The sequence below is a fragment of the Phenylobacterium sp. genome (genome assembly GCF_041913825.1).
GTDB lineage: Bacteria > Pseudomonadota > Alphaproteobacteria > Caulobacterales > Caulobacteraceae > Phenylobacterium.
In genome coordinates, this window is the sequence record NZ_JAYSEO010000003.1 from 1 (window position 1) to 112,735 (window position 112,735).

General features: G+C 70.8%; 102 protein-coding genes (1 of these 102 cut by a window edge). 62 read left to right on the forward strand and 40 right to left on the reverse strand.

Annotated elements, in window-relative coordinates; translation table 11 throughout:
• Positions 1–116: 116 nt before the first annotated feature.
• From murC to ftsA, 7 genes are all read left to right on the forward strand, one after another.
• Positions 117–1,538, forward strand: coding sequence for a UDP-N-acetylmuramate--L-alanine ligase (murC, locus tag ACE3Q8_RS02585; protein WP_374468630.1), 1,422 nt, complete (start codon positions 117–119; stop codon positions 1,536–1,538).
• A complete protein-coding gene (gene murB / locus ACE3Q8_RS02590; RefSeq protein WP_374468632.1) occupies positions 1,535–2,458 on the forward strand; it encodes a UDP-N-acetylmuramate dehydrogenase in 924 nt (307 codons plus the stop codon). The genes murC and murB overlap by 4 nt, the downstream gene beginning before the upstream one ends.
• 18 nt (positions 2,459–2,476) lie before the next feature.
• Entirely contained in the window at positions 2,477–3,085 is a 609-nt protein-coding gene (locus tag ACE3Q8_RS02595; RefSeq protein WP_374468634.1) for a methyltransferase domain-containing protein, read from the forward strand.
• A 102-nt stretch (positions 3,086–3,187) separates the two neighbouring features.
• Entirely contained in the window at positions 3,188–4,564 is a 1,377-nt protein-coding gene (locus ACE3Q8_RS02600; RefSeq protein ID WP_374468636.1) for a M20/M25/M40 family metallo-hydrolase, read from the forward strand.
• Between the two features lie 35 nt (positions 4,565–4,599).
• On the forward strand, positions 4,600–5,538 hold the full coding sequence (locus ACE3Q8_RS02605; protein WP_374468880.1) for a D-alanine--D-alanine ligase: 939 nt from the start codon (positions 4,600–4,602) through the stop codon (positions 5,536–5,538).
• Positions 5,474–6,376 carry a cell division protein FtsQ/DivIB gene (locus ACE3Q8_RS02610; RefSeq protein WP_374468638.1) on the forward strand — a complete coding sequence of 301 codons (903 nt, stop codon included), beginning with the start codon at positions 5,474–5,476 and terminating at the stop codon, positions 6,374–6,376. The genes ACE3Q8_RS02605 and ACE3Q8_RS02610 overlap by 65 nt, the downstream gene beginning before the upstream one ends.
• 10 nt (positions 6,377–6,386) lie before the next feature.
• A complete protein-coding gene (ftsA, locus tag ACE3Q8_RS02615) occupies positions 6,387–7,724 on the forward strand; it encodes a cell division protein FtsA (RefSeq protein ID WP_374468640.1) in 1,338 nt (445 codons plus the stop codon).
• 2 nt (positions 7,725–7,726) lie between these two features.
• On the opposite strand, the gene ACE3Q8_RS02620 is transcribed toward ftsA, so the two are convergent.
• A complete protein-coding gene (locus tag ACE3Q8_RS02620; protein WP_374468642.1) occupies positions 7,727–8,215 on the reverse strand; it encodes a hypothetical protein in 489 nt (162 codons plus the stop codon).
• Between the two features lie 308 nt (positions 8,216–8,523).
• On the opposite strand from ACE3Q8_RS02620, the gene ftsZ reads away from it, so the two are divergent.
• From ftsZ to ligA, 7 genes are all read left to right on the forward strand, one after another.
• Entirely contained in the window at positions 8,524–10,002 is a 1,479-nt protein-coding gene (gene ftsZ / locus ACE3Q8_RS02625; RefSeq protein ID WP_374468644.1) for a cell division protein FtsZ, read from the forward strand.
• Between the two features lie 86 nt (positions 10,003–10,088).
• Positions 10,089–10,304 (forward strand): hypothetical protein, encoded by a 216-nt coding sequence (locus tag ACE3Q8_RS02630; protein WP_374468646.1) that lies wholly within the window; start codon positions 10,089–10,091, stop codon positions 10,302–10,304.
• A gap of 170 nt (positions 10,305–10,474) precedes the next feature.
• Positions 10,475–11,383: a UDP-3-O-acyl-N-acetylglucosamine deacetylase gene (lpxC, locus tag ACE3Q8_RS02635; RefSeq protein WP_374468648.1), complete on the forward strand. Its 909-nt coding sequence runs from the start codon at positions 10,475–10,477 to the stop codon at positions 11,381–11,383.
• Positions 11,384–11,460: 77 nt separating this feature from the next.
• Positions 11,461–12,069 (forward strand): MSMEG_1061 family FMN-dependent PPOX-type flavoprotein, encoded by a 609-nt coding sequence (locus ACE3Q8_RS02640; RefSeq protein WP_374468650.1) that lies wholly within the window; start codon positions 11,461–11,463, stop codon positions 12,067–12,069.
• Positions 12,070–12,206: 137 nt separating this feature from the next.
• Positions 12,207–13,145 carry an outer membrane protein assembly factor BamD gene (locus ACE3Q8_RS02645; RefSeq protein ID WP_374468881.1) on the forward strand — a complete coding sequence of 313 codons (939 nt, stop codon included), beginning with the start codon at positions 12,207–12,209 and terminating at the stop codon, positions 13,143–13,145.
• Between the two features lie 39 nt (positions 13,146–13,184).
• Positions 13,185–14,882, forward strand: a complete 1,698-nt coding sequence (gene recN / locus ACE3Q8_RS02650) for a DNA repair protein RecN (protein WP_374468652.1) — start codon at positions 13,185–13,187, stop codon at positions 14,880–14,882.
• 32 nt (positions 14,883–14,914) lie between these two features.
• Positions 14,915–17,251, forward strand: a complete 2,337-nt coding sequence (gene ligA / locus ACE3Q8_RS02655; RefSeq protein WP_374468654.1) for an NAD-dependent DNA ligase LigA — start codon at positions 14,915–14,917, stop codon at positions 17,249–17,251.
• Here the strand turns inward: ligA and ACE3Q8_RS02660 are convergent.
• The 3 genes from ACE3Q8_RS02660 to ACE3Q8_RS02670 are packed head-to-tail and all read right to left on the reverse strand — an operon-like array spanning position 17,248 to position 20,373.
• Positions 17,248–17,721 (reverse strand): nuclear transport factor 2 family protein, encoded by a 474-nt coding sequence (locus ACE3Q8_RS02660; protein ID WP_374468656.1) that lies wholly within the window; start codon positions 17,719–17,721, stop codon positions 17,248–17,250. The two genes, ligA and ACE3Q8_RS02660, sit on opposite strands and share 4 nt — an antisense overlap.
• The gene (locus ACE3Q8_RS02665) at positions 17,718–18,557 is read right to left on the reverse strand and encodes a class I SAM-dependent methyltransferase (protein ID WP_374468658.1); all 840 of its coding nucleotides are present in this window, start codon (positions 18,555–18,557) and stop codon (positions 17,718–17,720) included. The genes ACE3Q8_RS02660 and ACE3Q8_RS02665 overlap by 4 nt, the downstream gene beginning before the upstream one ends.
• A 4-nt stretch (positions 18,558–18,561) precedes the next feature.
• On the reverse strand, positions 18,562–20,373 hold the full coding sequence (locus tag ACE3Q8_RS02670; protein WP_374468660.1) for an aminopeptidase P family protein: 1,812 nt from the start codon (positions 20,371–20,373) through the stop codon (positions 18,562–18,564).
• Positions 20,374–20,467: 94 nt separating this feature from the next.
• Between ACE3Q8_RS02670 and ACE3Q8_RS02675 the strand changes: the two genes are divergently transcribed.
• Positions 20,468–20,818: a GIY-YIG nuclease family protein gene (locus ACE3Q8_RS02675; RefSeq protein WP_374468662.1), complete on the forward strand. Its 351-nt coding sequence runs from the start codon at positions 20,468–20,470 to the stop codon at positions 20,816–20,818.
• Here the strand turns inward: ACE3Q8_RS02675 and ACE3Q8_RS02680 are convergent.
• Together ACE3Q8_RS02680 and ACE3Q8_RS02685 are read right to left on the reverse strand one after the other, a co-directional pair.
• A complete protein-coding gene (locus ACE3Q8_RS02680) occupies positions 20,815–21,681 on the reverse strand; it encodes a 50S ribosomal protein L11 methyltransferase (protein WP_374468664.1) in 867 nt (288 codons plus the stop codon). The two genes, ACE3Q8_RS02675 and ACE3Q8_RS02680, sit on opposite strands and share 4 nt — an antisense overlap.
• Before the next feature lie 42 nt (positions 21,682–21,723).
• Positions 21,724–22,230 carry a hypothetical protein gene (locus ACE3Q8_RS02685; RefSeq protein ID WP_374468666.1) on the reverse strand — a complete coding sequence of 169 codons (507 nt, stop codon included), beginning with the start codon at positions 22,228–22,230 and terminating at the stop codon, positions 21,724–21,726.
• 119 nt (positions 22,231–22,349) lie between these two features.
• Between ACE3Q8_RS02685 and ACE3Q8_RS02690 the strand changes: the two genes are divergently transcribed.
• A complete protein-coding gene (locus ACE3Q8_RS02690; protein WP_374468667.1) occupies positions 22,350–22,805 on the forward strand; it encodes a hypothetical protein in 456 nt (151 codons plus the stop codon).
• A 3-nt stretch (positions 22,806–22,808) separates the two neighbouring features.
• On the opposite strand, the gene ACE3Q8_RS02695 is transcribed toward ACE3Q8_RS02690, so the two are convergent.
• Together ACE3Q8_RS02695 and ACE3Q8_RS02700 are read right to left on the reverse strand one after the other, a co-directional pair.
• Positions 22,809–25,145, reverse strand: coding sequence for an ATP-dependent helicase (locus tag ACE3Q8_RS02695; RefSeq protein WP_374468669.1), 2,337 nt, complete (start codon positions 25,143–25,145; stop codon positions 22,809–22,811).
• Positions 25,146–25,204: 59 nt separating this feature from the next.
• On the reverse strand, positions 25,205–25,345 hold the full coding sequence (locus ACE3Q8_RS02700; protein ID WP_374468671.1) for a hypothetical protein: 141 nt from the start codon (positions 25,343–25,345) through the stop codon (positions 25,205–25,207).
• 126 nt (positions 25,346–25,471) lie between these two features.
• On the opposite strand from ACE3Q8_RS02700, the gene ACE3Q8_RS02705 reads away from it, so the two are divergent.
• The gene (locus tag ACE3Q8_RS02705; RefSeq protein ID WP_374468673.1) at positions 25,472–25,693 is read left to right on the forward strand and encodes a hypothetical protein; all 222 of its coding nucleotides are present in this window, start codon (positions 25,472–25,474) and stop codon (positions 25,691–25,693) included.
• A gap of 12 nt (positions 25,694–25,705) precedes the next feature.
• Positions 25,706–25,969: a hypothetical protein gene (locus ACE3Q8_RS02710; RefSeq protein ID WP_374468675.1), complete on the forward strand. Its 264-nt coding sequence runs from the start codon at positions 25,706–25,708 to the stop codon at positions 25,967–25,969.
• Here ACE3Q8_RS02710 and ACE3Q8_RS02715 read toward each other — a convergent pair.
• Entirely contained in the window at positions 25,938–26,177 is a 240-nt protein-coding gene (locus ACE3Q8_RS02715) for a ribbon-helix-helix domain-containing protein (protein WP_374468677.1), read from the reverse strand. The genes ACE3Q8_RS02710 and ACE3Q8_RS02715 overlap by 32 nt on opposite strands.
• 104 nt (positions 26,178–26,281) lie before the next feature.
• Between ACE3Q8_RS02715 and ACE3Q8_RS02720 the strand changes: the two genes are divergently transcribed.
• The 3 genes from ACE3Q8_RS02720 (at position 26,282) to ACE3Q8_RS02730 (ending at position 29,734) form a co-directional block, all read left to right on the forward strand.
• Positions 26,282–27,040: a Coq4 family protein gene (locus tag ACE3Q8_RS02720; RefSeq protein WP_374468679.1), complete on the forward strand. Its 759-nt coding sequence runs from the start codon at positions 26,282–26,284 to the stop codon at positions 27,038–27,040.
• Between the two features lie 87 nt (positions 27,041–27,127).
• Positions 27,128–27,949 carry a DUF1206 domain-containing protein gene (locus ACE3Q8_RS02725; RefSeq protein ID WP_374468681.1) on the forward strand — a complete coding sequence of 274 codons (822 nt, stop codon included), beginning with the start codon at positions 27,128–27,130 and terminating at the stop codon, positions 27,947–27,949.
• A 132-nt stretch (positions 27,950–28,081) separates the two neighbouring features.
• Positions 28,082–29,734 carry a CHASE domain-containing protein gene (locus ACE3Q8_RS02730; RefSeq protein ID WP_374468683.1) on the forward strand — a complete coding sequence of 551 codons (1,653 nt, stop codon included), beginning with the start codon at positions 28,082–28,084 and terminating at the stop codon, positions 29,732–29,734.
• Here ACE3Q8_RS02730 and ACE3Q8_RS02735 read toward each other — a convergent pair.
• Positions 29,731–29,907: a DUF4169 family protein gene (locus tag ACE3Q8_RS02735; RefSeq protein WP_374468685.1), complete on the reverse strand. Its 177-nt coding sequence runs from the start codon at positions 29,905–29,907 to the stop codon at positions 29,731–29,733. The two genes, ACE3Q8_RS02730 and ACE3Q8_RS02735, sit on opposite strands and share 4 nt — an antisense overlap.
• Positions 29,908–29,993: 86 nt before the next feature.
• Here ACE3Q8_RS02735 and ACE3Q8_RS02740 point away from each other — a divergent pair, with 86 nt between their 5' ends.
• Positions 29,994–30,230, forward strand: coding sequence for a DUF2171 domain-containing protein (locus ACE3Q8_RS02740; RefSeq protein ID WP_374468686.1), 237 nt, complete (start codon positions 29,994–29,996; stop codon positions 30,228–30,230).
• Here the strand turns inward: ACE3Q8_RS02740 and ACE3Q8_RS02745 are convergent.
• Positions 30,227–31,429 carry a pyridoxal phosphate-dependent aminotransferase gene (locus ACE3Q8_RS02745; RefSeq protein WP_374468688.1) on the reverse strand — a complete coding sequence of 401 codons (1,203 nt, stop codon included), beginning with the start codon at positions 31,427–31,429 and terminating at the stop codon, positions 30,227–30,229. The two genes, ACE3Q8_RS02740 and ACE3Q8_RS02745, sit on opposite strands and share 4 nt — an antisense overlap.
• Before the next feature lie 153 nt (positions 31,430–31,582).
• Here ACE3Q8_RS02745 and ACE3Q8_RS02750 point away from each other — a divergent pair, with 153 nt between their 5' ends.
• Positions 31,583–32,023 (forward strand): hypothetical protein, encoded by a 441-nt coding sequence (locus ACE3Q8_RS02750; protein WP_374468690.1) that lies wholly within the window; start codon positions 31,583–31,585, stop codon positions 32,021–32,023.
• Here the strand turns inward: ACE3Q8_RS02750 and ACE3Q8_RS02755 are convergent.
• Entirely contained in the window at positions 32,020–33,210 is a 1,191-nt protein-coding gene (locus ACE3Q8_RS02755) for a calcium-binding protein (RefSeq protein ID WP_374468692.1), read from the reverse strand. The two genes, ACE3Q8_RS02750 and ACE3Q8_RS02755, sit on opposite strands and share 4 nt — an antisense overlap.
• A gap of 143 nt (positions 33,211–33,353) precedes the next feature.
• Between ACE3Q8_RS02755 and ACE3Q8_RS02760 the strand changes: the two genes are divergently transcribed.
• From ACE3Q8_RS02760 to modA (ACE3Q8_RS02785), 6 genes are all read left to right on the forward strand, one after another.
• Complete coding sequence (locus ACE3Q8_RS02760; RefSeq protein WP_374468694.1) at positions 33,354–34,085, forward strand: TVP38/TMEM64 family protein; 732 nt, start codon at positions 33,354–33,356, stop codon at positions 34,083–34,085.
• Positions 34,082–34,696, forward strand: a complete 615-nt coding sequence (locus ACE3Q8_RS02765; protein WP_374468696.1) for a glutathione S-transferase family protein — start codon at positions 34,082–34,084, stop codon at positions 34,694–34,696. Before ACE3Q8_RS02760 ends, ACE3Q8_RS02765 begins: the two co-directional genes overlap by 4 nt.
• A 209-nt stretch (positions 34,697–34,905) precedes the next feature.
• On the forward strand, positions 34,906–36,489 hold the full coding sequence (locus tag ACE3Q8_RS02770; RefSeq protein WP_374468698.1) for a 2-isopropylmalate synthase: 1,584 nt from the start codon (positions 34,906–34,908) through the stop codon (positions 36,487–36,489).
• Between the two features lie 37 nt (positions 36,490–36,526).
• Positions 36,527–37,408: a DMT family transporter gene (locus ACE3Q8_RS02775; protein ID WP_374468700.1), complete on the forward strand. Its 882-nt coding sequence runs from the start codon at positions 36,527–36,529 to the stop codon at positions 37,406–37,408.
• Between the two features lie 20 nt (positions 37,409–37,428).
• Entirely contained in the window at positions 37,429–38,412 is a 984-nt protein-coding gene (locus ACE3Q8_RS02780) for a Kelch repeat-containing protein (protein WP_374468702.1), read from the forward strand.
• A gap of 43 nt (positions 38,413–38,455) precedes the next feature.
• A complete protein-coding gene (gene modA / locus ACE3Q8_RS02785) occupies positions 38,456–39,235 on the forward strand; it encodes a molybdate ABC transporter substrate-binding protein (protein WP_374468704.1) in 780 nt (259 codons plus the stop codon).
• Between the two features lie 3 nt (positions 39,236–39,238).
• On the opposite strand, the gene modB is transcribed toward modA (ACE3Q8_RS02785), so the two are convergent.
• A complete protein-coding gene (gene modB, locus ACE3Q8_RS02790) occupies positions 39,239–39,913 on the reverse strand; it encodes a molybdate ABC transporter permease subunit (RefSeq protein ID WP_374468706.1) in 675 nt (224 codons plus the stop codon).
• A gap of 3 nt (positions 39,914–39,916) precedes the next feature.
• Positions 39,917–40,657, reverse strand: a complete 741-nt coding sequence (gene modA, locus ACE3Q8_RS02795) for a molybdate ABC transporter substrate-binding protein (RefSeq protein WP_374468708.1) — start codon at positions 40,655–40,657, stop codon at positions 39,917–39,919.
• A 59-nt stretch (positions 40,658–40,716) separates the two neighbouring features.
• On the opposite strand from modA (ACE3Q8_RS02795), the gene ACE3Q8_RS02800 reads away from it, so the two are divergent.
• The 6 genes from ACE3Q8_RS02800 (at position 40,717) to rodA (ending at position 47,729) form a co-directional block, all read left to right on the forward strand.
• Positions 40,717–41,502, forward strand: coding sequence for a TOBE domain-containing protein (locus ACE3Q8_RS02800; RefSeq protein WP_374468710.1), 786 nt, complete (start codon positions 40,717–40,719; stop codon positions 41,500–41,502).
• Between the two features lie 243 nt (positions 41,503–41,745).
• Positions 41,746–42,789 carry a rod shape-determining protein gene (locus tag ACE3Q8_RS02805; RefSeq protein ID WP_257818622.1) on the forward strand — a complete coding sequence of 348 codons (1,044 nt, stop codon included), beginning with the start codon at positions 41,746–41,748 and terminating at the stop codon, positions 42,787–42,789.
• 57 nt (positions 42,790–42,846) lie between these two features.
• A complete protein-coding gene (gene mreC / locus ACE3Q8_RS02810; protein ID WP_374468712.1) occupies positions 42,847–44,052 on the forward strand; it encodes a rod shape-determining protein MreC in 1,206 nt (401 codons plus the stop codon).
• Positions 44,049–44,558 carry a hypothetical protein gene (locus ACE3Q8_RS02815; protein WP_374468714.1) on the forward strand — a complete coding sequence of 170 codons (510 nt, stop codon included), beginning with the start codon at positions 44,049–44,051 and terminating at the stop codon, positions 44,556–44,558. The genes mreC and ACE3Q8_RS02815 overlap by 4 nt, the downstream gene beginning before the upstream one ends.
• Before the next feature lie 13 nt (positions 44,559–44,571).
• Positions 44,572–46,578, forward strand: a complete 2,007-nt coding sequence (gene mrdA / locus ACE3Q8_RS02820; RefSeq protein ID WP_374468716.1) for a penicillin-binding protein 2 — start codon at positions 44,572–44,574, stop codon at positions 46,576–46,578.
• Positions 46,575–47,729, forward strand: coding sequence for a rod shape-determining protein RodA (gene rodA / locus ACE3Q8_RS02825; RefSeq protein ID WP_374468718.1), 1,155 nt, complete (start codon positions 46,575–46,577; stop codon positions 47,727–47,729). The genes mrdA and rodA overlap by 4 nt, the downstream gene beginning before the upstream one ends.
• Here rodA and ACE3Q8_RS02830 read toward each other — a convergent pair.
• From ACE3Q8_RS02830 to ACE3Q8_RS02840, 3 genes are read right to left on the reverse strand one after another with little or no spacing between them, the layout of a single operon-like run.
• Entirely contained in the window at positions 47,726–48,109 is a 384-nt protein-coding gene (locus tag ACE3Q8_RS02830) for a nuclear transport factor 2 family protein (protein WP_374468720.1), read from the reverse strand. The two genes, rodA and ACE3Q8_RS02830, sit on opposite strands and share 4 nt — an antisense overlap.
• 4 nt (positions 48,110–48,113) lie before the next feature.
• Positions 48,114–49,106 (reverse strand): prolyl aminopeptidase, encoded by a 993-nt coding sequence (pip, locus tag ACE3Q8_RS02835; protein ID WP_374468721.1) that lies wholly within the window; start codon positions 49,104–49,106, stop codon positions 48,114–48,116.
• Positions 49,107–49,115: 9 nt separating this feature from the next.
• Positions 49,116–50,096, reverse strand: coding sequence for an alpha/beta fold hydrolase (locus tag ACE3Q8_RS02840; protein WP_374468722.1), 981 nt, complete (start codon positions 50,094–50,096; stop codon positions 49,116–49,118).
• 70 nt (positions 50,097–50,166) lie between these two features.
• On the opposite strand from ACE3Q8_RS02840, the gene ACE3Q8_RS02845 reads away from it, so the two are divergent.
• Positions 50,167–51,384 (forward strand): multidrug effflux MFS transporter, encoded by a 1,218-nt coding sequence (locus ACE3Q8_RS02845; protein WP_374468723.1) that lies wholly within the window; start codon positions 50,167–50,169, stop codon positions 51,382–51,384.
• On the opposite strand, the gene ACE3Q8_RS02850 is transcribed toward ACE3Q8_RS02845, so the two are convergent.
• From ACE3Q8_RS02850 to ACE3Q8_RS02865, 4 genes are all read right to left on the reverse strand, one after another.
• Positions 51,368–51,709: a DUF423 domain-containing protein gene (locus ACE3Q8_RS02850; RefSeq protein WP_374468724.1), complete on the reverse strand. Its 342-nt coding sequence runs from the start codon at positions 51,707–51,709 to the stop codon at positions 51,368–51,370. The genes ACE3Q8_RS02845 and ACE3Q8_RS02850 overlap by 17 nt on opposite strands.
• Positions 51,709–53,139 carry an amidase gene (locus ACE3Q8_RS02855; protein WP_374468725.1) on the reverse strand — a complete coding sequence of 477 codons (1,431 nt, stop codon included), beginning with the start codon at positions 53,137–53,139 and terminating at the stop codon, positions 51,709–51,711. The genes ACE3Q8_RS02850 and ACE3Q8_RS02855 overlap by 1 nt, the downstream gene beginning before the upstream one ends.
• Positions 53,139–54,416, reverse strand: coding sequence for an aminotransferase class III-fold pyridoxal phosphate-dependent enzyme (locus ACE3Q8_RS02860; RefSeq protein WP_374468726.1), 1,278 nt, complete (start codon positions 54,414–54,416; stop codon positions 53,139–53,141). Before ACE3Q8_RS02860 ends, ACE3Q8_RS02855 begins: the two co-directional genes overlap by 1 nt.
• 127 nt (positions 54,417–54,543) lie before the next feature.
• Complete coding sequence (locus ACE3Q8_RS02865) at positions 54,544–54,882, reverse strand: YciI family protein (protein WP_374468727.1); 339 nt, start codon at positions 54,880–54,882, stop codon at positions 54,544–54,546.
• A gap of 384 nt (positions 54,883–55,266) precedes the next feature.
• Between ACE3Q8_RS02865 and ACE3Q8_RS02870 the strand changes: the two genes are divergently transcribed.
• Complete coding sequence (locus ACE3Q8_RS02870; RefSeq protein WP_374468728.1) at positions 55,267–56,148, forward strand: isoaspartyl peptidase/L-asparaginase family protein; 882 nt, start codon at positions 55,267–55,269, stop codon at positions 56,146–56,148.
• Between the two features lie 59 nt (positions 56,149–56,207).
• Here ACE3Q8_RS02870 and ACE3Q8_RS02875 read toward each other — a convergent pair whose 3' ends face one another.
• The 3 genes from ACE3Q8_RS02875 to ACE3Q8_RS02885 form a co-directional block, all read right to left on the reverse strand.
• Positions 56,208–56,765, reverse strand: coding sequence for a ferritin-like domain-containing protein (locus ACE3Q8_RS02875; protein ID WP_374468729.1), 558 nt, complete (start codon positions 56,763–56,765; stop codon positions 56,208–56,210).
• A gap of 119 nt (positions 56,766–56,884) precedes the next feature.
• The gene (locus tag ACE3Q8_RS02880; RefSeq protein ID WP_374468730.1) at positions 56,885–57,607 is read right to left on the reverse strand and encodes a hypothetical protein; all 723 of its coding nucleotides are present in this window, start codon (positions 57,605–57,607) and stop codon (positions 56,885–56,887) included.
• Between the two features lie 107 nt (positions 57,608–57,714).
• Positions 57,715–58,614, reverse strand: coding sequence for an AraC family transcriptional regulator (locus ACE3Q8_RS02885; protein WP_374468731.1), 900 nt, complete (start codon positions 58,612–58,614; stop codon positions 57,715–57,717).
• A 99-nt stretch (positions 58,615–58,713) separates the two neighbouring features.
• On the opposite strand from ACE3Q8_RS02885, the gene ACE3Q8_RS02890 reads away from it, so the two are divergent.
• From ACE3Q8_RS02890 to ACE3Q8_RS02925, 8 genes are all read left to right on the forward strand, one after another.
• Positions 58,714–59,466 (forward strand): SDR family oxidoreductase, encoded by a 753-nt coding sequence (locus ACE3Q8_RS02890; RefSeq protein ID WP_374468732.1) that lies wholly within the window; start codon positions 58,714–58,716, stop codon positions 59,464–59,466.
• Positions 59,467–59,547: 81 nt separating this feature from the next.
• Positions 59,548–60,708, forward strand: coding sequence for an MFS transporter (locus ACE3Q8_RS02895; RefSeq protein ID WP_374468733.1), 1,161 nt, complete (start codon positions 59,548–59,550; stop codon positions 60,706–60,708).
• A gap of 70 nt (positions 60,709–60,778) precedes the next feature.
• Positions 60,779–61,795, forward strand: coding sequence for an NAD(P)-dependent alcohol dehydrogenase (locus tag ACE3Q8_RS02900; RefSeq protein WP_374468734.1), 1,017 nt, complete (start codon positions 60,779–60,781; stop codon positions 61,793–61,795).
• A 28-nt stretch (positions 61,796–61,823) separates the two neighbouring features.
• A complete protein-coding gene (locus tag ACE3Q8_RS02905; protein ID WP_374468735.1) occupies positions 61,824–62,357 on the forward strand; it encodes a VOC family protein in 534 nt (177 codons plus the stop codon).
• Between the two features lies 1 nt (position 62,358).
• Positions 62,359–63,000, forward strand: coding sequence for a carboxymuconolactone decarboxylase family protein (locus ACE3Q8_RS02910; protein ID WP_374468736.1), 642 nt, complete (start codon positions 62,359–62,361; stop codon positions 62,998–63,000).
• 130 nt (positions 63,001–63,130) lie between these two features.
• Complete coding sequence (locus ACE3Q8_RS02915) at positions 63,131–64,927, forward strand: amidohydrolase family protein (protein ID WP_374468737.1); 1,797 nt, start codon at positions 63,131–63,133, stop codon at positions 64,925–64,927.
• Between the two features lie 171 nt (positions 64,928–65,098).
• Complete coding sequence (locus ACE3Q8_RS02920) at positions 65,099–68,134, forward strand: TonB-dependent receptor plug domain-containing protein (RefSeq protein ID WP_374468738.1); 3,036 nt, start codon at positions 65,099–65,101, stop codon at positions 68,132–68,134.
• Positions 68,135–68,197: 63 nt separating this feature from the next.
• Entirely contained in the window at positions 68,198–68,323 is a 126-nt protein-coding gene (locus ACE3Q8_RS02925; protein WP_374468739.1) for a hypothetical protein, read from the forward strand.
• 156 nt (positions 68,324–68,479) lie between these two features.
• Here ACE3Q8_RS02925 and cysN read toward each other — a convergent pair whose 3' ends face one another.
• The 3 genes from cysN to ACE3Q8_RS02940 form a co-directional block, all read right to left on the reverse strand.
• Positions 68,480–70,384 (reverse strand): sulfate adenylyltransferase subunit CysN, encoded by a 1,905-nt coding sequence (gene cysN, locus ACE3Q8_RS02930; protein ID WP_374468740.1) that lies wholly within the window; start codon positions 70,382–70,384, stop codon positions 68,480–68,482.
• Positions 70,384–71,343, reverse strand: coding sequence for a sulfate adenylyltransferase subunit CysD (cysD, locus tag ACE3Q8_RS02935; RefSeq protein WP_374468741.1), 960 nt, complete (start codon positions 71,341–71,343; stop codon positions 70,384–70,386). Before cysD ends, cysN begins: the two co-directional genes overlap by 1 nt.
• 162 nt (positions 71,344–71,505) lie before the next feature.
• A complete protein-coding gene (locus ACE3Q8_RS02940) occupies positions 71,506–73,521 on the reverse strand; it encodes a family 1 glycosylhydrolase (RefSeq protein WP_374468742.1) in 2,016 nt (671 codons plus the stop codon).
• Between the two features lie 432 nt (positions 73,522–73,953).
• On the opposite strand from ACE3Q8_RS02940, the gene ACE3Q8_RS02945 reads away from it, so the two are divergent.
• Genes ACE3Q8_RS02945 through ACE3Q8_RS02960 form a run of 4 tightly spaced genes read left to right on the forward strand, consistent with a single transcriptional unit; the run spans position 73,954 to position 79,624 of the window.
• On the forward strand, positions 73,954–74,493 hold the full coding sequence (locus tag ACE3Q8_RS02945) for a biliverdin-producing heme oxygenase (protein WP_374468882.1): 540 nt from the start codon (positions 73,954–73,956) through the stop codon (positions 74,491–74,493).
• Positions 74,490–76,739, forward strand: coding sequence for an ATP-binding protein (locus ACE3Q8_RS02950; RefSeq protein ID WP_374468743.1), 2,250 nt, complete (start codon positions 74,490–74,492; stop codon positions 76,737–76,739). The genes ACE3Q8_RS02945 and ACE3Q8_RS02950 overlap by 4 nt, the downstream gene beginning before the upstream one ends.
• Positions 76,732–77,184 (forward strand): response regulator, encoded by a 453-nt coding sequence (locus ACE3Q8_RS02955; RefSeq protein WP_374468744.1) that lies wholly within the window; start codon positions 76,732–76,734, stop codon positions 77,182–77,184. Before ACE3Q8_RS02950 ends, ACE3Q8_RS02955 begins: the two co-directional genes overlap by 8 nt.
• Complete coding sequence (locus ACE3Q8_RS02960) at positions 77,177–79,624, forward strand: response regulator (RefSeq protein WP_374468745.1); 2,448 nt, start codon at positions 77,177–77,179, stop codon at positions 79,622–79,624. The genes ACE3Q8_RS02955 and ACE3Q8_RS02960 overlap by 8 nt, the downstream gene beginning before the upstream one ends.
• Here ACE3Q8_RS02960 and ACE3Q8_RS02965 read toward each other — a convergent pair.
• From ACE3Q8_RS02965 to ACE3Q8_RS02975, 3 genes are read right to left on the reverse strand one after another with little or no spacing between them, the layout of a single operon-like run.
• The gene (locus tag ACE3Q8_RS02965; protein WP_374468746.1) at positions 79,614–81,392 is read right to left on the reverse strand and encodes a response regulator; all 1,779 of its coding nucleotides are present in this window, start codon (positions 81,390–81,392) and stop codon (positions 79,614–79,616) included. The genes ACE3Q8_RS02960 and ACE3Q8_RS02965 overlap by 11 nt on opposite strands.
• Entirely contained in the window at positions 81,389–81,910 is a 522-nt protein-coding gene (locus ACE3Q8_RS02970) for a YfiR family protein (protein WP_374468747.1), read from the reverse strand. The genes ACE3Q8_RS02965 and ACE3Q8_RS02970 overlap by 4 nt, the downstream gene beginning before the upstream one ends.
• A 1-nt stretch (position 81,911) precedes the next feature.
• On the reverse strand, positions 81,912–83,879 hold the full coding sequence (locus tag ACE3Q8_RS02975) for a TonB-dependent receptor plug domain-containing protein (protein WP_374468748.1): 1,968 nt from the start codon (positions 83,877–83,879) through the stop codon (positions 81,912–81,914).
• Between the two features lie 179 nt (positions 83,880–84,058).
• Here ACE3Q8_RS02975 and ACE3Q8_RS02980 point away from each other — a divergent pair, with 179 nt between their 5' ends.
• The 5 genes from ACE3Q8_RS02980 (at position 84,059) to kduD (ending at position 88,933) form a co-directional block, all read left to right on the forward strand.
• The gene (locus tag ACE3Q8_RS02980; protein WP_374468749.1) at positions 84,059–85,561 is read left to right on the forward strand and encodes a carboxylesterase/lipase family protein; all 1,503 of its coding nucleotides are present in this window, start codon (positions 84,059–84,061) and stop codon (positions 85,559–85,561) included.
• Positions 85,562–85,675: 114 nt separating this feature from the next.
• Positions 85,676–86,977: a spinster family MFS transporter gene (locus tag ACE3Q8_RS02985; RefSeq protein ID WP_374468750.1), complete on the forward strand. Its 1,302-nt coding sequence runs from the start codon at positions 85,676–85,678 to the stop codon at positions 86,975–86,977.
• Between the two features lie 85 nt (positions 86,978–87,062).
• Positions 87,063–87,236: a hypothetical protein gene (locus ACE3Q8_RS02990; RefSeq protein WP_374468751.1), complete on the forward strand. Its 174-nt coding sequence runs from the start codon at positions 87,063–87,065 to the stop codon at positions 87,234–87,236.
• 81 nt (positions 87,237–87,317) lie between these two features.
• A complete protein-coding gene (gene kduI, locus ACE3Q8_RS02995) occupies positions 87,318–88,163 on the forward strand; it encodes a 5-dehydro-4-deoxy-D-glucuronate isomerase (protein WP_374468752.1) in 846 nt (281 codons plus the stop codon).
• A gap of 11 nt (positions 88,164–88,174) precedes the next feature.
• A complete protein-coding gene (gene kduD / locus ACE3Q8_RS03000; protein WP_374468753.1) occupies positions 88,175–88,933 on the forward strand; it encodes a 2-dehydro-3-deoxy-D-gluconate 5-dehydrogenase KduD in 759 nt (252 codons plus the stop codon).
• Between the two features lie 270 nt (positions 88,934–89,203).
• Here kduD and ACE3Q8_RS03005 read toward each other — a convergent pair whose 3' ends face one another.
• The 4 genes from ACE3Q8_RS03005 to ACE3Q8_RS03020 form a co-directional block, all read right to left on the reverse strand.
• Complete coding sequence (locus tag ACE3Q8_RS03005; RefSeq protein ID WP_374468754.1) at positions 89,204–90,487, reverse strand: MFS transporter; 1,284 nt, start codon at positions 90,485–90,487, stop codon at positions 89,204–89,206.
• 21 nt (positions 90,488–90,508) lie between these two features.
• Positions 90,509–91,333, reverse strand: a complete 825-nt coding sequence (locus tag ACE3Q8_RS03010) for a 2-keto-4-pentenoate hydratase (RefSeq protein WP_374468755.1) — start codon at positions 91,331–91,333, stop codon at positions 90,509–90,511.
• 101 nt (positions 91,334–91,434) lie between these two features.
• Entirely contained in the window at positions 91,435–92,946 is a 1,512-nt protein-coding gene (locus ACE3Q8_RS03015; protein WP_374468756.1) for a mannitol dehydrogenase family protein, read from the reverse strand.
• 34 nt (positions 92,947–92,980) lie between these two features.
• Complete coding sequence (locus ACE3Q8_RS03020) at positions 92,981–94,492, reverse strand: UxaA family hydrolase (protein WP_374468757.1); 1,512 nt, start codon at positions 94,490–94,492, stop codon at positions 92,981–92,983.
• 53 nt (positions 94,493–94,545) lie between these two features.
• On the opposite strand from ACE3Q8_RS03020, the gene uxaC reads away from it, so the two are divergent.
• The 6 genes from uxaC to ACE3Q8_RS03050 all read left to right on the forward strand — a co-directional run bounded on the left by uxaC (position 94,546) and on the right by ACE3Q8_RS03050 (position 103,317).
• Complete coding sequence (gene uxaC, locus ACE3Q8_RS03025; protein WP_374468758.1) at positions 94,546–95,994, forward strand: glucuronate isomerase; 1,449 nt, start codon at positions 94,546–94,548, stop codon at positions 95,992–95,994.
• Positions 95,995–96,061: 67 nt separating this feature from the next.
• Positions 96,062–97,120, forward strand: coding sequence for a LacI family DNA-binding transcriptional regulator (locus ACE3Q8_RS03030; RefSeq protein WP_374468759.1), 1,059 nt, complete (start codon positions 96,062–96,064; stop codon positions 97,118–97,120).
• Between the two features lie 134 nt (positions 97,121–97,254).
• Positions 97,255–97,755 (forward strand): RNA polymerase sigma factor, encoded by a 501-nt coding sequence (locus ACE3Q8_RS03035; protein WP_374468760.1) that lies wholly within the window; start codon positions 97,255–97,257, stop codon positions 97,753–97,755.
• 97 nt (positions 97,756–97,852) lie between these two features.
• Positions 97,853–98,833, forward strand: a complete 981-nt coding sequence (locus ACE3Q8_RS03040; protein WP_374468761.1) for a FecR domain-containing protein — start codon at positions 97,853–97,855, stop codon at positions 98,831–98,833.
• Between the two features lie 83 nt (positions 98,834–98,916).
• On the forward strand, positions 98,917–101,250 hold the full coding sequence (locus ACE3Q8_RS03045) for a TonB-dependent receptor (protein ID WP_374468762.1): 2,334 nt from the start codon (positions 98,917–98,919) through the stop codon (positions 101,248–101,250).
• 459 nt (positions 101,251–101,709) lie between these two features.
• Positions 101,710–103,317, forward strand: coding sequence for a pectate lyase (locus ACE3Q8_RS03050; RefSeq protein WP_374468763.1), 1,608 nt, complete (start codon positions 101,710–101,712; stop codon positions 103,315–103,317).
• Here ACE3Q8_RS03050 and ACE3Q8_RS03055 read toward each other — a convergent pair.
• The 4 genes from ACE3Q8_RS03055 to ACE3Q8_RS03070 all read right to left on the reverse strand — a co-directional run bounded on the left by ACE3Q8_RS03055 (position 103,289) and on the right by ACE3Q8_RS03070 (position 109,613).
• A complete protein-coding gene (locus tag ACE3Q8_RS03055; RefSeq protein ID WP_374468764.1) occupies positions 103,289–104,656 on the reverse strand; it encodes a glycoside hydrolase family 28 protein in 1,368 nt (455 codons plus the stop codon). The genes ACE3Q8_RS03050 and ACE3Q8_RS03055 overlap by 29 nt on opposite strands.
• Positions 104,657–104,662: 6 nt before the next feature.
• A complete protein-coding gene (locus ACE3Q8_RS03060) occupies positions 104,663–106,066 on the reverse strand; it encodes a glycoside hydrolase family 28 protein (RefSeq protein ID WP_374468765.1) in 1,404 nt (467 codons plus the stop codon).
• 73 nt (positions 106,067–106,139) lie between these two features.
• The gene (locus ACE3Q8_RS03065; protein ID WP_374468766.1) at positions 106,140–109,124 is read right to left on the reverse strand and encodes a TonB-dependent receptor; all 2,985 of its coding nucleotides are present in this window, start codon (positions 109,122–109,124) and stop codon (positions 106,140–106,142) included.
• 231 nt (positions 109,125–109,355) lie between these two features.
• The gene (locus tag ACE3Q8_RS03070; RefSeq protein WP_374468767.1) at positions 109,356–109,613 is read right to left on the reverse strand and encodes a hypothetical protein; all 258 of its coding nucleotides are present in this window, start codon (positions 109,611–109,613) and stop codon (positions 109,356–109,358) included.
• A 197-nt stretch (positions 109,614–109,810) separates the two neighbouring features.
• Between ACE3Q8_RS03070 and ACE3Q8_RS03075 the strand changes: the two genes are divergently transcribed.
• Together ACE3Q8_RS03075 and ACE3Q8_RS03080 are read left to right on the forward strand one after the other, a co-directional pair.
• Positions 109,811–110,641 (forward strand): SIR2 family protein, encoded by an 831-nt coding sequence (locus tag ACE3Q8_RS03075; RefSeq protein ID WP_374468768.1) that lies wholly within the window; start codon positions 109,811–109,813, stop codon positions 110,639–110,641.
• A gap of 30 nt (positions 110,642–110,671) precedes the next feature.
• The gene (locus ACE3Q8_RS03080; protein ID WP_374468769.1) at positions 110,672–112,087 is read left to right on the forward strand and encodes an NAD-dependent succinate-semialdehyde dehydrogenase; all 1,416 of its coding nucleotides are present in this window, start codon (positions 110,672–110,674) and stop codon (positions 112,085–112,087) included.
• Here ACE3Q8_RS03080 and ACE3Q8_RS03085 read toward each other — a convergent pair whose 3' ends face one another.
• Together ACE3Q8_RS03085 and ACE3Q8_RS03090 are read right to left on the reverse strand one after the other, a co-directional pair.
• On the reverse strand, positions 112,088–112,495 hold the full coding sequence (locus ACE3Q8_RS03085) for a YbaN family protein (RefSeq protein ID WP_374468770.1): 408 nt from the start codon (positions 112,493–112,495) through the stop codon (positions 112,088–112,090). It abuts the gene before it with no gap.
• A gap of 40 nt (positions 112,496–112,535) precedes the next feature.
• A protein-coding gene (locus ACE3Q8_RS03090; protein WP_374468771.1) for an aldo/keto reductase crosses the window boundary here: on the reverse strand, positions 112,536–112,735 show its end. 640 nt of this gene lie beyond the right edge of the window; the window shows 200 of its 840 coding nt (coding positions 641–840); its start codon lies beyond the right edge, outside the window — the gene reads right to left on this strand; it ends in the stop codon at positions 112,536–112,538.

The window sequence follows — 112,735 nt, forward strand, 5'->3', positions numbered from 1 at the left end:
CGCCCAGACGCCCGGTTCAGCCCCCTCCGTCGGCTCCGCCGACAACTCCCCCGACCGGGGAGCGACTTCGGCGCGGCCCCCTTCCACGTGCGGGCCTTTGCGCTTATGCCGACTCCATGAATCGACGCCCCGTCCCCTTCGAGATCGGCCCCGTGCACTTCGTCGGCATCGGCGGCATCGGCATGAGCGGCATCGCCGAGATCATGCTGCGCACCGGCTACCAGGTGCAGGGCTCCGACGCGAAGGCGAGCGCCAACACCGAGCGGCTGGAGAAGCTCGGGGCGAAGATCTTCGTCGGCCACGACGCGGCCAATGTCGAGGGCGCCTACGCGGTCGTCTATTCCACGGCGGTGAAGGCGGACAATCCGGAGATGGTCGCCGCCCGTGAGCGGCGCCTGCCGCTGGTCCGCCGGGCGGAGATGCTGGCCGAGCTGATGCGCCTGCAGTTCTCGGTGGCGGTCGGCGGCACCCACGGCAAGACCACCACCACCTCGATGATCGCCGCCCTGCTGGACGCCGGCGGGCTCGACCCCACCGTGGTCAACGGCGGGATCATCAACGCCTATGGCACGAACGCCAAGGTCGGCGCCGGCGACTGGATCGTCGTCGAGGCCGACGAGAGCGACGGCACCTTCCTGAAGCTGAAGTCCACCGCCGCCGTGGTCACCAACATCGACCCCGAGCACCTCGACCACTACGGGGACTTCGAGGCGGTGAAGAAGGCCTTCCGCGATTTCGTCGAGAACATCCCCTTCTACGGCTTCGCCGCGGTCTGCATCGACCATCCCGAGGTCCAGGCCATGGCCGCCCGGGTGGAGAACCGCCGGCTCGTCACCTACGGCGTGAACCCCCAGGCCGAGGTCCGCGCCCACAACATCTCCATGGGGCCCGAGGGCGCGAAGTTCTCCGTGGTCATCCAGCCGCGCGAGCGGGACTTCATCAGCTTCGACGACCTGCGCCTGCCGATGACCGGCCAGCACAACGTGCTGAACGCGCTCGCCGCCGTGGCCGTGGCCCATGAGCTCGGCGTGGCGCCCGACGCCATCCGTAAGGGCCTGGCCGGGTTCGGCGGCGTGAAGCGGCGGTTCACCACCACCGGGGTGGCGGGCGGCGTCCGGATCGTCGACGACTACGGCCACCACCCCGTCGAGATCGCCTCGGTGCTGAAGGCGGCCCGCGCCGTGACCGAAGGCAAGGTCGTGGCTGTGGTCCAGCCGCACCGCTACACGCGCCTGCGGGACCTGTTCGACGACTTCTGCGCCTGCTTCAACGACGCTGACACGGTGATCGTCGCCGACGTCTACGCGGCCGGTGAAGCGCCGATCGAAGGTGTCGACCGCGACGCCCTGGTGGCCGGCCTGCACCGCTGGGGCCATCGCCGCGCCCTGCCTCTGGCCTCGCCCCAGGCGCTCGCCGCCCTGGTCCGCGAGGAGGCCAAGCCGGGCGACGTGGTCGTCCTGCTGGGGGCCGGCGACATCACCGGCTGGGCCTACGCCCTGCCGGGCGAACTGGACGCCCTGGGGCAGGCGGCGGAATGAGCTGGAAGGACCATCTCCCCGCCGTGCGCGGCAAGCTGCTGCGCGACGAGCCGCTCGGGCCCTTCACCTGGTTCCGCGTCGGCGGGCCGGCCGAGGTGATCTTCCTGCCGGAGGACGAGGACGACCTCGCCGCCTTCCTCAAGGCGCTGCCGGCCGACACGCCGCTGACGGTGCTGGGCGTCGGCTCCAACACCCTGGTGCGCGACGGCGGAGTGGAGGGCGTGGTGATCCGCCTGGGCAAGGCGTTCGCCCGCGTCGAGCCGCGCGGCGACAACCGTATCTTCGCCGGCGCGGCGGTGCTGGACGCCACCCTGGCCCGCGAGGCCGGCAAGGCGGGGATCGCCGGGCTCGAGTTCTACCGCGGCGTCCCGGGCTCTGTCGGCGGCGCCCTGGTGATGAACGCCGGCTGTTACGGCTCGGAGACCAAGGACGTGCTGGTGGAGGCCTACGCCCTGACGCGCACGGGCGAGCGGCTGACGCTCTCCAACGCCGACCTCGGGTACAGCTACCGCAAGTCGGCCCGCGCCGCCGCCGAGCCGCTGATCTTCGTGGGCGCCCTGTTCGAGGGGCGGCCCGACGAACCCGCCGCGATCCAGCAGCGGATGGACGAGATCACCGAGCGCCGCGAGAAGACCCAACCGATCCGCGAGAAGACCGGCGGCTCGACCTTCAAGAACCCGCCCGGCCACTCCTCGTGGAAGCTGGTGGACGAGGCCGGCTGGCGCGGCAAGCCGTTCAGCGTCAGCGGCCAGGGCGGCGGCGCCATGTTCTCGCCCCTGCACTCCAACTTCCTGATCAACACCGGCGAGGCCACCGCCGCCGACCTGGAGGGCCTCGGCGAGGCCGTCCGGGCCGACGTGAAGGCCAGGTTCGGGGTCGACCTGGAGTGGGAGATCAAGCGCATCGGCAAGCCAGGCTGATCGCATCCGGAGCCGCCCATGCCCACCTTCCTCCACGTCGGCTGCGGCCCGGCCCGCAAGGCGCAGACCACGCGGGGGTTCGCGGGCCCCGACTGGGTGGAGATCCGTCTCGACGTCGATCCGGCCGTGAAGCCGGACATCGTGGGCTCGATGACCGACATGTCGGCCGTGCCGGACGGGGCGGTGGACGCGATCTTCTCCAGCCACAACATCGAACACCTCTATCCCTTCGAGGCGCCCATCGCGCTGAAGGAGTTCCTGCGGGTGCTGCGGCCGGACGGCTTCCTGGTGCTCACCTGCCCTGACCTGCAGTCGGTCTGCGCCCTGGTGGCCCAGGACCGCCTGCTGGAGCCGGCCTACAACTCCTCGGCCGGGCCGATCTCGCCGCTGGACATCCTCTACGGCCACCGGCCGGCGCTGGCCCAGGGCAACCTGTTCATGGCGCACCGCTCGGGTTTCACCCAGCGCGTGCTACGCGCCCTCCTGCTGGAGGCGGGGTTCGGTAGCGTGGCCGACATGCGCCGCGAGCGCGCGTTCGACCTGTGGGCGGTGGCCAGCAAGGCGCAGCGCCCGCGCGAGGCCATGGCCGAACTGGCCCGCCAGCATCTGCCCCTGTCCAAGGCCTGAGGCGCCCGCCTTGGAAACTCCACCGCGCCTGGACAGCGTCGCCATGCCGCCGTGCCATCCGAGCGCCTTGACGGGAATCTTATGGGGGAGCACCCGAACCTGATGCGTATCTCAGCCCTCTTCGCCGCGGCCGCCGTGCTCGTGCTGGCCGCTCCCGCCGTCGCCCAGGATCTCGCGGCCGGCGCCGCCCAGGCCCGTGACCGGGCGCTGGCCGATCCCACCGCCTGGGCCATCGCGGAGTCCCTGACCACCGAGGTCGGTCCCCGGATGACCGGCTCGCCCGCGATGGAGCTCGGCCGCGACTGGGCCGTGGCGAAGTTCAGGGAGCTGGGATTCACCAACGTCCGGGTCGAGTCCTTCACCACCCCGGCCTGGTTCCGTGGTCCGGAGAGCGCCGAGGTCGTCGGCCCGGTCCCGCAGAAGCTGCACATCCTGGGCCTCGGCAACTCCGCCTCGACCCCCAAGGGTGGGCTGACCGCCGAGATCGCTCTGTTCACCTCCTGGCAGGCCTTCCTCGACCAGCCCGAGGGTAGCCTGAAGGGCAAGATCGCCGTCGTCACCCAGCGGATGCCGAAGAACCAGGACGGCTCCGGCTACGGCTTCGTCAACGCCCAGCGCACCCTGGGCCCGCGCGAGGCCGCCAAGCGCGGCGCCGTGGGCTACCTCGTCCGCTCGCTCTCCACGGACGACACCCGCCTGCCGCACACCGGCAACGCCCAGGCCGCGGGGATCCCAGCCGCGGCGCTCTCCACGCCGGACGCGGAGCTGCTGGAGCGCCTCGTCGCGCGCGGCAAGCCGGTGCGCGTGAAGCTCGACATGCAGTCGACCAGCAACCCCAAGGCCAAGGCCTACAACATCGTGGGCGAGATCCGCGGGACCGAGCGGCCGGACGAGGTCATCGTCATCGGCGGGCACCTGGATTCCTGGGATCCGGGCACGGGCGCGGTGGACGACGCCGCCGGCATCGCCATCACGACCGCCGCGGCCAAGCTGGTGGGCGCCATGGGCGCGCCGAAGCGCACCCTTCGCGTCGTCATGTGGGGCTCGGAAGAGCAGGGGGGCTCCTCGGGCGCCTACCTCGCCGCCAACCGCGCCGAGGTGCCGAAGATGGTCGTCGCCGGCGAGAGCGACAGCGGCGCCGGCCGCGTCTTCGCGGTCGCCCTGCCGGCCGGCAGCCGGGCCCACCCGGCCATGAAGGCCTTCGAGGCGGCGCTCGTCCCGCTGAACGTGGTGGTGAGCCGCGAGCCGCCGCGGTTCGGCGGCGCCGACATCGCCGGGATCACCTCGGCCGGGGCGCCGTTCGTCGACTTCAGCCAGGACATGAGCCGCTACTTCGACCTGCACCACGCCGCCGACGACACGCTCGACAAGATCGACCCGGCGGAGCTCTCGCAGAACGTCGCCGTCTGGGCGTCCTTCCTCTACACCGTCGCCAACAGCGACATCGATTTCCGCGCGTTCCCGAAGGAGGCGAAGTGAGCCTTCCCCTTGCTGGCCGTCACGTCGCCGTCCTGATGGGCGGCCCCTCGTCCGAGCGCGAGGTGAGCCTGGTCTCCGGCCGGGAATGCGCCGACGCCCTGGAGCGCCTGGGCGCCCGCGTCAGCCGGGTCGACGCGGGTCGGGACGTGGCCCAGGTGCTGGCCAGGCTCGCTCCCGACGTCTGCTTCAACGCCCTGCATGGGGAGTGGGGGGAGGACGGTTGCGTCCAGGGCGTGCTGGAGACCCTGGGCCTGCCCTACACCCACTGCGGCGTGCTGGCCTCGGCGCTGGCCATGGACAAGGCCAAGGCCAAGGCCGTGCTGGCGGCCGCCGGCGTCGCCGTGCCCGGCGGCGGGCTGTTCAGCCGCTTCGACGTGGCCGCCGGCCATGTCATCGAGCCGCCCTACGTTGTGAAGCCCAACGCCGAGGGCTCCTCGGTGGGCGTGTTCATCGTCCACGAGGGCGCCAACACCCCGCCGCAGGAGGTCGTCGCGCCGTCCTGGACCTATGGCGAGGAGGTGATGGTCGAGCCCTACATCCGCGGGCTCGAGCTGGCTGTGGGCGTCATGGACGGCAAGGCCATGACGGTTACCGAAATCGTGCCGAAAACCGCCTTCTACGACTACGAAGCCAAGTACGGGGAGGGCGGCTCGGAGCACGTGGTCCCCGCCAGGATTCCACCGCACGCCCTTGAAAAGGCGAAGGAACTGTCCGAGCGAGCGCACGCAGCCCTTGGTTGTCGCGGGGTTACCCGGTCCGATCTCCGTTATGACGACATTAACGACATTATGGTCCTCTTGGAGGTCAACACCCAGCCCGGCATGACGCCCACCTCGCTCGTCCCCGAGCAGGCGGCGGCGCAGGGCGTGGGATTCGACGACCTGGTCTTGTGGATTACGGAGGACGCCTATGCCCGCGGCGGTGCGGGGAGGATCGCAAACCCAGGCGAAGCCTCTGGGCAAGGCGCCCCCTAACGCATCGAAGCGTCCGTCGGCCAAGCGGCCGGCGGCGGCCGCGGGCCCGCGCCTGGATGGCGCCGGCGTCTCGCCCAAGGTCGCCCTGGCGGCCTCGGCCGGCGTGCTGGTGCTGGCGGTTGTGGCGACGCTCGGGACGGGCGGCCGCGGCGAGCGGCTCGGCCACGCCATCTCGGCCGGCGTCGACAGCCGGTTCGGCCAGGCGGGCTTCCGCCTGCGCGCCGTGCACGTCGAAGGCGCGTCGGCCATGGCCACCCAGGACATCGTCGCCGCCACCGGCGTCTACAAGGACCAGCCGGTCCTCGGCCTCGACCTTGAGGGGGTCCGCCAGTCGGTGGAGAAGGTGGGCTGGGTGAAGGAGGCGCGGGTGGTGCGCCTGCTGCCCGACACCCTCGTGATCGCGGTGGTCGAGCGCAAGCAGCTCGCGGTCTGGCAGCACAACGGCCGCACCATGGTCATCGACGAGCGCGGCCAGCCGATCCCTGAGGCCGACCCCGGCCGCTTCCCGACCCTGCCGCTGGTGGTGGGCCTGGGCGCCGCCGAGATGGCGCCCGGCATCCTGCCGACGCTCGCCCAACGTCCCCGGCTCATGGAACGGATGGAGGCGCTGGTGCGCGTCGACAACCGCCGCTGGGACCTGCGGCTGAAGGACGGTTCGATCGTCCAGCTCCCCGCCGTGGGCGAGGAGGAGGCGCTGATGCAGCTCGAGCAGCTCGACCAGCGCAGCCACATCCTCGAGCTCGGCTTCGAGCGGATCGACCTGCGCAACCCCGACGTGGTCGCCGTCCGGCCACGCCAAGCGGCTCCGGCCGGCCAACTCGTCGCAGAAGGCGCGTGAGGGAAGACTGATGTTGAAGGCTGCGCAACGCGTCGAGCAGAAGAAGGAAGGCCGCGAGGGCCTCCGCGCCGCCATCGCGCGACCGCAGGTCGTGGCCGCCGTGGACCTCGGCGCCTCGAAGGTTACCTGCTTCATTATGAAGCCTGAAGGTGTTCGCCGGGGCGACCGCACCCTGACCACCGCGGGCGTGGGCTATGTCCAGTCGCGCGGCGTGCGCGGCGGCTCGATCGTCAATCTCGACGAGGCGTCCGAGGCGATCGCCCAGGCGGTGGAGCGGGCCGAGAACGTCGCGGGCGTGAGCGTCCAGGGCGTCACCGTCGCCACCGCCGGCGGCCAGCTCACCTCCACGCGCGTGGCGGGCCGCGTCTCGCTCGGCGCCCGTCCGATCGGCGACAACGACCTCGTCCGGGCCATCAGCCACGCGCTGGCCCAGATCAAGCTGCCCGGCCGCCGCGCCGCCCACATCCTGCCGATCGCCTGGTCGGTGGACGGGCAGGGCGGGGTCCGCGATCCGCGCGCCATGTTCGGCCGCACGCTCGGCGTCGAACTCCTCGTGGTCTCGGTGTCGGAAGCCGTCTTCCAGACGCTGGGCGCCTGCGTCGAGCGCGCCCACCTGCAGTTCGAGGGCGTCGTCGCCGCCCCGTTCGTCTCCGCGCTCGCCGCGCTGGAGGAGGACGAGATGGACCTGGGCGCCGTCTGCATCGACATGGGCGGCGGCTCCACCTCGGCGGCGGTGTTCAACGCCGGCTCGCTCGTGCACGTTGAAACCGTGCCGGTGGGCGGCCAGCACGTGACCCAGGACATCGCGCGGGGGCTCTCCACCTCGGTGGCCGGCGCCGAGCGGATCAAGACGCTGCACGGCTCGGCCATCGCCTCGGCCAATGAGGATCGCGAGATGATCGAGGCGCCGCCCCGCGGCGACGATCCCGGCGCCGGCCCGGTGGTCGCGCCGCGCAGCCTCCTGAAGGGCATCATCGCGCCGCGCGTCGAGGAGACGCTGGAACTGCTGCGCGACCGGCTGAAGGCCTCCGGCGCGCCGGTGGAGCCGGGCGCCGGCCTCGTGCTGACGGGCGGTGCGAGCCAGCTCGCCGGCGTCCGCGAGGTGGCGGTCCGGGTGTTCGACCGGCCGGTCCGCCTGGGCCGTCCGCGCCGCGTGCCGCACCTCGCCGACGCCGCCTCCGGCCCGGCGTTCACCGCCGCGGCGGGGATCCTGCACCGGGCGGCGTTCGGCCCGCGGGAAGCCGTCTCGGCCAAGGCGCTGGCCTCGGCCAAGCTCCGCCGCGAGCCGCTGGACCCGCGCGCCAACCCGGTCGCCAAGGCGGCCGCCTGGCTGCGCGAGAACCTCTAGGGCTACTTCTCGCCGCGGACCGTCTTCGCGACGGCCTCGGCGGTCTGGCCGATCAGGCTGCCCTTCTGGTTCATGAAGGCGCCGACGCCCATTGTGTTGGCGCTGCGGGTCACCGAGAACTGCCGGAGCACCTTGCCCGACGGGTTCTTCACCGTGACGTCCACCGTCATGCGGTTGCTGCCGGCCAGCGCGCCGACCATGAACCGCGTGGCGTTGCCCACCACCCGGTAGTCCGACACCACGAAGCTCAGGTCCGCGGGCGGACCGCCGGTCGCGCCGCCGCCCAGCTCGATCCGGATCGCCTCGGCCAACGAGTTCACCACCTCCGGCGTGACCTTCTCGGCGGTGGCGGAGCCGCTGACGTTGCGGATCGACAGGTTCATCACCTCGGCGGCCGCGGCGGGGCCGCCGCCTCCGGGCGCTTCCTTGACTGTCGTCGAGCAGGCGGCGAGCGCGGCTGCGGAGACCGCCACCAGGACTGTCCTGAACATCTCTCCCTCCAGGTCTTGTTTCCCCGCCACGGCAACGGTTGTTGACGAACGCGGTTCCTTGGCGTTCAGCTTTACGGCAGAGCTTCGGCTTGCGAGACAGTGCGTCGCAGCGCCGGATTCGCTGCCGCACCCTGTGGAAGAAGCCGATTTTTCGGGGGCGCCGCAGGTCGCTCGCCGGACGACTCACGCTATGCCCTTAACCCTCGCTTAAGGATGAAGGCGCAGATTTTCACCCATCCTTAAGGAGGCGCTGGCCGGGCGGGTCGACCAGCGCTCCAGGCCGGTTTTTGGGAAGGACGCAGGGTCCGATGGCGATTTCTCTCTCAGCTCCGCAGGCGACAGAACTGAAGCCGCGGATCGTGGTGTTCGGCGTCGGGGGCGCCGGCGGCAACGCCGTGAACAACATGATCGAGGCAGGGCTCGAAGGGGTTGAGTTCGTCGTCGCCAACACCGACGCCCAGCAGCTCCAGTTCGCCAAGACGGACCGCCGCATCCAGCTCGGCGTGCAGGCGACCCAGGGCCTGGGCGCCGGCGCGCACCCGGAAGTGGGCATGCACGCGGCCGAGGAGTCGATCCCGGAGATCGGCGAGCACCTCGACGGCGCGCACATGGTCTTCATCACCGCCGGCATGGGCGGCGGCACCGGCACCGGCGCCGCGCCGATCATCGCCAAGTGCGCTCGCGAGCGCGGCATCCTGACGGTCGGCGTCGTCACCAAGCCCTTCCACTTCGAAGGCCGCCACCGCATGCGCCTGGCCGACGCCGGCATCGGTGAGCTGCAGCGCTACGTCGACACCCTGATCGTCATCCCGAACCAGAACCTGTTCCGCGTCGCCAACGAGCGGACGACCTTCGCCGAGGCCTTCGGCATGGCCGACCAGGTCCTGCACTCGGGCGTCCGCTCGATCACCGACCTGATGGTGCTGCCGGGCCTCATCAACCTCGACTTCGCCGACGTCCGCACGGTCATGACCGAGATGGGCAAGGCGATGATGGGCACCGGCGAGGCGACCGGCGACGACCGCGCCCTGATGGCCGCCCAGAACGCCATCCAGAACCCGCTGCTCGACGAGGTGTCGCTGAAGGGCGCCAAGGCCGTGCTGGTGAACGTCACCGGCGGCCTCGACATGACCCTGCTGGAAGTCGACGAGGCGGCCAACGCCATCGCCGAGCAGGTCGACCCCGAAGCCAACATCATCTTCGGCGCCGCCTTCGACCCGACCCTCGACGGCAAGGTCCGCGTGTCGGTGGTCGCCACCGGCATGGACGGCGTCTCCATCGCCGCCATCGAGCCGCGCCTCGAGCGCCGCGCGAACACCACGGCCCAGCCGCTGCGCGTCGACACGGCGCCCGCCGCCGCGTCCGCGCCGGCCCCGGCGCCCGAGCCGGTGGTCGCCGCCGCGCCCGAGCCCGCGCCCTATGTCGCCCCGGCGATCGAGGAAGAGCAGGCCGACCTCTACGCCGCGCCTGTGGCCGCCGCTCCGGAGCCGGCGCCGGCGCCGACCGTCAGCCGCATCATCGACCCGGCCGTGGATACCTCCGCCGACGAGCCGCTGTTCACCGAGCCCTACGAGCCGCGGCGCCCGCGCGGCGGCTTCCTGAGCCTGTTCGGCGGCCGCCCCCGTTACGACGCGCCGGCCCAGGCGGCCCCGGCGCCCGCCCCCGCGCCGCGCGCCACCGCCAGCCGTGGCGGAGCCCTGCCGGCCGAAGCGCCGGTGGCGGTCGAGCAGCCGGAAGCGGGCGAGGACCTGGAGATCCCGTCCTTCCTGCGCCGTCTCGCCAACTAAGGCTGCGCTCCAACAAACGTGAATGCCGGGCGACCGGCGGTCGGCCTAGGCTCCTCCCCGTCGCGAAAGCGAGCGGGGAGGTCGCCATGTCTGAGCACAGGATATCCGTTGGCCCGGTGGATGGCGGATGGGCGGTGCTCTGCGAGGGCGAGACCCAGCCCCTGATGTTCCTGTCGGGCCGGCGCGCCGAGGAGCAGGCCCGCAACCTTGCCCTGGCCCTGACGCGGGGTGGAATGGCGGCGGTGGTCTCCGTCCACGACCGTTCTCAGGCGCTGATCGGCGCGGCGCGCTACGAGGCCTGACGAGGCGGCAGGCCTGTCCACCGCGGACCCGAACGGCTCTGCCGCGCACTGTCCCGAACCGAAACAAAGCGAAACAGCAAGTGTTTTGCTGCGGTGCGGCAATCGCCTTAGCCAGACGTTGGGACGTAGTGCGGCCGAAAGGTCGCTGGCACGAGTACAGGAAGGTCCCCTTGGCCGCAGACGCTTTCCAAGACCGGGCGTTCCAGCACACGCTCCGGGCCCCGGCGCTCTTCGCCGGCGTCGGCGTGCACACGGGCGCGCACGTGCGCGTGGACGTTCGCCCGGCGCCCGCCGACCATGGGATCGTGTTCGTCCGCTCCGACGTGGCCGACCGCGACAACCGAGTGCCCGCCACCGGCGAGGCGGTCTGCAAGACGCAGCTCGGCACCGTGATCGGCAACGCCGCCGGCGTCACCGTCTCGACCATCGAGCACCTGATGGCGGCCTTCGCCATGCTCGGGATCGACAACGCCGTCGTCGAGCTGGACGGGCCCGAGATGCCGATCATGGACGGCTCGTCCGAGCCGTTCGTGCGCATCCTCGACCGGGCCGGCCGCCGCGCCCAGGAGGCGCCGCGCCGCTACATCGAGATCCTGGAGCCCATCGAGGTCGTGGACGGCGACAAGCGCGCCGCGCTCAAGCCGGCCGGCCGCTTCGAGGTGGCCTTCGAGATCCGCTTCCCCACCGCCGCCATCGGCGTCCAGAAGATCGACATGGCCATGGACGGCCCGGCCTTCCGGCGCGAGCTGGCCGACTGCCGCACCTTCGGCTTCCTCCATGAGGTCGAGGCCCTGCGGGCCATGGGCCTCGCGCGTGGCGGCAGCATGGACAACGTCGTGGTGATCGAGGGCGACAGGGTGCTGAACCCGGAGGGCCTTCGCCGGCCAGACGAGTTCGTCCGCCACAAGGCGCTGGACGCCATCGGCGACCTCTTCGTCCTGGGCAGCCCGATCATCGGCCGCTTCGAGGGCGAATTGGCAGGCCACGCGGTCAACAACCAACTCGTCCGGGCCCTGCTCGCGCGTCCGGACGCCTGGCGCATGCGCACCCTCGTGCACCACCTGGCCGAGGCCGTCTGAGCGGCGGGCGCGCCAGGTCGGGATAAAAGTTGCGAGGCGTTCGCAACTAGTGTCTCCTGGTCCCGCAGGAGGCCGCCATGTCCGACGAACCGATGCAGGCTGCGCTGGGCAGGCTCTACAAGCCACCGCATCCCTTCACCGTGGCCAAGGCCATAGACCACGTCGACGCGCACGGCCGTCGCTTCATCGGCCTGTCGCCCTTCGTGGTGATCGGCACGGTGGGGCAGGGCGGCGTGGACGTGTCGCCGCGGGGCGGCGGCCCGGGCTTCGTCAAGGTGGACGAGGCCGGCAAGGCGCTGTTCCTGCCCGACCGGCCGGGCAACAACCGGATCGACAGCCTGAAGAACATCGCCGACACCGGTGAGATCGGCATGATGTTCATGATCCCCGGCATGGACGACGTCTATCGGGTGAACGGCCGGGCCGAGCTGATCGAGGACGAGAGTCTGGCCGAAGCCTTCGTGGAGTTCGGCAAGCCGCCGCGGTCGGTGCTCAAGGTCGCCGTCCGGGAGGCCTTCCTGCACTGTCCGAAGGCGCTGATGCGCGCCGACCTCTGGGGCGACAGCCATCGCATCGAACGCTCCGCCTTCCCGTCGCTCGCCGAGATGGTCAGTGACCAGATCGGGTTGCCGAAGCCCGCCGCCACCCACGAGGAACAGGTGGCGCAGCTCCGGGAGAGCCTCTGAGCCGCCCTACGGCCGCCGCTTTCCCGCGGCATGGAGCCCTGCGGGGGGTGGTTCCGTTTGCCCGGGCCGCCCGGCGTGGTTTAGAAGCGACTCCTCGCGTGGGGGCGCGCGTCTGTCCGTTTGAGGTGAAGGTGTCTCTGCTTCGCAATTCGTGGGCTCGTCCGGTTCTCGTGGCCGGCGTCTGCGCCCTTGCCCTGACCGGATGCGCCGGCCGCCAGAAGAAGCCGCGGCTGGCCTATGAAGAGCGCCCGGTGGAGCTGCTCTACGCCACCGGCGCGGACCGGCTTGACCGCCGTCAGTGGGATCAGGCGGTGAACTACTTCCAGGAAGTCGAGCGGCAGCACCCGTACTCGGAGTGGTCGCGCCGCGCGATCCTGATGCAGGCGTTCGCCCACTACCAGTCGAACGACTACCCCGAGGCCATCGCCGACGCCGATCGGTTCATCCAGCTCTATCCGGGCAACCCGGCGGCGGCCTACGCCCACTACATCAAATCGATCTGCTACTTCGAACAGATCGTGGACGTGGGCCGGGACCAGGCGGCCACCGGCCAGGCGCTCGCCAACCTCCGCGAGGTGGTCCAGCGCTATCCGACCACCGAATACGCCTCCGACGCCCGCCTGAAGATCGACATGGTCAACGACCAGTTGGCCGGCAAGGAGATGACCATCGGGCGCTGGTACCTTCGCAACGGCGACACGCTGGCCGCCATCGGCCGGTTCCGCACCGTCGTCGACCGGTACCAGACCACCAGCCACACGCCGGAAGCGCTCTACCGCCTCGTGGAGTCGTATCTGACGCTCGGCCTGATGGACGAGGCCAAGCGCAATGGCGCGGTGCTCGGCCACAACTTCCCGGGCGATGCCTGGTACGGCGACGCCTACAAGCTGCTCACGTCCCGTGGCCTGCGCCCGGCGGTGGAACCCACCGGCGCCTCCGGCCGCCGCGGCTTCCTGCGACTGCCGTTCCGGAAGGACAAATCCGAGACGATCCGGCCGCCGGCCTCCGTTTCGGCCGCCGAGCCCGCCGTCACCGCGACGGATGCGGCTGCGACGGAACCTAAGGCGAACAACTAAGACTTCCGCACCACCTGATTCCGGGCGATCTTCGCTCCCGTGCTCATCGGACTCTGGATCCGCGACGTCGTTCTGATCGAGGCCCTGGACCTGTCCATCGGGCCGGGCCTCACTGCGCTCACCGGCGAGACCGGGGCCGGCAAGTCGATCATCCTGGACGCGCTCGGCCTCGCCACCGGGGCCCGCGCCGACGCAGGCCTCGTTCGCCGCGGCGCCCAGCAGGCGGCGGTGTCCGCGGTCTTTGCGCCGGCCGCCGATCATCCTGTGTGGGACCTCCTGGAAGAGAAGGGGCTCTCCTACGCCCGCGACGAGGACCTGGTGCTGCGCCGGACGCTGGCGGCCGACGGCCGCAGCCGCGCCTTCGTGAACGACCAGGCCACCGGCGTCGGCGTGCTCAAGGAGATCGGCGAGCAACTGCTCGAGGTGCACGGGCAGCACGAGACGGTGGGCCTGCTGGACGCCCGCACCCACCGGCCGCTGCTCGACGCCTATGGGGACCTCTCGCGCCCCGCCGCGCTCGTCGCCGAGCGCTGGCGCGGCTGGCGCGAGGCGCGCGATCGCGTGGACGCGCTCCGCGAGGCGGTGAGCCGGTCGGCCGCCGAGACCGAGGAGCTGCAGCTTCGGCTCGCCGAACTCGACCGCCTGGATCCCAAGGAGGGGGAGGAGACCCGCCTGGCGGAGGAACGCGCGGTGCTGGGGGCGGCCGAGAAGGCGCTGTCCGACATCTCCCAGGCGCGCGAGACCTTCGACGGGCTCGGGCCCAAGGTGGCGTCCGCCATCCGCGCACTCGAGCGCGCGCGCGAGCGGGCCGTCACCGCCGGCGCCGCCGCGGATGGGGCGGCCGTCAGCCGGCTCAGCCAGGCCTCCGAGGCGCTCGACCGCGTGCTGATCGAGGCCGGGGAGGCGGAGGCCGCCATCGACGCCGCCGCCGAGGCCTTCGAGTTCGAACCAGACCGGCTGGAGAAGACCGAGGAACGGCTGTTTGACCTGCGGGGCCTCGCCCGCAAGCTGAACGTCGCCGTGGAGGAGTTGCCGCTGCTGCGCGCGCGCTTCGCCGAGCGGCTGCGCGCGGTGGAGTCCTCCGAGGACGAGCTGAAGGCGGCCGAGGCGGCGCTGGCGTCTGCGCGGCAGGCCTATCTCGGCGCGGCCGGCGAGCTCACCGGCGCCCGCCGGGCCGCCGGCGAGCGCCTGGCCGACGCCGTGATGGCCGAGCTCGCGCCGCTCAAGCTCGAGAAGGCGCGTTTCCGGGTGGCCGTGGAGCCGCTGGCGGAGGATCGCGCGGGTCCTGCGGGTCTAGACCGCGTGGCCTTCGAGATCGCCACCAACCCGGGCGCGCCGTTCGGCGACCTGGGCGCCATCGCCTCGGGGGGCGAGCTCGCCCGCTTCGCGCTCGCCCTGAAGGCCGCGCTCGCCGGCCGTGGCGGGGGGCCGCAGCCGCTGATGATCTTCGACGAGGTCGACCAGGGTGTCGGCGGCGCGGTGGCCGACGCGGTCGGCCTGCGCCTCAAGAAGCTGGCGACCAACGCCCAGGTGCTGGTGGTCACCCATTCGCCGCAGGTGGCCGCGCGCGCCGAGGCCCACTGGCGCATCTCCAAGGCGGGCGACGCCGAGCGCATCCGCACCGCCGTCGAGATCCTCCCGGCCGCCGACCGAGAGGAGGAGATCGCCCGCATGCTCGCCGGCGCTCAGATCACCGACGCGGCCCGCGCCGCCGCCCGGGCGCTCATCGGGGCGTGATCCGGGCGACCGGGATCGGCTAGGGTCGGCCCATGGATTCCCACCGGACCACACCCGTCGACCAGCTCACCGAGGCTCAGGCTGTCGAGGAGCTGACCTTCCTCGCCGACGAGATCGCGGCGCACGACATCCACTACTACCAGCAAGACCAGCCGACGGTCTCCGACGCCGAGTACGACGCGCTGAAGCAGCGCAACGCGGCCATCGAGCAGCGCTTCCCGCACCTGGTCCGCGACAACTCCCCGAGCCTGCGGGTCGGCGCGGCCCGATCCGAGCAGTTCGCGCCGGTGGAGCACGGCGTGCCGATGCTCAGCCTGGACAACGCCTTCTCGGACGAGGACGCCGCCGAGTTCGACGCCCGGGTGCGGCGGTTTCTCAGGCTGACCGAGGAGGTGGCCTATACCGCCGAGCCGAAGATCGACGGCCTGTCCTGCTCGATCCGTTACGAGGGCGGGATGCTGGTGCGGGCGGCGACGCGGGGCGACGGCCGGGTGGGCGAGGACGTGACCGCCAACGTCCGGACGGTCGGCGAGATCCCGCACCGGCTGAAGGGGGCCGGCTGGCCGGACGAGATCGAGATCCGCGGCGAGGTCTATCTCGGGACTGAGGAGTTCGCGGCCATGAACGCGGCGGCGGAGGCCGCGGGCCAGCGGACCTACGCCAACCCCCGCAACGCCGCCGCGGGTTCGCTGCGCCAGATCGACCCGAAGATCACCGCCCAACGGCCGCTGCGGTTCTTCGCCTACGCCTGGGGCTTCGTGAGCGCGCCTTTCGCCGAGACCCAGTGGGAGGCGCTGGAGCGGCTCAAGGCCTGGGGCTTCCAGGTGACGCCTCAGAGCCGCCGGGTGGTGGGGGTGGAGGGGCTGCTGGACGCCTATCGGGCGATGGAGGCGGTGCGGCCGAAGCTCGGCTTCGACATCGACGGGGTGGTCTACAAGGTCGACCGGCTGGACTGGCAGCAGCGCCTGGGCTTCGTCAGCCGCGCGCCGCGGTGGGGCATCGCCCGCAAGTTCCCGGCGCAGCAGGCCCGCACCGTGCTGGAGGCGATCGACATCCAGGTGGGCCGCACCGGGGCCATGACTCCGGTGGCCCGGCTGACGCCCGTCACAGTCGGCGGGGTGGTGGTGACCAACGCCACCCTGCACAACGCGGACGAGATCGCGCGCCTCGATGTCCGGCTCGGCGATACGGTGATCCTTCAGCGAGCGGGCGACGTGATCCCGCAGATCCTCTCTGTCGTGCCGGAGGAGCGTCCGGCCGGCGCCGAGCCGTACGAATTCCCGCAGGTCTGCCCGTGCCCGCTGCGCACCGAGGTGGTGCGCGAGACCACCGCCTCGGGCGCGGAGACGGTGGTCCGCCGCTGCTCGGGCGAGTTCGCCTGTCCGTTCCAGAAGCTCGCGCACCTGCGCCACTTCGTCAGCCGCCGCGCCTTCGACATCGAGGGCCTGGGCGAGAAGCAGCTCACGCTGTTCAGCGAGCACGGCTGGCTGGACTCGCCCGCCGACATCTTCCGCCTGCACGAGAAGCGCGACGAGCTCCTGGCGCTGGACCGGTTCGGCGAGACCAGCGTGAAGAACCTGCTGGAGGGGATCGAGGCGCGGCGGACCATCGCGCTCGACCGATTCATCTACGGGCTCGGCATTCGCCATGTGGGCGAGACGACCTCGCTGGCGCTCGCCCGGCACTTCGAGACGGTGGAGGCGTTCGTCGCCACCGCCCGCTCGGCCGCCGAACAGACCGCCGGCTCCCTTTATGCCGAGTTGTCCGACCTGGACGGTCTGGGGCCCACCGCGCTGGGGGCGGTGCTCGACTTCGCCCGCGCGCGGCCGGCGCTGCTGATCCCGGCGGGCGCCAGCCTCGAGGAGCACCTGCGGCTTGCGATCCCCAGGCTCAACGCCCGCGCCCGGGCGGCGCTGGCCGCGCGGTTCGACGACTGGCCGGCCTTCGAGGCCGCCGCGGCCGAGGCGCTCGCCCAGACCCCGGGCGAGGCGTTCCAGGAGCTGGCGTCGGTGAGCGCCGTAGGCGTGGTCGCCGCGCGGATGATCGCCGCCTTCTTCGGCGAGGCGCATAATCGCCAGATGGTCGACAATCTGCTGGCCGAGCTGACGGTGCTGCCGGCCGAGCGGCCGAAATCCGACACCGCCGTCGCCGGCAAGACGGTGGTCTTCACCGGCGCGCTGGAGAAGATGACGCGCGACGAGGCGAAGGCGCAGGCCGAGCGGCTGGGCGCCAAGGTCTCAGGCTCGGTGTCGAAGAAGACGGACCTCGTGGTGGCGGGACCCGGCGCGGGCTCAAAGCTGAAGGACGCCGAGAAGCACGGTGTCCAGGTGCTGACCGAGGACGAGTGGCTGGCGCTGGTCGGCGGCTAGCCGGGCGCTTTCAGCTCCGTACAGGCGCCCGGCTCGGCGGTGAACATCAGGCTGGCCACACGCCAGACGCCGTCGACGCGAACCATGTCGAACACGTCGACCCCGCAGTGCAGGCGTTCGCCGTCCTTCTTGATGTCGTAGGGAGCCCAGACCACGGCCATGGGCCCGCGCCGCATCACGGTGGGACTCCAGATTCGCTCGTCCAGGCCGGGCGTGGTGCGGATGCTGTCGATCCAGGCGGTGACGGGGCGCCGGCTGTGGCGCTCGGTCCCGTCCGGAGCGATACGGACGATGGTCATCACCCCGTCGGCGTAGATCAGTTTCTCCAGACCGGCGGTGTCCTGCCGCTTCATCGCCGCGAAGAAGCGATCGATCTGCGCCAGGATCGCCTCCTGGTCGGTGTCCGCCGCCCGGGCCGGCGCGGCGATCGCGAGGCTCGCGAGGACCGCGGCGAAGGCCCTGCCGATCATTGCGGTCTCCTCGCCGTGACGATCCAGGTGGCCGACGGCAGCTTGGGGCCCTCCGGCCCGTCGTAGCCGGACAGCGCCTCGCGGATCGCCGCCACCACCTCGTCTCGCTTGTCCGGGTTCTCGCGCAGCAGGGCGCCCAGCGGGCCGACGCGCAGCGCGAGGCCGACGGCTGTCCGCAGATCGCCGCCGCCGATCGCCTCGTCGTGCCGCGTGAGGCTCACCGCCTCGAAGCCGGCGGCGCCGAGGATCCCCCGCACGTGCTCAGGGTCGGCGAAGGCGAAGGGGCCCGGCGCCTGCGGATCGGCCGGCGGCGGCGGCGGGGGGAGGCTCCGGGCGGCGGCCGCCATGGGGACGGTCATGATCGGGTTCTCGGCCAGCGGCCGCCAGCAGACGAAGGCGAGCCGGCCGCCCGGCTTCAGCGCGCCCCGGATATTGGCGAAGGCGGCCGGAGGGTCGGCGAAGAACATCACCCCGAAGCGGGAGAAGGCGGCGTCGAAGCTCGCCGGCTCGAAGGGGAAGGCCTGGGCGTCGGCCTCCACGAAGTCGACACCCGCCGGCGCCTGCCGGCGGCGCGCCACCTCCAGCAGCGGTCGGGAGATGTCCACGCCGAGCACTGCGCCCGTGGCGCCCACCGCCTGGGCGAGCTCCAGCGTGGTCTGGCCGGCGCCGCAGCCGACATCCAGGATCCGCTCGCCGGGGCGCGGCTGCAGCGCCGCCATCCCCGCCTGGCCCAGCGGCGCGAGCTGCCGGTCGAGGGCCTCCTGCATCTCGGCCCAGGTCTGGCCGGCGGCGTCGTTCCAGTAGGCCTGCTGGGCGGCGTTGGAGGTGTCGGTCATCGCGTCAGACCGGCGCGCAGGCCTGTTCGAGCCAGGCGCGGACCTCGGGTTCGACCTGCGGCCCCACCACCTTCAGGACACGCGCGTGGTAGGCGTCGAGCTGGCCGCGCTCCTCGTCGGTCAGCAGCTTCGGCGCGATCAGCCGGCGGTCGATCGGCGCGAGCGTCAGGGTCTCGAAGCCCAGCATGGGCCGTTCGCCGCCGGGCACGTCCAGCGGCGGCGTCACCACCTGCAGGTTCTCGATCCGGATGCCGTAGGCGCCTTCCTTGTAGTAGCCCGGCTCGTTGGAGAGGATCATCCCGGGCCGCAGGGACACGGTGTTCGGCGCCTTGGAGATCCGCTGCGGGCCCTCGTGCACGCCCAGGTAGCTGCCGACGCCGTGGCCGGTGCCGTGGTCGTAGTCGAGGCCGTAGGCCCACAGGGGCGCGCGGGCCAGCGCGTCGATGGCCGAGCCGGTGGTGCCCGCCGGGAATCGGATGCGGGCCAGGGCCAGGTTGCCCTTGAGCACCAGGGTGAACCGCTCGCGCATCTCCTCGGTCGGCTCGCCGATGGCCACCGTGCGGGTGATGTCGGTGGTGCCGTCCAGGTACTGGGCGCCGGAGTCCACCAGCAGCAGCGAACCCTTCTCGGCCCGCTTGTTGAGCCGCTCCGTGGGCCGGTAGTGGACGATGGCGCCGTTGCCGGCCGCGCCGGCGATGGTGTCGAAGGACAGGTCCTTCAGCGCACCGGTCGCCTCGCGGAAGCCCTCCAGTGTCTTCACGGCGGTGATCTCGTCGGGCGGGTTCACCTGGCCCTCGGTGGCCAGCCAGTGCAGGAAGCGGGTCACGGCGGCGCCGTCGCGGGCGTGGGCGTTGCGCGCGCCCTGGATCTCCACCTCGTTCTTGCAGGCGCGGGGCAGGGCGCAGGGATCCTCGGCGCGCACCACCTCGGCGCCTGCCGACTGCAGCGCCTCGAAGTACCAGGCCGAGGACTGCGCCGGGTCCACGACGACGCGCTTGCCCTTCAGCTCGGCCAGCGCTTGCGGCAGGTCGTCCGGCGTCTCCAGCCGCACCTGGTTGCCGAGCCAGGCCGGCAGATCGGGCGTGACCTTCGCCGGGTCGAGGAACAGGCGAGCGGTGCCGTCGCGGTTCAGCACCGCCTGGGCGAGCGGCAGGGGCGAGCGGATCACGTCGCCGCCCCGGATGTTGAACAGCCAGGCGATCGAGGCTGGGGCGGTCAGCACCGCGGCGTCCGCGCCGCCGGCCAGCGCCTGGCCGACGCGGGCGCGCTTCCCGGCAGAGTCCTCGCCGGCGTACTCCAGCGGGTGCGGCACGACAGGGGCGGTCGGCTGCGGCGGGCGAGCCGCGCCCCAGGCTTCGTCCACCGGATTGGGGCTCACCGGCTGCAGCTCGGCGCCGGCCCGCGCCGCGGCGGCCTTCAGGTGGCCCAGCGCGTCGGGGCTGTGCAGGCGCGGGTCGTAGCCGATCCTCGCGCCCCGCGGCGCAGCGCTCTCCAGGTAGGCCGGCACGCCGCCCTCCACGAGGTCGCGGATTTCGAACAGGCCGACGTCCACCTGGTCCCGGACCTGGAGCGTGTAGCGGCCGTCCACGAAGACGGCGGCCTTATCCTTCAGGATGACCGCCGCGCCGGCCGAGCCGGTGAAGCCGGTGGCCCAGGCCAGCCGGTCGTTGGCGGCGGGCAGGTACTCGTTCTGGTGCTCGTCCTCGTGCGGCACGAGGAAGCCGTCCAGGCCGTGCCTGGCCATGGCCTGCCGGATCAGCGGCACGTGCTTGGATCCGAAGGAGCGGTCGGTGGTCTCGTCGAAGGTCTGGCGCATGAGAAGGATTTAGTCCGTTCGCAGGGCGCGGCAAAGGTGCGCTTTTCACCCGGATATAATTGACGGCGGTCTCTGGCGGGGCTATCGCCGGACCATGGACAAGCAGAGCCGGCGCGAACGCATCCGCGACTATAAGGAGACCACGCCCAAGGCGGGCGTCTTCGCCGTGCGCTGCACGGCGACCGGCGAGGCCTGGGTGGGAAGCTCCAAGAACCTCGGCCAGCAGCAGAACGCCGTCTGGTTCTCCCTGAAGATGGGGCCCGGCGGCCGCCTGCAGCGCGATCTGCACACGGCCTGGGCGGAGCACGGCGCCGACGCCTTCGCCTACGAGGTGGTGGAGGTCATCGACGACAAGGAGCTCGGGACATACGGCCGCGAGAGTCAGCTCAAGGACCGCCTGGCGCATTGGCAGGTGGCGCTCGGAGCGAAGAAGGTGTTCGGCTAGGGCCGCTTCAGGACCAGGGTCGCCCAGGCGTCACGGTGCAGGCGGCGGACCAGGCGGAAGCCCTTGGAGGTGTAGGCGGCGAGCACGCGCCGCTCCTGGGTGCGCAGCAGGCCGGAGAGGATGGCGAGGCCGCCGGGCTTCAGCGCGAGCTTGATGTCGTGCGACAGCGCCACCAGCGGCGGCGCGAGGATGTTGGCGAACACCAGGTCGTAGGGCGCGTCGGTGCGCACCCGCTGGTCGTTCAGGCCGCTGGCGTGCACGAACCGGGCGTCGGCGTTGTTCAGCGTCGCGTTCTCGTTGGCGATCCGCACCGAGACCTTGTCGATGTCGGTGCCGACCGCGACGCGCGAGCCGGTGCGGGCCGCGGCGATGGCGAGCACGCCGGTGCCGCAGCCCACGTCCAGGACCTTTTCGAAGCGCTGCGCCTTCAGGAGGTCGTGGAACGCCAGCAGGCAGCCCACCGTCGTGCCGTGGTGACCGGTGCCGAAGGCCGCGCCCGCTTCGATGCGCAGATTGATCGTGCTCGCCGGCGCGAGCCCGCGGTCGTGGGCGCCGTAGACGAAGAACCGGCCGGCGCGCACCGGCGGCAGGCCGGAGAGCGCCATGGCCAGCCAGTCGGCGTCGGCCAGCTTCTCGGTGGAGACGCGGAGCGCCGGCCAGCCTGCCAGCACCTCGAGCAGCGCGGCGCGCTCGTCCTCAGTGGTCGGGAAGGCGTCGATCCGCCAGACGTCGTGGTCCTCGTCCTCTTCCAGGATGGAGTAGGTGAGGGTCTCGGTGACCGGGGTCTCGTCCAGGGCGGCGGCCGCGGCCTCAGCCTCAGCGCGGGGCCCGCGGGCGGTGATCTGGAAGGCGTCGTCGCTCATCCCGCGCCGTCTAAAGGGCGGGGCGGCGAAAGGCGAGGGGGATCAGCCCTGCTCCGTCGTCGTGTCGCCGGTGGCCTCGGGCATCACCTCGGCGTCGAACTCGGGCGGCGGGGGCGGCGCATCCAGCCGGTCGCCGCCGTAAGCGCGCTCCGCCCCGTAGGCCACGCCGCCCGACATCGACGGATAGTGCGGGGCCTCGGCCGGCGGCTCCTCCCAGCGAGCATAGGCGTACTCGGCCGGCTCCGGCTCGGGGACATCGAAGGCGCTGCCGTCGTAGGGCTCGGCCTCGATGATCTCCGGCGCCTCCTGCCAGGCGATGGCCTGTTTCCAGTCGGTGCCGACCACATAGTCCGGCAGCTTGCCCTGCCAGTAGGTGAGGGTCATGCCGTCGTCGAACGGGCCGGTGGAGCGGGCGCCGGACCAGCCGGCGAAGATCTGCGGCCCCTCCGGGCGTTCGTCGCCGCGCAGATCGGGCTTCATGGCCCCGCCGAGCAGCAGGCCCGCGACGGCGGCGATCCCGACCCCCGAAAGCAGCTTCCTGTAGTCCACGGCGTCAGCCTTTGCTCATCCAGTTCCAGGCCGCTAGAGCGCGCGACGGGCCGGTTGGTTCAGGGTCGAGCTGGCGCCATCTGACGGCCCTGGGCGTTGAGCCCCGCGGGAGACGTCACATGAGCAAGTACCGTCCGCTGTCCGAACGCCTGGCCGCCCACGAGGGTCCCGAATGGCGAGCGAGCTTCGCCGAGGTCGAGGAGGTCCTGGGCTTTCCGCTGCCGAAGGGCGCGCGCACCGGTCGGGCATGGTGGGCCGGCGAGGACAAGCCGCACGCGAAGTCGTGGACGCAGCACGGCTTCCAAGCCGAGGCCGATCCCCAGGCAGGCTGGGTCACCTTCCGCCGCGGCGACATCTCGCCGGCCGCCGTGGAGGCGGTGCTGGAGCCGCCGAGTCCAGAGGACGTCCAGCGCGCGGCCCACGAGATCGTGGCGGTGGCGGAGGAGGCTCCGGCGACGTCCGAGCCCGCCCGGAAGATCCCGCCCGCTGGAATTGCGGCGCTCGCCGCCGGCGGCGTCGCCCTGGCTGCCGGCCTGGGCGCCGTCCTGCTCCGAGGGCTCGCCCGGCGGCGGTGACGCTCAGCCCTTCTCCACGAAGCTGTCGAGGACCTTCTTCTCGCCGGCCTTGTCGAAGTCGACGGTGAGCTTGTTGCCTTCCACGCTGCGGACCTTTCCGTAGCCGAACTTGAGGTGGAAGACCCGGTCGCCGCGCTTGTAGTCGCTGGCTGCGGAGCTCTCGGAGACGGCGACCAGCCGGCCTTCGCCCTCGATCACCTGCTGCCGGCCGGGGTGCGAGCCGCGGTAGTTGGCCGCCTGGGCGCGCTTCCAGCCGGGCGAGGAGTAGCCGGCCCCGAACGACGGGCTCTCGTCCCAGCGGCTGCCGTGCTGCTGCATGCCCGGGCCGCCGCCGTAATAGCCGGTCTCGGAGGAGGCCTCGACGTTGGCCGGCGGCAGTTCGTCGACGAAGCGGGAGGGGAGCTGGCTCGTCCAGCGGCCATAGACCTGACGGTTGGCGGCGAAGGAGATCCGCGCCTCCTCGCGCGCCCGGGTGATGCCGACGTAGGCCAGGCGACGCTCCTCCTCGAGGCCCTTCTCGCCCTTCTCGTCCATGCTGCGCTGGGAGGGGAAGACGCCTTCCTCCCAGCCCGGCAGGAAGACCAGCGGGAACTCCAGCCCCTTGGCCTGGTGCAGGGTCATCATCTGCACCGCGTCGTCGCCGGACTCCCGCTCCAGGTCGAGGACGAGCGAGACGTGCTCCAGGTAGGCCTCGAGCGTGTCGTGGGCCGACATGGAGTTGACCAGTTCCTTCAGGTTCTCGAGGCGGCCCTGCGCCTGAGGGCTGCGGTCGAGCTTCAGGGCGTCGGTGTAGCCGCTCTCCTCCAGCACCTGCTCCATCAGCCGTGGATGGGCGATGCGCTGGGCGTCGCTCCGCCAGCGGTCGAGGTCGCGCAGGAAGTTTGACAGCGAGGTGCGCGTGCGGGCCGCCAGTTCGTCGGTCAGCACCACCTGGCGCGCGGCATGGACCACCGGCACGCCTTCCAGCCGCGCGATCTGCAGCAGCTTCTGGACGGTGGTGTCGCCGATGCCCCGTTTCGGCGTGTTGACGATCCGCTCGAAGGCCAGGTCGTCGGCCTCGGACTGGATCAGCCGCAGGTAGGCGTGGGCGTCGCGGATCTCCGCCCGCTCGAAGAACCGCTGGCCGCCGATGATCTTCAGCGGGATCTGCAGCAGGGCGAAGCGCTCTTCGAAGGCCCGCATCTGGAACGAGGCGCGGACCAGGATCGCCATGTCGCGATAGCGGCGGCCGGCGCGCTTGGCGCGCTCCACCTCGTCGGCGATCAGCCGGCTCTCGGCGTCGCCGTCCCAGACGCCGCGGACGATCACCTTCTCGCCGCCGTCGGCCTCGGTCCACAGCGTCTTGCCCAGCCGGCCCTTGTTGGCGGCGATCAGGCCAGACGCGGCGGCGAGGATGTGGCTGGTGGAGCGATAGTTGCGCTCCAGGCGCACGACCTTGGCGCCCGGGAAGTCGCGCTCGAAGCGCAGGATGTTGTCCACCTCGGCGCCCCGCCAGCCGTAGATCGACTGGTCGTCGTCGCCCACGCAGCAGACGTTCTGGCGCTTCTGGGCCAGCAGGCGCAGCCACAGGTACTGCGCGACGTTGGTGTCCTGGTACTCGTCCACCAGCAGGTAGCGGAACCGGTCGTGATACTCGGCGAGCACGTCCGGCTGGCTGGTGAAGATCGTGATGTTGTGCAGCAGCAGGTCGCCGAAGTCGCAGGCGTTCAGCACCCGCAGGCGCTCCTGGTACATCCGGTAGAGCGCCTGGCCACGCCCGTTGGCGTACTGCGCGCTCTCGGCCGGCGGCAGCTGGTCGGGGCGCCAGCCGCGGTTCTTCCAATGGTCGATGAGCCCGGCCAGCATCTTCGCGGGCCAGCGCTTGGAGTCGATGTTCTCGGCCTCGAGGATCTGCTTGAGCAGCCGCTCCTGATCGTCGTCATCGAGGATGGTGTAGTTGGACTTCAGGCCGACCAGTTCGGCGTGCCGGCGCAGGATCTGGGCGGCCACGGAGTGGAAGGTGCCCAGCCAGCGCAGGCCCTCGGCCTGGCCGCCGATCATGTGGGTGATCCGCTCGCGCATCTCGCGCGCGGCCTTGTTCGTGAAGGTGACCGCCAGCAGCTCCCAGGGACGCGCGCGGCCGGTGGCCAGGATGTGGGCGAGGCGGGTGGTCAGCACCCGCGTCTTGCCGGTGCCGGCGCCGGCCAGCACCAGAACGGGGCCCTCGGTGGCCTCCACGGCCTCCCGCTGCTCGGGGTTCAGGCCGGCGAGCAGGTCGCCGGGGCGTGCGTCGACGCGCGCCAGGTCGCTGATGCGCGGCGCGGGGGTCTGGTACTCGGACTGGGATTCGGGCGGAGACATCCGGATCGGTTTAGCACGTCGGCGCGCCGACCGCAGCCGCTGCGTTCGCGCTCCGTTCCTCAGCGCATGGCCAGCAGCGCCCATGCCGCGGCGGCGGCCAGGCTGAACAGCCCGGGCAGCAGCAGGACCTGGGCGCCGGTCTGGGCGACGGTGGCCTTCGCGACGGCGCGGCGGGGGGCGGTGCGATCCTGACGGGTCATGTTCGGTCTCCCTTGGCCGGCGCAGATCGGGATGGGTTGCGGCCGGCGCAAGGGGCAGCCCGTCGGAGGAACTTCGCCGCAGGGGCGCCGTTTGGCTGGACGAAGGGTATCGGAGGCCCGCAGCCGATGGCGCAGACCCAGCGAGGCCGCATCCCCACGTGGGCCGCGTTCACCGCGGGCCTAGCCGTCGCGCTCCTCCTCGCGCTGGCGTGGACAGGCTGGTCCCGGACGCGCGGCGCGGCCGGGGAGGTCGACCTGCGCATCGGGCCTGCGGTCCCCGATCTGCCGGCGCCCCGGATGCCCGATGCGCCCCGGCTGCCGGACGCGCCGATCCCGGTTCCGAAATAGAGAGGGAAATCCATGACCGACCACCGCACCGAAGCCGCGCCGAAGAAGGCCAGCCGCCGCATCCCGCCGCTCGTCTGGATCGTGCTGGCCCTGCTGGTGGGCTGGCTGGTGGTGGCGCTGATGCAGCGTCAGGGTTCGGATCGCACGCCCCAGGGCGGCGCCCATCCGGCACAGGCGGAAGGGACCTCGATCATGCCCGCTGCTCCGGCCCAGGGCGACGCGCCGGCCACGCCGGCGGGAACCGTCAACGGCCCGGCCCAGCCCCCGGCGCAGTAGGCTCCTGGGCGTACTTCAGCGCCGCGACCCGGCAGGCGGACGCCAGCGCGCGTTCGCCTCGCTGGGCGTCGATCCGGCCGATCAGCCCGGCCAGGCTGGTGGACCGCGCCCGCGCCATCTCTTCCAGCACCGCCCAGAACTCCGGTTCCAGCGCAATCGAGGTCGCGTGGCCGGAGAGCAGGACGGAGCGTTTGCGCAACGCGGGCATAACCGTTTGTTGCGAGGTTCTGCGAAATCGTCCAGCGGCTCTTGCACGAAGATGACGCTGGCGTCATTTTCATGCCGACCGTTTGACTGAGGATCTCGACCACCATGGCCATGGCCGCCGACACGCTCGACGCCAAATACGTGCCGCCCCGGGCGTCCACCAAGCTGGACTGGCCGCATGCGATCCGCTCGCTGCGCCGCCTGCTGGCCGACAAGGAAGACACCACTCAGGTCTTCGAGATCATGCGCGCCCTGAACGGCGCCTCCACGGCCAAGGGGTACCACAGGCTGCTGGCCACGCCGAAGGGCGGTCGGCTCGCCTATGAACGCGCCGAGTTCGCGCAGCGGCTGATGGACGACGCGTGGCTGGACAGCCTGCCGGAGGGTTCGGTGGGCGCCGCCTATCGCAACTTCGTCCGCGTGGAGCGCCTGTCCGCCGAGGGCCTCGCAGAGGTGAGCCGCAAGGGCCTCTCGCAGATCGAGGAGCCGCACCCCTACGCCTGGTTTGGCCGCCGCACCCGAGACGTGCACGACATCTGGCATATCCTCTCGGGCTACCATCGCGACGCCCTGGGCGAGGCCTGCCTCGTGGCCTTCTCTTACGCGCAGACCAAGGGCCTGGGCTGGGCGTTGATCGCCGTCGGCGCGGGGCTCCGTTCCCTGAAGGAGAAGCGCTACCCCTACCGGAAGGCCATCTGGCAGGGCTACCTGCGCGGCAAGCGCGCCGCCTGGCTGCTGGGCGAGGACTACGAGACCCTGATGGCCGAGCCGCTGGACCAGGCCCGCCGCCGGCTGAACATCACGCCAGCCACCGTCTACGAGTCCATCCCGGCCGACGCGCGGGACCTGATGGTCGCCGGCTGAGCCGAAGCGGCCCCACCGCGGGCGGGGTCATACCGTAGGAACAAATCTGCGGGTCTCGGGCTTTCTCGCGCTCTGGAGGCGCCCGCGATGAATGCTGTCCCGCGATTCGAAACCCTGACCCGCGTCGGGTTCGCCGCACGCGGGCTGCTCTATCTGATGATCGCCTACCTGGCGATCGAGGCGGGCCGGACCACCGGCAGCTCGGGCGCTTTGCGAACTCTCGCGGACGGCGGGCCCAGCCAGCTCGCGCTGTTCGTGATCGCACTCGGCCTGCTGGCCTACGGCGTCTGGCGTTGCGCCGAGGGTGCGCTCGATCTGGAAGGCGCGGGGGACGGCGCCAAGGGGCTCGCGGTGCGTGTCATCCACGGCGCCAGCGGCGTGGTTCACATCCTGCTTGGGCTCCTGGCGCTCGGGCTCACCTTCGGCGTCGGCGATAGCGGCGGGGGCGGGGGCGGGGGCGCCGACACAGCCACCGGCTGGCTCCTGGGCCTGCCCGGCGGGGCGCTGCTGGTGCGGCTGATCGCGGTGGGCTTCGTGGCGGGCGGGCTCGCCCAGGCCTGGAGCGCCTACCGCCTGAAGTTCCTGAAGCAGCTCGATAGCCGCGCGGCCGAGAAACCGTGGGTCAAGTGGATCGGCCGGCTGGGCTATCTGGCGCGCGGCGTGGTCTTCGTGCTGATCGGCGTTCTCTTCTGGCACGCCGCCAGCGCGGCCGACCCGCAGCAGGCCGGCGGGGTAGGAGAGGCGTTGTCGTCGCTGTCGGGCTGGAGCCGCGTGCTGGTTGCTGCGGGGCTGGGGCTGTTTGGCGTCTTCAGCATCGTCCAGGCCGTCTACCGCCGGATCACCGATCCGCACGTGCTCAGCCGGCTCCGCGCCCACACGCCAGTTCCGCACGGGCGCGCCGCGCGTTGAGGTGAGCACTCGCGTTTGGCGGGTTGCGCGAACGGGGTGCAGCTCCGCTCGACACCTGCCCGAAACTCGGGCAGGTGACCCGCTTTCGGGCTTGGAGCCGCGGTGGCCAAGAGTGCTGTCAGGGTGAAGGCGATGCGGCGTCGAATCCCGCCGCACATCCTGCCGTGGCTGGTCGTGGCGATCGGCCTCCTCGCGAGCGGCGTTGCGGCCTGGCAGGTGGACCGGCTGAGCCGCGCGAAGGATCTCGACCGCTTCAACAGCTCGGTGCAGAGCGCCCACGACGACGTCGCCAACCGCCTGCAGGCCTACATCAGCGTGCTGCGCGCCACTGCAGGCTTCATTGTCGCGCGGGACGGCGTCGTGACCCGGGAGGAGTTCCACGCCTACGCCCAGCGGCTGCAGCTTCCGCGCATCTACCCGGGGATCCAGGGCATCGGCTACAGCGCCGTCCTGCCGGAGGTCCGTGGCCCCCGCACCCAAGCCCTGCTCGCCCGGATGGACGCGACCGACGTGGCGGTGAAGCCGCCGGAATCGCGCCGGGAGGTGCACGCCATCGTCCACCTAGAGCCGCTGGACGCCCGGAACCGCGCCGCGCTGGGCTTCGACATGTATTCCGAGCCTGCGCGCCGGACGGCCATGATCCGCTCGCGCGACACCGGCCGCAGCGCCATGTCGGGAAAGGTCGAGCTGGTCCAGGAGATCGACCGGCAGAAGCAAGCCGGCTTCCTCATCTACCATCCCGTCTACCGGGGCGGGACGGCGCCGCCGGACCTGGCGGCCCGGCGGGCCGCACTGCTGGGCTTCGCCTATAGTCCGTTCCGCGCCGACGACCTGTTGCGCGGCATCTTCGGCGAGGAAGAGCAGCCCCGGCTGCACATTGCCGTCTACGACAATGCGATCGCGCCCGGGAACCTGCTGCACAAGTCGTTCGCCGGCGAGCCAGAGGCGCTGGCCAGGACCGCCCGCCTCAGCGCCGCGCGCTCGCTGGAGATCGCCGGCCGCCGCTGGCAGGTGGTGTACTATTCCGGTCCAGGTTTCGAGCTCGACCGCACGCGCGGCCTGGGCCCGGTGTTCTTTGCCGGAGGCGCGATCGCGACCATGCTGGTCGCCGGCGCGTCCTGGTGGCAGCTCCGCGCCCGCCTCGCCGCCGAGGCCGAGATCGCCGCGCGGCGTCGCAGCGAACAGCAGCGGGAGCTCCTGGTCGGCGAGTTGAACCACCGGGTGAAGAACACGCTGGCCACCGTGCAGTCGATCGCCGCCCAGACCCTGCGGGAAGGCAAGAGCCTGAAGGAGACGCGGGAGAGCTTCGAGGCGCGGCTGCTGGCCCTCAGCGAGACGCACAATCTGCTCACCCGGGAGCACTGGGAGGGCGCGGGCCTGCAGGAGCTGGTCCAGCTCGAGCTTGCGCCCTATGGCGGCGAGCGTGAGCGGATCGCGGCGGAAGGCGATGACGTGCTGCTCTCGCCGGAGATCGCGCTTGCGCTCGGCATGGCCCTGCACGAACTCACCACCAACGCATTGAAGTACGGCGCCCTCTGCGGCCGGGTCGGCCGGGTGAGCATCACCTGGCGGCGGTGGGAGGAGGCTGGCGCGCCGTGGCTGACGCTGAGCTGGGTGGAGAGCGGCGGCCCGCCGGTCGCCCCGCCGCAGAGCCGCGGCTTCGGCTCAAGGCTCATCGAAACCGGCCTGCGACGGCAACTGCGCGGCCGGGTGGAGCTGACCTTCCCGCCGGAGGGAGTTCGCTGCCGGATCGACCTGCCACTGGAGGGCGCCGCCGGCGGCTAGTCTTCGCGCTTGGCCTGCTCGTGAAGCCGCCGCGCCTTCTCGGCTTCCAGCCGGGAGACCTGCTTCTCGGCCTTGGTGCGGCCGAAGCGGACGCGGTTCTGCTCGGCCGTCTTCTTCGCTTCGTCCTTGGCGCGCGCCTTGCGGAACTTGTTGAGGTTGATCGGCTCGCTCATCCCCCGACCATGCCACGCCCGCAGGCCGGCGCAACCGCCCGCGGCGGTCGCTCGTTTCCGCCCCGTCCAGCAGACGAGGTCGCAAGATGGTTCAGCCCGCCGACATCCACCCGCACATGGAGGTCATCGGTTCTGACGGGGACCACGTGGGCAAGGTGGACCACGTCGTCGGCGACGAGATCGAGCTCTCGAAGCTCGACCTCGGCGCGGGCCTCAAGCATCACATGGTGCCGCTGAGCTGGGTCGACCGGGTGGAGGACGACAAGGTCTGGCTCAACCGCACCAAGGACGCCGCCAAGGCGGCCTGGAAGATCCGGGTCTAGCGGACCGAGGCGCAGAACCGCTGGATGCGGGTGCACGCCTCCTCCAGCACCGCGTTGGCGGTGGCGTAGCTGATGCGGAAGAACGGGGAGAGGCCGAAGGCCGCCCCGTGCACGACGGCCACACCCTCGGCCTCGAGCAGCTCGTTGGCGAAGTCCTGGTCGGAGGTGATCGTCCGCCCGCTGGGCGCCGTCTTGCCGATCAGCCCCTCGCAGGACGGATAGACGTAGAACGCCCCCTCCGGCGTCGGGCAGTGGAGGCCGCTCGCCTGATTGAGCATGGAGACCACCAGGTCGCGCCGACCCTGGAACAGCTTCTGGTTCGGCTTGATGAAGTCCTGCGGCCCGTTCAGCGCCTCGACGGCCGCGTACTGGGAGATGGACGTCGGGTTGGAGGTCGACTGGCTCATCACCTTGCGCATGAGGTTGATGAGCTCCTCGGGCCCGCCGGCGTAGCCGATCCGCCAGCCGGTCATGGCGTAGGCCTTGGAGACGCCGTTCATGGTCAGGGTGCGATCGTAGAGGCCGGGCTCCACCTGGCAGATGGTGGTGAACTCGAAGTCATCGAACACCAGGTGCTCGTACATGTCGTCGGTCAGGATCCAGACGTGCGGGTGGCGCAGCAGCACGTCGGCTAGGGCGCGCAGCTCGGCGCGGGTATAGGCGGCGCCCGACGGGTTCGACGGCGAGTTCAGCAGCACCCAGCGGGTCTTCGGCGTGATCGCCGCCTCGAGCTGGTCCGGCTGGACCTTGAAGCCGGCCTCGGCGGTGGTCATCACCGCCTTCGGCTCGCCGCCGGCCAGCAGAACGATGTCCCAGTAGCTGACCCAGTAGGGGGTGGGCACGATCACCTCGTCGCCCGGGTTCAGGGTGGCGACCATGGCGTTGTAGATCACCGGCTTGCCGCCGGGGGAGACGTTGATCTGGCTGGGCTTGTAGGTGAGGCCGTTCTCGCGCTGGAACTTGGCGCAGATGGCTTCCTTCAGTTCCGGGATCCCGTCCACGTTGGTGTACTTGGTCTTGCCGTCGCGGATCGCCTTGATGGCGGCTTCCTTGATGTTGTCCGGCGTGTCGAAGTCTGGTTCGCCGGCGGCGAGGCCGATGACGTCGCGGCCCTGCGCCTTGAGCTCACGCGCTTTCTGGTCCGCCGCCAGGGTGGCGGAGGGCTTGACGCGCGAAAGGGCGGCGGACTGCAGCGGCATGGGGGTTCGGCTCCTTTGAGCTCGCAGGGCTGACGGAACGGCTGGGGGTTTAGCGTAAGCCGCTCGCACGGCAAACCGCCGAGCGCGGAACACCGCCCCTGCGGCCACGTTTGCGTAGCCGCCAAGGCCGAAGGGGGCGCCGAGGGAGGGCAGATGAGGCCTGCGCGAGACCTGTTGCTGCTGCTGAGCCTGGTGCTGGCCGCCTGCGGTCGGGAGGCGGCGGACACGCCGGCCGCCCCGAAGCCTGCCGAGCCGCCGGCCGCCGGGCCCGCGCCGACCACGGCCGTGACCCGGGACGTGCCGCAGCCCGCCTCCTATGTCGGGCGGTGGGCGGCCTCGCCCCCGCTGTGCGCCGACGGCGCCTGGGTGTTCGAGCCGGGTCGGGTTCAGACCGCCGGGGAGGTGGCCTGCGACTTCGTCACCGTCACCGAGGGGCTGACGGGGTACGCGGTGGCCGCCAAGTGTCTGGCCGAAGGGGTGGCGGAGCCCCAGAGCTTCCACCTCGCCATGAGCGACGAGGCGCCGCCCCAGGGCATGACCGTCGCCGGCGGCCCCTGGGGCGGGCCTGTGAGCCTAAGGCGCTGCCCGGGCTAGATGAAGTTCTCCAGGCCGATGTCGGCCAGCGAGCGGCCGACCAGCACCACCGAGGCGTCGGCCCCGTCGCTCGGGTCGCCGTTCGAGTCCACGAACACCACCACGTCGGCGCCGACCTGGGCGGCCACGTAGCGCGCGCCCGCGGCGCTGATGTGCTCGTTGGCGATCGATAGCGCCTCGGCGTAGCTGTTGGCCACGAACTCCGAGTACTCTCGCGGCAGGATCGACGCCGCCTCGCCCGGCCCGGCGTAGATGCTCACCTGCGCGAAGCTCAGCTTGTCGTCGGCGCCGCTCCAGTCGAGGATCGTGTCGTCCTGACCCTGCGCCGGGTCGGTATGGGACACGAACTCGAAGACATCGCGGCCCGCGCCGCCGCGCAGGATGTCCTTGCCCGCCGAGACCGAGGTGATGGTGTCGTTTCCGCCTTCGCCGTCGACGACCGCGCCGCCACCGTAGAAGATCGCCACCCGGTCGTCGCCGGCGCCGGCGAGCACCCGGTCGGCGCCGCCGCCCGTCTGGATGATGTCGTTGCCGTCGCCGCCCAGCAGCGTGTCGGCCCCTTCGCCGCCGTGCAGCTCGTCGTCGCCCAGGTCCCCCGACAGGTAGTCGGCGCCGCCCAGACCCGCGAGCAGGTCGTCGCCCTTGCCGCCCAGCAAGGTGTCGCCGCCGCCGCCGCCGTAGATCTCGTCGTTGCCCACGTTGCCGTGGGCGAAGCCGCCGCGCACTTCGGCGTCGGTCGAGACGTAGATGGTGTCGTTCCCCTGGCCCCCATAAAGGGTGTTGGAGCCCAGATCGCCGTTCAGCAGGTCGTCGCCGCCGTTGCCCTGGACCAGGTCATCGCCACGGCCTCCGTGGACGGTGTCCGCGCCCGGGCCGCCGTACAGGCCGTCGTCCTGCGCGCTTCCGCCGATCCAGTCGTCGGAGGTGTCGCCGACCACCAGCTTGGAGCCGTCGCCGAACACCGCCTGGCCGACCTTGGTGACCTGGGTGAAGTTCGTGCCGAACTTCACCGTCCGACCGTCGAGGGTCACGAGGATGCTGGGCACCTCCGGGCTCAGCGCCGCCGGATCGTAGGACTGGTAGACCAAGCCGACCCGGTTCGCCGCCCCGGCGAAGGTCACGGTGTCGGCGGCCGTGATGTTGGCGGCCTGGTCGGCCGTGATCGTCTCGAATGCGTAGGTGGCCACGTGGAGCCTCTCTGACTGGAATCCCTCTCGGCCAAGCGAGGCCGTAACGCCGTGATGCGGGATGTTGCGTAAAAACGCAACAATCAAAAACGCTATTCCGCCGCCGCTTGACCCCCTCGGCCCGATCGGCGACCTCAGGCGCCATGCGCCGCCTCCTGCAGTTCCTGTCCGACATGGACGCCAAGGCGTGGCGGGCGCTGCTCGTCTCCTTCGTCCTGTTCGGCGGCGTGGGCGTGGTATTCCTGTTCGGCTCGCAGGTGCTGGGCTTCGACGGCGAGGCCACGGTCGAGCGTTGGATGGGGGCCGGAGCCGGTCCCTGGGCCCTGCCGGTGGCGGTCGCGGCCTTCGCCCTGCTGGCCTTCGTCGGTGTGCCGCAGTTCATGCTGATCGCTGCCGCGGTGGTGGCGTTCGGGGCGGCGGCCGGCTTCGCCTACTCCTGGATCGGCACCATGGTGTCGGCGCTGATCGGCTTCTACCTCGGGCGGATGGCCGGGGCGCGGACGCTGGAGACCTTCTCCGGCGAGGGTCTCCGGCAGTTCATGGAGCTGGTCGGCCGCAACGGCTTCTTCGCCAGCCTGATCGTCCGGCTGGTGCCGTCGGCGCCGTTCATCGTCGTCAACATGGCCGCCGGCGTGACGCCGATGCGGTTGCGTGACTTCGCGGCCGGCACGGCGGTCGGGATCGTCCCGAAGATCGCGCTCACCGCCTTCGCCGGGAACTCCATCGTGCAGGTCCTGCGCGGGGAGGGCGGTCGCCACCACATTGTCCTGATCGCGGCCGTCGGGCTCCTGTGGCTGGTGATGGGATGGTACGCCCGCAAGTGGCTGAAGGCCCGGGAGGCCGCGGTGGCCCGGGACAAGGAGGAGGGACGATGAAGCTGTTCTACTCGCCGGGCTCCTGCTCGCTCGCCTCGCACATCGCCCTGGAGGAGGCCGGCGCCGGCTACGAGATCGTGCTGACCAGCACGGCGCGCGGCGACCAGCGACGCCCGGAGTACCTGGCGCTCAACCCCAAGGGCCGCGTGCCGGCGCTGGTCACCGACAAAGGCGTGCTCACCGAGACGCCTGCCATCCTCGCCTATGTCGCCATGGCCTATCCGCAGGCCGGCCTGGCGCCCGCCGACCCTTGGGCGTTCGCGCGCATGCAGGCCTTCAACAGCTATCTGTGCTCGACGGTCCACGTGGCGCACGCCCACAAGCACCGGGGTCACCGCTGGGCCAGCGAGGAGAGCTCGTTCGAGGACATGCGGCGCAAGGTGGCGCAGAACGAGATCGACTGCTTCCGGCTCATCGAGGCCGAATACCTGCAGGGGCCCTGGGTGATGGGCGAGCAGTACACCGTGGCCGACGGCTACCTCTTCACCATGGCGGGCTGGTTGGAGGGCGACGGAGTGGACCCCAGCCAGTTCCCGCGGGTGCTGGAGCACGGCGAGCGGATGCGCGCCCGGCCCGCGGTGCGCAAGGTTCTTGCCGACGAGGCTGCGTAAGGCCGCGCTTTTGGGAACAGTCTTGCGGCGGATGCCCGGATTCGGTTAGAAGCCTCGCATGCGTACGCGGCTCGACAGCCTGCTTCTTCTCTCGCTGGGGCTTAGCCGCCCCTGGGCGCCTCTCTAGGCACGCGAGACGCTTCGCGGCCGGGCGCTCAGGGGCTTTGAACCCTCGCCCGACACACAGAACCTCCGCGAAGAGCCTCATCATGACCATCCCGGTAAACGACACCGCCCCGCGTTCCGAAAAAGACCGCGTCATCGTCTTCGACACCACCATGCGCGACGGCGAACAGTCGCCCGGCGCCTCCATGTCGCTGGAGGAGAAGATCGAGCTGGCGAAGATCCTCGAGGAGATGCGGGTCGACGTCATCGAAGCCGGCTTCCCGATCGCCTCCAACGGCGACTTCGAGGCGGTGAAGGCGATCGCCGAGATCGTCACCGAGAGCACCATCTGCGGCCTGGCCCGGGCCGGCATGGCCGACATCGAGCGTTGCGCCGAGGCCCTGAAGAAGGCCAAGCGCGGCCGTATCCACACTTTCCTGTCCACCAGCCCGAGCCACCGCGACCACATCCTGCGCGCCAGCCAGGAAGACATCCTGGAGATGATCACCAAGTCGGTGACCCACGCCCGCAACCTGTGCGACGACGTGGAGTGGTCGGCCCAGGACGCCACCCGCACCGAGCAGGACTTCCTGCGCCGCTGCGTGGACGCGGCGATCAAGGCCGGCGCCCGCACGATCAACCTGCCGGACACCGTGGGCTACACCTATCCCTCGGAGTACGCGGAGATCTTCCGCGACATCATCGAGAACGTGGACGGCGCGGACCGGGTGATCTTCTCGACGCACTGCCACAACGACCTGGGGCTGGCGGTGGCCAACAGCCTGGCCGGCGTCCAGGCCGGCGCCCGGCAGGTGGAGGTCGCGGTCAACGGCATCGGCGAGCGGGCCGGTAACGCGGCGCTGGAAGAGATCGTGATGGCGCTGAAGGTGCGCGGCGACCGGCTGCCGTATCACACCGGCGTCGAGACCCAGCACATCACGCGCGCCAGCCGCTACGTCTCGGCCATCACCGGCTTCCCGGTGCAGTTCAACAAGGCCATCGTCGGCAAGAACGCCTTCGCCCACGAGAGCGGCATCCACCAGGACGGGATGCTGAAGGACCGCGGCACCTACGAGATCATGACGCCGGAGTCGGTGGGGCAGGGCTCCTCCAACCTGGTGATGGGCAAGCACTCGGGCCGCCACGCGTTCCGCGAGAAGCTGAAGGCGCTGGGGTACGAACTGGGCCAGAACGCGCTGAACGAGGCCTTCCAGCGGTTCAAGGACCTGGCCGACAAGAAGAAGCACGTCTTCGACGACGACCTGGTCGCCCTGGTGGACGACGCCCTGGCGAGCCAGGCCGACCGCGTGCAGGTCAAGCACCTGCGGGTGATCGCCGGCACCGAGGGGCCGCAGGAGGCCTTCCTGACCGTCACCATCGACGGCGCCGAGAAGTCGGCCAACGCCACCGGCGACGGTCCGGTGGACGCGGTGTTCAACGCCATCCACGAGGTCGTGCCGCACGACGCCGTCCTGCGCCTGTTCCAGGTGCACGCGGTGACGGAAGGGACCGACGCCCAGGCGCAGGTCTCCGTCCGGCTCGAGGAGGACGGCCGCATCGCCACGGGCCAGGCCGCCGACACCGACACCCTGACCGCGTCGGCCAAGGCCTATGTGAACGCGCTGAACAACCTCTTCGCCCGCAAGGAGAAGAGCGCGCCCGACGCGCGGGTCGCCAGCGGCTTCTGAGGCCCGGCGCCGCCTCGGCGGCGCGGGCTCACGCAATATGCTGTGGATCTTCCTGGCCGCAGGGGCTGCGCCCCTGCAGGTGGCGCGCAACGCCATGCAGCGCGGGCTGGTGGGCGATGCGGGCCCGTGGGGCGCGACGCTCGTCCGCTTCCTGTTCGGCCTGCCGTTCTCCGTGCTGATCTTCGCCGTGGTCGCTGCGCTGACGCGCGACGCTGCGCCGGATCCGTCGCTCAGGTTCTGGATCGGGGCCGTGGCGGGCGCCATCGGGCAGGTGGCCGGCACCGGCTTCCTGCTGATGGCCATGCGGCGCGCCGGCTTCGCCGTGGCCACCGTCCTGCAGCAGTCGGCCCTGCCGCTGGCGGCGTTGCTGGGCTGGGTGGTGCTGGGCGATGAACTCGCCGGCCATGCCTGGAGCGGCATCGCCCTGGCCACCGCGGGCCTGGCGGTGCTGTCCTGGCCGCGGCGCGACCAGGTGGAGCACGGCCTCGCCGGCGGCCTCCTGGGGCTGGCCGCCGGGGCGGGTTTCGCCGTGGCGTTCAACGGCTATCGGCAGGCGGGCCTCGCACTTGATCCCGGGCATCCGATCTTCTCGGCCACCGCCGCCCTGGTGGTCGCCCAGCTTATGCAGTCGGCGGTGCTGACGGCGCTGCTTGCGGCCACCCGGCCTCAGGCGCTGAGGGCCGTGGCCGCCTCGTGGCGGGCGTCCCTGGCCGCCGGCTTCTTCGGGTCCCTGGCCTCGGCCTGCTGGTTCGGAGCGCTGGCGCTCTCCCCCGCCGGGCCGGTCCGCGCGGTCGGCCTTATCGAGACGCCGATCGCCGCCGCCGTGGGGCATCGGTTGTTCCGCGAGCGGCCGAGCCTGCGCCAGTGGGCCGGCGGCCTGCTGACAACACTCGGCGTGCTGATGACGACGCTCGGCTGAGGCGCCAAAAGGGCGGGATGATGGACCGCCGCACCCTCCTCGCCGCCGGCCTCGCCTCCGTGGCGACGCCCGCCTTCGCCGCCTCGCGGTGGGAACCGCGCGCCGACGTCCCCTGGGCGGTGCAGGAGGTGTACGGCGCCGCCTTTCGCGGAAAGGTGGTGATCGCCGGCGGCATGGCCCCGGGCGCGGACGGCCTTCGCGGCGGCATCAATCCGCAGGACCGCACCGGCCTCTACGATCCCGCCACCGACCGCTGGACGGAGGGGCCGAAGCTGCCGTTCCCGCGGCACCATCCGGTGCTCGCGTCCGCGCGCGACCGGCTCTACGCCTTCGGCGGTTACCGGGTGACGGAGGCAGGGGGCTGGGTCGGGCTGCGCGACGTGCTCGTCTTCGACGGGAAGACCTGGTCGCCGTCGCCCGAGATGCCGCAGATCCAGTGCGAGACCGTGGCCGTCACCCTCGGCGACCGGATCCACCTCGCCAGCGGCCGGGCGCCGAAGGGCGACGCAAACCTGGCGTGGACCGACCAGGGCGATGTGGCCCGCCACCAGGTGTTCGACGTCCGCGCCCGCCGTTGGAGCGCCGCCGCCCCTTGCCCGCTGGCCCGCAACAGCGCCACGGGCGCGGCCATCGCGGGCCTATTCTATCTGGCCGGCGGCCGCCGCGTGGGCGGCGGCAACTCCGCCCAGCTCGACCGCTACGACCCGAAGGCCGACCGTTGGGAGACGCTGCGGCCGATGCCGCGGGCGGCCGCGGGGCTGGCCGGCGCCGTCGTCGGCGGCAAGCTCTACGTGTTCGGCGGCGAGGGCGGGCCGGGCGTGATCCCCGACGCATGGTGCTACGACCCGGCAAGCGACACCTGGACGGCGGCCCCGGCGATGCGGACGCCGCGCCACGGCCTGGCCGGCGTCGCGCTGGGCGGCCGCGTCTATGCGGTCGGCGGCGGTGTCAAGGAATCGGGCGGCCAGGTGAGCGCCGTCACGGAGGTGCTGTTCCCGACATAAGGCGGCTTGGCTCCGGCCGACGGCAAGCTGTAGTAGGTCTTGGATGACGTCCCGGCGCGCCGTCCTCCAGTTGGCTTCCGCCGCGCTCCTCGCGCCGCACGCCGTGCTGGCGCAGGCCGCGCCGCAGGTGGCGGCCGCCTCCGATCTCTCCGAGGCGCTGCCCCTCGTGGTCGCCGCCTTCCAGAAGCAGACCGGACGCTCGGTTCGGATCGTCTACGGCCCGACCCACGTGGTGGCCCAGCAGATCCAGAAGGGCGGCACGCGCTACGAGATGTTCCTGGCTGCGGACGAGTCTTACGTGCAGGAGCTCGAGAAGGCCGGGCTGACCGCGGATTCCGGGGCGCTCTACGGGATCGGGCGGCTCTGCCTGTTCGTACCGAAGGGCTCGAAGGTCCGGCTCGACGCAAGGCTGCGCGACCTCGGCGTCGCCGCCAAGGACGGCCGCCTCCAGCGGCTGGCGCTGTTCAGCACCAACGGGCCCTACGGCCGCGCCTCACGGGACGCGCTTAGCCGGGCCAAGGTCTGGATGCCGCTGCAGCCCCGCGTCGCGCTGGCCGAGAATTCGAGTCAGATGGTGCAACTCATCACCTCCGGCGCCAGTCAGGCGGCGGTGATCCCGCTCAGCATCGCGTCCATGTCGCGGGCCCAGGCCGCCGGGGCTTATGTGCTGGTGCCGCAGACCTACCATCGGCCGATCCGCCAGCGGGCGGTGCTGCTGAGAGGAGCGAGCGCCACGGCGGAGTCGTTCTACCGCTTCCTGCGCTCGCCCGAGGCCAGGGCCATCATGCGGCGCTACGGCTTCACCCTGCCGGGCGGCCGCTAGCGCTCAGGCGTCGCTGCGGGCGGCGCGCGCCATCCGCCGCTCGAGCAGCAGCATGGCCAGGATCGCCACGAAGCCGAAGACGATCAGCGCGGCCGAAACGGCGTGCGCCTGACGCCAGTCGAGCGCCTCGACCATGTGGAAGATCTTGATCGACAGCACCTCCGTGCGGCCCGGGATCGCGCCGCCGATCATCAACACGACGCCGAACTCGCCGATGGTGTGGGCGAAGGTCAGGATCGCGGCCACGAAGTAGCCGGGCAGGGCGAGCGGCAGGGCCACCCGGGTGAAGGCGGCGAACCCGGATGCGCCGAGGGTGGCCGCGACGTCGAGATTGTGCTGGCCGACCGAGAGGAAGGCGTTGCGCAGGGGCTGCACCGCGAAAGGCAGGGAGTAGACCAGCGACCCGATCACCAGGCCGGTGAAGGTGAAGGCCAGGGTGCGGACGCCCAGCGCCTGCAGCGGGGCCATCAGCGGGCTGTCGGGGCCGAGCCCGATCAGCAGGTAGAAGCCTAGGACCGTGGGCGGCAGCAGGATGGGCAGGCCGACGAGGGCTCCCACCACCTCCCGCGCCAGGCCCTCGCCGCGGGCGAGCCACCAGGCGAGCGGCGTGGCGAGCAGCAGCAGGAGAACCGTGGTCAGGCCTGCGAGCTTCGCGGTGAGCCAGACGACCTCGGCCACGGCTCAGCGGACCTCGTAGCCGTAGCGGCGGATGATCTGCCGTGCCTCCGGCGTGCGGAGGAACTGGAGGAAGGCGCGGGCCGCCGGATTGGCCGCACCGCTGCGGAGCAGCACCGCCTGCTGGTGAATAGGCGCATGCAAGGTCTCCGGCACGAGCCAGCGTGACCCGCCGCGACCCGCGATAACCTGCGAAAGAGCGACGAAGCCGAGTTCGGCGGCGCCCGATTGCACGAACTGGTAGGTCTGGGTGATGGACGCGCCCTGCACGAGCCGCGGCGCGGCCCGCTCGTAGGCGCCCAGCGCGCGGAGCGTCTCCACGGCCGCGCGGCCGTAGGGCGCCGCCCGCGGGTCGGCCACGGCCAGCTTGCCGAACCGGCCGCGTCGCAGGACCTCGCCGCGGCCGTCCACGAGGCCGGGCGTCCGGCTGTAGAGCACGAGCCGGCCGCTGGCGTAGGTGAAGCGTGTGCCGGCGACGGTCAGCCCCTCCGCCTCCGCCTTCTGCGGCCGGTCCACGTCGGCGGAGAGGAAGACTTCGAACGGCGCGCCGTTGACGATCTGGGCGTAGAACTGGCCGGAGGAGCCGAAGCTGAGCGCGGCGGTGTGGCCGGTGCGCGCCCGGAACCGCTCGGCGATGACGCGGGCGGGCTCGGTGAAGTTGGCAGCCACCGCAACTTGGGTCTCGCCGGCCGACGCGGCGCCGGCCGCGGCGAGCGTCAGCGCCAGTCCGAGCAGCAGTCTCAGCACGCCCGCCCTCCGTTATGTGGTAAGACTACATAACGCTCTGCCGCCGTAGTGGGAACCCGATGACCGACGACCTCAGCGCAAGCCTCACCTTCCGGCGCGGGGCCGCGCGGGTCGGGCTGGAGCGCGTGGCGCTCATTGAGGCGGTGGCGGAGCTGGGTTCGATCAGCGCCGCCGCGCGCCGGGTCGGCCTCAGCTACAAGGCCGCCTGGGACGCCGTGCAGGCGCTGAACAACCTTTTCGAGACACCGCTGATCGCCGCCGTCCCGGGCGGGCAGAAAGGCGGAGCGGCGACGGTGACCCCCAAGGGGCGGGCCGTGGTCGCCGCCTTCGCCCGCGTGCGCGGCGAGATCGACGCGGCCCTGCTCAAGCTCGAGAGCCATGTGGCGGCCGCACCCGTCGGCGATCTGTTCTGGAGCCTCGGCATGCGGACCAGCGCGCGCAACGCCCTCCGGGGCCGGGTCAGCCGGGTGAGCGAGGGCGAGGTGAGCGCCGAGGTGACCCTGGACGTGGCGCCGGGCGTCCAGATCACCGCCAGCCTGACGCGGCGCAGCGTCGCGGATCTCGGCCTGACGCCAGGTGCGCCGGCCATCGCGCTGATCAAGGCGAGCTTCGTTATCCTGGCGCGCGGCGAGGGGCTGCGCACCTCCGCCCGCAACCAAATCCCGGGGGTCGTCACGCGCCGCGAGGACGGCCAGGTGACGAGCGAGATCGTGCTCGACATCGGCGGCGGCAAGACGCTCGTGGCCACCGTAACGCGGGAGGGCGCCGAGGATCTCGGGCTCGCCCCAGGCGAGGCGGTGACCGCGCTCGTGAAGGCTCCGCACGTGATCCTGGCGGTGGAGTAGGCGGTCGTCGCGTGCGCGGCGCCTCTTCGTGGCGATTCTCGGGCGAACGGCCCAGCCGAAACTCGCGCGCGACGCGAAAGCGCACAGGGCCGTTTCCAGCTTGAATTCGCGAATTGCGCAGGGCAGAGGGGGTACGAACCTGCCAGCAAAGCGGTGCGACTCAGCGCAATCTCATGCGCGCAGCGGGTCGTTTCGGATCGCCGGCGGACCGCACCTATCAGCCCCCATGCCCCAGGGCCCTGCATGATCCAATCCCTCTTCGGCGCGATCTCCAACGACATCGCCATCGACCTCGGAACGGCCAACACGCTGATCTACATGAAGGGCAAGGGCATCGTGCTGAACGAGCCCTCGGTCGTTGCGCTGCGCAACGTCGGCGGCCGCAAGGTGGTGCACGCCGTCGGCATCGAGGCCAAGCAGATGCTCGGCCGGACGCCGGGCCACATGGAAGCCATCCGCCCGATGCGGGACGGGGTCATCGCCGACTTCGAAGTCGCCGAGGAGATGATCAAGTACTTCATCCGCAAGGTTCACAACCGGAAGGGTTTCGTGAACCCGAAGGTGATCGTGTGCGTGCCGTCCGGCGCCACCGCCGTGGAACGCCGGGCGATCAACGACAGCTGCCTGAACGCCGGCGGCCGCCGGGTCGGCCTCATCGACGAGCCCATGGCCGCGGCCATCGGCGCCGGCCTGCCGATCCATGAGCCCACTGGCTCGATGGTGGTCGACATCGGCGGCGGCACCACCGAGGTGGCCGTCCTGTCGCTCTCGGGCATCGTCTATTCGCGGTCGGTCCGCGTGGGCGGCGACAAGATGGACGAGGCGATCATCAGCTACATGCGCCGCAACCATAACCTTCTGATCGGCGAGACCACCGCCGAGCGCATCAAGAAGGAGATCGGCACCGCGCGGGCTCCGGCCGACGGCGAGGGCCTCTCCATCGAGGTGAAGGGCCGCGACCTGATGCAGGGCGTGCCGCGCGAGGTGCGCATCTCCGAGAAGCAGGCGTCGGACGCGCTGTCCGAGCCCGTGGGCCAGATCGTCGACGCCGTAAAGATGGCTCTCGAGGCCACCCCGCCGGAGCTGGCCTCCGACATCGCCGACAAGGGCATCATGCTGACCGGCGGCGGCGCGCTGCTGCGGGGCCTCGACGCCGAGATCCGCGACCACACCGGCCTGCCGGTCACCGTGGCCGACGACCCGCTGTCCTGCGTGGCGCTCGGCTGCGGCAAAGTGCTCGAGCACCCGAAGTGGATGAAGGGCGTGCTGGAATCCACGCTAGCCTAGCACCCTAACGACTCGGCGCATTGGGGCGGCCGGGGGGCTCCGCAAACGAGGCTTTAGGTGTCCTTACGGGACAGTCCGCTGGGTGAACTGAAGGTCCCGCTGACCTGGACGGCGGCGGTCGCGCTGATCGTGGCGGGCGTCGCCGCGACGGCCGTGCTGCTGTCCGACCGGCGGGAGACCTTCCAGGCCGAGGCGTACGGTGCGAGCCGCAGCGTCTCGGACCGCGTGCTCACGCCGGTGGGGGACGTGCTGTCCGCGCCCGGCCGCTGGACGGGCGCCGGCGTCGACACGATCCGCGGCTACTTTTTCGCCGTCTCCGAGAACCGCCGCCTCAAGGCCGAGCTGCGCGAGATGCGGCAGTGGCGCGACGTCGCCATCGCGCTGCGTGACACCAACGAACGCTATCGCACCCTGCTGGGGCTGAAGACCGATCCACCGATCCCGATGGTGGCGGCGCGGATCGTCACCGACAGCCGTGGCCCCTACGCCAATACCCGCCTGGCCAACGCCGGGCGCGAGAAGGGCGTGGAGATCGGCAATCCGGTCATGACCGAGCACGGCCTCGTGGGCCGGGTCATCGGCGTGACCGACGGGGCCAGCCGCGTGCTGCTGCTGACCGACATCGCCTCCCGCACCCCGGTGATGATCGACCGCACGAACGCCCGGGCCATCCTGACCGGCGACGGCGGGCCCAACCCCAAGCTCGACTACCTCCGCGGCATCGACCCGGTGAAGCAGGGGGATCGGGTGCTGACCTCCGGCGACGGCGGCGTCTTCCCCCGCGGGCTGCCGGTGGGCACCGCGGTGAAGGGCCTGGACGGCCGCTGGCGGGTGGTGCTGGCCTCCGACAAGTCAGCTATCGACTTTGTGCGGATTCTGCTCTTCGAGGACTTCACCCAGCTCGTAAACCGCGGCGAGCTCGAGAAGACGCATGTTCCCGGCCCGACCCCAGGCGCGCCGACCCTGCCGCCGCCCGTCCCGTCGGCGGGTGCGGTGACGCCCCCGGGCGCCGCCCCCGCGACGGCCGCGACCGGGACTGCTCAAGCGCCCGCGGCCGCGTCGGCTCCGGCCGCGGCCGCACCGTCCGCCGCGAGACCGGCGAGCGCGACGCCCGCACCGTCCTCGGGGACGTCCGCCACGAGGCCCGCCGCCACGCCGCCGGCGAAGGCGGCGACCCCGCCGACCCGGCCGGCGACACCTGCGCCCAAGGCGGCCACGCCGGCGCCGAAGACGGTGGCGCCCACGCCCAGGGCAACGCCATGAGCCAGGCCCGGTCGCTCGAACCTTGGCGGTGGCTGGGCATTCCGATGGTGCAGGTCCTGGCGGCCACCATCCTCTTCGGGATCCCCTTGCGAGTGTGGGGCCTGAGGCTGCCCGAGCCGATCTTCCCGCTGGCGGTGGTGTTCGCCTGGGCGGTGATCCGGCCCTCGATCCTGGCGCCGTTCTTGGTCCTGCTGATGGGTCTGTTCCTCGACCTCTACTGGGGCGGGGCCAAGGGGCTGTGGGCGCTGTGCCTGCTGATCGCCTATGGCGTGGTCCTCGCGGCGCGTCCGATCATGGCCGGCCAGAGCCGCACGATCCTGTGGGCCTGGTACGCCCTGGTGGTCGCGACCGCGATGATGGCCGGGTATCTGTTCGTCATGCTGGACGCAAAGTCGCAGCCCGATCCGCTCGCGGTGCTCTGGCAATACCTCGCCACCGTCGTACTTTATCCGTTCGCGCACCGGCTCATCGACATGTTCGAAGACGCCGACGTCAGGTTCCGCTAGGGGGCGACGGTCTGTGGCCGAACCGGCAATCTACTTCGAGGACGTCAACGAGCGGCAGGGCGTGTTCCACCGCCGGGCCTTCCTGATGGGCGGGATCGCCGGCCTCGGGATCACCGCGCTCGGCGGCCGCCTGGCCTACCTCCAGCTCCTGGAGACCCAGCGGTACGAGAAGCTGTCGGCGTCCAACCAGTTCAACTTCAAGCTCGTCACGCCGCCGCGCGGGCTGATCACCGACCGCAACGGCGAGATCCTCGCCGCCAACCGCCCGAACTTCCGGCTGCTCGTCGCCCGCGACGAGGACATGAAGCCGGAGGAGACGCTCAAGACCCTGGCCAACTTCGTGCCGCTCGAAGAGCCGCGGATGAAGCGGCTGGCGCGCGACATCAAGAATGCGCCCAAGCGCGCCCCGGTCTCGGTGATGGAGGACATGAGTTGGGAGCAGTTCAGCGCCATCAACGTGCGCGCGCCGGAGCTCCCCGGCGTCACCGCCGACATGGGGGAGGTGCGCGTCTACCCGCACGGCGGCGCCTTCGCTCACGTGATCGGCTACGTGGCCAAGGTGAACAAGGAGGACATCACCCCCACCGGCCCGAACTCCGACCCGATCATGCTCCATCCGAGCTTCCGGATCGGCAAGCAGGGGGTCGAGAAGGCTTTCGATCTGGAGCTGCGCGGCAAGCCCGGCGCGCGCAAGGTCGAGGTGGACGCCAACGGCCGCGAGGTCCGCCACGACCCCAACGGGGACATCCCGGCCGTGCCCGGCCAGGAGATTCAGCTCACCCTTGACGTGGACATCCAGAACCGTGCGCTCGAGGTGTTCGGCCAGGAGAGCGGCGGGGCGGTGATGATCGACTGCCGCACGGGCGACATCCTGTGCATGCTCTCGGCGCCCAGCTTCGACGCCAACCTGTTCGTGCGCGGCCTCCAGGGCGCGCAGTACCGGGCGTTGGCCAACTACGAACGCAAGCCGCTGCTCGACAAGTGCCTGTCCGGCACCTACCCGCCGGGCTCCACCTTCAAGACCATGACCGCGCTGGCGGCGCTGCAGGCCGGGATCGACCCGGAGGCGCGGGTGTCGTGCGGCGGCGGCATGCAGTTCGGCGGTCGCTATTTCCGCTGCCACAAGAAGGGCGGCCACGGCCCGCAGAACATGCGGGACGCCATCAAGAACTCCTGCGACGTCTACTTCTATTCGGTCGCCTCGCGCATCGGGCCGGACCGGATTGCGGCCGTGGCCAAGGAGTTCGGCCTCGGCCAGACCTTCGACATCGGCATTCCCGGCCAGAAGAAGGGGATCGTCCCCTCCACGGAATGGGTCCGCAAGAACCGCCCTCGGGATCCCAAGTGGCACCCGGGCGAGTCCCTCAGCTACGGCATCGGCCAGGGCATGCTGACGGTGAACTGTCTGCAGCTCGCCGTGATGACCGCGCGGCTCGCGAATGGAAAGAAGGCGCTCAATCCCCGGCTCATCAAGTCGGTGGGCGGCCGCGAGATGAAACGCGGCTCCGACGTGCCGGACCTGCCGTTCAGCCAGGAGCACCTGAACTACGTGCGCGACGGCATGGCCGCCGTGACGGAGGCGGGCGGCACCGGCTTCCGCGCCAGCCAGCTCGGCCTCGGCGACATCCTGATGGCCGGCAAGACCGGCACGGCGCAGGTCTACAGCTACAAGGCCGGCATGCCGCGCGGGCAGGGCGGCCCCTGGCGGCTGCGCGACCACGGCCTCTTCGTCGCCTTCGCGCCGATCGACCAGCCCCGCTACGCCATGGCGGTGATCGTCCAGCACGGCATGGGCGGCTCGGCCGCCGCGGCGCCGCGGGCCCGTGAGATCATGCGGGTCGCCCTGCTGAAGGATCCCGAGCTGATGGCCCGCATCCAGCGGCCGCTGCCGATGCCGGAGATCGCCCCGGACCCCGAGGCGGACATCGTCCCGGACGCGCCGCTGATCGGCGAGCCGCAGGTGACCACCGCCGCGGCGCCGCTCGCCCCTGTCACTCCGCCGGCGCGAGGCCCTGCATGACCGTTTCGGCGCTCACCCGTCCCGGCGAACGCGACCGGCTGATCGTCAAGCTCAGCGAGGTCGACTGGATTTTCGTCCTGAGCCTGTGCCTGATCGCGGGCGCGGGCGCGGTGATGCTGTTCTCGGTGGCCGGCTCGTCCTGGACCCCCTGGGCGGCAAACCACGTGATCCGCTTCAGCATCTGCCTGGCGATGATGATCGCGCTGGCCATGATCGACATCCGGGTCTGGTTCGCGCTGTCCTACCCGATCTACGGCATCGGGCTGCTCCTGCTGGTCGCGGTCGAGCTGGTGGGCGACACGCGCCTCGGCGCCCAGCGCTGGCTCTCCATCGGGCCGTTCAGCTTCCAGCCCTCGGAGGTGATGAAGCTCGGCATCGTGATGGCGCTCGCCCGGTTCTATCACAGCGTCTCGGCCGACAAGGCGAGGCTGTCCTGGTGGCTGGCGATCCCGGCGGCGATGATCTTCGTCCCCGTGCTGCTCGTGGCCCACCAGCCGGACCTCGGCACCGCCATGCTGATCCTGCTGACCGGGGCGGCCATCGTGGTGCTGGCCGGCCTCGACTGGCGGGTGATCGCCGCCGGGGTGGCGGGCTTCCTGGCCATCGTCCCGCCGTTCGTCATGTTCGTGATGCACGACTACCAGCGGCAGCGGGTGCTCACCTTCCTCGACCCGGAGAGCGACCCCTCCGGCTCGGGCTACCACATCCTCCAATCGATGATCGCGCTGGGCTCCGGCGGCCTCCTTGGCAAGGGCTACGGCCTGGGCTCCCAGAGCCAGCTCAACTTCCTGCCCGAGAAGCAGACCGACTTCATCTTCGCCACCCTGGCCGAGGAGTTCGGCTTCGTGGGCTGTGTCTCCGTCCTGCTGCTCTACGCGGCGGTGATCTTCATGGCGCTGCGCACCGCCTACATCAGCCACAGCCACTACGGGCGCCTGGCCGCGGCGGGGCTCACCTCCACCTTCACCCTCTACGTCCTGATCAACGGGGCCATGGTGATGGGGCTGGCGCCTGTGGTGGGCGTGCCGATGCCGATGCTCTCCTACGGGGGCACGGTCATGCTGACGGTGATGATCGGCTTCGGGCTCGTCATGAGCGTGCGGGTGCACCGCTACTCCGAAATCACCAGCGGCAAGGGCTCGCTGCTCTAGAAGGGCTCGAAGCAATCGTAGTTGCGCTGGCGGCGGATCCTGTCGCCTTCGAACTCGAAGACGACGGCGAAGCGCGCCCGCATCGTCTCGCCCGGCTTCAGCGACCGCAGCGGGATCGCCAGCACACCGGTCCAGATGATCTCGCAGGCGATGATGTCGCCCTGCTCGACAAGGCTGACGATCTCGTAGCTCTCCGACCGCATGACGTTCTGGCCGCGCTCGTTGGCCGCCTTCAGGTCGGCCATCGTGCGGGTCGCGCCGGCGGGCGCGAGGAGGTTGGGGAACTCCTCCTGCACGACGTCGTCGGTGTAGAAGCCGAGCACGTCCTTCCTGAGCTCGATCGCCTTCAGGTAAGCGCGAACGATCTTGGCTCGGCTCATGGGGTCAGGCGGTGAGGGCCTGATCGGTGGCCCGGACGAGGGCGTCCACGATGCCGGGCTCCGTGGAGGCGTGGCCGGCGTCCCAGACCACCTCGAAGCGAGCCTCCGGCCAGGCCGTCTTCAGCTTCCAGGCGGCCTCCATGGGCGTGACGACGTCGAAGCGTCCCTGCACGATCCAGCCGGGGATGCGGCGGATCTTCTCGATGTTGTCGAGGATCCAGCCGTCGTTCGGGAAGAAGCCGCCGTTGGCGAAGAAGTGGCACTCGATGCGGGCGAAGGCGATGGCGAAGTCGATCTCGTTGAACTTCGAGGGCCGCGCCTCGGGCCCGCGGATGGAGATGGTGTCGCCTTCCCACTGGCTCCACGCCGCGGCGGCCTCGGCCTGGACGGTCCGGTCCGCGTGAGTCAGGCGCTTGTGGTAGGCGCTGATCATGTCACCGCGTTCGGCCTGGGGGATCGGCCGGCAGAAGCGCTCCCAGGCGTCCGGGAACAGCATCGAGGCGCCGTCCTGGTAGAACCAGCCGAGCTCGCGCTGGGTCAGCAGGAAGACGCCACGCAGCACCAGGCCGGTCACCCGCTCCGGGTGCTTGATCGCGTAGGCGAGCGCCAGGGTGGATCCCCAGGAGCCGCCGAACACGCACCACTTCTCGATCCCGAGGTGTTCGCGCAGACGCTCGATGTCCTCGATGAGCGTCCAGGTGGTGTTGTCGTCGAGGCTCGCGTTCGGGCGCGAGCGGCCGCAACCGCGCTGGTCGAACAGGGCCATGCGCCACTTCGCCGGGTCGAAGAACCGCCGCATGGTGGGGTTGATCGCTCCGCCGGGACCGCCGTGCAGGATGACGCAGGGCTTGCCGTCTCGGGCGCCGCACTCCTCGAAGTAGATCTCGTGCGCGCCGCCGGTGGCCAGCCAGCCGGCGTTGAACGGCTCGCTCTCGCGGAACAGTCCCCGCCGGTTTGCGGAGCCGGAGACGGCGGGCGGGGGCGTGTTGCGTTCCATGCAGCCCTTCTACTTCGGGAAGCGACGGTCCATCCAGTCGAGGATCAGCCGGTTCACCTCTTCGGGCTTCTCCTGCTGCGTCCAGTGGCCGGAGCCGCGCACCATGTGCATCTCGAGATCCCCGACCAGACCCGGCATGCCCTCGGCCATGGCCGGAGTGAGCACCGCGTCCAGCTCGGCCGTGATCATGAGGCAGGGGATCCCGTCGATCCGCTGGGGAAGACCTTCGGAGCGCTCCCAGTTCCGCGTGAAGTTACGGTACCAGTTCACCGGCCCGCTGAAGCCGCCCCGCTCGAAGGCGTCCACGAACACCGCCAGCTCGTCCGGCGTCAGGATCTGGGCGCCGTCGTCGCTGTCGTCCCAGGCGCGCAGCAGGTCGCGGAAGGCGAAGGTGGAGCCGCCCTCGGCCGGCTGGGTCGCCGCCGCCAGTGCGCGCGGTCGGCGCATGAAGAAGCGCATGGTCTTGCGCACGTCTGCGCCCAGCACCGCTTCCGGCTCATCCGGCGTCTGGAACCAGACGATGTACATGTCGGGGCCGAACCGGTGGCGGAAGATGGCGATCGGGTCGGCGGGCGCGCGGGGCAGGAACGGGGTGTTCAGGCCGATGACGCCGGCGACGCGGTCGGGGTGCAGCAGGGGGAGCTGCCAGACGACGATGCCGCCCCAGTCGTGGCCGCAGAAGACCGCCTTGCCGACCCCCAGATGGTCCAGGAGCCCGACCAGGTCGCCGGCAAGCTGCTCCATGCCATACGCCTCGCTCCCGGCGGGCTTGCCCGAGAGGCCGTAGCCGCGCTGGTCGGGCGCGATCACCCGGCGGCCGGCGTCGGCGAGCGCCTTGATCTGGTGGCGCCAGGAGAAGGCCAGCTCCGGGAAGCCGTGGCACAGCACGAGGGGAACGCCTTCCCGGGGACCGGCTTCGTACCAGGCCAGCTCGACGCCGTTCACCTGCGCCCGTTGCGCGGGCGGCATCATGGTCTCGAGTGCGGACATGCGGCGGCTTCTCCCGATGTTATGCCGATCGTTGTGGCCCGAGCGGCGGGAAGACAGTAGGCAGCCTTCCGTGACCTCCGCCAACGCCGAACCTTATCAAACCGCCCGGACGCCATGGGGCCTGGTCGTGCTGCTGGGCCTGCTCACGGCCATGGGGCCGCTGGCCATCGACATGTACCTGCCGAGCCTGCCCTCGATCGGCCAGGACCTGCGCGCCTCGGCCGGCCAGGCCCAGACCACCGTGTCGGCCTTCCTCGCGGGCATGGCGCTCGGGCAGTTCTTCTATGGACCTGCGTCGGACCGCTTCGGGCGGAGGCCGCCGATCCTGCTGGGCGTCGCGATCTTCATCGCCGCCTCGGCGGCCTGCGCCATCGCGACGACGCCCGAGGCGCTGATCGCCGGCCGGTTCGTCCAGGCCCTGGGCGCCTGCTCCGGCGCTGTTGTGGCCCGGGCCATCGTGCGGGACCGCTTCAATCACACCGAAACCGCCCGGATGCTCAGCCTCCTGATGCTGATCATGGGGCTCGCGCCGATCCTCGCCCCGCTGCTCGGCGGGGTGCTGCTGGGCCTTGGCGGCTGGCGGCTGAACTTCTGGTTCATGACGGCCTTCGGCGTGCTGCTGGGGCTCGCCACCCTCGTCCGGCTGCAGGAGTCGCGCTCCGAGGAGACCGCGCGCCACGCGCGCTCGGAGAACCCGTTCCAGGCCTATGTCGCCCTGCTCCGTCAGCGACGGCTGGTGGGCTATGGCCTGGCGGGCGCCCTGAACGGCGCCACCCTGTTCACCTACATCGCCTCGTCGCCCGAGCTGCTGATCGGCACCTACGGGATCCCCGCGTCCCTGTTCGGCGTGGTCTTCGGTCTGAACGCCGTCGGGATCATCGGGGCGAACCAGGTGAACCGCTGGGTTCTGCGGCGGATGACGCCTGACCAGGTGCTGTCCCGGGCGAGCCTGATCTCCACCGGCTTCGCCTTCCTGCTCGCCCTGGCGGCGGTGACGGGGCTCGGCGAGCGCTGGAGCGTGCTGCCGCTGCTGTTCCTCACGCTGGCCAGCTACGGCTTCATGCAGGGCAACACCATGGCCGGCGCGCTGAACGTCGACCCCCGACGGGCAGGGTCGATCTCCGCGCTGCTGGGCGGCGCCTCGTTCGGCGTCGGCGCCTTGGCCTCGGCGGCGGCGGGGCTGCTGCACGACGGCACGCCCAAGCCGATGGCCGTCGTGATGCTGGCCTCGCTGGCTGGCTCGGCCGTCGTGCTGCGGTGGCTGGCGCTGCCTAGGCCTGGGACCTGAACGCCGCCCAGGCGAGGATCGCCCAGCCGACCATGAAGGCGAGCCCGCCGATGGGCGTGACGGCCCCCAGGATGCGGGGCGCGCCGAGCGCCATGGCGAACAGGGAGCCGGAGAACAGTACGACGCCCGCCAGGAACACCGGCGGGGCGACGCGTGCGCCCACGTAGGCGGCGGCGAACACCGCCAGCACGTGGACGAAGCCGTAGAGCGCGCCCGTCCGCAGCCACTCCTGCGCCTTGGGATCGGAGATGCCATGCGCGCCGAAGGCGCCGAAGCCGACGCTGGCCAGGCCAAACAGGGCCGCCACCGCGAGATAGCCGTTCATCAGCCCCACACCTGCGGCCGCCGGGCCTTCCACGGCGCTTCCTTCTCGAGCTGGGCGGCGAGGCGAAAGAGGGTGGCCTCGTCGGCGAAGCGGCCGGTGAACATCATGCCGATGGGCAGGCCGTCAGCGGACTCCCATAGCGGCACGGACATCGAGGGCTGGCCGGTGAAATTGGCCGGCGGGGTGTAGGGGTAGGTGGCGGCCTGGCGGCGGTCGAACTCCTTCAGGTCGTCGGTCAGCGGGTCGAGCCAGTCGGCCCGTGGAGCGGGCGTGGCCATGACCGGCGACAGATAGACGTCGAAGTCCTCGAAGGCGGCGAGCATCTGGCGGTTCATGATGCGGAGCTGCTGGAAGCCCCAGAACGCCTGCTGGCCCGTCACCCGCTTGCCGGCTTCGTAGCCGCGCCGCGCCAGCGGGCCGAGCTCGTCGTCGTCAGGCTCGCGGCCCAGCGTCTCGATCCAGCGCTGGACGTTGGCCGAGAAGTTGGAGGCGCTGGCCAGGCCCTGGGCGCGGTAGAGCAGGCGGTAGTCGATGCCCAGGCCGCGCTCGAACACCTCGTGCCCCAGCCCCTTCAACAGCTCGACGGTTCGCAGCAGGGCGTCCTGCATCTCCTCCGGGATGGGGCGGCCGCTCGGCGTCTCGGCCGACCAGGCGATCCGGAGCCTGCCGGGGCTCTTCTGCAACTCGGCGAGGTAGGGGCCGGCCTTGGCGGGCGCCTGGAAGGGGTCGGCCTCCTGGACATAGCCGGTCGCGTCCAGCATGGCGGCGCTGTCGCGTACCGTCCGGGTCACCACGTGATGGACGGAGAAGCCCAGGGCGCCGTCGGACACCTCGCAGATCGGCGTGCGGTCGCGGGTGACCTTCATGCCGAACAGGCCGCAGCAGGCGGCCGGGATGCGGATCGAGCCCAGGCCGTCGCTCGCGTGGGCCATGGGCACGATGCCCGCGGCCGTGGCCGAGGCCGCGCCGCCAGACGAGCCGCCCGAGATGTGGTCGGGGTTCCACGGGTTGCGGCAGGAGCCCAGCCGCTCCGAGTTGGTGACCCCGGGGATGCCGAACTCCGGCGTGTTGGTCTTGCCGAGCAGGATCACCCCGGCGGCGCGATAGCGCTTCACCAGCTCGCTGTCGGCTGCGTCGGCGGCCACCTGGGCGAAGCGGCTGCCCGAGGTTCGGGGCCAGCCCTGCACCTGGGCCCCCAGGTCCTTGATCAGGAACGGCACGCCCTTGAAAGGCCCGTCGGGCAGGGGCTCGGTGGCCCAGCGGCGAGCGTCGTCGTAGCCCTTGTAGACCACGGCGTTGAGCGTCGGGTTGTGGTCCTCGATCCGCTCGATGGCGGCCTCCACCAACTCGCCTGGCGTCACCGCCTTCTTGGCGACCAGCTCCGCCAAGCCCAGGCCGTCGTACTCGGAAAAGGTGGTCATCTTCGGCATCAGCGGGCTCCGGAGGAGAGGAAGGCGAGTTTCTCGACGGGCGGCAGGCCGCCGGCCTGGCGCTTCAGCGCGCCGAAGGCGCCCTCGGCGGCGTCGAGGGCCGCGTCGATGTCGGCCTCGGTCATGGCCGCGCACAGGAACATGTTGTGCCAGGGATGCACGTAGACGCCGCGCGCCAGCATCTCGGAGGCGAAGCAGAAGCCCTTCCGAAGGTCGGGGTCGTCGTCGAACAGGAAGAGCGGCATGGTCACGGGCCCGGTCTGGCGGAAGCCGAAGCCGGCGCCGCGGGCGCGTTCCGAAAGGCCCGCGCGCAGCCGTTCGCCCAGCCTGGTCATGCGCTCCAGGTAGTCCGTTTCGCGGATCAGCCGCAGGGTCTCGAGCCCTGCGGCCATGGGCGCGGCCTCGTACCAGAACGAGCCGGTGACATAGATCGCCGCGGCGGCGGCGCGGGCCTTGTCCGAGCCGAGCAGAGCCGAAATGGCGTGGCCGTTGGCCAGGCACTTGCCCCAGGTGGAGAGGTCGGGCTCGACGCCGATGCGGCTCCAGGAGCAGTCACGGGCGATGCGGAAGCCCGCGCGGACCTCGTCCACCACCAGCAGGGCGCCGGTGGCGTCGCAGAGTTCGCGGGCGCGCCGGGCATAGGCCGGGTCGGGCTCGGCCTGGTCGATGAAGGCGTCGTGCCGGAACGGCGCGGCGAAGACGCAGGCGAGGTCGTCACCCGCCTGAGCGACGGCGGCCTCGAGGCTCGCCACGTCGTTGTAGTCGTAGAAGAGCTGATGGGCGCGGTCGCTGTCGATTACGCCCGCCGGCCTGGGCGTGCACCAGGCGGCTGCCCCGTGGTAGGCGCCCTTGGCGCGCACGACCGTCTTGCGGCGGGTGTGGGCGCGGGAGACGACCAGAGCCATAGAGGTGGCGTCGGTGCCGTTCTTGCAGAACATCGCCCAGTCGGCGTGACCGACCGTCCCGACCAGCGCCTCGGCGAGCTCCACCATGAGGGCGGTGGGGCCGGTCAGGGTGTCGCCGAGGCCGAGCCGGCGGACGTAGGCGGCGTCGACCTCCGGATGGGCGTAGCCGAACAGGTTCGGCCCGTAGGCGCACATCAGGTCCAGGTAGCGCCGGCCGTCGGCGTCCCAGAGGTAGGCGCCTTCGCCGCGTTCGAAGAACTGCGGATAGTCGTCGGGCAGCAGGGCCACCGACTGGTGGCCGTACATGCCGCCGGGGATCACCGCCTGGGCGCGCTCGCGCAGCACGCGGTCCTGGCTGTTGCTGGCCGTCATGTCCCACCTCCCGCGCGGTTCGCCCTTCTGACGTCGACACGGACGAGGGGCTTCTGGCCGCGGCGCGAAGCCTAACCCGGAGGCCCCTGACCCGCCAAAGAAAACGCGCGGTCGAGGCCCAGGCGACCTAGCTCGCAGGGTCGTACATGAACTCGCGGAGTTCCTGGGCGCAGCGGCAGGCGACCGCGATCCTGCGCGCCCATTCGACGGCGTCCTCCCGAGTGGGCAGCTCGAGTACGGTGAAGCCGCCGTTGAGCCGGCTGCCGGGATGGATCGCATGGGAGACGGAGCCGTCGGCGGTGACCAGCACGGGGGCCGTCTGCTCGTCGATCCCGCCGCCGAAGACGTAGACCCCGGCGGCCTTGGCTTGCTCGATGACGGCACGAGCGTCGGCGGCGACAGCAGGGAGTTCCTCGGGCGTGACTACCATGGCTTCGCTGGGGAAGGAGATGAGGTACTTGGTCATGCTCGGATCATGCCTCGCGGCCTGCGGCGCTGCACAGCGGATCGTTGGGCGGCGATGTTATTGTGGGGCTGATGCTTCAGAAGCCGCCGCCGCGATCTCCGGACTTCCGCGCGATCTTCAGCTTCGAGGCCTTCCTCGATGCGCCCGAGGCGCTTGCGGCTAGTCCTGGATTGGACCCGAGCCTTGGCCGGTGGGGCGGTGCTGGCCGCCGGGCAGACCACCGGCAGAGAGCCCGCCGGACTCGCCGCCCATGGCGCCCGTGATCTCGCCGCGGCCGGACCCGCCCTGGCCCCGGCCCGCGTCACCTGCCTGACCCCAAATGAGGGGCTGCGGAACGGCCGCGGCAGGCGGCCGATTTGGGGGCGGAACGCAGGAGACGAGGCGATGGCCGGCGCATGGGCGGTGGTGGTGCACGGCGGCTGCAAGCCGATCCGGCCCGACGAAGTGGAGGCCAACCGGCGCGGGATCGCCGCGGCCGCCGAAGCGGCTGCGGACCGACTGCGCAGCGGCGGCAGCGCGCTTGACGCGGTGGAGGCCGCGGTGCGGGCCATGGAAGATGACCCGATCTTCAACGCCGGGCGCGGCGCCGTGGGCAACGCCGACGGGGTCGTGGAAACGGACGCCTCGATCATGAACGGAGACACGCTCGACATCGGCGCGGTCTGCGCCCTGCAGAAGGTCGCCAACCCGGTATCGGTGGCGCGGGCGCTGCTTGCCGAGGAGGAGGTTCTGCTGGCGGGGGAGGGCGCCCGGCGGTTCGCCGCCGCCCGCGGGTTCGAGCTGCAGGAGATGCCCCCTCGGCCGACGCCGGCCGGCGGCTGCGACACGGTGGGCTGCGTGGCCCTGGATTCCCGCGGGGCCATCGCGGTCGCCACCTCCACCGGCGGGCTAGGCGGCGCGCCGGTGGGGCGGATCGGCGACTCCCCACTGCCGGGCTGCGGCTTCTATGCCGACAGTGCGGTGGGCGGAGTCTCGGCGACCGGCGAGGGCGAGCGCATCGCCCGCACCCTGCTGGCGGCGCGGCTGATTCAGGCTCTCGAGGCCGGCGCCCATCCGCACGACGCTGTCCAGGCGACGCTTGCCCGGCTCGACCGTATAGGCGGCGAGGCGGGTCTGATCGTGCTGGACGCCGCGGGCCGGATCGGCTGGGGCTTCAACGCCACCCAGTTCGCCGTGGGCTGGATGACGGCGGGCGATGAGGCGCCGCAGGTAGAGATCGCCGGCCTAGACGCCGCCGGGAGCGGCGGCGGCTCGCGGCTGAGCTGATCGCGACGGGGCGCTCGTTCCGCGGCCCGCGCACAGGAGGCGGGCCGCGGGGGCGGTGGTCAGTTGGCCCGGGCGCCCTCCTGGCCGCCCTTGCCGGAGCGCTGAGAGCCCTCCCCATCCTCCTGCTGGAGCATGGCGGGGTTCACCTCGTCCTCGGCCAGGCGGGTGAGTTCCTCGTCGAGCTGCTTCCCCTCGTCGAGCACGCGATCCATGCTCTGGATGACCCGTTCCTCGCCCAGCAGCCGGCCCATGGAGCGGGCCGTGCCCCAGGCGGCGATGCAGTAGTGCTCGAGCTTCTGGATGCCGGCGATCAGCACCGGTTCGAGCAGCTTGTCGTCGCGGATCTCCTCGAGATGCTGGTTGAGGTCTTCCAGCAGGCCCTCGGCGGCGACGTTCTTCGGGCGCGCCTTGGTGACCTCCATGGCCTCGAAGGTCTCGTCTAGCTCGTTGATCAGGGTCTCCCCCTGCTCACGGCGGGTCTCCAGCATCTCCTTCAGGCGCGGGTGCTGCACCCGCTTGGTGAGCTTCGGAATCGTGCGCATGAGCTGGCGCTCGGCGCTGTAGATCTCCTTGAGCTCGGTCGTGAGGATATCCTCAGGCGTACGCGGAATAGGCATCCCTGGCCTCCGGCTTGTGTTTGGAACGGTGGGAAAACCGGAGGGTGATGAGCCCCGTTCCTAAAGCCGAGGCGGGGGGGCGGCGCCGATAAAGTGATCGCTTCGACGCCGCCGCCGCGTCACGCCTGAGGCGCAGCCTCGCCCGCGGCGTCGGGCTTGCCGCCGCCGTAGCCGAACGTTTCGGCGAGGCGCTGCACGAGTTCGCGAGACGCAGCCATCACGGCCTTGTCGAACGTGCCGGCGGCCTCGGTGACGGCGACCATGTCGCCGCGATGGGGAAGGGCCTGGATGGTGCAGGTCCGGGCCCCGGGCGACCCGGCCGCGCTGGCGTCGGTCAGATAGATCTGCACCTCGGAGAGATCGCGGTCGAACCGGGCGATGGCCCGCCGCACCCGCTGTTCCGATTCGCCCGAGATGCCAGCGGCGGCGTCCATGTCGCCCTCGTAGGTGACGCGGAAGGGCGTCCCGTGGCCAGCGTCGGGCGCGTCGGGGGAGCCTTCGTCCTCGGGAGCGCCGGCCCGGAAGCTGCGCGGCTCGCCCACCGCCTCGCGAGCGGCCATGTCGGCCTCGCGGTCGTGCTGCGAGCGGTTCTTGCGCCAGTCGGGACTGGACGTGGGGCTCGGCGTGCCGGTGGTGTGGGACTTGGAGCTGCGCAGCGCGTCCACGTGGCTGTGCTTCTCGTCGCGCTCGCCGCCGCCGCCGGACTCCTGACTCACCCGGGGATTCGTGCTGGCGGCGCCCTCCGGCTGGGCCGGGGGCTTCGGTGGCATCGGCTTGGTGCGGTCCTCGTGGCTGGCCCCGGGGCCGCCCCAGCGGACGGTGTTCGGATGTTTGTCGGGCATGGTGTGATGTCTCCCTGGCGAGGTCGCGCAGGCGCGCGGCCCGCTCCATCAATCGGGAGAGGGCGGGATTGTTTCGGCCGCGGCTCGATTAACCGCTGCAGGTCCGGTCAGACCGCCGCGCGCTCGCGGGCGTAGCGGGCCGGCGGCACGCCCACGCGCCGCGCGAACGCGGTGCTGAAGGCGCTGGCCGAGCTGTAGCCCACCGCCTCGGCGACCTCGGCGACGCCGCCCTGGCCACGGCGCAGGCGGTCCTTGGCCAGCGCCATCCGCCAGGCGAGCAGGTACTCCATGGGTGCGAGGCCCACCGCACGGGTGAACCGTTCGAAGAAGGTCGAGCGGGAGAGGGCCGCGACCTTAGCGAGCTCAGCCACGGTCCAGGACCTGGTCGGTTCCTCGTGCATGCGGCGGATGGCGGCGGCGAGTTGGCGGTCGGCGAGGCCGCGGACCAGGCCAGGCGAGGCGGCTGTCCCGTCGGAGGCGCGCAGGGCCTCGATCAGCAGGACTTCCAGCAGGCGGGCGAGGATCATGTCGCGCGCCGGCCGCTGCGCCCACGCCTCCTCGGCGACGAGGCGCACGAGCGCGCCCAGCCGGTCCTCGCCGCGTACGCGGACGAGCTGGGGCATGAGGGAGAGGAGGAGGGCCGTGTCCGGCGAGCCGAACTCGCAGTAGCCGATCAGCAGGCGCACGTCCGGCTCGAGCCCGGGCGCCCCCATGCGGAACTCGCCGCTGGGGGCCTGCTCTGGTGTGGACTCCACCTCCGGCGGCGGCGGATCGAGGCTGCAGGTCTCGAAGTCCTTCACCTCCGGGATCAGCACGAAGTCGCCTTCTTCCAGGATCAGCGGCTCCTGACCCTGGACCGCCAGGCGGCAGGCGCCGGAGACGACCACGCAGTAGAACGGTCGGCCGGGCTCGGAGCGCCGCGCTCGCCAGCGGCCGGCGCCAACGACCCGCTTCGAGAACGGGGCGCCCGGCTGCAGCAGGGCGACGACTTCGGCCAGGGGATCCACGGTTCCGGACGCTCGCGAATGTAATGCGGACGCATCATCATAGGACGTCCGACCTAGGAGGTCTATCTCTCGGAGCCAACACCCGAAGGAGCCTTCCCCATGAACAGCGTCCTCATCACCGGCTGCTCGTCAGGTTTCGGCCTGGACACCGCCCGCCACTTCCTCGACCGCGGCTGGAACGTCGTGGCCACCATGCGGACTCCGAGAGCGGACGTGCTGCCGGCGTCGGACCGGCTGCGGGTGCTGGCGCTGGACGTCACCGACGACGACAGCATCGGCCGGGCGGTCGCGGAGGCTGGGCCGGTGGACGTACTGGTCAACAATGCGGGGATTGGCTGGTTGAACGCCCTGGAGGGCACGCCCACGAGCGTGGCCCGGGAGATTTTCGAGACGAACACGCTCGGAACCATGGCCATGACCCGCGCGGTGCTGCCGCAGATGCGGGAGCGGCGGGCGGGCGCGATCGTCAACGTCACCTCCGGCGTGACCCTGAAGCCCCTGCCGCTACTGTCGGTCTATACGGCCAGCAAGGCGGCCGTGAACGCCTTTACGGAGGTGCTCGCCCTCGAACTGGCGCCGTTCGGCATTCGCGCGCGGGTGGTGCTCCCCGGCCGCGCCCCCGAGACCCGCTTCGGCGAGAACGCCCGCGGCCGGATGGGGGAGGGCTTCCCCGAGGCCTACGCCGGGATCGTCCAGCAGGTGTTCGCCGGCTGGCAGGAGGCGGACCAGGCCGTCACCCGGTCGGAAGACGTGGCCGAGGCCGTCTGGCGGGCCGCCACCGATCCCGACGCCCCGGCCCGGATCCCCGCCGGCGCGGACGCCGTGGCGCTGGCGGGCAGGCCGGAGGCCTGAACGGTCCGGCCGGGGCCGCCCTGACCACGCGGCGGCACGACGCGGGCGCGGGCGCGGGCGACTCCGGCTAAAGGACGCCCCATGTCGCCGCCGGTCCGCATGGGGCTCTATTACGGAGCCATCTTCATCGGTACGGGCGCGAGCTCGCCCTACCTGCCGGTGTGGTTCGAGCACCGCGGGCTCTCCGGCGCGCAGATCGGGCTGATCCTGTCGCTGCCCATGCTGGCGCGGGCCTTCACGGCGCCGTTGCTGGCGGTTTGGGCCGACAGCTTTCGCCTGCGGCGCACGGCGCTGATCCTGATGGCGGCGGCGATCACCGGGCTGTTCGCCCTGATGGCCCTGCCGTTCGGATTCGCCTGGTGGGCGGTGGTCTGGTTCGCCGCCTCGTCGATGTTCTCGACGCTGTCGCCTCTCACGGACGTGATCGTGCTGCGCCGCGCCCAGCGGGACGGGTTCAACTACGGCTGGCCCAGGGGCATCGGCTCGGCCGCCTTCATCGTCGCGAACCTGGTGGTCGGCTGGCTGGTGGCGCGGGGCTCGCCCGAGCTGGTGCTGGTCTGGATGGTGGCGGCGTCCGCGCTGGCGGGCCTGGGCGCGCGGCTGCTGCTGCCGCCGGACGAGACGCACGAGGGCGGCCCGGTTCCGGGCTTCCGCGAGCGGATGGCCGGATTGAACGGCCTTCTGAAGGACCCGGTGTTCATGACCGCGGTGGTCTCGGTGGGCCTGATCCAGTCGGCCCACGCCTTCTACTATTCGTTCTCGGCGCTCACCTGGAAGCAGCAGGGTGTGCCGGAGAGCATGACCGGTGTCCTCTGGGCCGTGGGCGTGGCGGTGGAGATCGGCTTCCTCTGGTTCCTCGAGCCCTGGCGGCGGCGGGTCGGGCCGCGGCGGCTGCTGGCCCTGGGCGGCGCCGCGGCGGTGGTGCGCTGGAGCGTGCTGGCCTTCGCGCCGCCGCTCTGGGTGGTGGCGCCGCTGCAGGCGCTGCACGCGCTCTCCTATGCGGCGACCTTCGTGGCCTCGATCCAGCTCGCCCAGACCCTGTCGACGCCGAGGACCGCCTCCGCCGGACAGGCGATCAACTCGGCGCTCTCGGCGGGATTGCTTTCGGGCCTGGCGACGATGGCCTCGGGCTGGCTGTTCGACCACCACGGCGCGGCCGGCTACCTGCTGATGGCGGCCATGGCGCTGGCCGGGACCATCGGGGCGCTGCGGCTGTTCGGGATGAAACGGCTCGATCCCTGACGCGGGGGCGCCTTGCCGCGGGACCGCGCCGCGCGCCTAATCGGCTCAGATCAGGAGGAGACGAGCCGGCATGCGTGCGTTGAGGGTGGCCGAGCCGTGGGGCATCGACCAGGTCCAGGTGGTGGAGGCGCCCGATCCGGCGCCCGGCCCCGGCGAAGTTCTCGTGCGGATGCGCGCGGTGTCGCTCAACTTCCGCGACCTGATGATGATCCAGGGCATGTACGGTCGCGCCGGCGCCATGGCCGGCGCGATCACCCCGTTCTCGGACGGCTGCGGCATCGTCGAGGCGGTGGGCGAGGGGGTCACCCGGTTTGCGGTTGGCGATCGGGTGGCGACCATGTTCTTCCAGGGCTGGATCTCCGGTCCGCCGACGCTGGAGAAGGCGCTGACGGCGCTCGGCCACCCGATCCCCGGCGCAGGGCGGGAGCTGGCCACCTTCAGCGAGCAGGGACTGTCCAAGGTCCCCGAGTTCCTGACCGACCAGGAGGTGGCGACCCTGCCGTGCGCCGCGCTGACCGCCTGGCGGGCGCTGTTCGAGGACGCCGACCTGCAGCCCGGAGACACCGTGGTGCTGCAGGGCACGGGCGGCGTCTCGGTCTTCGGCTTGCAGTTCGCCCACGCCGCGGGATACCGGACGCTGATCACCTCCTCGTCCGACGACAAGCTGGAGCGGGCCCGCGGCCTGGGCGCCGACCACCTGGTGAACTACCGCCAGACTCCCGAATGGTCGAAGCCGGTGCGCGAGGCGACCGGCGAGCGCGGCGCCGACTTCATCATGGAGGTGGGCGGCGGCGGAACCATCGAGCAAAGCATGAAGGCCGTCCGGATCGGCGGCCACATCTCGATCATCGGGGTCGTCGCGGGCCCGGGCAGCGGCTTCAACCCGGCCGCCCTGATCGGCAACGCGGCCAAGCTGCAGGGCGTCTTCGTGGGCTCACGAGACATGTTCGAGGCCATGTGCCGGGCGATCGAGCTGCACCGGATCCGACCGGTGGTCGACAAGGTGTTCCCCTTCACCGAGGCGCAGGCCGCCTTCCGCGCCATGCAAGGCGGCGAGCACTTCGGGAAGATCGTGCTGGAGTTCTGACGGCAACCCGAGCCCCGAGGAGGCCCCCATGCGGACGAACGGGATCAACCATCTGGCGCTTGTGTGCCGGGACATGGCCGAGACGGTCAGGTTCTACACCGAGGTGCTGGAGATGCCGCTGGTGAAGACGGTGGCCCTGCCGGACGGCGGGCAGCACTTCTTCTTCGACTGCGGCGGCGGCTCCACGGTGGCCTTCTTCTGGTGGCCGGACGCCCCGCCCGCGGCGCCCGGGATCGCCGCCGTGGCGGACTTCCCCGCCCGTCCGAAGTCGGCGGTGGGGTCGATGAACCATGTCGCCTTCCACATGGAGGACGAGGCCCTGGAGGCGGCGATCGGCCGGCTGCAGGCGGCGGGGGTGAAGGTGTCGCTGCCGGTGGTCATCAATCACGACGACAGCGAGATGGGCGTGGCGCGCGAGCCGCATCCGGGTGTGTGGATCCGCAGTGTCTACTTCCAGGACCCCAACGGCATCATGCTGGAGTTCGCCGCCACGCTGCGCGGCTGGCGGCCGGACGACGTGCGGCACCCGCCGGCCCGGGCCGTGCAGCCGGCGGAGGCCTGAGGTGGCGCCCCGGCTGCGCCAGGTGAGCCGTGGCGAGGCCACCTCGGAGGTCGTGTCCCGCACCTACGACCTGCTGTTCGGCGCCCGAGACCCGGTGGCCGAGCCCGGCACCAGCACCGGCACGCGGGGCGACTGGTGGACGGTGTTCGCGCTCGTCCCGGACATCCTCGACCACTGCAACCGCGGCTTCGCCCTCTACCGCAGCCCGAAGCGCCGCCTGGACCCGGTGCTGCGCGAACTCGCCCAGACGAGGGTGGGGTGGGCCAAGGGTAGCCAGTTCGTCTTCTCCCAGCACTGCAAGTCGCTGCGCGGCCTGAAGGTGGACGAGGCGAAGATCGCCGCGGTGCCGCACTGGGCGGTGTCGGACCTGTTCGACGCCAAGGAGCGGGCGGTGCTCGCCTATGCCGACGCCCTGGCGCTGCAGGGCGGGCGCGTGGCCGAGCCGGTGTTCGCGGCGCTGAAGGGCTTCCTCTCCGATGAGGAAATCCTGGAGCTGACCTACATCACCTGCCTCTACGACATGCACGCGGTGATGAGCCGGGCGCTGCGCACCGAGTGGGACGACCGTGACGATCCGATCGTCGAAGTGGCGGCGCCGGAGGGCTTCAGCGCGATGGACTTCCTGGACGTGGGGCGCCGCTGAGCTGCGCAAAAGTTGGCAAGTGCGCCCCAGGAACCACAAACGCCGGTTTTTGGGCAAGATCTTGCCGCACGGGGTTGCCGCAGCAGCGATGAAGGCAGAAACAACCCCCGCTAAGTTTCGGGGGTTGGGTATGCGTATCGATCGGATCTGGCGCGCCGCGGGCGCGGTGGCGCTCGCTGTCGCTCTGGGATCGGCCGCCGAGGCCGAGGCGCCGACCGGGGTCACCGCCATCATGGGCGCGACCATCTTCCCCGCCACGGGCCAGGCCCCCTACGTCGGAAACGTCATCATCCGCAAAGGCCACATCGCCGAGGTCGGCCCGAAGGCCCGCGCGCCCCGCGGGGCGACCGTCGTGGACGCCAAGGGCCAGGCCCTGCTGCCGGGCTTCTTCGATGTGCACACCCACTGGACGCCGGCCGGCGCGCCGGCGGTGACGCCGCAGATCGCCAACGCCTACATCGCCGCGGGCGTGACGACGGTGAACGACTTCCACCAGTCGCCGGAGAGCTGGGCGCCGCGCCGGCAGTGGCTGTCGACCCTCTACACGCCGCACGTGAACATGACCGCCCGGACCTCGACGCCCGGCGGCCACGGCGCGGACTGGGCCGACCAGAACACGACAAAGTGGGTGAACACGCCGGAGGCCGCCCGTCAGGCGATCCGCGAACTGGCTCCCTACAAGCCCGACGTCATCAAGGCCTTCGCCGATGGCTGGCGGTACGGCACGTCCGCCGACAACACCTCCATGGACGTCGCGACGCTGAGCGCCCTGGTGGACGAGGCTCACAAGCACGGGCTGAAGGTGGGCACGCACACGGTCACGGTAGAGCGCGGGGCGGTGGCCGGCCGGGCCAAGGTCGACTTCATCGCCCATAGCCTGCAGGACCGCGAGGTCGACGCAGAGACAGTGGCGCAGATCAAGCAGGGCGGCACGAGCTATGCGCCGACGCTGGCGGTCTACGAGCCGGTGAAGCCCGGGCAGAAGCCGCCGGAGAACCCCGAGGATCCGCGCTTCAAGCAGTCGGTGCGCAAGTTCGGCTATGCCCTGAAGAACGTGAAGGTTCTGCACGACGCCGGGGTGCTGGTGGCGCTCGGCACCGACGCGGGCATGCCGAACACGCCGCACGGCTCGTCCACGCTGCGCGAGATGGAGCTGCTGGTCGACGCCGGGCTGTCGCCGACCGAGGCGCTGATGGCGGGAACCGCGAACAGCGCCCGGGTGCTCGACCTGCTGGACGACCGCGGGACCATCGAGAAGGGCAAGCGCGCCGACCTGGTGCTGGTGGACGGCCAGCCGTGGCGCAACATCTCCGACGTTCGCAAGACGCGCCGCGTGTTCATCGACGGCCGGCAGGTGCACGGGCCGGGCACGACCCTTCCCAAGGCGAACAGCGAGAGCGCCATGCCGACGGTCACCGTGAAGCCGCTGATCGACGACTTCGAGCGCGCAGATGGGCGCACCCAGCTCGACACCCTGCGCACCGACGACATGGATGGCGGGCTCGACCGTACGGTGCAGGTGAGCCAGGTGATCGAGCGCGAGGGCGGCGGCAAGGCGCTGAGCCTGGCGGCTCGCATGTCGGTGAAGGACGACCCGCAGGCCGGCGTGATCCTGCCGCTGACCCGTGGCTCGGTGCAGCCGGTGGACGCGCGCGCCTACAAGGGCGTGCGGTTCGAGGCTCGGGGCGACGGAGGCGAGTACCGGGTGGTGGTGAACACGCTGAACGGCCGCTGGGCCGCGCCGGTGAGCGCCGGCGCCGGCTGGCGCACCGTGGAGGTGCCGTTCTCGGCGCTGAAGCGCGTGCCGGGCCGCGGCGCCGGGAACGGCCCGTGGAGCGGCGCGGACCTGCTCGAGGTGGAGTTCGCCGGCAGCCGCGAGGGCGGCCGCAAGCTGTGGCTCGAGGTGGACAACGTCGCCTTCTACTGAGGCGGCCGAACTGCGGCGCTTGGCCACCCCGCCGTGGCCAAGCTTCGCCTGATAAGGATGTCGCGGGGGCGATGTCCGCGCCGCCGCAAGGCGGCCTGAGAACCTGAAGACTGGCGCGGAGAGACCGGGGAGCCGGCCCCGCGCCGACCGGACACAGAGAAGGGGATAGACTTGAGACCAACCACATCGTTCCGCAGCGCGCTGCTCGGCGCCACCATCCTGTGCGGCGTCGCCGCCGCCGCCGGCCACGCCGCCGCGCAGGAAGCCGAGGTCGACGAGATCGTCGTCGTCGGCTCGCAGATCGAAGGCTCGAAGGTGACCGCGGCCCTGCCGGTGACGGTGGTCGGCGCCGACGACATCGAGGCCACCGCCGCGACCTCGGGCGATGACCTGTTCCGCTCGATTCCGCAGATGGGCGACGTGAGCTTCAACTCGTCCTACCTGCCGAACTCGTCGAACTCGGCCCGCGGCGACGTGGGCTCGGTGAACCTGCGCAACCTGGGCGTCGGCAACACCCTGGTGCTGCTGAACGGCCGCCGCGTGGTGGCCCACCCGACCAGCCGCGCGGACGAGAACCTCGTTCCCGTGCTGACCTACAACACCAACGCCATCCCGGTGGCGGGTCTGAAGCGGCTGGAAGTCCTGCGTGACGGCGCCGCCGCCCTCTACGGCTCGGACGCCGTGGCCGGCGTGGTCAACACCGTGCTGCAGGACAACTTCGAGGGCCTGCAGGTCGAGGCGCAGTACGGCGAGGCCGAAGGCACGCACCTGCGCGAGACCGACATCAACGTTCTGGCCGGCAAGAACTGGGACCGGGGCAACCTGACCCTGTTCGTCAACTACGCCGAGAAGTCGGCGCTGCGTGCGTTCGACCAGGACTACACCTCCTCGGCCGACAAGCGGCCGCTGTTCGTCGGGACCCGCTTCGAGGGCGCCGCCAGCCTGGACGGCCGCGTGACCACCTCGCCATGGGCGTCGCTGCAGACGCTCGGCAACGTGGCGGTCCGCCAGGGCACGACCAGCATCACCTCGGCGGCGGGTGCCTTCCACCCGCAACCCACGACCTTCGCTGGTTGCCGCGTGACGATGGGCGGCTACTGCTTCGACGACGGAGCCCCCGCGACCTCGGCCGAAGACCGTGACCTGCGCTATGACACCACCAGCTCCAACACCTCCGTGATGCCGGAGACGGAGCGGCTGAACCTGTTCCTGAGCGGCAACTGGGACCTCACCGACGAGGTCGAGCTGTTCGGGGAGGCGGGCTACTACAGCGCCGTCACCAGCAGCGTGCAGGCGCCGACCGCGACACTGACCTCGCTGCCGATCACGATCCCGGCGTCGAACTACTGGAATCCGTTTGGCCCGACCGTCTTCGCCAACGGCCAGACGAACCCGAACCGCCTCCCGGGCATCAGCGCGCCGGCCGGCGGCCTCGCGGTGGTCCTGCGCAGCTACGACTTCGTGGACGTGGGACCGAGCGTGGTGGACGTGAACCTCAGCCAGACCCGGTTCCTGACCGGCCTGCGCGGCGAGAAGTTCGGCCTGAACTGGGAAGGGGCGCTGCTCTACTCCCACGCCAAAGCCAAGGACGTCTCCGACGGCATCAGCGCCACCCTGCTGCAGCAGAGCCTCGCGCTGTCCACGCCGGACGCTTACAACCCGTTCAACGGCGGCGATCCGGCCAGGCCCAGCGTGGGCGACGCCACCCCGTCCAGCCAGGCCGCGATCGACGCGATCCGGATCAAGACCACCCGCATCTCCACCAGCTCGCTGACGCTGGCGGACTTCAAGGTCTCCAAGGCCGACCTGTTCGCCCTGCCGGGCGGCGACCTCGGCTTCGCGGCCGGCGTCGAATGGCGGCGTGAGACCCAGCAGGACGACCGCGACCCGCGCCTCGACGGCACCATCCAGTTCCGCGACGCCGTGACGGGGACCCTCTACGGCAACGATCTGATCGGCTCGTCGCCGTCGCCCGACACCAAGGGCAAGCGCGAGGTGACCTCGGCCTATATCGAGTTCGCCGTGCCGGTGGTCTCGCCGGAGATGAACGTGCCCTTCGTGCGGAACCTCGAGTTCCAGCTCGCCGGCCGCTACGAGGACTTCTCGGACGTGGGCGACGTGGCCAAGCCGAAGATCGCCGGCGCGTGGGACATCTTCGACGGCCTGCGGATCCGCGGCTCCTGGGCGCAGGGCTTCAAGGCCCCGAACCTCGAGCAACTGAACGCCACGCTCGTCACCCGTTCCAACACCCGAACTGACTGGATCCGCTGCGAGGCGGACCTTCGTGCGGGGCGGATCACCAGCTTCTCCAACTGCTCGCGCTCGCAGGCGACGACGGCCCGCCGGGCGGGCAACCCGGACCTGAAGCCGGAGGAGAGCGAGACGATCGGCCTGGGCGTGGTCTTCCAGCCCCAGTTCGTGCCGCCGGAGTTCGGTAACTTCACCTTCACGGTCGACTACTGGAACGTGAAGCAGAAGGGGATCGTCGGCCTGTTCGGCGAGGGCAACGCCCTGATCCTCGACTACCTGGAGCGTATTCAGGGCCGGTCGAACCCCAACGTCGTGCGGGCCGCGCCGACTGCGGACGAGGCGGCGCTGTTCCTCAACACCGGGCTGACCGCCGTTGGCCAGGTGCTCTACGTGAACGACCAGTACCAGAACCTCCTGCCGCAGGAGGCCGAGGGCCTCGACATCGGGGTGATCTGGAGCCTGAACACCGACCGGTTCGGCGACTTCGACGTGAACTTCAACGCCGCCCATTTGATGAAGTTCTACCGTTCGCCGTCGGCGGACATCGCGGCCCTGCTGGAGGCGCGTGACGCCGGCACGATCAACGCCGGCACCACGATCACCGGTGGCGGCGACCTGATCCGTCAGAACGGCCGTCCGGAGTGGAAGTGGTCGGCTTCGGCCACCTGGCGCTACCAGCAGTTCACGCTGGGCGCCTTCACCCAGTTCATCGACGACGTCGAGGACACCGGCATCCGCGACGCGGCCGGCGTGCCGTGGGTGGTGGACAGCCAGATCACCGCGAACCTGTACGCCCAGTACCAGTTCGAGGACGGGTGGGCCGGCGACACGCGCCTGCGGGTGGGCGTCCGGAACATCACCGACGAGAAGCCGCCGCTGGCGGTGAACGGCTACTTCGGCGAGCTCTATCAGCCCTACAGCCGCTACTGGTACGTGAACGTCCGCAAGTCGTTCTAAGGACGAGCGCCGCCCTTTCCCGCACGCCGGGAAAGGGCGGTCGACTTGAGGGAGGGCCAGACCATGCCTCGGACGCCGGACGAGCAGCGCGAGCGGCGAAACCGCCTGGTGGGTCGCCTGCTGATCGTGATCCTGGGGCTGCTGGCCCTGGCGCAGGTGCTGCCGATGTTGCTGCGGGGCCCGGGCTAGCGGGTTGCGGCGTCGCCGGAGTCGAAAGGGCCCGGCGGTCGGAATGCTGAACCGCCGGGCCCGGACTCGAGGGCTTCGTCCGACCTTGGCCGTGACCCCCGCTAAACAGATCCGGAGCGGAGCCGTTCCGGGCCGCCGCCAAGAAAAGCGCGTGCGTCAGATGCCCGGGTCGAAGCCGCCTTCCAGCACGTCGAAGATCCTCTGGGCGGCGTCCTCGGGCGAGAGCCGGGTGGTGTCGATGCGGATCTCGGGCGCCTCGGGCGGCTCGTAGGGGCTGTCGATGCCGGTGAAGTTCTTGAGCTGACCGGCGCGGGCCTTCTTGTAGAGGCCCTTCACGTCGCGCTTCTCGGCCTCGGCGAGCGGCGTGTCGACGAACACCTCCACGAACTCGCGGTCCTCCAGCAGCTCGCGCGCCATCTGGCGCTCGGCGCGGAAGGGCGAGATGAAGCTCACCAGCACCACGAGGCCGGCGTCGACCATCAGCTTGGCCACCTCGGCCACCCGGCGGATGTTCTCCACCCGGTCCTCCTCGGTGAAGCCCAGATCCTTGTTGAGCCCGTGGCGGACGTTGTCGCCATCCAGCAGGTAGGTATGGCGGCCCTCGGCATGGAGGCGCTTCTCCAGCAGGTTGGCGATGGTCGACTTGCCCGCGCCCGACAGGCCGGTGAACCAGACGACGCGCGCCTTCTGGCCCTTGGCGGCGGAGCGGGCGGCCTTGTCCACGTCCAGCGCCTGCCAGTGGATGTTCTGGCTGCGGCGGAGCGCGAAATGCAGCATTCCGGCGCCCACGGTCCGGTTCGAGATCCGGTCGATGAGAATGAAGCCGCCGAGGTCCTTGTTCTCGGCGTAGGGATCGAAGGCGATCGGTGCGTCGAGGGCGAGGTTGCAGACGCCGATCTCGTTGAGCTCCAGGCGCGTGGCCGCCAGGTGCTCGAGCGTGTTCACGTTGACCTTGTACTTGGGCTCGGTGACCTGGGCCGAGACCGTCCGGGCGCCGAGCTTCATCAGGTACGGCCGGCCCGGCAGCATCGGCTCGTCGTCGAACCAGACGATGGTGCTCTCGAACTGGTCGGCCACGGCCGGGGGGCCGCCGGCCGCGGCCAGCACGTCGCCCCGGGACACGTCGATCTCGTCGGCAAGGGTGATCGTCACAGACTGGCCCGCCACGGCCCGGTCGAGATCGCCGCGCAGGGTGACGATCCGGGAGACGGTGCTCTCGCGCCCCGAGGGCAGCGTCTTGACCTTGTCGCCCGGCTTCACGACGCCCGAGGCGATCAGGCCCGAGAAGCCGCGGAAGTCGAGGTTGGGCCGGTTCACCCACTGGACCGGCATGCGGAACGGCTTTTCCTGCAGGTCGTCCTCGACCGGAGCCTCCTCCAGCCAGCGCATCAGCGGCGGGCCATCGTACCAGGGGGTGTTGGTCGAGGGTTCGGTGATGTTGTCGCCCCTCAGCGCCGACATCGGGATGGCGGTGAAGTCCTTCAGGCCGATCTGGTCGGCGAACGCGCGGTAGTCGGCCACGATGGCGTCGAAGCGCTCCTGGCGCCAGTCGACCAGGTCCATCTTGTTGATCGCCAGCACCACGTGGCGGATACCGAGCAGGCTGACGAGGAAGCTGTGTCGGCGCGTCTGGGTGAGCACGCCCTTGCGCGCGTCGATCAGGATGATGGCCGCGTCCGCCGTGGAGGCGCCGGTCACCATGTTGCGGGTGTACTGCTCGTGGCCGGGGGTGTCGGCGACGATGAACTTGCGCTTGTCCGTGGAGAAGAAGCGGTAGGCCACGTCGATGGTGATGCCCTGCTCGCGCTCGGCGGCGAGGCCGTCCACGAGGAGGGCGAAGTCGATCTCGCCTCCCTGGGTCCCCACGCGGCGGGAGTCGGCTTCGAGGGCGGCGAGCTGGTCCTCGAAGATCATCTTGGAGTCGTAGAGCAGACGACCGATCAGGGTCGACTTGCCGTCGTCCACCGAGCCGCAGGTGAGGAAGCGGAGCAGGGACTTCTTCTCGTGGGACTCGAGGTAGGCCTCGATGTCCTCGGCGATCAGGGCGGACTGGTGGGCCATCAGAAATAGCCCTCCTGCTTCTTCTTCTCCATGGAGGCGGCCTGGTCGTGGTCGATCTTGCGGCCCTGACGCTCGCTCGTGGTGGTGAGCAGCATCTCCTGGATGATCTCAGGAAGGGTGGTGGCGGTGCTCTCGACCGCCCCGGTGAGCGGGTAGCACCCGAGCGTGCGGAAGCGCACCGACTTCATCTGCGGGGTCTCGCCGGGGTTCAGGCGGAAACGGTCGTCGTCCACCATGATCAGCGTCCCGTCGCGCTCCACCACGGGGCGCTCCTCGGAGAAGTAGAGGGGGACGATGGGAATGTTCTCCAGGTGGATGTATTGCCAGATGTCCAGCTCGGTCCAGTTGGAGATCGGGAAGACGCGGATGCTCTCGCCCGGGTTCTTGCGGGTGTTGTAGAGCCGCCAGAGTTCGGGCCGCTGGTTCTTAGGGTCCCAGCGGTGCTGGGCCGAGCGGAACGAGAAGATCCGCTCCTTGGCGCGGGACTTCTCCTCGTCGCGTCGGGCGCCGCCGAAGGCCGCGTCGAAGCCGTACTTGTCGAGGGCCTGTTTCAGCCCCTCGGTCTTCCAGAGGTCCGTGTGCAGCGCGCTGCCGTGGTCGAAGGGGTTGATGCCGCGGGCAAGCGCATCGGGGTTCTTGTGCACGATGAGCTCGAAGCCGAGCTCGCGGGCCATGCGCTCGCGCATCTCGTACATCGCCTGGAACTTCCAGGTGGTGTCCACGTGCAGCAGCGGGAAGGGCGGCTTCGACGGATAGAAGGCCTTCGCCGCGAGGTGCAGCATCACGGCCGAGTCCTTGCCGATCGAATAGAGCATCACCGGCCGCTCGGCCTCGGCGACGACCTCGCGCATGATGTGGATGCTCTCGGCTTCCAGGCGCTGCAGGTGGGTGAGGGTCGAGGCGGGCAAGCGGCTATCGCGGGGTTCCGTGAAGGGGGCGGGCGCGTGACGGGCGTCCATGAGCGGACCTTACAGCAACCAGAAAATCTCCGCGCGCCGGGTGGCGGGCGGGGGTGGCCCTCAACGGTGATCTAGAGAAGGCGAACAGCGGTCGCAAGGCGACGCGCCCGCAGGAAATCTGCGGGCGCGTGCAGCAATCGCGGGCGGCTGGCGGCTGGAGGCCTACTCCGCCGCGTGGCGGATGGCCGGGTCGTCCTCCGCCTCCACGGGGCAACTGTTGCGGCCGGCGGTGATCAGCTTCCAGCCGGCGACGACGCGCGAGGCGGCGCTGTGGAGGGTGGGCATGACCCGGCTGGGACCCTCGTACGGCGACGGCGCCGCCCGCTGGGCGCCGATCCGCGGCACCGAAACCGGCTCCACGAGGAAGCCGTCGAAGCCCGCCTCCTTGCCGATGAAGGATGCCAGTTCCGCCCAGGAGGCGCTGGGAGCGGCCGCGAGGTGGAGCGAGCCCCGCGCGCCGTCGATCAGCAGGTCGAGCAGGGTGTTGGCGGCGTCCGGCAGGTAGACCCCCGGGGCGATGCGGTTCGAAGCGGCCCGAAATGGCTGACCGGCCCTCAGGCTCTCCAGCACCTGGTCTGCGAACTCCTGCAGGTCGTGCCGGGTCATCAGCTCATCCGCGCCGAGCGTCAGGGCCTTGCCGGGGCGGGGCTCGGCGCAGGGGGCGCCCAGCCGCCAGGAGACGAAGGCGAGACCGCGGCGCTCGGCCAGCCGAGCGAGCTCGGCGTCGAGCAGCGGGGCGAGGTTGACCACGGCCCAGGCGTTCGTCTCGGCCATCTCGGCGTCGAAGCACTCCGCCAGCGCCTCGTGCTCGCAGGCGCGGGCGTCCAGGACCACATGGGCGAGGTGTCGGTGCTCGCAGGCCTGGACGAGCGCGTCGCGGCGTGCGCAGCGGGCGCCGACGATCATCAGCGGCCGGGCGGCCTCGGTGTCGGTGGCCGGCAGAGGCCGCGCCTCGCACGGCCGTTCCAGATCGATCACCTGGTCGAAGAAGCGGTCGTCACGGCGCCACCAGCCCAGGCCCTTGATGGACGGCGCGCTGGGCCGCCGACCCGCGGCGAGCTCCTTGAGGAGCTGCACCATGGCGGTCGGCCGGGGCTCGCCCTGGCTGAGGTCGAACACGCCGGCCTCGTAGAAGCCGGCCTCCTCGGCCAGCAGCCGGTTCCAGTCGTAGGAGCCCAGAAGGCCCCAGGTGGTGACGGCGACGAGGTCCACGCCATCGGCGCGGACCGCCTCGGCGGCGCGCCAGACCTCGTCGAACCAGCGCATCTGCTCCTCGCGGGTGCAGCCGTTGTGGCACTCGGTTATGGCGATGGTCCGGCCGTAGCGCTTCCAGGTCTGGTCGAGGATCGTGCCGATGCCGATCTGGCCCTTCGCCACGGTGCGGACAGCCTCGATGTTGACGTAGGCGCCCGGGCCGTCGCCCCCGCGCAGGGCGTCGGGGTAGAGTTCGATCCGGTCGTCCAGCAGGCGCTCGCTGGACAGGTAGTGGTTGAGACCCAGGATGTCGGGCGGGCAGGGGTCGTCGGCGATCGCGCGGAGCCGGTCCTCCAGCCCCCAGCCGCAGAGCCGGTCCCAGAGCGGGTGGTCCGGCGTGACCATGCCGCACAGCAGGTCCCACGTCATCCAGCGGCGCTCGTTCTCGTAGTCCGCCTGGGCCTGCATGGGCGGGGTGGCGTGGCAGAAGCCCATGTCCTCGGTCTGCACGAGGCGTGCCTGGGGGTTCACCCGGCGGATCTCGCGCATGGACAGCCGGGTGGCGTCGATCTCGTTCAGCAGCGCCCGCCAGAAGGCGCCCTCGTTGCGTGTGTGCGGATACCAGATGCCGTAGAGGGCGCTGAACCGAGCGGTGGTCAGCGGTTCGTTCACCGGCGTCCAATCGCGCACCCACGGATAGCGCTGAGCGGTGGCGCGGGCGTGGTCGGCCAGGCCCGTGGCGAAGCCCTCGTCGTCGATCAGGCTCGTATGCTTGGGCCCACTGCCGTGGTGGCAGAGGCCGACGATCGGGCGCATTCCGAGGCGGGCGATCTCGTTGAGCCGGTGGTCGGACCAGGCGAAATCCCGCTTGTGGTTCCCGTCGGGGGAGACCTTCTCCCACAGCACCGGATAGCGGAGCGCCTTGAGCCCAAGCTCGGCGAACAACTGCAGGTCGGATGGCCTGTCCTGGTGTCCCGATAGCACCGTCTGATCCAGATACCGATTTCGGACGCGGTTGACGGTGCACTCATGCCCGCCCCAGAGTTCCAGACCCACAAGCCACCTCGTCTACCGACGCCGGCGCTTCGGCCGGCTGACACGCTGCCGTTCAAGGCGGGCCGGATAAGGGTCGGGCCGGAGGGGCCGTTCCGGAGTTTAGCCAATGATGAGCGGCCGCACGGGCGTGGCCGGGCCGGCGGCGCTTTTCTTCGGCCACGCTTGAACCCGTGTGGTTTCGGGGCGTTGGAGCTTCAGGACACCGGCCGGCGCGCGGGACGCCGGCGCGGGCGCTTGCCCTCGCGTCGGGTTTCATGTTCCTTTTGAACGGTCGGGCGGGGCTGAGCAGAGAGTGTTCCGCCCGCGATGTACCGTGTCCAGGATAGTAGCGTGACGCCCCCGACCGCCGACCTGGCCACGATGCTGCGACTCCAGACGTCGGACGCGCACCGGGACCTCGAAGACAAACTTGCCCTGCTAAGTCGCCCATCCGACAGACAGCGGTTCCTCGCCGTGTTGGAGCGTTTCCACGGGTTTCATGCCGTGTGGGAGACCGCCATCCGACGCCGTTCGCGATACGCCGCCTTCCACGCCCCGCGCAGCCGGCTGCCGCATCTGCGGCGGGACTTGGCAGCGCTCGGGCGCACCACCGGTGAGGTGTCGCGGCTGCCGCTCTGCCGCGAGGCGGAGCGGCTGGTGAGCGACGACGCCGCGGCGCTGGGCTCGCTCTACGTGCTGGAGGGATCGACACTGGGCGGGCAGGTGATCGCCCGCGAGTTGGCCGGCGCCGGCTGGCTGCCGAGCGGCGGACTGACCTACTTCAATCCCTACGGACCGCGGACCGGCGAGATGTGGCGTGGCTTCCGCGCCTGGCTCTCGGCCCAGGACGCCGACGACCGGGCGGCCACGGAGGGCGCGCGCCGCACGTTCCGACTGCTGCAGGACTGGGTAGCGGCATGAGCGAGACCATGACGCCCGCGGCTCCGGCCGAGCTGGACTTGGACGCCTGCGCGGCCGAGCCGATCCGGATCCCGGGCGGAATTCAGCCGCATGGCGGACTGCTGGTGGTGGAGCCTGACACCCTGCGGCGGCTGCAGGCCAGCGCCAACCTCAAGGAGGTCTCCGGCCTCGACCTCGCCGACGGCCAGTCGCTGAGCGACGTCGCCGATGCGATCCCCCTGGTGGGCGAGCTGCGCCGCTGGCTGGGCGGCGACGACCCGCTGCTGCTGCGCACTGTAACCCTGGGCGCGTCGCCCCTGCAGGTCTTCGGCCACCTGACGCCGCAGGGCGTCGTGCTGGAGTTCGAGGACCCGCCACGGTCCGAGGCCGAGACCCTGGAAGGCCTCTACCCGCGCCTGCGGCGGTTCCTGGACGCCATCACCCAGGCTGACGACGTGCCCGCCATCGCCCAGGCGGCGGTGCGGGAGGTGAAGGCGCTGACCGGCTTCAACCGAGTGATGCTCTATTCCTTCGACGAGCAGGGCGACGGCACGGTGCTGGCCGAGCACGGCGACGGGGTGCTGCCCTCGTACCTGGGCCAGCGTTTCCCGGCGTCGGACATCCCGGCCCAGGCGCGCGCCCTCTACCAGCAGAACCGTATCCGGCTGATCGCCAACGCCGACTACACCCCGTCGCCCATCGAGCCGCCTCTGAGCCCGGTAGACGGCCAGCCCCTGGACCTGTCGCAGGCGGCCCTGCGCAGCGTCTCGCCCGTGCACCTGGAATACATGCGCAACATGGGCACCGGCTCGTCCATGTCCGTCTCCATCCTGGTCGAGGGCCGGCTCTGGGGCCTGATCTCCGGCCACAGCCGAGCGCCCCGGCAGGTGAACGCGCAGGTCCGCACGGCCTGCGATATCCTGGGGCAGGTCGTGTCGCTGCAGATCGAGGCCCGGGAGCAGGCCGATCGCACGACCGAGCGCCTGGCGCTGAAGCAGGTGGAAAACGAGCTGCTGTCGCGCCTCGCCGTGGCGCAGAATTTCGAGATCGGCCTGCTGGACAACGCCCGGCTGTGGCTCGGGCTGACCAACGCCGCCGGCGCAGCCGTGGTGCGCGAGGGCCGCGTGAAGACTGCGGGCGCCACGCCGTCGGTGGACGAGATCCGTCGGCTGACCCATCTCCTCGCGGGCGAGGGAAAAGAGGTGGTCAGCCTGGACTCGATCGCCGAGACCCTGCCGCAGGCCGAGAGCTATGCGGCGACGGCGAGCGGGCTCCTGGCCGTCTCCATCTCTCAGCTCCACGACGACTACATCATTTGGTTCCGGCCGGAGGTGGTGCGGACCATCGACTGGGGCGGCGATCCGCGGAAGCCCGTGGAGCCCGGGACCGACCGGCTCCACCCGCGCAAGTCGTTCGAGATGTGGCGGGAGCAGGTGCGGCTGCGCAGCCTGCCGTGGACGGAGTCCGAGATCGAGAGCGCCCGTGGCTTCCGCAGCGCCATCCAGAACGTGGTGCTGCGCCGGGCGGAGGAGCGGGCGGAGCTGACCACACGCCTCGAGGCGATCAACAAGGAGCTGGAGAGCTTCTCCTACTCCATCTCCCACGACCTGCGCGCGCCGTTCCGGCACATCGTGGGCTATGCCGAGCTGCTTTCCGACCGCCTCTCGGACCTGGACGGCAAGTCGGCGCACTACCTGCAGAGCATCCAGGACGCGGCGCTGTCGGCTGGGCGGCTGGTGGACGATCTGCTGAACTTCTCGCAGCTCGGGCGGATGAGCCTGTCCAAGGACCGGGTGGACATGAACAAGCTGGTGGCGGAGGTCCGCCGCACGCTGGAGCCCGACCTCGACGGCCGGCGGGTGGAGTGGACGGTCGGCGACCTGCCCCGGGCGTGGGGGGACGGGGCGATGATCCGCCAGGTGCTGCAGAACCTGATCCAGAACGCGTTGAAGTACTCGGCGCCGCGCGAGCGCAGCGAGATCACCGTCAGCGGCGAGGACCGCGGGCTCTCCACCGCCTACACCGTGCGCGACAACGGCGTCGGCTTCGACATGGCCTACGCCCACAAGCTGTTCGGGGTATTCCAGCGGCTGCACCGCAGCGAGGAATTCGAGGGCACCGGCATCGGCCTGGCGCTCTGCAAGCGCATCGTCGAGCGCCACGGGGGCGCCATCACCGCTTCCAGCACGGTCGGCCAGGGCGCCAGCTTCACCTTCACATTGCCCAAGCGCGAGAGTGCGCGACAAGGAGATATCCCGCGTGGCTGACCTGAGGCCGATCCTGCTGGTGGAAGACAACCCCAGGGACCTGGAGCTCACCCTGGCCGCGCTGGCCAAGTGCCAGCTCGCCAACGACATCGTGGTCGCGCGCGACGGCGCCGAGGCGCTGGACTACCTCTACGCCCGTGGGGAGCACGCCGAGCGCTCGCCCGGCGACCCGGCGGTGGTGCTGCTGGACCTCAAGCTGCCCAAGGTGGACGGGCTCGAGGTGCTGGAGAAGGTGAAGAGCGACAGCCAGCGGCGGCAGATTCCGGTGGTGATGCTGACCTCCTCGCGGGAGGAGCGCGACCTGGTGAAGAGCTACGAGCTTGGCGTGAACGCCTTCGTGGTGAAGCCGGTCGACTTCAACGCCTTCTTCGAGGCGATCCAGGATCTCGGCATGTTCTGGGCGATCCTCAACGAGCCTCCGCCGAGGAGCACGGTCGATGCCTGACGCTGTCCGGGGCCCGGGGCGCGAGATCTGCATCCTCCTCCTGGAGGACAGCGAGATCGACGCCGAGCTGCTGGCCGCGCACCTGACGAAGGCGGAGCTCCCGTTCAGCCTGAAGCGGGTGGTGAACCGCCGGGAGTTCGTGACCGCCCTGGACAACGGCGGCTGCGAGGTGATCCTCGCGGACTACTCGCTCCCGGACTTCGACGGCCTCTCGGCCCTGAACATCGCGCGCGCCCTGCAGCCGGACGTCCCGTTCATCTTCGTGTCGGGGGTGGTCGGCGAGGAGTTCGCCACCAACGCCCTGAAGCGCGGCGCCACCGACTACGTCATGAAGCGCAACCTCACCCGCCTGGCGACCGCCGTCGAGCGGGCGCTGGAGCAGGCGCGCGAGCGGCGCGAGCGGAGGGACGCCGAGCTGGCGCTGTCGCGCAGCGAGATGCGCGCGCGGCTGGCGATCGAGGGCGCGGAGCTCGGCCTGTGGGACCTCGACCCGCGCACCGGCGCACTCGAGTGGGACGAGCGGTGCAAGGCGCTGTTCGGCCTGCCGCCGATGGCCGAGGTGACGCTCGACACCTTCTACCGCGGGCTGCATCCCGACGACCGGGACCGGCTGGCCGCCGGAATCGCCAGGGCGACCACCTGGGATCCCGAGAGCAGCGGCGCCTTCGCGGACGAGTTCCGGAGCGTGGCGCCGAACGGCGTGGAGCGCTGGATCGCGACCCGCGGGCAGGCGCAGTTCGAGAGCCGTCTCTGCACACGCCTCGTCGGCATCGTCCGCGACATCACCGAGGAGCGGCAGGCGCAGGAGGCGCTGCGCCGCCTGACCGGCGACCTGGAGCAGCAGGTGGCCGAGCGTACGGCCGAGCGCGACCGGATCTGGCAGCTCAGCCGCGACCTGTTCGCGGTCGCGCGGATCGACGGGCGGCTGGTGCGGGTCAACCCCGCCTGGGAAGCCATGCTGGGCTATCCGCCCGAGACCCTGGTAGGCAGCAACATCAACCTGCTGATCCATCCCGACGACGGCGTCGAGACCGCCGTGGTGGTGGCCAAGCTGGCGGCCGGCGAGGTGGTCGACCGCTTCGAGAACCGTCTGCGGCAGTCTGACGGCGAGTGGCGCTGGGTCTCCTGGACGGCGGTGCCGGAGGGGGAGGTGTTCTACGCGGTCGGCCGCGACGTCACCGCCGAGAAGGCGGCGGCCGTGGCCCTGGCCGAGCGGAACCGCGAGCTGGCCGCCCAGATCGAGGAACGCGAGCGGGTCGAGGCTACGCTCCGCCAGATGCAGCGCCTGGAAGCCGTCGGCCAGCTCACCTCGGGCGTCGCGCACGACTTCAACAACCTGCTGACCGTCATCCTGGGCAATATCGGCTTCGTGGAGAAGGCGCTGGCCAAGCAGGGCGTGAACGGCCCCATCGCCGACCGCGTCAGCCACATGCGCACGGCCGCCGAGCGCGGGGCCAAGCTGACCGCCCAGATGCTCGCCTTCTCGCGGCGCCAGAAGCTCGAGCCCAAGCCGGTCGACCTGAACGAGACGGTGGCCGGGATGCGCGACCTGCTGCAGTCGACCATGGGCGGCAGCGTTCGGCTCGAGTCGGTGCTGAAGCAGGGCCTGTGGCCGGCGCTGGTGGACCCGACGCAGATCGAGCTGATCATCCTGAACCTGGCGATCAACGCCCGCGACGCGATGGAGGTCGGCGGGGGACTGACGGTCGAGACCGCCAATGTCAGCCTGACCGAGCAGCCCACACGGCCCGAGGAGCCGCCGCCGGGCGAGTACGTGATGCTCTCAGTGTCCGACACCGGGCCCGGCATGACGCCGGAGGTGCTGGCCAAGGCGTTCGAGCCGTTCTTCACCACCAAGGAGGTGGGCAAGGGCTCGGGCCTGGGGCTCGCCCAGGTGTACGGCTTCGCCAAGCAGTCCGGCGGAGGCGTGCGGATCGAGACCAAGCTGGGCGAGGGGACGACCGTGAAGGTCTTCCTTCCCCGCGCGGCCGGCGCGGCCCGGCCGGACGTGGAGGCCCGCCCGCAGGCGGCCCAGTCGGTCAACGCCGCTACCCGCACCGTGCTCGTCATGGACGACGACAGCGCGGTGCGCGAGATCACCGCGGCCATGCTGCAGGAGCTCGGCTACTCCGTGCTGGAGGCCGGCAGCGGCGGGGCGGCGCTGGACATCCTGCGCACCCCGCAGCGGATCGACATCCTGCTCGCCGACTACGCCATGCCTGGCATGAACGGGGTGGAGGCGGCCCGCGCGGCGGTGGAGATGCGGCCCGGCCTGCCGGTGCTGTTCATCACCGGCTACGCCGACCTGAAGGCGCTCCGCGACGTGGGCGAGGACCGCATCATTCAGAAGCCGTTCCGCGACGATGAGTTGGCCCGCAAGGTGGCGCTGGCGCTCGGCCAGCCGACCGAGGGGGGCAAGGTGGTGCCGCTCAGGCGCTAGGAACGGCCGGGGCGGGGCCGCGGCTGGGCGAGCCCAGGGCGTCGGCGACGACGGTGGCGAGTTCGTCCATCTCGAACGGCTTGCGCAGGATCACCGCCTGGCCGCCCAGCGCGTTCTCGACCGCGGCCGTGTCGGCGTAGCCGCTGGCGAAGACGATCGGCAGGCCGGACCATTTCTGGCGGGCCAGGCCCGCCGCCTCGGCGCCGTTCATGCCGGGCATGGCGAAGTCCATCAGCACGAGGTCGGGGCGGGTGGTGTCCAGCAGCTCGAGCGCCGCGACGCCGCCGTCGGCGGTCAGCACCCGGTAGCCCAGCAGCTCAAGGGTGTCGCGCACAAGGTTCCGCACGTCGGCGTCGTCGTCGACCACCAGCACGGTGGCGCCGCCGGCCGGAGCGAAAACCGTGCCGGGGGCGGTGGGCGCGGCGCTCGCGGCGTCCTCCGCCATGGCCGAGCGGCGCAGGAGCAGCCTTACGGTGGTTCCCCGGCCGGGGGCGCTCTCGATCTGGGCGGCTCCGCCGGCCTGGCGCGCGACGCCGTAAACCTGCGATAGGCCGAGGCCGGTGCCCTTGCCCACGCCCTTGGTGGTGAAGAACGGATCGAACGCCCGCTCGGCGACCTCGGGCGCCATGCCGGCGCCGGTGTCGGAGACGCTGAGCTCCACATAGGTGTCGGCCGGCAGGACCGGATCGCCGGGGCCAATCTCCACCGTGCGGGTGGCGATCGTCAGGCGCCCCCCATCCGGCATGGCGTCGCGGGCGTTGATGGCGAGGTTCAGCACCGCCAGTTCGAGCTGGGTGCGGTCGGAGAGCACGGCCGCGCCGCTCTCGTCGAGGTCGAACACGAGGTCGATCTCCGACCCGAGGCTACGGGTGATCAGCTCCCGCATCTCGTCGATCAGCTCGGCCACCACGAAGGGGCGGAGCTCCAGCTTCTGCGCCCGGGAGAAGGCGAGGAGCTGCCGGGTGAGGCTGGCGCCGCGCTCGGCCGCCTGCAGGCCGTTCTCGGCCCAGGCCTGCACGCGGGCCGTTTCGCCCGGCTTGCGGCGGATCAGCTCGAAGGCGCCCTGGACAACCTGAAGCAGGTTGTTGAAGTCGTGGGCGATGCCGCCGGTGAGCTGGCCCAGCGCCTCCATCTTCTGGCTCTGGCGCAGCGCCTCCTCGGCCCGGGCGCGCTCGCGCATCTCGATCGTGAGCCGCTGGTTAGCGTCGGCGAGCTCGCCCGCCCGGCGCTGGAGCTGGGCCGCGGCGCGGGTGATGACCCCCAGCATCAGGAAGGCCATGACGCTGAGCAGGGCGAGCGCGCTGTGGCGGCCCAGGAAATCGCCGAACGGTTCGCGGGCGGTGCGCAGGTAGACGGCGCCCAGGGCCACCCCCTGTTCGGAGACCGGCACGCTGACCTCCACCGCGCCGTTGCGGTAGGCGGCGCCCGGCGGGCCGAGCACGCCGGGCGGCGGGGCGGCTGGCGGCCGCGCGTAGGTGACCAGGGCGCGGCCCTCCACGTCATAGACGCCGGCCGCGGCGATGCGGCGGTTGGCCCGCAACGCGTCCACGTACTCGCGCATGGTGGGGCGGTCGTCGAAGGCCAGCGCAGCGGTGACGCTGGCGGCCAGGATCTCGGCCTGAACGCCGGCGGCGCGCGCCGCCTGGGCGCGGTAGGCCGACTCGGCCCGCGCGCCGAGGATCAAGCCGAGCGCGAGCAGGGCCACGGCGCCCACCCAGGCGAGGTTGAGCTGCCGCCGGTCGGAGAGGTCTGGCCCGCGCAGCTTCATCGCTTCACCGACAGGCCGAGCGCCATCAGCTTGGAGCTGATGGCGAGGCCGCTCTGCGAGGCCTGGGTGGCGTCCACGTGGAAGCGGACGCGGTCCTGGAAGATGACGAAGTGGATCATGCCGCGCGCGCCGCCGCGAGCGGCGTCGGTGACGGTGAGGACTGGGGCGCCGCGGACGGCGGCCAGCGCCTGGGGGACGGTCTGGCGGGCGGAGCCGGACGCGTAGAGCACCTGGCAGCCGGAGCTGCGGTCGACCACCGGCATCCGCCGCACGCTGACCTGGCCGGGAGCTGCGCTCTCGAGCGCCGCCCCGAACGGATCCTCGCCGACAACGCAGACGCGCACCGGGCCCCCGGACGCGCCGGGCGGCCAGGTCACGAAGGCCGCGAACTTGGTGAGGAAGGCGGCCTTGACGGCGTACTCCAGCGGCTGCGCGCTGGCCGCGGCGGCCGACAGCAGGCCGCCGGCCGCGCCGAGCGCGGCGGCGGTCAGATGCAGGGCTCGCCGCGCCGAGACCAAGTCAGGGTGTCCAGCGCAGGGTGACGAAGGCGCTGCGCGGGACATCGCTGCGCCGGGTCTCGCTCGCCTCGGCGTGGCGGTCGTGCAGCAGGTCAAGCCCGGTCGCCGAGAGCTCGAGAGAGTCGGTCACTTGCCAGGCGACCCGCACACTGGCCTCAGCGTAGCCCGAGGCGCCCACGTAGCCTGAGGCCGCCAGTCGCGGGATGTCGTCGATCACGCGCAGGCCCAGGTCGAGGGTCAGCCGGTCCGACAAACGCATGTGCGAGCGCGCCTTGGCCCACCAGCCCGGGTCCGCGCCGGCGGCCTCGAAGCCGGCGACGTCGCGGCTGCCCGGCTTCAGCTCGAAATCCTTCCGCAGGATCGAGCCGCCCAGGCTGACGCGCCACCAGTCCGCGAGCTGCGCGTCGCCCCAGGCCTCCAGGCCCCAGGTCTGCCCCTCCATGGTGTTGCCCACGAAGATCGGCGCGGGCAGGCGGCCGGGGATGAACTCGTTGGTCCTGAGCTCGTCGTAATCGTGGAAGTAGGCGGTCACCGAGAGATTGGCCGCATCGGTGATGCGGCCGCGGTAGCCGAGCTCGTAGGCGACGAGCTTCTCGGACCCCATCAGCCCGGGCTCCACGAGCCCGGCGATGGCGAAATCCCGTTCGATACGCGACGGATTGCGGATGGCCCGCGAGACGGCGCCCCAGACGAACTGCCGGTCCGAGATGCGCCAGCCCAGCCGGGCGTTCGGGATCCACTCGCTCTTGGTGTAGTCGTTGGTCTCGAGCTTGAGGCCGAGGGTCAGCAGCAGGTCGGGGCGCAGCGCCACCTCGTCCTGGATGAAGACGTTGCCGATGTCGACGCGCCGCCCGGGAGGCGAGAGAAGCTGCGGCTCGGCGAGGGTGCGGAATTCGTCCTTCGTGATTCGGTAGCCGCCGCCCCAGACCACGGAATGCCGCCGGCCGAGGGTGAAGGCGTGCTGGGCCTCGATGTCCCAGACCCGCAACTCGTCGTGGATCCCGCGGGCCTCCCGCTTGATCGTATCGTAGTAGGCCTGGACCTCCAGGGTCCCGGCTGTCGAGAACCGGCGGGTCCAGCGGCCGAGCACGTTGCCACCGCGAACGAAGCCCGCGTCGAAGCCCAGGCTCTGGTCGATCTCGGCGTCCTGCAGGTCGCCCTGCAGGGTGAGGCTGTTGGCCCCCAGCGCCCAGTCGGTGCGGAAGCCGGCCTGCCATCCGTCCCAGCCGTCGTTGGCGCTGGCCCCGGTGGCGGTCTCCAGGTCGCCGCGCTTGAACGCCGTGCCGTAGATCCGGCCCGCGCCGGAGCCGCCGAGCTGGGCCCCGTAGCGCAGGCGCACGTCGCTATCGAGCGTCCCGAGGTTCGCCACGGCCAGGCCGCCTTGGGTGTCGAAGGCGCTCCGCGAGGTGATGTTGACCACGCCGTTGACCGCGTTCGCGCCCCATAGCGTGCCGCCCGGGCCGCTGATTACCTCGATCCGGTCGATGTCCTCCAGCAGGGCGTGGTGCTGGTCCCAGTCCACGCCCGAGAAGAGGGGGGTGTAGACGCTGCGCCCGTCCATCAGCACGAGCAGCTTGTTGGCCGACTCGAAGCCGGCGAAGCCGCGGGCGCTGATGGAATAGTCGAGGGCGTCGATGCGCATGACCTCGAGATTCGGCGCCAGACGCAGGGTCTCGGGAATCGTCAGGGCGCCCGACTGGCGGATCGCATCGTTGGTGATGACATAGACGGAGGAGGCGGCGTGGCTGATCGCCTCCGGCCGCTTCGACACCGAGGTGATGCTGATCTGCGACAGTTCGTCGATGGAGAGCTCGCCGAGCGCCCGGGCGGTAGGGGCGGCGTCGGCCAGCAGGAAGCTGCCGTCCTGCGCGTGAGCCTGGCCTGTCCAGGCCATGGCGAGCGCGGCCACGGCCGCAGAGCCGCACGAGAGCCGGATGGAGCGGAATGCTCCCCGCTGAGACTTCTTCATGGCCCCCCTTAGGCGCCGCGTCGCAAGCCCCCCGGCTCTGGGCGTGGATTAGCACAACCATTCCGGAAGGTAAGTCCCGTTGCGGGACCTAACGGAAACCGCGGCTTTACGGGGCATCGGTTTATGTAGAACAATGGGTATGCTCCGGCGTCAGACCGGGGGCGACCTCGAGGGGAAACATGCTCGTCAAACGCGCCTTGGCCGCCGTGCTGTCGCTCGGCCTGCTCACCGCCGCCACGACCGGTCAGGCCCAGACCGCGCCTGCCGCGGTTGGGGCCGGAGGGCCGGTTGCGAAGCTCGCGCAGGGGCCGGTCCGCGGCGCCCTCGCCGACGGCGCGGCGACCTTCCTGGGCATTCCCTACGCCGCCGCGCCGGTGGGCGACCTGCGCTGGCGGCCGCCGGCCGCGGCGCCCACCTGGCGGGAGACCCGCGACGCCACCCGGCCGGGCGCCAACTGCACCCAGTCCGAGGACTGCCTGTTCCTGAACGTGACCCGTCCCGCGAACGCCCGGCCGGGGGCCAAGCTGCCGGTCATGGTGTGGATCCACGGCGGCGCTTTCGTCATGGGCAACAGCATCGGCGCCTTTGGGGCCGAGCACGACGGGGCGGAGTTCGCCCGCCAGGGCGTGGTCACGGTGACCCTGAACTACCGCCTGGGCCGGGCCGGCTGGTTCTCGCACCCCGCCCTTCGCCGCGAGGGGCCCACCGGCAACTACGGGCTCATGGACCAGATCGCGGCCCTGAAGTGGGTGCAGGCGAACATCCATGCCTTCGGCGGCGACCCGAAGAACGTGACCATCTTCGGCGAGTCGGGTGGGGCGATCTCGGTCCTCTACCTCATGCTGGCGCCGGACGCGCGCGGGCTGTTCCACAAGGCAATCTCCGAATCGGGCTTCGGCCGCCACCAGCCGGTCCCGCTCGCGGTGGCCGAGGCGACCGCGGTGCAACTCGCCGAAAAAGCCGGGGTCACGGGCGACGGCGCCGAAGCGGCCGCAGCGCTGCGCCGGCTGCCGCTGACCGCCCTGCCGGTGAGCGGGCCGCTGACCGCCCCTGGCCGGCCGGGGCCGATTCTCGACGGGGCGATCATCCAGTCCGGCCTTGCCGAAGGCTTCGCCGCGGGGCGACAGGCCAAGATCCCGCTGGTCCTGGGCGGCAACTCCAACGAGGCCAGCCTCTTCCGGCCACAGCCCGCACAGCTCGACCTCGTGCCGGAGGCCGCGCGGCCTTCGCTGATGGCGGCCTTCGACCCCGAGGGGACGGGCGATCGCAACCGGATCGTCCACCGGCTGGCCACCGCCCAGTTCATCACCGAGCCCGACCGCAACCTCGCCCGGCTGCACGCCAAGGCCGGGGCTCCGGTGTGGCTGTACCACTTCTCCTATGTGACCCCGGCCGAGCGGGCGACCTCGCTTGGCGCAGCGCACACCGCCGAGATCAAGTACGTGTTCGGCGGCGCGAAGCAGAAGTTCGCGCCCGAGGACGTGCCGCTGTCGAAGGCGATGAACGCCTACTGGGCCGCCTTCGCCCGCAAGGGCGACCCCGGCCACGCCGGCGGTACGTCCTGGCCGCGCTTCGCCCCGAAGGAGACCACCCTCGAGTTCGGCGATGAGGGCGTGCAGGTGCGCGAGCGCCACCTGGCCGGCCGGCTCGACTGGGTGGAAACCAGCTTGGCCAAGCGCTGAGGGCAGGGGCCTTGGCCCCGCCAAGCGCCCGTGCCACACAGGTTTTCAAAGGAACGCATACCGGCGCTTCGAAGCCAGACCACTGGCCCGCGCCGCACCAGGGGAACACCGCGCATGACCGCCGCCGCCGCGCCTGCGGGCCGCAAGCCCAGCATGGCCTACAGCTATCTCGTCGTCTGGATCCTGGCGGTCGTCTACACGCTGAACTTCCTCGACCGGCAGATCGTCGCCATCCTGGCCGAGCCGATCCGCAAGGACCTCGGCCTCAGCGACACCCAACTCGGCATGCTGGGCGGTCTCGCCTTCGCCGCGTTCTACACCACGTTCGGGCTGCCGGTGGCCTGGCTGGCCGACCGGGCGCGGCGCGTCTGGATCATCTCCGCGGCGTGCGCGCTCTGGAGCCTGTTCACCGCGCTTTGCGGCACGGCGACGAACTTCCTGCAGCTCGCCCTCTACCGCATGGGCGTGGGCGTGGGGGAGGCGGGCGGCTCGCCGCCCTCCTACTCGCTGATCAGCGACTACTTCCCGCCCGAGAAGCGAGGCACGGCGCTGGCCATCTATTCGCTCGGCGTCCCGGCCGGGTCGATGATCGGCGCCTTCGCGGCCGGCCGGATCGCCGAGGCCTACGGCTGGCGAACCGCCTTCTTCGCCATGGGCGTGCCCGGCCTCGTCATGGCGCTCGTCCTGCTGCTGGTGATCCGTGAGCCGAAGCGCGGCGCCTTCGACGCGCTGGCGGACGGCCAGACCCACGAAGCGGCGCCGCCCATGTTCCAGGCCATCGGCGGCTTCTTCCGCCAGCCGACCCTGATCCTCACGGCGATCTCCAGCGCCATGAGCGCCTTCGTCGGCTACGCCGCCCTGAACTGGAATGCGCCGTTCCTGATCCGGGTGAAGGGCATGACCCTGGTGGAGGTGGCAAACTACTACTCGCTGGTGCTGGGGATCACCGGCATGATCGGCACCTTCGCGGCCGGCTGGCTGGTGGACCGGCTCGGACGCAAGGACCGGCGCTGGTTCGCCTGGGTGCCGGCCATCGCCTTCGCCATCACCATCCCGTTCTGGTTCGGGATCGTCTGGGCGCCCACCTGGCAGCTCGCCCTGGTGTTCATCGCCATCCCGGCGCTGCTGAACAACATGTATCTCGCCCCGGCGCTGACGGTGGTCCAGAACGCCGTGCCGCCTGCCCGACGGACGATCTCGGGCGCGGTGCTGCTGTTCGTGCTGAACCTGGTCGGCCTGGGCGTCGGGCCCGTCTATGTCGGCCGGATCTCGGACTGGGCGAAGCCGCAGTACGGCGACCAGTCGCTGGCCGTGGGCTTCCTCGCGCTGGTGCCGATCATCGTCATCACCATCGGCTGCCACCTCGCCGCGGCCGCCTCGATCAACAGGGACAAGCGGCTCGCCCACAACCTGTGACTTCAGGGACGCAGCGCGCTGGCGCCGGGCGGGTTATGTTGCCGGCGAGGGTCATGTTTTCGAGTCGGGTTCAACTGTGAGTGACGTGAGTGAGACGCCGTGGATCCGCAGCTATGCGCTGGCGCCGCGGCGCCTGAGCGAGGGCGGCTGGGTGTGGCTGCGCCCCTACGAGTGGCGCTGGCAGCGGCCGGAGAGCTCGTTGCCGGCGGCGGTGAACCCGCCGCGCGTGTACAGCCGGAAGGCTCCAAGCAAGCGCTGAACGGCGGGCCGAAAACGGCCCACCGGGCATTGCGGCGACCTATGACACCGGTTACCAAGCTCTCCGCAAGGGAGTGAGCCGATGTTCGACAAGGTCTATCACGCGACACATCCGGACATGATGGCCGGGGTGGACAACGAGACGCTGCGCGACCGCTACTTGGTCGGCGGGCTCTTCCAGCCGGGCCGCATCAGCCTCAACTATTCGCACAACGAGCGCTTCGTGATCGGCGGCGCGGCCCCCACGACGGCGCCGCTGACGCTGCCGGTGCAGAGCGAGCCGGAATCGGCCAAGGGTCACCCGTTCCTGGAGCGCCGCGAGCTAGGCGTGGTGAACGTCGGCGGCGCCGGCCGCATCAGCGTGGATGGCCAGGCCTACGAGCTCGCGCCCCGCGACGGCCTCTACGTGCCCATGGGCTCGGAGACGGTCACCTTCGAGAGCGCGGACGCCGGCGCGCCGGCCCTGTTCTACCTGGTCTCCCTGCCGTGCCACGTGCGGCTGGAAGCCCAGCACATCTCCATCGACAAGGCCAATCCGCTGGAGCGCGGCACGCCCGAGCAGTCGAACGAGCGGACCATCTACCAGTACATCATCCCGGGCGTGTGCAAGTCGGCGCAACTGCTGCTGGGGGTGACGATCCTGAAGCCGGGCAGCGTGTGGAACACCATGCCGCCGCACCTGCACGACCGCCGCTCGGAGATCTACTTCTACTTCGGGCTCGAGGGCGACAATCGGGTTTTCCACTTCATGGGCGAGCCGGACTCCATGCGCCATGTGGTGATGAGCAACAACGAGGCGGTGATCTCGCCGCCGTGGTCGATCCACATGGGCGCGGGCACCAGCGCCTACGGCTTCATCTGGGCCATGGGCGGGGAGAACCTCGACTACACGGACATGAACGTCCTCGACATCTGCCAGCTCAAGTAGGCCCGGCCGAGATGAGCACCGAACTCTTCAGCCTGGCCGGCAAGGTGGCGGTGGTCACCGGGGCGAACACCGGCCTGGGCCAGGCCATCGCGGTGGCGCTGGCGCAGGCCGGCGCGGACGTGGCGGCGGTTGGCCGCTCGGCCATGGACGAGACCCAGGCCGCCGTCGAGGCGACCGGCCGCCGGTTCCTCGGGATCTCGGCCGACCTCGGCTCCACCGAGCCGGTGGAACGGATCGTCAAGGAGACGGTGGACGGCCTGGGCGGGCTCGACATCCTGGTGAACAACGCCGGGATCATCCGCCGCGCCGACGCGATCGACTTCACCGAGGCCGACTGGGACGCGGTGATGGACGTGAACCTGAAGTCGGCCTTCTTCCTCAGCCAGGCCTGCGCCCGGGTGATGCTCGAGCGCGGCTACGGGAAGATCATCAACATCGCCTCGATGCTGAGCTTCCAGGGCGGCATCCGGGTGGCGTCCTACACCGCCTCGAAGAGCGGCATCGCGGGGCTCACCAAGCTGCTGGCCAACGAATGGGCCGGCAGGGGGATCAACGTCAACGCCATCGCGCCCGGCTATTTCGCCACCAACAACACCGAGGCGCTGCGCGCCGACGAGAGCCGCAACAAGGACATCCTGGCACGCATCCCGGCGGGACGCTGGGGCCGCCCGGAGGACCTGGGCGGGGCGGCCGTGTTCCTGGCGAGCGCCGCGGCCGACTACATGCACGGGGCGGTGGTGCCGGTGGACGGCGGCTGGCTGGCCCGGTGAGCTGGCGGCCCTTTCTCGCTTGAGCGAGGGGGGCAGCCGGTAGGCGGTCGCGCCGCCCGAGGCTGACGGAGCGTCGCGGCGCCACGTCTCGAGCCGCCGGCGAAGGTTTTTCTTTCTCTCCACCTTCCTTCCGCCGAAGCATCACGGATGGTCGGCGGAAGGCCGGCTGTGACGCGCAGGCGTGGCCAAACGGAGAGGCGCCCCCAACGAAGACGGCGGCCCGGCTTTTCGCCGGACCGCCGCTTGCAGAGCGTGCTGGCCGGCTCCGTCTCAGTCGACTTTTGCGGGCGCCATCCGCGGACTGAGGATGTGCACCACCAGCAGGGCGAGGAGGTAGGCCGAGGCCGCCACCACGAAGATCGGCGTGTAGCTGCCGATCTTCTCCAGCACCCAGCCGGCGTACTTGGACATGGCCATGCCGCCGATGCCGCCGACCATGCCGCCGATGCCGATCACCGAGCCCACGGCGGCGCGCGGGAAGACGTCGGACGGAAGGGTGTAGAGGTTCGCCGAGAAGCCCTGGTGGGCGGCGGTCGCGAGGCCGATGATGCCCACGGCCAGCCAGACGTTGTCGGCGTACATGGCGAAGGCGATCGGCGTCACGCACAGCGCGCAGACCAGCATAGTGAGCTTGCGGGCCGCGTTGTGGCTCATGCCGCGGTGCATGAAGCGCGAGGAAAGCCATCCGCCGCCGACGCTGCCCACGTCGGACAGCAGGTAGATGGCGATCAGCGGCGGCCCGAACGTCTTCAGGTCCAGGCCGTAGCGCTTGGACAGGAAGTCCGGCAGCCAGAACAGGTACATCCACCAGATCGGGTCGATCAGGAACTTGCCGAGCGCATAGGCCCAGGTCTCCTTCACGCGGATCAGCTTCGTCCAAGGCACGTGCTGCACCGGGTCGGGCGGATCCTGCTCGATGTAGGCAAGCTCGGCGGCCGACAGCTTCGACTGCTCGCGCGGGCGCTTGTAGACCAGCCACCAGACCGGCAGCCACACGAGGCTGACCAGGCCGGTGATGATGAAGGCCGCCTGCCAGCCCATGGTCAGGGTGATCACCGGCACGACGAGCGGGGTGACGATGGCGCCGATGTTGGTGCCGGCGTTGAACACGCCGGTGGCGAAGGCGCGCTCCTTCTTGGGGAACCACTCGGTCACGGCCTTGATGCCGGCCGGGAAGCCGCCGCCCTCGCCGACGCCCAGCACCACCCGGGCGGCGATGAAGCCGCCGGCCGACTTGGCGAAGGCGCAGCCGATGTGGCCGATGGTCCAGATGACGAAGGCCGCGGCGAAGCCCATCCGGGCGCCGATGCGGTCCACGATCCGGCCGAAGAACAGGTAGCTCAGCGCGTAGGCGGCCTGGAACCAGAAGACGATGTCGGCGTAGGTGGTCTCGCTCCAGCCCAGCTCCTTCTCGAGCGTCGGCTTGAGCAGGCCCAGCATCTGCCGGTCAACGTAGTTGATCACCATCGCCGTGAAGAGCAGCGCGACGATGATCCAGCGGTAGTTGCCGACCTTGACGGCGATCGGCTGCGCCCCTTGCGCCTCTGCGGTCACGGGCTCCCTCCCTGGTTATTCTTACTTAGCCTGCGCGATGGTAGCGGTACAACGGACCTGCCCCAGCGCGCCGAAGTCGATGATCGCCTCGTCGCCCGGTCTCACATCGTGGATGCCGGTGAGCTGGCCGGTGGTGACGAGGTCGCCCGCCCGCAGCGGCCGGCCGCGCCGCGCGGTGTGGCCGAGGATCCAGGCCAGGCAGCCGGCGGGGCCGCCCTCGAGGTTGGCGGCCGAGCCCGTTCCAACCTCGACACCGTTGACGAGCGTGCGGCAGGTGAGGGCGGAGGGATCGGCGTCGCGCCAGCCGGGGATCGCCGGCCCGAGGATCAGGCCGGCGTTGTTGCCGAAGTCCGAGACCACGACCCTAGGGCCGAGCTCGTTGATGGTGGCCAGCGGCGAACCGGCCGCCTCGCAGCCGATCAGGAAGGCGTCGACGAGGTCCAGGGCCTCCTCGGGTGTCCAGTCGAGCTTGTCGGGCGGCGCGTCCTTGGCCAGCCGTATCACCACCTCGGCCTCCACGGCCGAGAAGCCGCCGGGGATGGTCGCAAAGACGCCGGGCTCGCCGGCGGCCGGCCGCTGCACGTTGCCGGCGAAGATCGGGCCCACCAGGCGGGTCTCGCCGACCTCCGCCTGCACCGCGGGCGGCACCTTGCCGATCTTCCAGCCCACCACCTTGGCGGGCCACAGGCCGATAGCAGCCTCCTGGATCCGGTAGCCCTCGTCCAGGCTCCGCGGCAGCGGGCCGGGGAAGCCCGGCAGCGCGCGCGCCTGCTGACGCGCGTCGACGAAGCTGCGCGCGATCTCGGTCGCGCCTTCGCGCGCAGTGGTGGCCGCCGGCTCCGTCAAAAGCTCACTCCTCCCGCCGTCCGGCCCGTCTTCAGCTCTGTCAGCAGGGGTATAGGAAACCGGTGTCATTCTCAAATCAAGGCCAGGTTGAACAAGGAAGGTCAGGCGGACAGGACCGCCGCGGGATCTGCGTCGAGGCCGGCGTAGGCGGCTTCGACCGCCGCGCGGAAGGCGGAAGCCTCGGCCACCGCGCGCGGGAATACGGCGCGGAGCGCCAGCAGGCCGGCCACGTCCGCGGCCGGCTCGCCGGTCATCCGGCGGCCGATGTCGAGCAGGGTGTCGGCCATGGGATCGGTTATCGATTCGCCGGCTTGGGCGCGGCCGCGCACGAAATGGGCCCAGGCGGCGATCGGAACGGCGAGCCGGGTGACCGGCCGCCCGGCGGCCAGGGCCTCGGCCGTGGCCTCCAGGACCCGGAACGGCAGCTTCTGGGAGCCGTCCCAGGCGATCTGCGCCAGCTTGTGGGCGATGGCCGGGTTGCGGAAGCGCGCCATGACGGCGCCGATGTAGCCGGCAACATCGAGGCCCGGCGTCGGCGGCAGGCTGGCGGCGATGTCCAGGCGCATCATGCGCTCCACGAAGCCTGCGAGGCGGTCATCCTGCATGGCCTCGGCGACCGTCTCGTGCCCGAGCTTCAGGCCCGCGTAGGCTAGGGTGGAGTGCGGCCCGTTGAGCAGCCGCAGCTTGGCCTTCTCGAAGGCCGCCACATCGTGGGTCAGGGTGACGCCGGCGGCCGCAAAGGCCCCCGAGCAGTCGCCGAGCTCGTCCTCGACCACCCACTGCACGAAGCGCTCGCGCTGGATCGGCCAGGCGTCCTCCAGCCCGAGCACGCCCATGACCTTCTCGCGCAGCTCGTCGTCCGTCGCCGGCGTGATGCTGTCGACCATGGTGGAGGGGAAGCGGACCTCGGAGGCGATCCAGCCGGCGAGCTCGGCGTCCCCCTTGGCTTCCGCGAACTGGACCACGGCTCGGCGCAGGCGATCGCCGTTGTCGGAAAGGTTGTCGCAGCTCACCACCACGAAAGGCGCGAGCCGCGCCGCCCGGCGAGCCGCGAGGCCCTCGGCCAGCCAGCGCGGAAAGCTCACCGGCGTGGCGCCGCCTTCCAGGTCGCGGCGGATGTCCGGGTGGTCGAGGTCGAGGTCGCCGGCGGGCGTCAGGCAGTAGCCCTTCTCGGTCACCGTGGAGGTGACGATCCGCACGGCAGGATCGGCTAAGCGGGCGAGCACCCGGGCCGGGTCGCGGGGCGCGGTCAGCACCTCCTTGATGGCGCCGATCACCCGGAACCGCGGCTCGGCCTCGCGCTCGGCCAGCACGTAGAGACCGTCCTGCGGCGTCAGCGCGTCGGCCACGTCCGAGGAGCGGACCGCGACGGCGCACACCGCGAAGTCGCCCCCGGCCTTGAGCATTTCGTCGAAATACCAGGCCTGGTGCGCACGGTGGAACGCGCCTGGGCCGAAGTGGACCACGCCGATCCTGGCCGCCGCGCGGTCGTAGGCGGGGAGCTCCACGCCGCTGGCCGCCAGATGGAGCGTATGGTTGGAGAGACGTTGCATCAGGTCCCAGAAGCCCCGCAGGCCCTGGCGAAAGCCGGCGAACCTACCGAGGCGCCGCACGGATCCCGGCTTTCGCCGCAAGACAAGGAGGAGATCAAAGCGTCACGCCTCGCTTCCAGAGCGCGATCTCGCGTTCGCCGTTCTCTTCGGCCCGGGTCTCGCAGCCGGAGGCGGTGGCGAGCACCAGGTCCATAAGGGCGTCGGCGGCCGAATCCAGCGGCTCGCCCATGGCGACCCGGCCGGCGTCGAAGTCGATCCAGTGCGGCTTGCGCTGCGCGAGGCTGGAGTTGGTGGCGATCTTCAGCGTCGGCGCCGGGAAGCCCAGCGGAGTCCCGCGGCCGGTGGCGAAGAGGATCACGGTTGCGCCGGCCGCCGTGAGCGCCGTGGACGAGATCGCATCGTTTCCAGGAGCTTCCAGAAGGGCCACGCCCGGCTTGCCGTGGATCTGCTCGCCGTAGCGCACCACCTCGGTGACAGGCGCCCGGCCGGCTTTCTGGACGGCGCCCAGGGACTTCTCCTCGAGGGTGGTGATGCCGCCGGCGATATTGCCGGGGGAGGGATTCTCCGAGACCGGCTCGCCGTGGGCCAGGAAATAGCCCTTGAAGTCGTTCACGACGCGGACGACGTCCTCGTAGACGGCCTCGCTCTCGGCGCGGGCCATCAACAACCGCTCGGCGCCGAAGATCTCCGGGATCTCGGTCAGGATGGCCGAGCCGCCGGCGGCGCAGACCCTGTCGGCGATCCTCCCGACCAGCGGGTTGGCGGTCAGGCCCGAGAGGCCGTCAGAGCCGCCGCACTTCAGGCCGATTACCAACTCGGACACCGGGCAGGGCTCGCGGCGGTCCTGCTCGGCGACCTGCACGAGCTGCTCCACCGCCTCGAGACCCGCCTCGATCTCGTCCTCCAGCATCTGCGTCGTGAACGACCGCAGGCGCTCGGGGTCGAGCTGGGGCGCGCTCTCGAGGACGGCGGCGAGCTGGTTGTTCTCGCAACCCAGGCCGATGATCAGCACGCCGCCGGCATTGGGATGGCCGGCCAGGGCTGCGGTCATCCGGCGCGTGGCGTCGAGGTCGCCCCCGAGTTGCGAGCAGCCGAAGGGGTGGGTCAGCGCGTGCACGCCGTCCAGGCGACCTTTGAACAGACGGTTGGCCTGATCGGCGATCTTCTGAGCGGTGCGGGCGACGCAACCGACGGTGGACAGGATCCAGATCTCGTTCCGGGTGCCTACCCGGCCATCCTTGCGCCGGTAGCCCATGAAGGTCTGCTCGGGCTCCGCGCGCAGGGCCTCGGCCGGGGCCGGCGTCCAGGCGTACTCGTCCAGGCCGGACAGGGCGGTGGCGACGTTGTGCACGTGGACGTGGTCGCCGGGATGAATGTCGAGCTTGGCGCGTCCGATCGGCCAGCCGTACTTGCGCACCGGCTCCCCTGCGGCGACGGCGCGGATCGCCACCTTGTGCCCAGCCGGAATGTCGGCGCGGGCGAAGACGCCGTCCGTCACCGCCTCACCGGCCGGGAGCCCTCCAGGGGCGACGGCCACGTCGTCGCGGGGATCGATCCGCAGGAGGGAGGCTGCTAAGCTCATCGGCTCCATGGTAACCGGTGTCATGCGCGCGGCAAGCCCGCGCTGGCGCAGAGCGAGACGTGCGGAGAGGAAACGACATGGCCAGGCCGCTGACCCTTCATGAAGACCGGCTGTTCCCTGTCGAGCCCGCGGCGCGTGGCGTCGCCCGCCGGCTGTACGGCGCGGTCAAGGACCTGCCGATCATCAGCCCGCACGGCCATACCGACCCCTCTTGGTTCGCGCTGAACGAGCCGTTCTCCAACGCCACCGAGTTGTTCCTCGCGCCGGACCACTACCTCTACCGCATGCTCTACTCGCAAGGGATTCCCCTTGAGGCCCTGGGCGTTCCCAGCCGGGCCGGCATGTCGAGCGCCGATCCCCGCAAGGCCTGGCGCATCTTCGCGGAGAACCAGCACCTGTTCCGCGGCACGCCGTCCTCCATGTGGCTGGCCCACGTGTTCGGGGCGGTGTTCGGCTTCACCGAGGCGCTCTCGGCCGAGACGGCGGACGACTACTACGATGCTATCAACGAGAAGCTGGCCAGCGACGCCTTCCGGCCCCGCGCGCTGTTCGACCGCTTCAAGATTGAGGCCCTGGCCACCACCGAGGGCCCGCAGGAGAGCCTCGACCATCACGCCGCCATCCGCAGGAGCGGCTGGGGCGGGAAGGTTATCACTGCCTATCGTCCCGACCCGGTGATCGACTGCGAGCACGAGCAGTTCCAGGACGCCCTGGCCCGGTTCGGTGAGATCACCGGCAAGGATGTGATGAGCTGGGACGGCTATCTCGACGCCCACCGCGTGCGCCGCCAGCAGTTCATGGAGGCGGGCGCCACCTCCACCGACCACGGGCACCCGACCGCCCGCACCGCCGACCTGCCGCGCGCCGAGGCCGAACGGCTGTTCCAGACGGTGATCTCGGGCAAGGCCAGCGCCGCTGAGGCCGAGATGTTCCGCGCCCAGATGCTCACCGAAATGGCGCGGATGAGCCTGGACGACGGGCTGGTGATGCAGATCCACCCCGGGTCGTTCCGCAACCACAACAAACTGATCTTCGACCGCTACGGCCGCGACAAGGGCGCCGACATTCCGACCCAGACCGAGTACGTGCACGCGCTGAAGCCGCTGCTCGACCGGTTCGGGAACGAGCGGAACCTGACGGTGATCCTCTTCACGCTGGACGAGACCAGCTATTCCCGTGAGCTTGCCCCGCTGGCCGGGCACTACCCCATCCTGCGGCTGGGCCCCTCCTGGTGGTTCCACGACAGCCCCGAGGGCATGCGCCGGTTCCGCGAGCAGACCACCGAGACGGCGGGCTTCTACAACACCGTGGGCTTCAACGACGACACCCGCGCCTTCCTGTCGATCCCGGCCCGGCACGATGTGGCCCGGCGCATCGACTGCGGCTTCCTGGCCAGGCTCGTGACCGAGCATCGGCTGGACGAGGAGGAGGCCCGCGAACTGGCGGTCGACCTTGCCTACAACCTGCCACGGCGCGCCTACAAACTCGACCGGCCCGCCACGGCGCCCTTGGCGGAAGCCGTCTGACGGTGCAGCCTGTGGCGCGCGCCGGCCTCCGGCGCTAGAGGTGGCGTGGCAGGAGGCCGGACGGCAGTTGACCGAAGCTTCGAAAGCAACGCGCCCGGCGTTGGTGTGGGACGCCGCCAAGCGCCCCACCATCAACGATATCGCCCGACTGGCCCAGGTCTCGAAGAAGACCGTCTCGCGCGTCATCAACCAGTCGCCGTTCGTGAAGGCCGACACCCGCGAGCGGGTCAACGCGATCATCTCCGAGCTGGGGTACGCGCCCGACCCGCAGGCGCGCGGCCTGGCGTTCCGCCGCTCGTTCCTGATCGGCCTCGTCTACGACAACCCGAGCCCGCAGTACGTCATCGACATGCAGCAGGGCATCCTGGACGCGGTGCGCGGGTCGGGGCTCGAGCTGCTGGTCCACCCCTGCGACCGGGCGAGCCCGACGTTCCTCTCCGAAGTGCGCGGCTTCGTGGAGCGCCAGAAGCTGTTCGGCGTGGTTCTGCCGCCGTCGGTGTCCGAGGACGACCGCGTCGCCGACCTGCTGACCGAGCTCGACTGTCCTTATGTGCGGATCGCCGGCATCCCGTTGGACGAGCCGGACTCCAGCCTCGTCACCCACGACCGGCGCGGCGGCTACCAGGCGGCGAAACACCTGGTCGGCCTGGGGCACAAGGTGGTGGCGCACATCTCGGGGCCGAACACCTTCCGCTCGGCGCACGAGCGGCGGGCGGGCTTCGAGGAGGGGCTCGCCGAAGGCGGCGTCACCCTGCAGGACGCCTATTCGCTGGAAGGGCGCTACACCTACGACTCCGGGGCCGAGTGCGCGCGTCGGCTGTTCGCGCTCGACCCCCGGCCGACCGCGATCTTCACCGGCAACGACGAGATGGCCGCGGGGGTCTACCAGGCCGCGCGGGAGGCCGGGCTGTCGATTCCGAGGGACCTGTCGGTGGTCAGCTACGACGACAGCCCGACGGCGCCGCGGCTCTTCCCGCCGCTGACCAGCGTCCGTTTGCCGATCCGCGAGATCGGCAAGGTGGCCGCCCAGATGCTGCTGCGCGATCCCGAGGCGGAGCCGCGGACCCGGCCGTCGGAGTTCGAGCCCACCTTGATCGTCCGCGAGTCGGCTGCGCCGCCGGCCTGAGCTCGACCGGACGTTGCTATTCCTGACAGTTCGGCCATACCGCCCGCAGAAGAACCGTGGAAGCGGACATGGAACGAGGGGGGAGCGGATTGCCGCCGGCTGAGCCGTCCCGGGAGCGCGACGGGGACGACCCGTTGCTGAGCGCCTTCCTGGAACGGCGCGAGGCGCTGCTGCTGTTCCTGGCGGCCCGCACCCGCTCGATGGTCATGGCCGAGGACCTGGTCCAGGACCTCTACGTCAAGCTGCGCACGGCGGAGGTGAGGGGCGAGGTGAAGTCGCCCGCGGCTCTGCTCTACAAGATGGCCGCCAACCTGCTGACGGACCAGGTGCGCAGCCGCCAGCGCGCGGCCCGGCGGGACGGCCAGTGGCGCCAGGAGACCCACATTTCGCTTGGCGGGGAGGACGTGGTCGGCGAGCCGGCGGCCGACGAGGTCTTGGTGTCGAAGGAGCGGGTGCGCCTGCTCACCGAGGCCGTCGCAGACCTGCCGCCGCAGCAGCAGAAGGCGTTCCGGCTGCACAAGCTGGAGGGGCGCAGCCAGGCCGAGACGGCCGACGCCATGGGGGTCTCCCGCAAGATGGTGGAGCAGCACATCCAGGCCGCCGTCCGCAACCTCGCCCAGAGGCTGCGCACATGAGCGGCATGGAATTTGCGGCTGGACCTAGGGATACGGCGGAACGGCGCCGTCTTGGGGATTGTCCAGCGCTGAAGGCGCAGAGCGGGCAGGCGAGGCGATGAGCAGCATGACGGCGCAGGAGGAGCGGGCGACGGCGGAAGCCGGCGCTTGGCTTGCGCGCCTGCAGCGGCCCGACCTGACCGGGGAGGACGGCATGGCCTTCGAGGCCTGGCTCGCCGAGACTCCCGCCAACCGCGCCGCCTACCGCCAGGCGCTGGACGTCTGGCACCAGTACGAGGCCGCCGCCGCCGAGGTGCTGGCCGAACTCGAGGCGCCGGCCCCGCGGAGGCCTGCCGCGGCCCGGTCCATGGCCACGCGTCGCTGGATGGTGGGCGCGGGCGGCTTTGCCGCCGCCGCCGCCGTGGCCCTGGCCGTCCTGCCGCCGATGATCACCCAGGCGCCGACCGAGCTCTACCAGACGGGCCGCAGCCAGCATCGCAGCCTGACGCTCGCCGACGGCTCCACCCTGCACCTCAACGCCGAGACCCGGCTGAGCGTCACCCTGGCCCGCAACGAGCGGCGTGTGGTGCTGGAGGACGGGGAGGCGATCTTCCAGGTGTCCGCCGACAAGGACCGTCCGTTCACCGTCGCCGCCGCCGACCACCAGGTTCGGGTGGTGGGCACCCAGTTCGACGTCCGCCACCGCGAGGGCGCCGTCTCGGTCACCGTGGCCGAGGGCAAGGTGCAGGTGCGGCCCGCCGGCCGGGCCGCCGCCCGCCCGGTGCTGCTGGTTCCGGGTCAGCAACTGGCCATCGCCGCCTCTGGCGTCGCCAAGCTCAGCTCGGTGGACCCGCAGGAGGCGTTTAGCTGGCGCTCGGGCCGTCTCGTCTACCGCGACGAGCCCCTGTCGCGCGTCGTGGCCGACCTCAACCGGCAGTTCGACCAGCAGATCGAGATCGGTGATCCCGAGCTGGCGGACATCCCGATAACCGGGGTCATCGTCCTCGACGATGCGGGCGCCGTGACGCAGCGTCTTTCCTTGATGCTGCCCGTAAGATCAGTACCTTCCGAGCGGGGGTTGCGGCTTCTCAAGAAGTAGCGCCGAGCGGTTAGGGCGGACGGACCATCTCCAGACGACGGGAATTTGCCGCCGCGTTGACGGGTGTCGGCGTGGCCCTCGGCTTGGCTGATTCCAGCCATGCGGCGACCGCCCCTGTCCGCTTCCGTATCGAGCCCAAGCCCTATTCCGAGGCCCTGATCGACCTCGCCCAGCAGGCCAACATCACCCTTGTGGGCGCCCGCGTCTGCGACGGCGCCGCCGCGCCGGGCCTGACCGGGCGCTACACCTTCGAACAGGCGCTTGACCGGCTCCTCGCGACGGCGCCGTGCGGCTGGCGGCTGGTGGCCCCGCGGACGGTGGAAATCGTCGCGCGGCCGAAGGCTCAGCCCGCTGTGCCGCCTCCGCCGGCCGTGGTGTCGGAGCTGGTGGTCACCGCCACGAAGCGGGCGCGCAACCCGCGCGAGCTCGCCGTCGCCGTTTCGGCCGCATCGGGCGGAGCGCTGGAGGAAGCCGGCGCCACCGACATCGCCGACGCCGCGCCGCAGCTCGCGGGCGTGCTCGCCACCAACCTCGGTCCGGGGCGCAACAAGCTGCTGCTGCGTGGGCTGTCGGACGGCGCCTTCACCGGTCGGACCCGATCGACCGTGGTCACCTACCTCGACGATGTGCCCCTCAACTACAACGCTCCGGATCCCGACCTCAGGCTCGTGGACGTGGAGCGACTGGAGGTGGCGCGCGGGCCGCAGGGGGCGCTCTACGGCGCGGGCTCTCTGGCCGGCGTCTACCGCATCGTCTCGCGCAAGCCGGACCTCTACGCGCTGCAGGGCGAGGTGCGGGCCTCCGCCGCCGACACCCAGGGCGGCGACCCGAGCTACGCCGTGCAGGGCTACGCCAGCGCGCCGCTTTGGCGCGGCGTGGCGGGCCTGCGGGTCGCAGGCTACAGCGAGGTGCAGGGCGGCCAGCTCGACGACATCAACCTCGGTCGCGAGAATGTCGACCGGACGGAGCGCAGGGGCGGGCGCGCCAGCCTGCGGGTGGAGCCCACCGACAGCTTCTCGCTGACGATCACCGGGGCGGGGCAGCACCTCCGGTCGGACGACACCCACTACACCAACCCCGGCATGGGCCTGAAGCGGGCCAACCGGATTCCCGAGCCGCACGTCAACGACATCGCCCTGGGCGCGGTGACGCTGAAGGGGACCTGGCGCGGCCTCGACTTCACTTCGTCGTCCGGGTTCGTGCGTCACGCCTACGGCAGCTTCTACGACGCCACTCTGGTGCAGAACACCTACACGGACTTCGCCCAGACCTCGGCGTACTCCGAGCGAAGCCGCACCCGGCTGTTCGTGCAGGACATGTTCGTAGCCTACGACGGGCCCAGGTTCGAATGGCTGCTCGGGCTCTACGGCTCGGCTACGGCGGCGCATACCCCGACAGAGCTGCTGGCGCAGAGCACGGTGGGCGGCACGCTTGTGGAGTCGATGGTGTACGCCGACGACCGGCGCGACCGGATCCGCGAGTATGCGGCCTACGGCGAACTGGCCTACCGGCCGGCCCCCGGCTGGACGGTGGCGCTGGGTGGACGGGTGTTCACGACGCGCACCCGGACGAAGTCGGACGTGGTGTCGGAGCGGTTCGAGGCGCGCACCCTGGACGCCCAGCAGACCTTCACGGGCGTCTCGCCGAAGCTGTCGGTGCAGTACGAGCTGTCGCCCGGCGACCTGCTCTACGGCGTGATCTCGGAGGGTCACCGGGCCGGGGGCTTCAACTCCGGGGGGGCCGAGCCGATCCGGCCCGCCGTGCTGGCCGACTACCATCCCGACCGGCTGCGGCATTTGGAGCTGGGCGCAAAGCTGACCTTCATGCAGGGCCGGTTGGGCGTGAACTCGGCGGTCTTCTACGACGACTGGCACAACATCCAGACGGACCAGTTCCGGATGGACTCGATCGGGATCCCGTTCACCACGAACGCCGGCGACGCGCGGATCCTTGGCGTGGAGGGCGAGCTCGCGTTCCGCTGGACCGAGAACCTGCTGGTGCAGGCCAACGCCCGCTACGCGCGGACCCGCACGCGCGACCCGAATGTCGACGCCTATCCGCTGCTGAGCGATGACCTGCCGGGCGCCCCGGCCTTCTCCGGCGCAGCCATGGTGACCTACCAGAAGCGGCTGGCCGGCGACTGGTTGCTGCGGCTGACCGGCGAAACCGCCTACGTGGGCCGCTCGCGCCTGGAGTGGCAGGCGACCAGCCGCCAGGAGATGGGCGGCTACGCCCGCACGCGGCTGCTGGCCGAGATTTCCAACCGGCGGGTGGGCCTGCAGGCGTTCGTCACCAACCCCACCAATGCCTATGGGGACACCTTCGCCTTCGGCAATCCGTTCAACCCGAACCAGACCCGTCAGGTCACGCCGCAGCGGCCGCGGACCTTCGGCGTGACCCTGTTCGCCAGCTACTGATTTTTTTCTGGAGCGACCTAGGGAGGGCGGCGCCCGGCGCCGTCATCACCGCGATCCCGGCCTAACTGGAGAGGTCGGTATCCGGACCCCGCTGACCACGAGGCCCGAAAAAATCGACACGGCGCGGTCCGAGCCCAAAACCCGCGCCGTTTCGGACGAGCGCGGCCCCGACGAGGAGAGCGTCCGGGGCCGCGCCTTGTCGCATGCCTCACAGCTCAGTTGGCCGAACCGCAAGGCGGTGCTACCCTTGTCGGGTTGATCGCGGCTGGCTCGGGTCGCGTCGGCGCTTGCGCCGATCAGATCAATACGCGCCGGTTCTCTCCAGTCGCCGGCGTGGGATACTGCCCCGGCTCGAGGACGTCACACTTCGGCCGGGGCCTCTCCCGCTCCAAAAGTACGATGCGTCTGCGGCGGCGCTTCAATGCTTGCACCGCCTGACACCGGTGTCAGAATGACGGCATGAGTGCTTTGCCGACCCGCCGCGCCGCGTTGCTCTCCGGCGCCGCCGCCAGTTTCGCCGGGCTCGCCGGCTCCGCCTTGGCCCAGACAGCGCCTGGCCGTGACCAGGTGCTCGCCGCCATGCGGCGGGCGACCCGCTTCATGACCGACAAGGTGGCGTTCAACGGCGGCTACGTGTGGAGCTACCTGCCGGACTTCTCCCGGCGGTGGGGCGAACTGGAAGCCAAGCCGACCATGGTCTGGGTGCAGCCGCCCGGAACGGCGACCATGGGTCACCTCTACCTGGACGCCTATCACGCCACCGGAGAGGCCCAGTACTATGACGCCGCCGAACAGGTGGCCGGCGCGCTGATCTTTGGCCAGCACGCCTCGGGCGGCTGGAACTACCTGATCGATTTCGGCGGCGAGGGCTCGATCCGCGACTGGTACGAGACCTATGGCCAGAACGCCTGGCGCATGGAGGAATTCCACCACTACCTCGGCAACGCCACCTTCGACGACGCCGGGACCTCCGAGGCCATGCAGTTCCTGCTGCGGCTCTACCTGGAGAAGCGCGATCCGAAGTACCGGCCGGCGCTGGACCGGGCGATCGCCTTCGTCCTCGAGAGCCAGTACCCCATGGGCGGCTGGCCTCAGCGGCACCCGCACGCGGAGCACGGGCCGGACTACGCGCGCTACGTCACCTTCAACGACGACGTCGCCGGCGAGAATCTGAAGTTCCTGATCATGGTCTACCAGACGCTCGGCGACGCCCGGGTGCTGGACCCGATCCGCCGCGCCATGGACAGCTTCGTGGTCACGCAGCAGGGCCAGCCGCAGCCGGGCTGGGGCCTGCAGCACACGCTGGACCTGAAGCCCGCCGCCGCGCGGAGCTACGAGCCGTTGGCGCTCGCCACCCACACGACCGCCAACAACCTCGAGCAGCTCATGAACTTCTACGAGCTGACGGGGGAGACGCGGTTCCTCGCCCGGGTTGGCGAGGGGCTGGACTGGCTGGACAAGGTGAAGCTAGACCGGCCGCGGCCGGACGGGCGAACGCACCCGACGTTCATCGAGATCGGGACCAACCGGCCGCTCTACGTGCACCGCACGGGCTCCAACGTGGTCAACGGCCGCTACTTCGCCGACCACAGCGACCAGAAGCTGCTCGGCCACTACGGCGCCTACCGCAAGATCGACGTGGCCAGAATGCGCCGGCGGCTGGAGAAGCTGAAGGCGACGCCGCCGTCCGAGGCGGCACGGAACTCGCCGCTGCTGGCCCGCACCGCGATCACCCTGCCCAGGTACTTCGCCAATCAGGACATTTCGACCTCCGACCTGAACGCGGTGAAGGCGCCGCCCTCCGACGACAAGGGCCAGGCCGCCGCGCGGCTCATCGCGGAGCTCAACGCCGAGGGCTGGTGGCCGTCGCGGCTGGCGGCCCTGAGCAACCCGTACCGCGGTCCGGGTCCGAAGACGCCGACGCCAGGGGACTACGCCTCGACGCATGTGGGCGACGCCTGGGACACCTCGCCGTACCCCGTGAAGGAGGGGCCGGTGGGCATCTCCATCGCCCATTACATCGGCGCCATGAGCACCCTTATCGCCTATCTGGACCAGACGCGCTGACCGCCGAGAGGCGGCCGTCGAAACGCTGGCCGCCGATCGTCAGGTTGTGGAGCTTCAGGTCGCGGACGTTCTCCAGCACGAAGTTGGTCTTGGCCGAGGCGACGGAAACGTCCTTGATGAGCACGCCGTCGAGCGGGGCCGCCGCCGGCGCATGGCCCTCGAAGACCACGCCGACATTCTGGACCTTGAAGTCCTCGAAGACGATGTCGCGGTAGGTCGATGGGAAGGCGCCGCCCAGCTCCCCCGGATAGTTGAGCTGGAACCAGAAGAGGGTCCCGAAATCCTCGACGGTGAAGTTGCGCACGCGCACGTGCTCCACCGTGCCGCCCCGGTCGAGATTGGCCTTGAAGCGGATCGCGGAGGCGCCCTTTCGCAGCACGTTGTCGGTGAAGAAGACGTGGCGGATGCCGCCCGACATCTCCGATCCCAGCGCGATGCCGTCCTCGCCGCCCATGTCGTTGTCGCGGACCACCACGTGGGTGGAGGGGCGCCCGATGGCGCGTCCGTCGAGGTCGCGGCCTGACTTCACGACCACGGAATCGTCGCCGGTGCGGAAGACGGACTTCTCGATGAGCACATGGGTGGAGGAATCCACGTCCACCCCGTCGTTGTTGGGGAACATGGAGTCCACCCGGATGCCGCGGACGACGGCATGGTCGACGTAGACCAGGTGGTTCACCCAGAAGGGCGAGTTCTTGACCGTATAGCCTTCTAGCCGGACGCGCCGGGCGCCAAGGAATTGGATGATGCTCGGGCGCAGGTAGGAGCCCTTGGCGAAGACCCGCTGGCGGAGCGGCACGCCGTCGAAGCCCATCTTCCGCAGGCGCTGGAAGTCCGGCTCGGCCCGCTCGTACCAGGCGTGGAAGCCGCTCTGCGCGTTCCCGTCGATGATCCCCGGGCCGGTGATCGCCACGTCCTCGACGTCCGCGGCGTAGATGAGCGGCGAGTAGCTCATCACCTCGGTGCCTTCCCAGCGGGTCTTCACCACCGGCAGGTAGTCATCGGGATTGGGGGAGAAGAGCAGGGTGGCGCCCGCCTCGAGGTGCAGGTCGATCCGGCTCTTCAGGTGGATCGGGCCCTTGGAGAACCAGACGCCGGGGCCCAGCACCACCCGCCCGCCGCCGACGCGGCTGGCGCGCTGGATCGCAGCCAGGATCGCCGGACGCGCGTCCGCCCTGCCGTCGGAGCGGCCCTCGACCCGGAAGCTCCGGGCGGGGATCCGGGGGGCCTGGATGTTGGCGACGATCGCGTCGGCCATCCGCCAGTCAGCGTCCGTGGACTGCGCCTGGGCGGGGAGGGCGAGGGCGGCCGCCGCGACAACGGCGAGGAGCGTGCGCATGAAACCCTAGGCGAGGCTCTGGGCCGGGCGGCCGTTGATGGTGACGTTCTGGAGCTTCAGGCCCTTCACGTTCCTGACGATCGAAGGTTCGGCGACGCCGTCGAAGGCACAGTCGCGGATGGTCAGGTCGTAGATCGGCGCGGTCTTAAAGCCCTGCAGGTCGGCGACACGGGCGGACTTGCCGCTCTGCACCCGCTCCACCACGACGTTGCGCAGCACCGGGGTGAAGCGGCCGTTGCGGCCTTCCTCGTAGTTGAAGTCCACGGTGACCACGGCCTTGCGCACCTGGCCGATCTCGAGGTCGCGGAAGAAGCAGTTCTCCACGAGGCCTCCCCGCAGGGCGTTGTTCTTGAAGCGGATGGCGTGGTCGAGGTCGGGGCTGTCCAGCCGGCATTTCTCGGCGAAGATGTTGCGCGCCCCGCCGCTGATCTGGCTGCCCACCGTCAGCCCACCGTGGCCGTCGGCCATGCGGCAGTTCCGAATGACGATATTCTCGGACGGGACCTTCAGCCGCCGGCCGTCCTCGTTGCGGCCGGAGTTCACCGCGATGCAGTCGTCCCCCGTGGAGAAGGAGCAGTCCTCGATCAGCACGTCCCGGCAGCTCTCCGGGTCGCAGCCGTCGTTGTTGGGCCCGTGGCTGTTCACGTCCACGCCCCGGATGGTGAGGTTGGTGCAGAGCACCGGATGAATCTGCCAGAAGGGCGAGCGGCGAAGCTTCACGCCCTCGATCAGCACATTCCGGCAGCGGTAGGGCTGGATGAACGGCGGGCGCAGGTAGGAGCCTTCGCCAAACACCCGCTCGAGCACGGGCACGCGGTCCTCGGCCATCTGGAAGAGCTTGGCGCGGGCCGGGCGCTGGTCGGGCATGCCCTCCACCCAGCCGTGCTGGTTCTGCTTCCACTTGCCCTTCCAGGTCCACCAGTGCTCGCGGCTGCACTGGCCGTCCAGCACGCCCTTGCCGGTGATGGCGATGTTCTCGCACTCGAAGGCGTAGACGAACGGCGAGTAGTTCATCAGCTCGATGCCCTCCCAGCGGGTGAACACCACCGGCAGGTAGGCCTTTGGATCGGTCTTGAAACGCAGCGTCGCGCCTTCGGAGACGTGCAGGTTCACGTTGCTCTTCAGGTGGATCGGCCCGGTCAGCCAGTCGCCTGGGGGCACGACCACCCGGCCGCCGCCGGCCGCGTGGCAAGCGGCGATAGCCTGGGCGATCGCCGCGGTGGAGTCGCCGACCGCCTCGGCGTCCGCGCCGTAGCGGTCGATGGGGAAGTCGCGTTCGGGGAAGGTGGGCGGCCTGATCCGCGCCACGATGGCGGCGGCCTCGGCCCAGGGATCGGGCGGCGTGGCGCGGGCGCGGGACGCGAAGAGGGCGGCCGCGGACGAGAGCAGCAGGTCTCGGCGGGCGAGCATGGGGGAACTCCGTACCGGCAAAGAAAAAGGCGGGCGCCCGGGGAGGAGAGGGCGCCCGCCTTGGGTCAGCTCGTCAGAAGCTGTACCGGAGGCCGAAGTAGTACTGCCGGCCGTAGTGGTGGTTGGTCCAGATCCGCTGGGCCTCGGTGTCGTTGTACTGCTTGAATGGCTCGTCGGTCAGGTTGATCGCCTCCAGGCTCAGCCGCAGGTTCTCCGTGAGCTGGTAGCCGATGTTGGCGTCGATCGTGGTGGTGCCGGGCACCCAGTCCGCGTCCTGGTAGTCCTGGCGGCGGCCGGTGGTCAGGTTGCCCTGGTTGCCCGACGGCACGGCGAACACGTAGCTCGACCGGTGCGAGAGCGAGACCCGGGCCGAGAACTTGGCGTCCTCGTAGTAGGCCGTGACGTTGTAGGCGTTCTTCGAGACGTTCGTCGGCCTGTTCTCGAGCTCGAGGCCCGCGGGGCAGACGCCGTTCACCGGGGTGCCGGCGCAGAACACCTGGGTGCCCTTCACGTAGGTGTAGTTGAACAGGGCGCCGAAGTTGCCGACCCATTCGGGCAGGCCGAACAGGTCCACCAGCGGCGTGGCGGGCTGCTGGATGTTCAGCTCGAAGCCGCGGTAGGGATCGCCGCCCTTGGTATTGATGGTGGTGGTGTACTGGAACGTCGAATCCGGCGTCGCCGTCGTGCCCTCGATGAGGGAGTTCGGGAAGCCGAAGGACGAGTAGGGACCCGTCAGGCGGACGCTGGTGAAGTCCGTCTTGAAGTCCTTCACGAAGAAGCCCAGCGCCACCAGCGACTTCCCGCCCGGGTACCACTCGAACGACAGGTCGTAGGTGTTGGCCTCCTGCGGCTTCAGCAGCGGGTTGCCCGCAGTGATCGCGAAGTTGCCGGAGGTGCTGATCGTGCCGCCCGGGTTGAGGGCGTTCAGGCCCGGACGCACCATCACCTTGGCGGCGGCGGCCCGCACCAGGAACTCGGGCGTGATCTCGGCCACCACGTTCGCTGCCGGCAGCCAGTTGTCGTAGGTGTTGTCGACCACCAGTCGCACCGGCGCGCCCCCGGCGAAGGTGTAGCCCTGGGAGGTCACATCGGTGTCCACGTATCGGACGCCGATGTCGCCGCGCACGCGCCAGGGGAGGATGTCGGTGTCGAAGTCGAGCTGCACGTAGCCGGCCGTGCTCTCCTCGGTCACCGTCCGGAAGCTGCCGCGGGCGTTGGTGTTCTCAAGCCCGACCAGGGTGAAGGCGCCCGTGCCCGAGTAGATCCCGTAGGCGTCGGCCACGGCCTGGAAGTTGGGGACCACCCAGGCCGTCGGGGTGTCGCCGCCGAAGCCCTTGCCGAAGCCGGTGAGTTGCTCGGACAGGGAGGCCATGGTCACCCCGGCCGGCATGGCCGGAATCGCGAACTCGCTGACCCGGCGGTACTCCTGGCCGTCGTTGCGGTACTTCTTCCACTCCGCGCCGGCGCGGAGCTTGAAGGTGTCGTTCAGCTCCCACTCAACGTCGCCGTAGGCGATGTCGAAGCTGTTCTGGACGAACTGCGGGCGCAGCCGGACCTCGCTCGGGCGGACCGTGCCGTTGGCGTTGGCGTTGGTGAAGGTGAAGGCGTTCGGGTCGGTGACGTCGAAGCCCCAGCCGATGGTCGGAATTTCCGCGTTGTCACGCGCGTCGTAGATCCATCCGTCCTGGTTGGCGCGATCGAAGGTGATCGTGGTCTGGATCGGGTTCTTGAAGCTGGACTTGGAGGTGCCCAGGAGGCCGCTGACGCGGAGCCGGTCCGTCAGTTCATGGCTGCCGGAGAGGGTGTACTGGCTGAAGATGGTCTCCAGCCGGTCCTCGCGGCTTTCGATCCGGATGTCGACGTTGTCGAACTCGCCGTACTGCAGGGTGCCGTACTGGTCGGTCTCGAAGACCCGCGGGATCATGTAGGGCTTGCCGAACTCGGGCGAGGTCGCAGCGCGGCTGAAGGAGATCGCTTCCAGGTAGTTCTCGCGCCGGTGCGACTTGTAGTCGGAGTACAGATAGTCGAGCGAGATCTTGGTCCGGCTGCTGGGCTGCCACTGGATCGAGCCGGTGACGCCCAGGCGCTCCTGGTCGTAGTCGAGCCGCGCGAAGCGCGGGATGCGGGGCGACCAGCTCCCCGGGTCGGACGCGCGTTGGTAGGCGGCGATGTTCGCGGGCGTGCCGGGCAGGCGCGGGTTGCCCGCGAAGCAGTTCGCCGCGTCGCTTCCCACCGCGGCGCTGGCGCCCGGGTTGAACTGCTGCCCCGCCGTCGCGGCGTTGGTGTCATAGCCCAGCGGGCTGCACCAGCCGCCGTTGGACGTGCCTTCCGCCCAGCGGACGGTGTTGAACCCCTCTTCGCGCACCCCGCGCTCGGAGTAGGCGGCCGAGATCAGCACCCCCAGCGTGCCGTCCAGAAAAGTCTTGGAGGCGAGGCCAGCGAAGCGCGGGTCCCAGCTCTTCGACAGGTCGTTGTAACCGTACTGGGCCGACAGGCTGAGCACCTGGTCGCGCTTGAAGTCGAGCGGGCGGGCGGTGGTCAGGTCGACGGTCGCGCCGAGCGAGCCCTCCTCGATCATCGCCGAGGCGGTCTTGCGCACCGCGAGCTGGTTGAAGAGCTCGGACGCGAACACGTTGAAGTCGAAGCTGCGCGCGCGGTTCGCGCCGCCGTCTGCGTCGGAACCCCCGGTGGTGGTGAGGGCCTCCATGCCGTTGATCCGGACGCGGGTGGAGCCCGGGCCGAGGCCGCGCACGGTGATGTTGCGGCCTTCGCCGGCCGAGCGGGTGATGGCGACCCCGGGAATGCGCTGGAGCGATTCGGCCAGGTTGTTGTCCGGGAACTTGGCGATGTCCTCGGCCTTGATCGCGTCGACGACGCCGGCCTCCTCGCGCTTCAGCGCGATGGCGCTTTCGACCGAGGCGCGGAAGCCGGTGACCACGACCTCCTCGACCTCGCCCGACTCTTGCGCATGGGCCACGCCGCCGATCGAGAGGGCGAGCGCGGCGATGGATGCGCCGCAGGCGAGAGTCCGCAGGCGAGATCCGGCTTTGAGATTCATCTTCTTCCCTCCGTGGCCGGGGCGTTCCCGGTCCTGCGCATCCCGCGCTTGGTTCTGACACCGGTGTCTATTTCGCACCTGCGAAGCTGACACCGGTGTCAACGGAGCTTAGAGGCGCAGCCTGGAAAATCAAGCGGGCGGGCGGCGCAGCCTCGTGGCCGCCGCCGCACAGCGCTGTTCTGCGGCGCCTAGAACACAGGTGGGCTTGGCCCGAACGCCGACCGGACAGGCTCAGGCGTGGCCGGTCGGATCGGCTGCGGCGGCTTCCTCGTCCTCGGTGTCGCCGCGCCAGTCGGAGGCCTCGTGAGCGAGCTTCCGGGCCATGGCCTCGGCCTCGGCGCTCTCGGCCAGCTCCAACTGCTCGGCGATCGGGCGCTGCTCGGGGCCGACGCTGTCGTCCGGCACGCCGGGCCCGGTCTCCGCCACGGTGTCGTCCAGCGGGCGGCTGTTGGCGCCGCCGCCCAAGGGGTGCCCATGCGTTTCGGACATCGTCGGCTCCCGTTGCGAGCGGCCGTGGCCGCTTCCTGGCCGCTCAACCCTGGCCGCAGCCGCGGCGTTCCGCGCCGCTGTTTGATAAGCGCCGGAACCGCCGTCACGGCCGGCGGTTCGCCCCGCGTGGAGAAGACGATGAGCAAGAGCGCCGCCCCGGCGGCCGGCCTGCCGCGGCGGAAGACAAGGACCGCGGGGTGAACTCCGACCTCGACAGCCTGGCCGACACGGTCCGGCAGCGTCGCGCCATCCTCTTCGCGGGCGCGGGCCTTTCGATGAGCGTGGGCCTGCCGTCCTGGCGCGAACTGATCGGCCACATGTGTCGCGAGCTCGACCTCGACGTGGCCGCGCTGGGGCACGAGCTGAGCTACCAGACGCTGGCCGAGTACTACCGGCTGCAGAAGGGCTCCATCGGCCCGCTGCGGAGCTGGATGGACCGGACCTGGAGCGTGTCCGAGGAGAAGGTCCGCCGCTCGCGGATTCACCGCCTGATCGTCGAGCTGGATTTCCCGATCATCTACACGACGAACTACGACAACAATCTCGAGGTCGCCCACCGCCTCTTCGGGCGCCCATTCGTGAAGGTGGCGAGCCCGCGCGACATCGCCGAGGCGCACGGCGACACCACCCAGATCGTGAAGTTCCACGGCGACTTCGAGGACGACGCCTCGCTGGTGATCGCCGAGACGGACTACTTCAACCGCCTGAACTTCGCCTCGCCGCTGGACATCAAGTTCCGCGCCGACGCCCTGGGCCGCACGATCCTGTTCGTCGGCTACTCCATGTCGGACCTGAACATCCGGCTGCTGCTCCACCGGTTGTGGCTGACCTGGCGCGACTCCGGCCAGCAGAAGGACCGCCCGCCGTCCTACGTGTTCATGCCCCAGCCGAACCCGGTGCAGGAGGCGGTGCTCGGCCAGTGGGGCATCCGCGTGCTCTCGGGCGACAGCGAGGATCCGGAGCAGGCGCTGCTGGGCTTCCTCGGAAGGTTGTCGGAGGAGGTTGGACGGAGGGGGCGGGCTGCCTAGCTAAGCAGCTTCACATCGAAGGAGCCGTCCATGGCCGCGCAGCAGAGACCCACCTTCCAGGTCGTCGACCCGGCCACGGGCAAGCCCGGGCGGACCTACGAGGGCGTCACGGGCGAGGAGGCGCTGGCCATCGCCGGTCGGGTGCGCGAGCGGTTCGAGAGCTGGCGGCGCACCTCGTTCGCCGAGCGGACCGCGCTCATGCGGGAGGCGGCCGCGGTCCTGCGCCGCCGGAGCGACGACTTCGCCGAGCTGATGTGCGGGGAGATGGGCAAGACCCTCGCCGATGGCCGCGCCGAGATCGAGAAGTGCGCCGTAGGTTGCGAGTTCTACGCCGAACATGCGGAGGCCTTCCTCAAGGCGGAGCCGGTGGACATGGACGGGCCCAAGGCCAAGGTGGTCTACCGGCCGATCGGGACGGTCCTGGCGGTCATGCCCTGGAACTTCCCGTTCTGGCAGGCCTTCCGCTTCGCCGCGCCGACCCTTATGGGCGGCAACACCGCGGTGCTGAAGCACGCCTCCAACGTGCCTGGCTCGGCGCTGGCCATCGAGCAGGTGTTCCGCGAGGCTGGCTTCCCCGAGGACGTATTTCGCACCGTCCTTGTCCCCAGCCGGGACGTGAAGGCCCTGATCGAGGACCCGGCGATCGCCGCGGTGAGCCTGACCGGCAGCGTGGAGGCCGGCAAGGCGGTGGCCGCCCAGGCGGGCGCGGTGCTCAAGAAGTGCGTCCTCGAGCTCGGCGGCAGCGACGCCTACGTTGTGCTCGACGACGTGGACCCCGCGAAAGCCGCGAAGGTGGCCGCCGCGGCGCGGCTGGTGAACGCCGGGCAGAGCTGCATCGCCGGCAAGCGCTTCATCGTGCTGGCCAGCGTGCGCGAGGCCTTCGAAGACGCCCTGGTGAAGGAGATGGAGAGCTATGCCCTGGGCGACCCGCGCGCCGAGGGGACCAAGCTCGGGCCGCTGCAGGCGGTGAACGCGCGCGACGATGTCCACGAGCAGGTGACCCGTGCGATCTCCGCCGGGGCCCGGCGGCTGACGGGCGGGGAAGTCCCCGACCGACCGGGCGCCTGGTATCCGCCGACCGTGCTCACCGACGTGCGGCCCGGCAATCCGGCCTTCGACGAGGAGGTGTTCGGGCCGGTGGCGGCGGTGGTCGAGGCCAGGGACGAGGAAGAGGCGATCGCGCTCGCCAATGACTCCGAGTTCGGCCTGGGCTCCGGCGTGCTGACCGGCGACCTCGCCCGCGGCGAGCGGATCGCCACGGACGGCCTCGACGCCGGGATGAGCTTCGTGAACCAGAACGTCCGCTCGGACGCCCGCCTGCCGTTCGGCGGGGTGAAGCACTCCGGCTACGGTCGCGAACTCGCCGCCTTCGGCATCCGCGAGTTCGTCAACATCAAGAGCGTCCTTGTGGCCGAGGAGGCGCTCGCCTACGGCGGGCCCGAGTGATCAGGCCGACGGCCGGGTGACCACGTAGGAGCCCACGGCGACCAGCAGCAGCCCGACGCCGCCGACGACGAGCAGGCTATGGGTGGTGGCCACCAGCAGGGTCCAGCTCCCGGCCATGGTGACTACGGCCAGGGCCTTGGCGCGGCGCGGGATGGCGCGCCGCGCTTCCCAGTCGCGGATGTAGGGGCCGAGCCGCGGGTGCGCCCGGATGCGGTCGGCCCACTCCGGCGAGCCGCGGGCGAAGGCCCAGACGGCGACGATCAGGAAGACGGTGGTCGGCAGCAGGGGCAGGAAGACGCCGGCCGTCGCCAGGGCCACGGCCACCACGCCCAGCGCCCGGTAGGCCAGAACCGCCGCCGGGCCGCGGCGGCGCTTGGCGGGTGGAGGCTCGGGCGGGGGCGCGGTCACGGCCGCATCTGCCCAGATCGCCCGACGCGGGGCAAGCCGCTCACGCCGCCTGCACGGCCTCCAGGATGCGGGCCCGCTGGGCGGCGTCGGGCAGGGGGCCACGAGCGGCGCCCAGATTGTCGGCGATGTGACGCGGGTTGCGGGTGCCGGGGATGGCGCAGGTCACGGCTGGATGGGCCAGGACGTACTTCAGCAGCACCTGCGCCCAGCTCGTGCAGCCGATCTCCGCCGCCCAGCCCG

Coding starts and splice junctions, on each gene's coding strand:
- murC (WP_374468630.1), top strand. CDS start 117: ATGAATCGACGCCCCGTCCCCTTCGAGATCGGCCCCGTGCACTTCGTC.
- murB (WP_374468632.1), top strand. CDS start 1,535: ATGAGCTGGAAGGACCATCTCCCCGCCGTGCGCGGCAAGCTGCTGCGC.
- ACE3Q8_RS02595 (WP_374468634.1), top strand. CDS start 2,477: ATGCCCACCTTCCTCCACGTCGGCTGCGGCCCGGCCCGCAAGGCGCAG.
- ACE3Q8_RS02600 (WP_374468636.1), top strand. CDS start 3,188: ATGCGTATCTCAGCCCTCTTCGCCGCGGCCGCCGTGCTCGTGCTGGCC.
- ACE3Q8_RS02605 (WP_374468880.1), top strand. CDS start 4,600: ATGGGCGGCCCCTCGTCCGAGCGCGAGGTGAGCCTGGTCTCCGGCCGG.
- ACE3Q8_RS02610 (WP_374468638.1), top strand. CDS start 5,474: ATGCCCGCGGCGGTGCGGGGAGGATCGCAAACCCAGGCGAAGCCTCTG.
- ftsA (WP_374468640.1), top strand. CDS start 6,387: ATGTTGAAGGCTGCGCAACGCGTCGAGCAGAAGAAGGAAGGCCGCGAG.
- ACE3Q8_RS02620 (WP_374468642.1), bottom strand. CDS start 8,215: ATGTTCAGGACAGTCCTGGTGGCGGTCTCCGCAGCCGCGCTCGCCGCC.
- ftsZ (WP_374468644.1), top strand. CDS start 8,524: ATGGCGATTTCTCTCTCAGCTCCGCAGGCGACAGAACTGAAGCCGCGG.
- ACE3Q8_RS02630 (WP_374468646.1), top strand. CDS start 10,089: ATGTCTGAGCACAGGATATCCGTTGGCCCGGTGGATGGCGGATGGGCG.
- ACE3Q8_RS02640 (WP_374468650.1), top strand. CDS start 11,461: ATGTCCGACGAACCGATGCAGGCTGCGCTGGGCAGGCTCTACAAGCCA.
- ligA (WP_374468654.1), top strand. CDS start 14,915: ATGGATTCCCACCGGACCACACCCGTCGACCAGCTCACCGAGGCTCAG.
- ACE3Q8_RS02660 (WP_374468656.1), bottom strand. CDS start 17,721: ATGATCGGCAGGGCCTTCGCCGCGGTCCTCGCGAGCCTCGCGATCGCC.
- ACE3Q8_RS02665 (WP_374468658.1), bottom strand. CDS start 18,557: ATGACCGACACCTCCAACGCCGCCCAGCAGGCCTACTGGAACGACGCC.
- ACE3Q8_RS02670 (WP_374468660.1), bottom strand. CDS start 20,373: ATGCGCCAGACCTTCGACGAGACCACCGACCGCTCCTTCGGATCCAAG.
- ACE3Q8_RS02675 (WP_374468662.1), top strand. CDS start 20,468: ATGGACAAGCAGAGCCGGCGCGAACGCATCCGCGACTATAAGGAGACC.
- ACE3Q8_RS02680 (WP_374468664.1), bottom strand. CDS start 21,681: ATGAGCGACGACGCCTTCCAGATCACCGCCCGCGGGCCCCGCGCTGAG.
- ACE3Q8_RS02690 (WP_374468667.1), top strand. CDS start 22,350: ATGAGCAAGTACCGTCCGCTGTCCGAACGCCTGGCCGCCCACGAGGGT.
- ACE3Q8_RS02695 (WP_374468669.1), bottom strand. CDS start 25,145: ATGTCTCCGCCCGAATCCCAGTCCGAGTACCAGACCCCCGCGCCGCGC.
- ACE3Q8_RS02700 (WP_374468671.1), bottom strand. CDS start 25,345: ATGACCCGTCAGGATCGCACCGCCCCCCGCCGCGCCGTCGCGAAGGCC.
- ACE3Q8_RS02705 (WP_374468673.1), top strand. CDS start 25,472: ATGGCGCAGACCCAGCGAGGCCGCATCCCCACGTGGGCCGCGTTCACC.
- ACE3Q8_RS02710 (WP_374468675.1), top strand. CDS start 25,706: ATGACCGACCACCGCACCGAAGCCGCGCCGAAGAAGGCCAGCCGCCGC.
- ACE3Q8_RS02715 (WP_374468677.1), bottom strand. CDS start 26,177: ATGCCCGCGTTGCGCAAACGCTCCGTCCTGCTCTCCGGCCACGCGACC.
- ACE3Q8_RS02720 (WP_374468679.1), top strand. CDS start 26,282: ATGGCCATGGCCGCCGACACGCTCGACGCCAAATACGTGCCGCCCCGG.
- ACE3Q8_RS02725 (WP_374468681.1), top strand. CDS start 27,128: ATGAATGCTGTCCCGCGATTCGAAACCCTGACCCGCGTCGGGTTCGCC.
- ACE3Q8_RS02730 (WP_374468683.1), top strand. CDS start 28,082: ATGCGGCGTCGAATCCCGCCGCACATCCTGCCGTGGCTGGTCGTGGCG.
- ACE3Q8_RS02735 (WP_374468685.1), bottom strand. CDS start 29,907: ATGAGCGAGCCGATCAACCTCAACAAGTTCCGCAAGGCGCGCGCCAAG.
- ACE3Q8_RS02740 (WP_374468686.1), top strand. CDS start 29,994: ATGGTTCAGCCCGCCGACATCCACCCGCACATGGAGGTCATCGGTTCT.
- ACE3Q8_RS02745 (WP_374468688.1), bottom strand. CDS start 31,429: ATGCCGCTGCAGTCCGCCGCCCTTTCGCGCGTCAAGCCCTCCGCCACC.
- ACE3Q8_RS02750 (WP_374468690.1), top strand. CDS start 31,583: ATGAGGCCTGCGCGAGACCTGTTGCTGCTGCTGAGCCTGGTGCTGGCC.
- ACE3Q8_RS02760 (WP_374468694.1), top strand. CDS start 33,354: ATGCGCCGCCTCCTGCAGTTCCTGTCCGACATGGACGCCAAGGCGTGG.
- ACE3Q8_RS02765 (WP_374468696.1), top strand. CDS start 34,082: ATGAAGCTGTTCTACTCGCCGGGCTCCTGCTCGCTCGCCTCGCACATC.
- ACE3Q8_RS02770 (WP_374468698.1), top strand. CDS start 34,906: ATGACCATCCCGGTAAACGACACCGCCCCGCGTTCCGAAAAAGACCGC.
- ACE3Q8_RS02775 (WP_374468700.1), top strand. CDS start 36,527: ATGCTGTGGATCTTCCTGGCCGCAGGGGCTGCGCCCCTGCAGGTGGCG.
- ACE3Q8_RS02780 (WP_374468702.1), top strand. CDS start 37,429: ATGGACCGCCGCACCCTCCTCGCCGCCGGCCTCGCCTCCGTGGCGACG.
- modA (WP_374468704.1), top strand. CDS start 38,456: ATGACGTCCCGGCGCGCCGTCCTCCAGTTGGCTTCCGCCGCGCTCCTC.
- ACE3Q8_RS02800 (WP_374468710.1), top strand. CDS start 40,717: ATGACCGACGACCTCAGCGCAAGCCTCACCTTCCGGCGCGGGGCCGCG.
- ACE3Q8_RS02805 (WP_257818622.1), top strand. CDS start 41,746: ATGATCCAATCCCTCTTCGGCGCGATCTCCAACGACATCGCCATCGAC.
- ACE3Q8_RS02815 (WP_374468714.1), top strand. CDS start 44,049: ATGAGCCAGGCCCGGTCGCTCGAACCTTGGCGGTGGCTGGGCATTCCG.
- rodA (WP_374468718.1), top strand. CDS start 46,575: ATGACCGTTTCGGCGCTCACCCGTCCCGGCGAACGCGACCGGCTGATC.
- ACE3Q8_RS02830 (WP_374468720.1), bottom strand. CDS start 48,109: ATGAGCCGAGCCAAGATCGTTCGCGCTTACCTGAAGGCGATCGAGCTC.
- pip (WP_374468721.1), bottom strand. CDS start 49,106: ATGGAACGCAACACGCCCCCGCCCGCCGTCTCCGGCTCCGCAAACCGG.
- ACE3Q8_RS02840 (WP_374468722.1), bottom strand. CDS start 50,096: ATGTCCGCACTCGAGACCATGATGCCGCCCGCGCAACGGGCGCAGGTG.
- ACE3Q8_RS02850 (WP_374468724.1), bottom strand. CDS start 51,709: ATGAACGGCTATCTCGCGGTGGCGGCCCTGTTTGGCCTGGCCAGCGTC.
- ACE3Q8_RS02855 (WP_374468725.1), bottom strand. CDS start 53,139: ATGCCGAAGATGACCACCTTTTCCGAGTACGACGGCCTGGGCTTGGCG.
- ACE3Q8_RS02860 (WP_374468726.1), bottom strand. CDS start 54,416: ATGACGGCCAGCAACAGCCAGGACCGCGTGCTGCGCGAGCGCGCCCAG.
- ACE3Q8_RS02865 (WP_374468727.1), bottom strand. CDS start 54,882: ATGACCAAGTACCTCATCTCCTTCCCCAGCGAAGCCATGGTAGTCACG.
- ACE3Q8_RS02870 (WP_374468728.1), top strand. CDS start 55,267: ATGGCCGGCGCATGGGCGGTGGTGGTGCACGGCGGCTGCAAGCCGATC.
- ACE3Q8_RS02875 (WP_374468729.1), bottom strand. CDS start 56,765: ATGCCTATTCCGCGTACGCCTGAGGATATCCTCACGACCGAGCTCAAG.
- ACE3Q8_RS02880 (WP_374468730.1), bottom strand. CDS start 57,607: ATGCCCGACAAACATCCGAACACCGTCCGCTGGGGCGGCCCCGGGGCC.
- ACE3Q8_RS02890 (WP_374468732.1), top strand. CDS start 58,714: ATGAACAGCGTCCTCATCACCGGCTGCTCGTCAGGTTTCGGCCTGGAC.
- ACE3Q8_RS02895 (WP_374468733.1), top strand. CDS start 59,548: ATGTCGCCGCCGGTCCGCATGGGGCTCTATTACGGAGCCATCTTCATC.
- ACE3Q8_RS02900 (WP_374468734.1), top strand. CDS start 60,779: ATGCGTGCGTTGAGGGTGGCCGAGCCGTGGGGCATCGACCAGGTCCAG.
- ACE3Q8_RS02905 (WP_374468735.1), top strand. CDS start 61,824: ATGCGGACGAACGGGATCAACCATCTGGCGCTTGTGTGCCGGGACATG.
- ACE3Q8_RS02915 (WP_374468737.1), top strand. CDS start 63,131: ATGCGTATCGATCGGATCTGGCGCGCCGCGGGCGCGGTGGCGCTCGCT.
- ACE3Q8_RS02925 (WP_374468739.1), top strand. CDS start 68,198: ATGCCTCGGACGCCGGACGAGCAGCGCGAGCGGCGAAACCGCCTGGTG.
- cysN (WP_374468740.1), bottom strand. CDS start 70,384: ATGGCCCACCAGTCCGCCCTGATCGCCGAGGACATCGAGGCCTACCTC.
- cysD (WP_374468741.1), bottom strand. CDS start 71,343: ATGGACGCCCGTCACGCGCCCGCCCCCTTCACGGAACCCCGCGATAGC.
- ACE3Q8_RS02945 (WP_374468882.1), top strand. CDS start 73,954: ATGCTGCGACTCCAGACGTCGGACGCGCACCGGGACCTCGAAGACAAA.
- ACE3Q8_RS02950 (WP_374468743.1), top strand. CDS start 74,490: ATGAGCGAGACCATGACGCCCGCGGCTCCGGCCGAGCTGGACTTGGAC.
- ACE3Q8_RS02960 (WP_374468745.1), top strand. CDS start 77,177: ATGCCTGACGCTGTCCGGGGCCCGGGGCGCGAGATCTGCATCCTCCTC.
- ACE3Q8_RS02965 (WP_374468746.1), bottom strand. CDS start 81,392: ATGAAGCTGCGCGGGCCAGACCTCTCCGACCGGCGGCAGCTCAACCTC.
- ACE3Q8_RS02975 (WP_374468748.1), bottom strand. CDS start 83,879: ATGAAGAAGTCTCAGCGGGGAGCATTCCGCTCCATCCGGCTCTCGTGC.
- ACE3Q8_RS02980 (WP_374468749.1), top strand. CDS start 84,059: ATGCTCGTCAAACGCGCCTTGGCCGCCGTGCTGTCGCTCGGCCTGCTC.
- ACE3Q8_RS02985 (WP_374468750.1), top strand. CDS start 85,676: ATGACCGCCGCCGCCGCGCCTGCGGGCCGCAAGCCCAGCATGGCCTAC.
- kduI (WP_374468752.1), top strand. CDS start 87,318: ATGTTCGACAAGGTCTATCACGCGACACATCCGGACATGATGGCCGGG.
- kduD (WP_374468753.1), top strand. CDS start 88,175: ATGAGCACCGAACTCTTCAGCCTGGCCGGCAAGGTGGCGGTGGTCACC.
- ACE3Q8_RS03020 (WP_374468757.1), bottom strand. CDS start 94,492: ATGACACCGGTTACCATGGAGCCGATGAGCTTAGCAGCCTCCCTCCTG.
- uxaC (WP_374468758.1), top strand. CDS start 94,546: ATGGCCAGGCCGCTGACCCTTCATGAAGACCGGCTGTTCCCTGTCGAG.
- ACE3Q8_RS03040 (WP_374468761.1), top strand. CDS start 97,853: ATGAGCAGCATGACGGCGCAGGAGGAGCGGGCGACGGCGGAAGCCGGC.
- ACE3Q8_RS03050 (WP_374468763.1), top strand. CDS start 101,710: ATGAGTGCTTTGCCGACCCGCCGCGCCGCGTTGCTCTCCGGCGCCGCC.
- ACE3Q8_RS03055 (WP_374468764.1), bottom strand. CDS start 104,656: ATGCGCACGCTCCTCGCCGTTGTCGCGGCGGCCGCCCTCGCCCTCCCC.
- ACE3Q8_RS03060 (WP_374468765.1), bottom strand. CDS start 106,066: ATGCTCGCCCGCCGAGACCTGCTGCTCTCGTCCGCGGCCGCCCTCTTC.
- ACE3Q8_RS03065 (WP_374468766.1), bottom strand. CDS start 109,124: ATGAATCTCAAAGCCGGATCTCGCCTGCGGACTCTCGCCTGCGGCGCA.
- ACE3Q8_RS03070 (WP_374468767.1), bottom strand. CDS start 109,613: ATGTCCGAAACGCATGGGCACCCCTTGGGCGGCGGCGCCAACAGCCGC.
- ACE3Q8_RS03080 (WP_374468769.1), top strand. CDS start 110,672: ATGGCCGCGCAGCAGAGACCCACCTTCCAGGTCGTCGACCCGGCCACG.